General features: G+C 36.7%; 98 protein-coding genes and 2 pseudogenes (1 of these 100 running past the window's edge). 51 read left to right on the top strand and 49 right to left on the bottom strand.

Annotation, left to right across the window (positions count from 1 at the left end; translation table 11 throughout):
- Positions 1-290: 290 nt before the first annotated feature.
- A complete protein-coding gene (locus BT999_RS07265; protein WP_072697125.1) occupies positions 291-1,421 on the bottom strand; it encodes an isocitrate/isopropylmalate dehydrogenase family protein in 1,131 nt (376 codons plus the stop codon).
- Between the two features lie 585 nt (positions 1,422-2,006).
- Here BT999_RS07265 and BT999_RS07270 point away from each other — a divergent pair.
- The 6 genes from BT999_RS07270 (at position 2,007) to BT999_RS07295 (ending at position 9,662) form a co-directional block, all read left to right on the top strand.
- Positions 2,007-3,743, top strand: coding sequence for a YeiH family protein (locus BT999_RS07270; protein ID WP_072697126.1), 1,737 nt, complete (start codon positions 2,007-2,009; stop codon positions 3,741-3,743).
- 238 nt (positions 3,744-3,981) lie between these two features.
- Positions 3,982-4,275 (top strand): hypothetical protein, encoded by a 294-nt coding sequence (locus tag BT999_RS07275; RefSeq protein ID WP_072697127.1) that lies wholly within the window; start codon positions 3,982-3,984, stop codon positions 4,273-4,275.
- A 9-nt stretch (positions 4,276-4,284) separates the two neighbouring features.
- Positions 4,285-5,718: a methylenetetrahydrofolate--tRNA-(uracil(54)-C(5))-methyltransferase (FADH(2)-oxidizing) TrmFO gene (gene trmFO, locus BT999_RS07280; protein WP_084650636.1), complete on the top strand. Its 1,434-nt coding sequence runs from the start codon at positions 4,285-4,287 to the stop codon at positions 5,716-5,718.
- 73 nt (positions 5,719-5,791) lie between these two features.
- A complete protein-coding gene (gene lptB / locus BT999_RS07285) occupies positions 5,792-6,514 on the top strand; it encodes an LPS export ABC transporter ATP-binding protein (protein WP_072697128.1) in 723 nt (240 codons plus the stop codon).
- 136 nt (positions 6,515-6,650) lie between these two features.
- Complete coding sequence (locus BT999_RS07290) at positions 6,651-7,031, top strand: response regulator (RefSeq protein WP_072697129.1); 381 nt, start codon at positions 6,651-6,653, stop codon at positions 7,029-7,031.
- Positions 7,032-7,082: 51 nt separating this feature from the next.
- A complete protein-coding gene (locus tag BT999_RS07295; protein ID WP_072697130.1) occupies positions 7,083-9,662 on the top strand; it encodes a PEP/pyruvate-binding domain-containing protein in 2,580 nt (859 codons plus the stop codon).
- Positions 9,663-9,680: 18 nt separating this feature from the next.
- Here the strand turns inward: BT999_RS07295 and BT999_RS07300 are convergent, their stop codons facing one another.
- Positions 9,681-10,145: an EVE domain-containing protein gene (locus BT999_RS07300; protein ID WP_072697131.1), complete on the bottom strand. Its 465-nt coding sequence runs from the start codon at positions 10,143-10,145 to the stop codon at positions 9,681-9,683.
- Positions 10,146-10,440: 295 nt separating this feature from the next.
- Between BT999_RS07300 and panB the strand changes: the two genes are divergently transcribed.
- Positions 10,441-11,304, top strand: coding sequence for a 3-methyl-2-oxobutanoate hydroxymethyltransferase (panB, locus tag BT999_RS07305; protein ID WP_072697132.1), 864 nt, complete (start codon positions 10,441-10,443; stop codon positions 11,302-11,304).
- Between the two features lie 461 nt (positions 11,305-11,765).
- Here panB and BT999_RS07315 read toward each other — a convergent pair whose 3' ends face one another.
- The 4 genes from BT999_RS07315 to BT999_RS07330 form a co-directional block, all read right to left on the bottom strand.
- On the bottom strand, positions 11,766-12,512 hold the full coding sequence (locus BT999_RS07315) for a hypothetical protein (protein WP_072697134.1): 747 nt from the start codon (positions 12,510-12,512) through the stop codon (positions 11,766-11,768).
- 2 nt (positions 12,513-12,514) lie between these two features.
- Positions 12,515-13,765, bottom strand: a complete 1,251-nt coding sequence (locus BT999_RS07320) for a sulfite exporter TauE/SafE family protein (protein WP_072697135.1) — start codon at positions 13,763-13,765, stop codon at positions 12,515-12,517.
- A 509-nt stretch (positions 13,766-14,274) separates the two neighbouring features.
- Positions 14,275-14,715, bottom strand: coding sequence for a bacteriohemerythrin (locus BT999_RS07325; RefSeq protein WP_072697136.1), 441 nt, complete (start codon positions 14,713-14,715; stop codon positions 14,275-14,277).
- 105 nt (positions 14,716-14,820) lie between these two features.
- Positions 14,821-16,371: a YifB family Mg chelatase-like AAA ATPase gene (locus tag BT999_RS07330; RefSeq protein WP_072697137.1), complete on the bottom strand. Its 1,551-nt coding sequence runs from the start codon at positions 16,369-16,371 to the stop codon at positions 14,821-14,823.
- Between the two features lie 197 nt (positions 16,372-16,568).
- On the opposite strand from BT999_RS07330, the gene BT999_RS07335 reads away from it, so the two are divergent.
- A complete protein-coding gene (locus BT999_RS07335; RefSeq protein WP_084650637.1) occupies positions 16,569-17,018 on the top strand; it encodes an acyl-CoA thioesterase in 450 nt (149 codons plus the stop codon).
- A gap of 95 nt (positions 17,019-17,113) precedes the next feature.
- On the opposite strand, the gene infB is transcribed toward BT999_RS07335, so the two are convergent.
- From infB to BT999_RS07355, 4 genes are all read right to left on the bottom strand, one after another.
- Positions 17,114-20,137, bottom strand: a complete 3,024-nt coding sequence (infB, locus tag BT999_RS07340; RefSeq protein ID WP_425429659.1) for a translation initiation factor IF-2 — start codon at positions 20,135-20,137, stop codon at positions 17,114-17,116.
- Between the two features lie 364 nt (positions 20,138-20,501).
- Positions 20,502-20,852, bottom strand: a complete 351-nt coding sequence (locus tag BT999_RS07345; protein WP_072697139.1) for a YlxR family protein — start codon at positions 20,850-20,852, stop codon at positions 20,502-20,504.
- A 23-nt stretch (positions 20,853-20,875) separates the two neighbouring features.
- Entirely contained in the window at positions 20,876-22,207 is a 1,332-nt protein-coding gene (nusA, locus tag BT999_RS07350) for a transcription termination factor NusA (RefSeq protein ID WP_084650638.1), read from the bottom strand.
- Between the two features lie 47 nt (positions 22,208-22,254).
- Positions 22,255-22,908: an LSm family protein gene (locus tag BT999_RS07355; RefSeq protein WP_072697140.1), complete on the bottom strand. Its 654-nt coding sequence runs from the start codon at positions 22,906-22,908 to the stop codon at positions 22,255-22,257.
- Between the two features lie 1,211 nt (positions 22,909-24,119).
- On the opposite strand from BT999_RS07355, the gene BT999_RS07365 reads away from it, so the two are divergent.
- The 13 genes from BT999_RS07365 to rffA all read left to right on the top strand — a co-directional run bounded on the left by BT999_RS07365 (position 24,120) and on the right by rffA (position 37,198).
- Complete coding sequence (locus BT999_RS07365) at positions 24,120-25,160, top strand: toxin-antitoxin system YwqK family antitoxin (RefSeq protein WP_072697142.1); 1,041 nt, start codon at positions 24,120-24,122, stop codon at positions 25,158-25,160.
- A gap of 197 nt (positions 25,161-25,357) precedes the next feature.
- The gene (locus BT999_RS07370; RefSeq protein ID WP_072697143.1) at positions 25,358-26,281 is read left to right on the top strand and encodes a glycosyltransferase family 2 protein; all 924 of its coding nucleotides are present in this window, start codon (positions 25,358-25,360) and stop codon (positions 26,279-26,281) included.
- A 351-nt stretch (positions 26,282-26,632) separates the two neighbouring features.
- Complete coding sequence (locus BT999_RS07375; protein ID WP_072697144.1) at positions 26,633-28,411, top strand: TDP-N-acetylfucosamine:lipid II N-acetylfucosaminyltransferase family protein; 1,779 nt, start codon at positions 26,633-26,635, stop codon at positions 28,409-28,411.
- 63 nt (positions 28,412-28,474) lie between these two features.
- Positions 28,475-29,185 (top strand): WbqC family protein, encoded by a 711-nt coding sequence (locus BT999_RS07380; protein ID WP_218587509.1) that lies wholly within the window; start codon positions 28,475-28,477, stop codon positions 29,183-29,185.
- 37 nt (positions 29,186-29,222) lie between these two features.
- The gene (locus tag BT999_RS07385) at positions 29,223-29,921 is read left to right on the top strand and encodes a class I SAM-dependent methyltransferase (protein WP_072697145.1); all 699 of its coding nucleotides are present in this window, start codon (positions 29,223-29,225) and stop codon (positions 29,919-29,921) included.
- Positions 29,921-30,889 (top strand): class I SAM-dependent methyltransferase, encoded by a 969-nt coding sequence (locus BT999_RS07390; protein ID WP_072697146.1) that lies wholly within the window; start codon positions 29,921-29,923, stop codon positions 30,887-30,889. Before BT999_RS07385 ends, BT999_RS07390 begins: the two co-directional genes overlap by 1 nt.
- 3 nt (positions 30,890-30,892) lie before the next feature.
- On the top strand, positions 30,893-31,843 hold the full coding sequence (locus BT999_RS07395; protein ID WP_072697147.1) for a glycoside hydrolase family protein: 951 nt from the start codon (positions 30,893-30,895) through the stop codon (positions 31,841-31,843).
- Positions 31,840-32,511 carry an acetyltransferase gene (locus tag BT999_RS07400; RefSeq protein ID WP_072697148.1) on the top strand — a complete coding sequence of 224 codons (672 nt, stop codon included), beginning with the start codon at positions 31,840-31,842 and terminating at the stop codon, positions 32,509-32,511. Before BT999_RS07395 ends, BT999_RS07400 begins: the two co-directional genes overlap by 4 nt.
- Before the next feature lie 2 nt (positions 32,512-32,513).
- The gene (locus tag BT999_RS07405; protein WP_072697149.1) at positions 32,514-32,753 is read left to right on the top strand and encodes an acyl carrier protein; all 240 of its coding nucleotides are present in this window, start codon (positions 32,514-32,516) and stop codon (positions 32,751-32,753) included.
- On the top strand, positions 32,743-33,483 hold the full coding sequence (locus BT999_RS07410) for an SDR family NAD(P)-dependent oxidoreductase (protein WP_072697150.1): 741 nt from the start codon (positions 32,743-32,745) through the stop codon (positions 33,481-33,483). The genes BT999_RS07405 and BT999_RS07410 overlap by 11 nt, the downstream gene beginning before the upstream one ends.
- Positions 33,484-33,507: 24 nt before the next feature.
- Positions 33,508-34,368: a formyltransferase family protein gene (locus BT999_RS07415; RefSeq protein WP_178139331.1), complete on the top strand. Its 861-nt coding sequence runs from the start codon at positions 33,508-33,510 to the stop codon at positions 34,366-34,368.
- Entirely contained in the window at positions 34,365-35,915 is a 1,551-nt protein-coding gene (locus BT999_RS07420; protein WP_072697152.1) for an AMP-binding protein, read from the top strand. The genes BT999_RS07415 and BT999_RS07420 overlap by 4 nt, the downstream gene beginning before the upstream one ends.
- A 128-nt stretch (positions 35,916-36,043) precedes the next feature.
- Positions 36,044-37,198, top strand: a complete 1,155-nt coding sequence (gene rffA / locus BT999_RS07425) for a dTDP-4-amino-4,6-dideoxygalactose transaminase (RefSeq protein WP_072697153.1) — start codon at positions 36,044-36,046, stop codon at positions 37,196-37,198.
- A 267-nt stretch (positions 37,199-37,465) separates the two neighbouring features.
- Here rffA and BT999_RS07430 read toward each other — a convergent pair whose 3' ends face one another.
- From BT999_RS07430 to smpB, 3 genes are all read right to left on the bottom strand, one after another.
- Positions 37,466-39,181, bottom strand: coding sequence for a hypothetical protein (locus tag BT999_RS07430; protein ID WP_072697154.1), 1,716 nt, complete (start codon positions 39,179-39,181; stop codon positions 37,466-37,468).
- A 38-nt stretch (positions 39,182-39,219) separates the two neighbouring features.
- Positions 39,220-39,762, bottom strand: a complete 543-nt coding sequence (locus BT999_RS07435; RefSeq protein WP_072697155.1) for an HPP family protein — start codon at positions 39,760-39,762, stop codon at positions 39,220-39,222.
- 66 nt (positions 39,763-39,828) lie between these two features.
- Entirely contained in the window at positions 39,829-40,281 is a 453-nt protein-coding gene (gene smpB / locus BT999_RS07440) for an SsrA-binding protein SmpB (RefSeq protein ID WP_072697156.1), read from the bottom strand.
- Between the two features lie 247 nt (positions 40,282-40,528).
- On the opposite strand from smpB, the gene BT999_RS07445 reads away from it, so the two are divergent.
- Entirely contained in the window at positions 40,529-41,815 is a 1,287-nt protein-coding gene (locus BT999_RS07445; protein WP_072697157.1) for a VgrG-related protein, read from the top strand.
- Positions 41,816-41,881: 66 nt separating this feature from the next.
- On the opposite strand, the gene BT999_RS07450 is transcribed toward BT999_RS07445, so the two are convergent.
- The 3 genes from BT999_RS07450 to mqnC form a co-directional block, all read right to left on the bottom strand.
- A complete protein-coding gene (locus BT999_RS07450) occupies positions 41,882-42,457 on the bottom strand; it encodes a hypothetical protein (protein ID WP_072697158.1) in 576 nt (191 codons plus the stop codon).
- Between the two features lie 26 nt (positions 42,458-42,483).
- Positions 42,484-43,449: a glutaminyl-peptide cyclotransferase gene (locus BT999_RS07455; RefSeq protein WP_072697159.1), complete on the bottom strand. Its 966-nt coding sequence runs from the start codon at positions 43,447-43,449 to the stop codon at positions 42,484-42,486.
- Between the two features lie 1,319 nt (positions 43,450-44,768).
- Positions 44,769-45,848: a cyclic dehypoxanthinyl futalosine synthase gene (gene mqnC / locus BT999_RS07460; RefSeq protein WP_072697160.1), complete on the bottom strand. Its 1,080-nt coding sequence runs from the start codon at positions 45,846-45,848 to the stop codon at positions 44,769-44,771.
- Between the two features lie 440 nt (positions 45,849-46,288).
- Between mqnC and BT999_RS07470 the strand changes: the two genes are divergently transcribed.
- The 3 genes from BT999_RS07470 to mutM are packed head-to-tail and all read left to right on the top strand — an operon-like array spanning position 46,289 to position 49,951.
- Positions 46,289-47,554, top strand: coding sequence for a phenylacetate--CoA ligase family protein (locus BT999_RS07470; protein WP_072697162.1), 1,266 nt, complete (start codon positions 46,289-46,291; stop codon positions 47,552-47,554).
- 7 nt (positions 47,555-47,561) lie between these two features.
- On the top strand, positions 47,562-49,040 hold the full coding sequence (locus BT999_RS07475; RefSeq protein ID WP_072697163.1) for a ChaN family lipoprotein: 1,479 nt from the start codon (positions 47,562-47,564) through the stop codon (positions 49,038-49,040).
- 59 nt (positions 49,041-49,099) lie between these two features.
- Positions 49,100-49,951, top strand: coding sequence for a bifunctional DNA-formamidopyrimidine glycosylase/DNA-(apurinic or apyrimidinic site) lyase (mutM, locus tag BT999_RS07480; RefSeq protein ID WP_072697164.1), 852 nt, complete (start codon positions 49,100-49,102; stop codon positions 49,949-49,951).
- A gap of 145 nt (positions 49,952-50,096) precedes the next feature.
- Here the strand turns inward: mutM and BT999_RS07485 are convergent, their stop codons facing one another.
- The 15 genes and pseudogenes from BT999_RS07485 to BT999_RS12525 all read right to left on the bottom strand — a co-directional run bounded on the left by BT999_RS07485 (position 50,097) and on the right by BT999_RS12525 (position 62,921).
- Positions 50,097-51,083, bottom strand: a complete 987-nt coding sequence (locus tag BT999_RS07485; protein WP_072697165.1) for an ankyrin repeat domain-containing protein — start codon at positions 51,081-51,083, stop codon at positions 50,097-50,099.
- A gap of 98 nt (positions 51,084-51,181) precedes the next feature.
- On the bottom strand, positions 51,182-52,327 hold the full coding sequence (locus tag BT999_RS07490; RefSeq protein ID WP_072697166.1) for an ankyrin repeat domain-containing protein: 1,146 nt from the start codon (positions 52,325-52,327) through the stop codon (positions 51,182-51,184).
- 80 nt (positions 52,328-52,407) lie between these two features.
- Entirely contained in the window at positions 52,408-54,057 is a 1,650-nt protein-coding gene (locus BT999_RS07495) for an ankyrin repeat domain-containing protein (RefSeq protein ID WP_072697167.1), read from the bottom strand.
- A 273-nt stretch (positions 54,058-54,330) separates the two neighbouring features.
- On the bottom strand, positions 54,331-54,807 hold the full coding sequence (locus BT999_RS07500) for a DUF4234 domain-containing protein (protein WP_072697168.1): 477 nt from the start codon (positions 54,805-54,807) through the stop codon (positions 54,331-54,333).
- A 172-nt stretch (positions 54,808-54,979) separates the two neighbouring features.
- Positions 54,980-55,402 carry a hypothetical protein gene (locus BT999_RS07505; protein WP_072697169.1) on the bottom strand — a complete coding sequence of 141 codons (423 nt, stop codon included), beginning with the start codon at positions 55,400-55,402 and terminating at the stop codon, positions 54,980-54,982.
- Between the two features lie 113 nt (positions 55,403-55,515).
- Complete coding sequence (locus tag BT999_RS07510; protein ID WP_072697170.1) at positions 55,516-55,746, bottom strand: hypothetical protein; 231 nt, start codon at positions 55,744-55,746, stop codon at positions 55,516-55,518.
- A gap of 220 nt (positions 55,747-55,966) precedes the next feature.
- Positions 55,967-56,203: a hypothetical protein gene (locus tag BT999_RS07515; protein ID WP_072697171.1), complete on the bottom strand. Its 237-nt coding sequence runs from the start codon at positions 56,201-56,203 to the stop codon at positions 55,967-55,969.
- 26 nt (positions 56,204-56,229) lie between these two features.
- The gene (locus BT999_RS07520; protein WP_072697172.1) at positions 56,230-56,715 is read right to left on the bottom strand and encodes a hypothetical protein; all 486 of its coding nucleotides are present in this window, start codon (positions 56,713-56,715) and stop codon (positions 56,230-56,232) included.
- Between the two features lie 16 nt (positions 56,716-56,731).
- Positions 56,732-57,163 (bottom strand): annotated as a pseudogene (locus BT999_RS07525) (RHS repeat-associated core domain-containing protein); the annotation flags it as partial.
- Between the two features lie 457 nt (positions 57,164-57,620).
- A complete protein-coding gene (locus tag BT999_RS07535) occupies positions 57,621-59,339 on the bottom strand; it encodes an RHS repeat domain-containing protein (RefSeq protein WP_072697175.1) in 1,719 nt (572 codons plus the stop codon).
- 173 nt (positions 59,340-59,512) lie between these two features.
- Positions 59,513-60,253 (bottom strand): NAD-dependent protein deacylase, encoded by a 741-nt coding sequence (locus BT999_RS07540; RefSeq protein ID WP_072697176.1) that lies wholly within the window; start codon positions 60,251-60,253, stop codon positions 59,513-59,515.
- A 360-nt stretch (positions 60,254-60,613) separates the two neighbouring features.
- Positions 60,614-61,363, bottom strand: a complete 750-nt coding sequence (locus tag BT999_RS07545; protein WP_072697177.1) for a DUF2459 domain-containing protein — start codon at positions 61,361-61,363, stop codon at positions 60,614-60,616.
- A gap of 12 nt (positions 61,364-61,375) precedes the next feature.
- Positions 61,376-61,759 carry a hypothetical protein gene (locus BT999_RS07550; protein WP_072697178.1) on the bottom strand — a complete coding sequence of 128 codons (384 nt, stop codon included), beginning with the start codon at positions 61,757-61,759 and terminating at the stop codon, positions 61,376-61,378.
- A 116-nt stretch (positions 61,760-61,875) separates the two neighbouring features.
- Entirely contained in the window at positions 61,876-62,598 is a 723-nt protein-coding gene (locus tag BT999_RS07555; protein ID WP_084650640.1) for a 4Fe-4S binding protein, read from the bottom strand.
- Positions 62,599-62,750: 152 nt separating this feature from the next.
- Positions 62,751-62,921, bottom strand: a complete 171-nt coding sequence (locus BT999_RS12525) for a hypothetical protein (RefSeq protein ID WP_178139332.1) — start codon at positions 62,919-62,921, stop codon at positions 62,751-62,753.
- A 185-nt stretch (positions 62,922-63,106) separates the two neighbouring features.
- On the opposite strand from BT999_RS12525, the gene BT999_RS07560 reads away from it, so the two are divergent.
- The 4 genes from BT999_RS07560 to BT999_RS07575 all read left to right on the top strand — a co-directional run bounded on the left by BT999_RS07560 (position 63,107) and on the right by BT999_RS07575 (position 66,206).
- Positions 63,107-63,844, top strand: coding sequence for a tellurite resistance TerB family protein (locus BT999_RS07560; RefSeq protein WP_084650641.1), 738 nt, complete (start codon positions 63,107-63,109; stop codon positions 63,842-63,844).
- A 118-nt stretch (positions 63,845-63,962) separates the two neighbouring features.
- The gene (locus tag BT999_RS07565) at positions 63,963-64,589 is read left to right on the top strand and encodes a peroxiredoxin (protein WP_072697179.1); all 627 of its coding nucleotides are present in this window, start codon (positions 63,963-63,965) and stop codon (positions 64,587-64,589) included.
- Between the two features lie 48 nt (positions 64,590-64,637).
- Positions 64,638-65,159: a V4R domain-containing protein gene (locus BT999_RS07570; protein WP_072697180.1), complete on the top strand. Its 522-nt coding sequence runs from the start codon at positions 64,638-64,640 to the stop codon at positions 65,157-65,159.
- Between the two features lie 6 nt (positions 65,160-65,165).
- Positions 65,166-66,206 (top strand): sensor domain-containing diguanylate cyclase, encoded by a 1,041-nt coding sequence (locus BT999_RS07575; RefSeq protein ID WP_072697181.1) that lies wholly within the window; start codon positions 65,166-65,168, stop codon positions 66,204-66,206.
- A gap of 103 nt (positions 66,207-66,309) precedes the next feature.
- On the opposite strand, the gene ung is transcribed toward BT999_RS07575, so the two are convergent.
- A complete protein-coding gene (ung, locus tag BT999_RS07580; RefSeq protein ID WP_072697182.1) occupies positions 66,310-66,963 on the bottom strand; it encodes a uracil-DNA glycosylase in 654 nt (217 codons plus the stop codon).
- Between the two features lie 417 nt (positions 66,964-67,380).
- Between ung and BT999_RS07585 the strand changes: the two genes are divergently transcribed.
- Both BT999_RS07585 and BT999_RS07590 read left to right on the top strand, forming a co-directional pair.
- Positions 67,381-69,132 (top strand): methyl-accepting chemotaxis protein, encoded by a 1,752-nt coding sequence (locus BT999_RS07585; protein WP_072697183.1) that lies wholly within the window; start codon positions 67,381-67,383, stop codon positions 69,130-69,132.
- A 632-nt stretch (positions 69,133-69,764) separates the two neighbouring features.
- Positions 69,765-72,353 carry a cation-translocating P-type ATPase gene (locus BT999_RS07590; RefSeq protein ID WP_072697242.1) on the top strand — a complete coding sequence of 863 codons (2,589 nt, stop codon included), beginning with the start codon at positions 69,765-69,767 and terminating at the stop codon, positions 72,351-72,353.
- A gap of 103 nt (positions 72,354-72,456) precedes the next feature.
- Here the strand turns inward: BT999_RS07590 and BT999_RS07595 are convergent, their stop codons facing one another.
- A complete protein-coding gene (locus BT999_RS07595) occupies positions 72,457-73,617 on the bottom strand; it encodes a DUF6630 family protein (RefSeq protein WP_072697184.1) in 1,161 nt (386 codons plus the stop codon).
- Positions 73,618-73,941: 324 nt separating this feature from the next.
- Between BT999_RS07595 and arsB the strand changes: the two genes are divergently transcribed.
- The 6 genes and pseudogenes from arsB to BT999_RS07625 all read left to right on the top strand — a co-directional run bounded on the left by arsB (position 73,942) and on the right by BT999_RS07625 (position 78,071).
- Positions 73,942-75,000, top strand: coding sequence for an ACR3 family arsenite efflux transporter (gene arsB, locus BT999_RS07600; protein ID WP_072697185.1), 1,059 nt, complete (start codon positions 73,942-73,944; stop codon positions 74,998-75,000).
- Positions 75,001-75,128: 128 nt separating this feature from the next.
- The gene (locus BT999_RS07605; RefSeq protein ID WP_342741871.1) at positions 75,129-75,500 is read left to right on the top strand and encodes a thioredoxin family protein; all 372 of its coding nucleotides are present in this window, start codon (positions 75,129-75,131) and stop codon (positions 75,498-75,500) included.
- A 50-nt stretch (positions 75,501-75,550) separates the two neighbouring features.
- Positions 75,551-75,694, top strand: a pseudogene (locus tag BT999_RS12655) (chloramphenicol acetyltransferase); the annotation flags it as partial.
- Between the two features lie 277 nt (positions 75,695-75,971).
- A complete protein-coding gene (locus BT999_RS07610; protein ID WP_072697186.1) occupies positions 75,972-76,844 on the top strand; it encodes a class I SAM-dependent methyltransferase in 873 nt (290 codons plus the stop codon).
- A gap of 286 nt (positions 76,845-77,130) precedes the next feature.
- Complete coding sequence (locus BT999_RS07620) at positions 77,131-77,361, top strand: ATP-binding protein (RefSeq protein WP_072697188.1); 231 nt, start codon at positions 77,131-77,133, stop codon at positions 77,359-77,361.
- Between the two features lie 5 nt (positions 77,362-77,366).
- Complete coding sequence (locus tag BT999_RS07625; protein ID WP_072697189.1) at positions 77,367-78,071, top strand: cytochrome c biogenesis CcdA family protein; 705 nt, start codon at positions 77,367-77,369, stop codon at positions 78,069-78,071.
- A 142-nt stretch (positions 78,072-78,213) separates the two neighbouring features.
- On the opposite strand, the gene BT999_RS07630 is transcribed toward BT999_RS07625, so the two are convergent.
- From BT999_RS07630 to BT999_RS07655, 6 genes are all read right to left on the bottom strand, one after another.
- Entirely contained in the window at positions 78,214-78,861 is a 648-nt protein-coding gene (locus BT999_RS07630; protein ID WP_178139333.1) for a TrkA C-terminal domain-containing protein, read from the bottom strand.
- Between the two features lie 228 nt (positions 78,862-79,089).
- The gene (locus BT999_RS07635; protein ID WP_084650643.1) at positions 79,090-79,329 is read right to left on the bottom strand and encodes a phenylalanine--tRNA ligase subunit beta-related protein; all 240 of its coding nucleotides are present in this window, start codon (positions 79,327-79,329) and stop codon (positions 79,090-79,092) included.
- A 145-nt stretch (positions 79,330-79,474) separates the two neighbouring features.
- On the bottom strand, positions 79,475-81,892 hold the full coding sequence (pheT, locus tag BT999_RS07640) for a phenylalanine--tRNA ligase subunit beta (protein WP_072697192.1): 2,418 nt from the start codon (positions 81,890-81,892) through the stop codon (positions 79,475-79,477).
- A 74-nt stretch (positions 81,893-81,966) separates the two neighbouring features.
- Positions 81,967-83,010 carry a phenylalanine--tRNA ligase subunit alpha gene (pheS, locus tag BT999_RS07645; RefSeq protein ID WP_072697193.1) on the bottom strand — a complete coding sequence of 348 codons (1,044 nt, stop codon included), beginning with the start codon at positions 83,008-83,010 and terminating at the stop codon, positions 81,967-81,969.
- Positions 83,011-84,114: 1,104 nt separating this feature from the next.
- Positions 84,115-85,851: an aldehyde ferredoxin oxidoreductase family protein gene (locus tag BT999_RS07650; RefSeq protein WP_072697194.1), complete on the bottom strand. Its 1,737-nt coding sequence runs from the start codon at positions 85,849-85,851 to the stop codon at positions 84,115-84,117.
- A gap of 261 nt (positions 85,852-86,112) precedes the next feature.
- On the bottom strand, positions 86,113-86,655 hold the full coding sequence (locus BT999_RS07655) for a hypothetical protein (RefSeq protein ID WP_072697195.1): 543 nt from the start codon (positions 86,653-86,655) through the stop codon (positions 86,113-86,115).
- A gap of 841 nt (positions 86,656-87,496) precedes the next feature.
- Here BT999_RS07655 and BT999_RS07665 point away from each other — a divergent pair.
- Both BT999_RS07665 and BT999_RS07670 read left to right on the top strand, forming a co-directional pair.
- A complete protein-coding gene (locus BT999_RS07665; RefSeq protein WP_072697197.1) occupies positions 87,497-87,985 on the top strand; it encodes a hypothetical protein in 489 nt (162 codons plus the stop codon).
- A gap of 7 nt (positions 87,986-87,992) precedes the next feature.
- Positions 87,993-88,223: a MoaD/ThiS family protein gene (locus BT999_RS07670; RefSeq protein WP_342741872.1), complete on the top strand. Its 231-nt coding sequence runs from the start codon at positions 87,993-87,995 to the stop codon at positions 88,221-88,223.
- Positions 88,224-88,714: 491 nt separating this feature from the next.
- Here BT999_RS07670 and BT999_RS07675 read toward each other — a convergent pair whose 3' ends face one another.
- Positions 88,715-90,367, bottom strand: coding sequence for a sigma-54 interaction domain-containing protein (locus BT999_RS07675; protein WP_084650644.1), 1,653 nt, complete (start codon positions 90,365-90,367; stop codon positions 88,715-88,717).
- Between the two features lie 323 nt (positions 90,368-90,690).
- Here BT999_RS07675 and larAH5 point away from each other — a divergent pair, with 323 nt between their 5' ends.
- From larAH5 to BT999_RS07730, 10 genes are all read left to right on the top strand, one after another.
- Positions 90,691-91,953, top strand: a complete 1,263-nt coding sequence (gene larAH5 / locus BT999_RS07685) for a nickel-dependent malate racemase, LarAH5 family (RefSeq protein WP_072697246.1) — start codon at positions 90,691-90,693, stop codon at positions 91,951-91,953.
- A gap of 120 nt (positions 91,954-92,073) precedes the next feature.
- Complete coding sequence (locus BT999_RS07690) at positions 92,074-92,361, top strand: UxaA family hydrolase (RefSeq protein ID WP_072697199.1); 288 nt, start codon at positions 92,074-92,076, stop codon at positions 92,359-92,361.
- Between the two features lie 5 nt (positions 92,362-92,366).
- Positions 92,367-93,530 carry a UxaA family hydrolase gene (locus BT999_RS07695; protein WP_072697200.1) on the top strand — a complete coding sequence of 388 codons (1,164 nt, stop codon included), beginning with the start codon at positions 92,367-92,369 and terminating at the stop codon, positions 93,528-93,530.
- 251 nt (positions 93,531-93,781) lie between these two features.
- Positions 93,782-94,744, top strand: coding sequence for a tripartite tricarboxylate transporter substrate binding protein (locus BT999_RS07700; RefSeq protein WP_072697201.1), 963 nt, complete (start codon positions 93,782-93,784; stop codon positions 94,742-94,744).
- Positions 94,745-94,813: 69 nt separating this feature from the next.
- Positions 94,814-96,835: a tripartite tricarboxylate transporter permease gene (locus BT999_RS07705; RefSeq protein WP_072697202.1), complete on the top strand. Its 2,022-nt coding sequence runs from the start codon at positions 94,814-94,816 to the stop codon at positions 96,833-96,835.
- Positions 96,836-96,908: 73 nt separating this feature from the next.
- Positions 96,909-97,769 carry an NAD(P)-dependent oxidoreductase gene (locus BT999_RS07710; protein ID WP_072697203.1) on the top strand — a complete coding sequence of 287 codons (861 nt, stop codon included), beginning with the start codon at positions 96,909-96,911 and terminating at the stop codon, positions 97,767-97,769.
- A 175-nt stretch (positions 97,770-97,944) separates the two neighbouring features.
- On the top strand, positions 97,945-98,961 hold the full coding sequence (locus BT999_RS07715) for a TRAP transporter substrate-binding protein (RefSeq protein ID WP_072697204.1): 1,017 nt from the start codon (positions 97,945-97,947) through the stop codon (positions 98,959-98,961).
- Between the two features lie 78 nt (positions 98,962-99,039).
- Positions 99,040-99,552, top strand: a complete 513-nt coding sequence (locus tag BT999_RS07720) for a TRAP transporter small permease (RefSeq protein WP_072697205.1) — start codon at positions 99,040-99,042, stop codon at positions 99,550-99,552.
- Entirely contained in the window at positions 99,552-100,844 is a 1,293-nt protein-coding gene (locus BT999_RS07725) for a TRAP transporter large permease (RefSeq protein WP_072697206.1), read from the top strand. Before BT999_RS07720 ends, BT999_RS07725 begins: the two co-directional genes overlap by 1 nt.
- A 213-nt stretch (positions 100,845-101,057) precedes the next feature.
- A complete protein-coding gene (locus BT999_RS07730; protein WP_072697207.1) occupies positions 101,058-102,914 on the top strand; it encodes an aldehyde ferredoxin oxidoreductase family protein in 1,857 nt (618 codons plus the stop codon).
- 171 nt (positions 102,915-103,085) lie between these two features.
- Here the strand turns inward: BT999_RS07730 and BT999_RS07735 are convergent, their stop codons facing one another.
- The 4 genes from BT999_RS07735 to aroE all read right to left on the bottom strand — a co-directional run bounded on the left by BT999_RS07735 (position 103,086) and on the right by aroE (position 105,462).
- On the bottom strand, positions 103,086-103,349 hold the full coding sequence (locus BT999_RS07735; protein WP_342741875.1) for an Hpt domain-containing protein: 264 nt from the start codon (positions 103,347-103,349) through the stop codon (positions 103,086-103,088).
- A 92-nt stretch (positions 103,350-103,441) separates the two neighbouring features.
- On the bottom strand, positions 103,442-103,792 hold the full coding sequence (locus tag BT999_RS07740; RefSeq protein ID WP_072697209.1) for an Hpt domain-containing protein: 351 nt from the start codon (positions 103,790-103,792) through the stop codon (positions 103,442-103,444).
- A gap of 52 nt (positions 103,793-103,844) precedes the next feature.
- Positions 103,845-104,453 (bottom strand): tetratricopeptide repeat protein, encoded by a 609-nt coding sequence (locus tag BT999_RS07745; RefSeq protein ID WP_072697210.1) that lies wholly within the window; start codon positions 104,451-104,453, stop codon positions 103,845-103,847.
- A 127-nt stretch (positions 104,454-104,580) separates the two neighbouring features.
- Positions 104,581-105,462 carry a shikimate dehydrogenase gene (gene aroE, locus BT999_RS07750; protein ID WP_072697211.1) on the bottom strand — a complete coding sequence of 294 codons (882 nt, stop codon included), beginning with the start codon at positions 105,460-105,462 and terminating at the stop codon, positions 104,581-104,583.
- Between the two features lie 115 nt (positions 105,463-105,577).
- Here aroE and BT999_RS07755 point away from each other — a divergent pair, with 115 nt between their 5' ends.
- On the top strand, positions 105,578-106,213 hold the full coding sequence (locus BT999_RS07755) for a nucleotide exchange factor GrpE (RefSeq protein WP_084650645.1): 636 nt from the start codon (positions 105,578-105,580) through the stop codon (positions 106,211-106,213).
- A gap of 172 nt (positions 106,214-106,385) precedes the next feature.
- On the opposite strand, the gene BT999_RS07760 is transcribed toward BT999_RS07755, so the two are convergent.
- The 5 genes from BT999_RS07760 to BT999_RS07780 all read right to left on the bottom strand — a co-directional run bounded on the left by BT999_RS07760 (position 106,386) and on the right by BT999_RS07780 (position 113,757).
- On the bottom strand, positions 106,386-107,288 hold the full coding sequence (locus BT999_RS07760) for a DUF6414 family protein (RefSeq protein ID WP_072697212.1): 903 nt from the start codon (positions 107,286-107,288) through the stop codon (positions 106,386-106,388).
- 136 nt (positions 107,289-107,424) lie between these two features.
- Positions 107,425-110,253 (bottom strand): DNA polymerase I, encoded by a 2,829-nt coding sequence (gene polA, locus BT999_RS07765; protein WP_072697213.1) that lies wholly within the window; start codon positions 110,251-110,253, stop codon positions 107,425-107,427.
- A gap of 340 nt (positions 110,254-110,593) precedes the next feature.
- Positions 110,594-111,067, bottom strand: coding sequence for a ferritin-like domain-containing protein (locus BT999_RS07770; protein WP_072697214.1), 474 nt, complete (start codon positions 111,065-111,067; stop codon positions 110,594-110,596).
- A 36-nt stretch (positions 111,068-111,103) separates the two neighbouring features.
- The gene (locus BT999_RS07775; protein WP_072697248.1) at positions 111,104-112,477 is read right to left on the bottom strand and encodes a glucose-6-phosphate isomerase; all 1,374 of its coding nucleotides are present in this window, start codon (positions 112,475-112,477) and stop codon (positions 111,104-111,106) included.
- 104 nt (positions 112,478-112,581) lie between these two features.
- Positions 112,582-113,757: a pyridoxal phosphate-dependent aminotransferase gene (locus BT999_RS07780; RefSeq protein WP_072697215.1), complete on the bottom strand. Its 1,176-nt coding sequence runs from the start codon at positions 113,755-113,757 to the stop codon at positions 112,582-112,584.
- Positions 113,758-114,708: 951 nt separating this feature from the next.
- Here BT999_RS07780 and BT999_RS07785 point away from each other — a divergent pair.
- A protein-coding gene (locus tag BT999_RS07785; RefSeq protein WP_084650651.1) for a type I secretion system permease/ATPase crosses the window boundary here: on the top strand, positions 114,709-115,343 show its 5' portion. It continues 1,672 nt past the right edge of the window; only the first 635 of its 2,307 coding nucleotides appear in the window; it begins with the start codon at positions 114,709-114,711; its stop codon lies off the right edge, out of view.

Raw genomic sequence — 115,343 nt, forward strand, 5'->3', positions numbered from 1 at the left:
TTTTATTATAGGTATATGAGGGGACTCAAAGAGGTTTATTTCGTGGGAGCGTTAGTTTGTTTAATAAAGTTATAATAAAAATGTAATTTTATTATTTATAAGGATATGAGGCGACTCAAAGAGGTTTATTTCATCGGATCGTTCGAGTTTTCAATGTTAGTTTTAATATTAGAAATCAAACAAACAAAAAAATCCCCATGTAGCAACAACATCACTACAGGGGGATTTTTATCTATAACCTATTTATAAATTTAACTATTACATTAATTCAATATAATAATTCAATATCATTATTTAATGCGAGCTAAAACCATATCACCAACATTACTGCAACTTGCTGAACCACCAAATTCAATAGGCATTTGCGGAAGTTTAGCATCAGCAAGATAAGCTTTAACAGCATCTTCAATCACAGCGGCGGCTTTGTCTTCGCCAACATGTTGAAGCATCATTGCGGCTGAAAGTATCGCTGCGATTGGGTTTGCTTTGCCAGTGCCTGCGATATCAGGAGCAGAACCGTGAATTGGTTCAAACATAGATAAACCGTCACCGATATTACCTGCGGCAGCAACGCCAAGACCGCCAGCCAAACCGGCAAGCAAGTCGCTAACGATATCTCCAAATAAGTTAGGACAAATCATAACGCCCCAGCCTTGTGGCTTGCGAGCCAAGTGGTAACAAAGAGCATCAACGTTAACAACGCTTAAAGTTAAATCAGGGTATTCTTTAGCGACTACTTCTTTGGTAACTTCGTCTAAAAATCCGTAAATATGAGGGACAGCGTTACTTTTGCTTACTAAAGCAACATTTTTTTCGCCACGTTTTTTAGCTAGTTCACAACCAAAACGAGTTACTCTTTCAATACCCGGGCGAGAAATAGCACCAAGCTGAATAGCCATTTCAATATCTTGATCAAGTTTTACATCAAGAGTCGCATTAAAATCATACAAAGCACGTTTTGCATGTAAAGGCACTTGGAAGTTTTTACGTCCTCGTCCGCCTATACCCATATAAAAATCTTCAGTGTTTTCACGTACAACCACACAATTAATTTGCTCACCCTTTGGCAAGGCAATTGGTAGCGGAACGTTAGGGAAAGAAACAGCCGGGCGTAAGTTAATATATTGGTCAAAATGAAAACGCAGGGCAAGTAAAATTCCTTGTTCCAAAACGCCTGGCTTTACTTTTGGGTCGCCAACAGCACCAAGCATCATAGCCGAACAATCAGCCATTTCGGTTAAAGCACTCTGACTCAACAATTCGCCTGTTTTTAAATAGTGAGTAGCACCATAAGGAAACTCAACCCATTTTAAACTAAATCCGTAATCAGAAGATACCTTTGCCAAAACTTTGTGTGCTTCAGCACTAACCTCAGGCCCGATACCATCACCCGGCAAATAAGCAATATTATACTGTTTCATCGAACTATCCCTCTGCGTTTTTATTTTATTCATGATTCTTTTATCCACGATAAAAAACAGCCGTTACAATAAAACGTAATATCTTACTAGTCAATCAGGAAAGCACAAAAAATCAAATTCGTTAATAAAAAAACAAAAATTGTTAAGTTTATGACGCTAAGTTATTACAATAACAAGTTTATAGAGACGGTAAATACTCCGCTGTTAAGTCCGCTGTTAAATTCATTGTTAAGTCCATTGCAAAACTGCGTTTTGTGTTCTTTTGTCAACATTTTACGCTTTGTACATACAGAGCATAAAATGTTTTAATTCACAAAAGCTACTAATTTTATGGGGAAATTAATTTTTACCTGTGTTTCGGGAATTACCCCGAAGCCCCACAAGTTTCTCAAGATTCACTGGCAGGCAAAGCCCGCTCAGTGGGCTTTATTTATAAATTCGTGTTTTTTGGAGTGTCTTACTAAAGGAAATTACTTTTTTATTTACAACAAAGAACAATTATGCTTTAATAAAATAATTGTGATTTTTATCACTTAATTGGTAGAAAAAATTTGGTGTAACTAATAAACTTTGGGGGATTTATCTATGAAAAAAAGCAGCGATGTCGTTATTGATAAAGCAAAATCAAGCTGGACAGACTTGTGGACAAAAGAAGATTACTGGGCTATTTGGTTAGGCTCGGTTATTTTGATAGTAGCATTCTTTGCGTTTGCTTCATCTTCGACACAAGAAGAGCTAAACGAGAAAATAGCCCCGTATCAAGCTATTTTAAAAGCAGAAGGTGAAAAGCCTTTTAAAAGCATAGCTTGGTTTGCGGCACAAGAGAAAAAAAACACCTTTACTGCCAGTAAAAATGAATTAGGTAAATTGTTTAAACATTATCTTACAACTCCCCACGGTTGGACAAGCAATATCGTTGATTCTTTTTTGATGTCTGAAGAAGCGATCGCTGCAAAAAATATTGCCAATCAGGAAAAGTATACAAAAGCACAAGCTAAAACTGCACAAACTCTTGAGGTTGCAAAACAAGCCGAAGCTGTTGCCACCGCCGCCGAATTTAAAGATGTCAATCTGAACAGGGTTGCCGGAGAGACCGCTCTTGTTTGGAACAAGGCTGTACAAGCGGAAACTAAAGCAAAAACCGCCGCTAGCACAAAACCGTTTAATTTGTTTTTCTCGCTCTCTGTTTTAGGGATAATCTTAGCCGGATTTTTCTCGGTCGGTATGTTCTTTATGGGCAAGCCCGTTCCTAAATTTATTGTGGGATTTTTGTTTATCTTTGTTATTGCCGTACTTGCTCAAAGTATAGGTAATCAATCTCAGATGAAATATTATGGAATCGGTGGTGAAGCTTGGGCGATTATAATAGGAATGGTGATTGCCAACACTGTCGGAACTCCAAAATTTGTTAAACCTGCTCTTGAAGTTGAATATTATATTAAAACCGGTTTGGTTTTACTTGGTGCTGAAGTATTAATGAGTAAAATTTTGGCAATCGGTATTCCGGGTATTTTTGTTGCTTGGGTCGTAACGCCTATAGTTTTAGTTTGTACTTATATTTTTGGACAAAAAGTTTTAAAAATGGAGTCTAAAACTCTTAATATCGTAATTTCGGCTGATATGTCTGTTTGCGGAACTTCGGCCGCTATTGCTACCGCCGCCGCTTGTCGTGCTAAAAAAGAAGAGTTAACTTTATCAATAGGTCTTTCTCTGCTTTTTACAGCGATTATGATGATTGTTATGCCTATGTTTATTAAAGCAATGGGTATGCCCCAAGTTCTTGGTGGTGCATGGATTGGCGGAACAGTTGACTCAACAGGAGCCGTTACCGCCGCCGGAGCTTTTTTAGGTGATACAGCAATGGCAGTAGCCGCCACGATTAAAATGATCCAAAACGTTTTAATTGGTGTAACGGCATTTTGTGTGGCAATTTATTGGGCAACAAAAGTAGACCGTGTTGAAGGACAAAAAGTTAGCCCTATGGAAATTTGGCACCGCTTTCCTAAGTTTGTTTTAGGATTTTTGGCTGCTTCTATTATCTTTTCAGCCCTCAGCGCCGAACTTGGAAAAGATCTTGCCAAGGCAGTTGTTGACGAGGGTGTTATTAAAGGTCTTTCCAGTCCGCTTCGTGGTTGGTTCTTTGTTATAGCCTTTACAACTATCGGTTTGGCGACTAACTTCCGTGAACTGGCAAAATATTTTAAAGGTGCTAAGCCTATTATTCTTTACGTTTGTGGACAAAGCTTTAACCTTTGTCTTACCCTGTTAATGGCTTGGATTATGTTTTATAAAGTGTTTCCTGAAATCACAGCCACATTATAAAAACGTTTTTAACAAAAAAAATAATAAGGTCGCAGTATTTATATGCTGTGGCCTTATTATTTTGTAACAATAATTTAAAATTTATACTTTTCTTATTTTTGTGATAAATTTTTTTAGCTGATTAGTTTAGCTTGTGAAATTTGATTATTTCAATTAAACTTAAAAACTGACAATTTTGTTTCTATCGATAAGATTTTTTTACTTTTTAACAACTTGCCTTTAATAAATTATAAATAAAATGAAAACACAAAAAACATATTTTGGAATTGTTAAATTATTGATTGTTCTCGCTTGTTTTTGGGGATTTTTTTATATTATTTCTCCAATGTTGGTTAATGCAATACCGGCGTTAAAACATTACGGCGAAGTGCAAGACTTTTATGAGGTCCATAGCGGGCGTATGTATTACACCGATTTGAATACTTCTCAATTAACTGAAATGTATATTGATAATTCAATAAAATATTCTGTGGGTTTACAAAAAGCTCAAAATAAACCCGCTAATCAAACATCAACTTTACCTATCAATTAAATAAAAATTATGCCTATAAATTCAAACGAGATACCTGTGCTTTTAGATTTGCCACCTTCTTTACAAGCTTTTATTAACCAAGCCAAAGTTTTTTACAATAAACTTGCTTCCGATTCACCTCAAAATGTTGCTGTTATCGGCGGTGGATTAGCCGGTTCGGAAGTTGCCTTTAGTTTAGCTTTATCAGGGCACAAAGTCAGTTTGTTTGAAATGAAACCAAATAAATACTCGCCGGCACATACTAGCTCTGATTTTGCCGAGCTTGTTTGTTCAAATTCTTTTCGTTCGGCTGATCATACAAATGCTATAGGCTTATTAAAGCTTGAACTTAAAGAATTAAACAGTCTGACTATGGCGGTTGCCGAAGAAACCAAAGTTCCCGCCGGAAAAGCCTTGGCGGTTGATCGAGAACTTTTTAGTAAATATATCACTGCAATTTTAGAACAAACTCCAAATTTAACAATTATTAGAGAAGAAGTTTGTCATCTAGATTTAAACCTCGCCCCCTTAAAAGGCTTTGATAAAGTTGTTTTAAGCACAGGCCCGCTTAGTTCAGAACCTATCACAGAGGCCTTGGCGAAATTAACGGGACAAGATTCACTTTATTTTTATGATGCTATTGCTCCAATTATTAGTGCGGAATCTGTTGACCGCAGTATTGTTTTTGCCGGCTCAAGGTATAACCCCGAAGAAGAAGATTATTTAAACTGCCCTTTTACCAAAGAAGAATACGAAGTTTTTTATCAGGCTTTAATTAACGGTGAAACCGTTGGTGCAAAAGATTTTGAGAAGGAAATTCACTTTGAAGGTTGTATGCCAATTGAAGCCCTCGCCGCCAGAGGTGAAAAAACTTTACTGTTTGGAACCATGAAACCGGTTGGTTTTGAAGACCCCAGAACGGGAAGAAGACCTTTTGCCCTTTTACAATTAAGACCGGAAAACAGAAATAAAGAAACTTATAACTTAGTAGGCTTTCAAACTAAACTGTTATATAAAGAACAAGAGCGTATTTTCCGCCTTGTTCCGGGTTTGGCTAATGCCGAATTTATTAGGCATGGCAGTATGCACCGCAATACTTATGTGAATGCTCCAAAGACATTAAATGCTGACCTTTCTTTAAAAGCAAATCCAAAAATCCATCTCGCTGGGCAAATAACCGGAGTCGAAGGTTATCTTGAATCTGCGGCAAACGGTCTTTGGCTCGGCTTTTATCTGGCTAACAATTTAAGCGGAAAAAATTTAAGTCCACTTCCGGAAACTAGTGTTTTAGGTTCTTTAATGAACCATTTGCAAAGAGAGACAAAAAATTTTCAACCCTCTAATGTTCAATATGGTTTAATGCCCGAACTTCACATTAAAGCCAAAAAGAAAAGCCGCAAAGAGCTTTATGCTCAAAGAACAAGAGAAGCTTTTGAAGAGTGGCTTAGTACACTGCCACAATAAGACAATCTTTATAGTATAAAGCAAATATAATTTTTTCAGCAAATTAATATCTCATGATTAAGGAACTCTAGCCATGTCGCAATTAAAAGCAGAAGCACTTTGTAAACACTTTGCGGAACGCCAAGTTGTGCGGAATGTATCTTTAAACGTTAGCGAAGGTGAAGTTGTTGGTTTATTGGGACCAAACGGAGCGGGAAAAACTACAACCTTCCATATGCTTGTCGGGTTACAAAAACCTACTAGCGGAAAGGTGTTTTTAGATGACCGCAATATCAGTCTTTATCCTCTTTATAAAAGGGCGAGAATAGGAATTTCCTACCTGCCTCAAGAAAGCTCTGTTTTCCGCCAGTTAAGTGCTAAAGATAACTTAAAGATTATCTTGGAACACACGGGAATTTCACGCAACGAACAAGAAAAGCAAGCGAATAAGTTACTCGAAGAGTTCCATATTTCGCATATTGCAAATACTTTAGCAGGACACCTTTCAGGCGGAGAAAGAAGGCGTTTGGAAGTGGCTCGTGCTTTAATTCGTTCACCTAAATTTATATTGCTTGATGAACCCTTTGCGGGAATAGACCCTTTGGCGATTGATGATTTGCAAATTTTAATTCGTAATTTGCAAACTCGGAATATCGGCGTTTTGATTTCTGATCATAACGTTAGAGAAACACTAAGAATTTGTGATCGTGCTTATCTTATGTATGAAGGCCAAGTAATCTTAAACGGTACTCCCGATTATATCGTTAACGACGAAAAGGCAAAACGCGTTTATCTTGGTGAGTCGTTTAGTCTATAAATACATAATTATTTAATTTATCAAAGTTTTTTCTTAAGATTGCATTTTTAAGAATTTCACTTTATTATAATGTGTTAAGGCTATATTTATATACTCATAGTCTTTTATATATTCATATTTTGCCGAGGAGTGAAAAATGCCACAACTTAAAGTTCTGATCGTAGATGATGAGGTTGAAGTCGCCGAAGTATTGACTTTAAGACTTCAAAGAAAAAATATGACGGTTTTTAATGTGGCTGATGGTTTATCTTGTTTAACTTTTTTAAAAGAAAATGCTGTTGATGTGATATTACTAGACGTAAAAATGCCAAATATGAACGGTTTTGAAGTTTTGGGGAAAGTAAGTGCTTTATATCCTAATATTGCCGTGATTATGCTTTCCGGTTTGGCTGATCCCGAAGTTTCAACAGAGGCTCTCGGTATGGGGGTTTTTTCTTATGAATTAAAACCCGTTGATTTAGAATCGCTTTGTAATAAAATAGAAGACGCGGTTAAACAGAAACGCTTAGAAAATTAAATAAAATTTCTGTTTAACTTTTATCGTTATTCAACAAATAAAGGCAAAATAATGGGTTTGTTTTCATTTTTAAAAAAAATATTTTCTCAAAAAAAAACACCAGCTATAGAAGCAGTTAAAGACGAACAAAAATTTGCCGCACGCTTCCACCGTTTTAAACTGTTTTTAAATGCCCACCTTGAAATTTCTTCTGTTGCAATGGAACTTGAAGAAAGGCTTTGTAATAATGCTCCGTATGGAATGCCTTTTATTCGAAGCTGTGCCTCGCGTCTTTCAAGTTCGGTAATGCAATGTTTAATTCATCTTAACGCCTTATCAAAAGATCGCTATAAAAAACTTAATCAACCCTTTGATGTCTTAAAGATCGAAGTACAAAATATTCTAAAAAGTGCTGTTATCGTTGTAGAAGGCCCTTTTTTATTAAGCCTTGACGAGATAACGGAAGCTCATTCAGACAAGGCAATGCCACTTGTTAATCCTGATTTGACAAATATGGCAAAAATAGCCAAGGACGAACCTGAATTATTTACAAAAGGTTTTGTTTTAACCTCCGCGGCGTGGCAAAGTTTTATGGCGTTTAATGACCTTCAAAGCGAAATAGACCGTACAATTCAAATATCAAGAGACGATTTACAATTATATGAAGCTGCTTGTGCCTCGATTAAAGATCGAATGGCGGCGGCTCCTTTACCGCCCGAGATAGAAGAAGCCATAGAGCGTGAACTTTCGGAAGTTTATCACAGCCTGGCGGCACCGGGTCAAGCCTTGTTGGTGCAATGTCGCCCTGTTTTGCAAGAGCATAACGCACTTTTCCTTCCCGAACAGCTAATCGCTTATACCCCTGACCTTGAAACAGCGAAAAAAGCTTGTATTAACGCCTTTAAAACAGCGATGAGCTTTGCCTTTCGTCCACAATCTTCGGCTTATCGTTTAAAACGAGGAATAAGACATAGGGGTATGCCCTTTTGTGTAATTTTTCGCCGTATAGATACGGAATCAGCTAGAGGCGATATTGTAATTCGCCCCAATATTTCAGAAAAAACACAAATTACCATACATATAAAACGTAGTTTCACCGAAATAGGGAAAAATAAAGATACAAAAATAATTAAAGATACTGAAGGGTTATCTATAGATTTGCAAAAATCGCTGTTAGAAGCCGGGGAAAAAATATCTCACTATTTAACTGAAGACAGCGTAGCTTTTTGGGCATTATCACGCACGGGGCAAGTTAGTTTTCTGTCTTTTTCAAGTTGTATTAAACCGGAAGAATTAAGCCCTCACCTTAATCAGGTTATTCCCCAGCCGGCGTGGGATACTTTAAATTCAAGCCCATATCCCGGAATAGGTCGGGCATGGGGATTTGGCAACAGCAAAAGAGTAGGGAGGCAGGTCAACTTTAAAGATATTACCGCTAAAGCCGTTTTGGTTAGAAATATCACAGACGCAATAAACTTTCCGCTTGGGGCTATTTTAGTAATGGAAAGGGCGGCACAGCAATGGTCGTTTATGTTGGAGTTTGCCTCAGCGGTTATCGTAAAACAAGCCTCGCCAAACGGATATTTCTCCGCTATGGCAAGATTGTTACAAAAACCTTTATTTATTTGCGACGAAGAGCCAAGTTTGTTTGATGCAATTTTATCCCTTAATGAAATGCCCTATTTGCATATTGATTTTGAACAAGAGTTGGTTCAAGAAATCGTTTTGAGTGCCGAAGAGGCGGAAAGTGTTGTTGAATATCTAATGATTCCAAATAGCCCGATGCATGAATTGGCGATTAGTCTTGGTGCTTTGGCGTTGCCCGTTCATCTTCCGCTTGACCCTGATAACCCTGATTTTACCGTTGCTAACTGCAAAAGTTATATAGATATTTCTTTGTATGTTAGAGCAAAAATCATGCAGGAAATGTTACGCTATGGCACAGACCGCAAAAGTTCGTATAATACCGCTAAACAATTAACGACTTATGTACCTAAACAATTTTGGGTTGTTGACTTAAACGATGGATTTAAAGAACAAATTAAAGGGCAATATGTAAATATTAATCAAATAGTTTCAAAGCCCTTACATGCCCTCTGGGAAGGGATAGAAGCCGTTCCTTGGGACGGTCCTCCGCCTGTTAGTGCTAAAGGGTTAATGTCGATTGTTTTTGAAGCAACAATTAACCCCAACCTTGATCCGGCACAACAATCTTCAGTTTATACCGAAAAAAATTATTTCATGATTACCAAAGATTATTGCAATATGAGTAGTCGTTTTGGTTTTCATTACCTTTCTCTTGATGCTTTGGTTGGCAACAGAGAAAAAGAAAATTTTGTTATTTTTCAGTTTCGTGGCGGGGCAACCAACAAAGAACGCCGTATTATGCGTGTGCATTTTATCGCCGATCTTTTAACGCCTTTTGGCTTTAACTGTGATTTGAGTGCTGATTCTTTAACCGCTCGTATTGAAGGCGGAACAGTTGAACAGCTTTTACCTAAGCTTAGAGTCGTTGGCTATTTGGTTATGCACACCAGACAGCTTGATATTATTATGGGCAACAGTATAGCCTTAACCGAAAAACGCTTGAAAATGCTTAGTCATATGGAACTTATCGAAAAAGGAGAACAGGTTATTACTGAAACAGCTTAAAGCGTATAAATTTTAGCTTTAACTAGTTATTAGCTTTAAAATAAACTCAAACTCATTTTTTTGCACAGGCATTACCGATAACCGGCTACCTTTTTTTAAAAGTTCCATTCCGCTTAGTTCGGAATAACTTCTTAAGATACTTAAAGAAATTGGCGTTTTGAATTTATCGACAAATTTTAAATCAACAAGATACCAACGTGGATTATCAGGTTGTGATTTTGGATCACAGTGAGGGTCGTTCATATCCCACTGCGTCGGGTCAGGATACGCTTTTGAACAAACTTCCGCCAAACCGACAATGCCGGGGTTGGTTACGCTATGATAAAAAAAGACTTGATCGCCGATTTTCATCATATCACGCATGAAATTACGGGCTTGATAATTGCGTACTCCGCTCCAAGCTGTTGTTTGGTTTGGCTCTTTTATTAAGTCATCAATAGAGTAGCAATTTGCTTCACTTTTTACTAACCAATATTGTAACATTTTTACCTCGCTTGTTTTTTCTGTAAACTGAGTGATTTTTGTGTATTAAGATATTTTATGCGGTTGTGCAAACAAAGCATAGCAAACAAAACATAAAATGATGAACAAAAACGCAAAACTGAGTTTTCAATAGCTTTTTACTGCAATATTAATATTCTTGCTTTTTAGTGGATAATAAGTCAAGTTTATTAACAGGATTTAGTTTATAAAAATAACATAGGCAAAAAACAAGAAACTAATCGGTTACTTTCTGATAAAAAATATATTAAAACAATAAGATAGCGGAGCTACCCTTATGAGTACTCATACACCACAAAAACTTATCACCAGCTATGATATACGCCAAAGTAAAGGCAAAAAAAAGTTAAGCGTATTAACTGCTTATGATTATACAAGTGCAATGATTTTTGACTCTGCCGGTGTGGATATTCTTTTGGTCGGTGATTCTTTGGGTATGGTTGTTTTAGGCAGGAGCGATACCTTATCGGTTACCGTTGATGATATTATACGGCATTCATCTGCGGTGGCAAGGGGTACAAAACACAGCTTGATTGTGGCGGATATGCCATTTATGTCTTATGAAATCAGTGTTGAAGAGGCTCTTAAAAACTCGGCTCGAATAATGGTCGAAGGTCAAGCCAAGGCGGTTAAGGTTGAAGGAGCCGGAAGAGTTTTGCCTCAAGTAAAAGCTATGGTAGAAGCCGGTATTCCGGTTATGGGACATATAGGCTTAACCCCCCAACGGCTCGCTACTTTAGGAGGGTTTAAAGTTCAGGGGAAGTCGGCGGAAACTGCCTTGTTACTAATAAAAGAAGCTATAGCTCTTCAAGATGCCGGTTGTTTTTCTATTGTATTGGAAGCGATTCCCGAAGCCTTAGCAACAAGAATCACAAATATTCTCAAGATTCCAACAATTGGAATTGGAGCAGGGGCGGGTTGCGACGGGCAAGTTTTGGTTTCGCATGACCTTTTGGGGTTATATTCCGATTTTACGCCAAAATTTGTCAAACGTTATGCTAACTTGGCTTCATGTATGAAAAATGCGGTTGAAGAATATTGCAAAGAGGTTGAAAGCGGAACTTTTCCGACAAAAGAACATAGCTTTAATATGCCGGAAGAAGAAATAAGAGAGTTAGATAAGTTGTTAAAAAATAAATAGTTGTAAATAAGTTTCTATATCTTAAAAACTAATATATTTTAACTAATTAACTAATCTTATAAATTATATGAGACTATTGCACAATCGTCTCATAGTGGCTTTCGCTAAAAAGGCTATCCAAAAAACACGAATAAGGACACTAGGCTGGCTTTGCCTGCCAGTGGGCTTTGGGGCTTCGGGGGTGAAACCCTCGAAATATAAGGACACTAGGCTGGCTTTGCCTGCCAGTGGGCTTTGGGGCTGACACAAAGGGAAAATTTAATTTTCCTGTAAAATAAGTGGTTTTTGTGTTTTAAAACGTTTGATACTATGTGCATACAGAGCATCAAATGATAATAAAAGCGGTCTTTATACGCTAATAAACTCAAAGTTTTTATAAGTGCAATAAACAAAAAACGCCCCCTATAAAAAGAGGCGTTTTTTATTATAAATTAAACCTATTAAACAGAATAATAAATCAATTAAACTTCTTGTTTTACAGCTGCTTTTTTCATGGTTAAGCCTACACCTTCAAATAAATCAAAGATAGCAAAGCCATACCACATTGTATAAACAACATAAAACACTAATAAGAACACCAACATAGGGATATTGTCCGCCACTCGACCAGACGGAATGTCAAAGAAGTTATGTGCCGGCTCTATAGCACGACGTACAACAGCATCAATAACTTGAGCTTCCGCAACAAGTTTCTGTGCCTGCATTGGGCGAATCATTCCGCTTAGCATTTCATGCCAAGTTCTACTAATTGTTGTATGGTCTACGCCATTCCAACGCTGAGAAACGGCTTTTCCGTTATTTTGGAACAAGTCTTCAGAATCAGTAGTCGCAGCGAGTGCAATTTTATGTAAAGAACCAGTTATAGAGACTACGAAGCCTTTTTCATCTTTATCTTTTAATAAAGCGGTTGCACCAAGTTCATTTAACATTTTAACCGCAAGATTCGCTCTGTCTTCATTTTTCATATGGATAGTTAAATCAATATTGGTATTAGAAAGACCAGCATTTACTCTTTCGATAACATTAGGAATAAAATAAGATGATCCTTTAGAAAGCTTATTAAAAAAATCATCAGCAAAGTTTAAAGGATTTTCATACTTGCCACCGTCCATAGGGATAATGGGCATAAATAGCGAAACAAAGATAGCCATAAAGCTAACAAGTAAAGTAGCACCTTTAATGAATTTAGATTTATCTCTGATAATCATGACTAACCCTCCGCTCTGAGTTTGCCGATATTTACAATGAACTTGCCTATAACCCAGATACCAAAGACACTAACAATAATCCAGAAAATTATATTACCAACAAATTCAAAGCCGTTTACAAAAGCGAGTGGTAAATTGACCATTTCAAGCTCTACCATTTTTTTAGGTAGGGTAGCAAGACGGTTAATAAAACCGGCTAAAATAGAAATAGCATAAAAACCACGAATATGAATTCCTTTAACAACTTTAGTAGTTAAAGCACCAACTTGAATGCCAAGCAAGGATCCAACAAGCATACCCATAGCTAAAGTATAAAATACAAAGCCATAAATAGCATACTGTGCAATAGCGGCTAAACCGGCGGTAAAGATAATTTGAAGAATATCAGTACCAACAGTAGTCATAGAAGAAACACCAAAAACATATACAAACATAGGGAAGGTAATAAAACCACCACCAACACCCATGATTGATGCTAAAATACCAACAAAACAACCACCGGCTGCAACAATCCAGCCAGAGATGTTTCTACCACCAGGGACTAAATCTTCATCAAAGTTAATCATTGGAGGAATTTTAACATTTTGAACCTTAACACTCATAGAAGTGCTTTCAGTAGGTCCACCGTGAGCATCTCCGCCACCGGCATTGCCTTTAGAGCTTTTTAAGAAGTCAGCTAGAGCATAAAAACCTAAAAAACCAAGCAATAAAGCATAAAGAGCACTAATAAATAATTCGGACAACAAAGGGTCTTTATTATAAAGAGCTATGTTAATACCACCACCGATAAAAGTTCCAACTCCGGAACCACATAAAAAAGCGATAGCTAAAGGAACGCTAACGTTACCTAGTTTTTTGTGAACAGTAGTACCCATAATGGCTTTGGCAAAAATATGGAACAAGTCTGTTCCAACCGCTAAAATACCTTTAACTCCAAGAGCCATAAGAGCCGGAGTAATAATAAATCCACCACCTGCTCCGATACAACCTGTGATTAATCCCGCAATTAAGCCAACAAAAATCGAACCAAAAAATATGGTATCAGAATAAAATGCCGGTCCAAAAGCTGTCTTACCACCAATCATATCATTCGCATTCGCAAATGAAAATAAGATAATAGGTAAAAGCATTAAGCCAAGAATCATTAATTTCTTACGGCTTTTAATAATAGACATTGAAACTTCATAATCCCACTTTGCGTGAGCGATCGAAGCCTCTTTTAAAAACTGAAACACCTTGCGTCCAAAACTCATAAACCCTCCTTAGAAAGGTAGCATGTTTTTAAAATAGTTCTATCCAGTTATATAGCATACTTACTAAAATGCACACTTTTAACACAAAACACAGATTTTTGGGGTTTATTACTCTCAACACATAAGAGCATCTACTACACTGCTTGTGTTTTTTTGTACAAGCAGAAAAGCGTAGTATATTTACTTCATTCTTGATTTATCTAACAGAATACACAAACAAATTCAAGAAATATTAATTATCAATAAATACAGATTGTTATCTTGAAAATTAGAAGTCAAGGGAGCATTTATGTAACAAAAATGATAGTTTTATTGATAATTGTGTTAGGCTTTGTAAAAAAACTCTCTTACAAAATAATCTAAAAAAACACCATGTAGCTCTGATTTAAGCAAGATTAAATTTTCTTAAGTTTTTAACAAAAAGGTAATAATGAAATAGCTAGTTATTTTTTATCCAATCAAAACAACGGATCAGGAAAAAGCATTAAATTCGTCAAGAAAGAATGATGTTAAAGACATTGTTTAGGTTCATGTCCAAAATATTCTTTAAGATGAGCAACATAACATGGGTCTGCTTTACAAATATGTTGAGTCCAATAATCTCTTAAAAAGACCATGAAATTTTCGGCGGCTACAGTATATACGCCAGAGTCAATAAGTTCTTGCATTCTGGCTCTTAGTTCTTTTGCAAATTTTGCATGCGAATTAGCGTGTTCTTCTGCGTAGCGATACTTTGTTTGAATAAGTAAGTCTTCTTCGGTTTTTGAATGTAGTGCGATATAACGACTCACGGCATTCATGATTAAAACAATCATGGCCTCAGCTTTTTTAGTGCTGATAAAATAAAATAAGGTGTTAATTAAACTGGCGATTCCCCTATGCTGTTCGTCAATGATCCCTATTCCTAGCTCCCATTGTTCTGACCAGATTATCATTAGTTTTTGCGGCATACCCCCCCCTCGCTATCTGTTAATTGTTTAATTATATATAAATGTATAGCAAAAAAGAAATCACACTGCAATTAATATATTAAAACTAATAACACTATAAAATAACTATATCATTCTCTCTCGATCAAGAGTTCGGCAACTCACGGCTTCGGCGAGGTGTTCTATTTTTATCTGATCAACTTCGGCTAAATCGGCGATAGTGCGAGAAATTCTTAAAATCCGAGTATAAGCTCTGGCGGACAAGCCTAAGGTTTGAACCGCCTGTTTTAAAAATTTATGCCCGTCGGCTTCAAGTTTACAATATTTTTCTAAGGCATGGCCCGATAAATCAGCATTCGTCGGGTTAAAATTCTTTGCACTGGCCTGTTTCGTATAGCGTTCTTTTTGCAACTTTCTCGTTTTAATAATACGTTCTCGCATTTCAGCCGAGCTTAAACCCGGTTTTTTTGAAGCCAATTCATCATAAGGCACAGCAGGCACTTCAATATGCATATCAATACGATCAAGCAAGGGGCCAGACAGGCGACTGCGATAACGCTGAATGGCAATAGGCGTACAAGTGCAATTATGGCGGGGGTCGGTCATATAACCACAAGGACAAGGGTTCATCGCCGCTACTAACATAATGCGTGCGGGATAGCTTAAACTTTGGCTAGAGCGAGTAATAGTTACATGCCCATCTTCAAGCGGTTGGCGTAAAACCTCCAAGGCTTGTTTTTTAAATTCCGCAAGTTCATCTAAAAATAATACGCCTCTATGAGCGAGCGAAACTTCACCGGGACGAGGATAAGCACCGCCCCCAACTAAACCAATATCTGAAATAGTGTGGTGAGGGGAGCGAAAGGGGCGTTCTATCACCAAGCCAAAACCCGGCTGAATAAGCCCTGATACGCTATGTATTGTGGTTACTTCTAAGGCTTCATCAAAAGTCAAAGGAGGTAAAATTGAGGGAATACGCTGAGCGAGCATGGTTTTTCCACTGCCCGGAGGTCCTAAAAACAATAAATTATGACTGCCGGCAGCGGCAATTTCAATAGCTCTTTTGGCGTGTTCTTGACCTTTAACTTCGCTAAAATCAGGGGCAAAAGGCATGGCATTTTCTAAACCAACAGGCATTTGCGTCGCCCAAGCTTTAAGTTCTTTTTCTCCATTTAAAAAATCAACGGCTTCTTTAAGATTATGTATTCCATAAACTGCTAAACCTTCAACAATAGCTGCTTCTGGAGCATTTTGAAAAGGCACGAGCAAGCCCCTCGCCCCTTCTTTTCGTGCTAAAACAGCCATTGGCAAAATACCGTTAACTGGGGTTAAATCTCCCGAAAGCGAAAGTTCCCCGGCGATAAAATAACCTCTTAAATTTTCAGGTGAAATAATTCCATTAGCACTGAGCAAGGCTAAAGCGAGTGCAAAATCATAAGCACTTCCGTCTTTACGCCTATCAGCAGGTGAAAGATTAACGGTTATTTTAGCGGAAGCGAGCTTAAAACCCGCATTTCGCAAGGCGGAAAAAACCCGTTCTCGTCCTTCTCTAACCGCATTATCAGCTAAACCAACTAAAGAAAAAGACGGCATACCTTGGCGACTAAGGTCAAGCTCAAGGTCAACTCTAAAAGCTTCAACTCCGGCTAAAGCAGCACAAGCAAGGCTAACAATCATAGTTATTTCTTATGGGTTAGAGGGTTGAGTTTGTTGGGTTTAAAAGCTCGATTACTTAATTTAACTTTCACTTAATCCCTATTTATTCCCGCTACAAACTTGCTATATATTTTTTTGAACTTTTCTGCTAAAATATTTATCTTAAAAGCCAGTCTTGTAAACTATAATTTTAACGGCTTAACTTTATCGGAGCTTTTATGACAAATTCAAACAATAATCACGGCGAACTGCTCGAAAAAACAGACTTTCCCAAGACACAATGTTGGATAACCCACCGTGTTTCTTATGGCGAAACCGATATGATGAATGTGGTATATTATGCAGAATACTTACATTATTTTGAAAGAGCCCGCAACGAATTAATTCGTAACAGCGGCTTAAGCTATAAAGAATGCGAGCTTAGAGGGCTTTTTTTACCTGTTCGAGAAGCGAATTGTCGTTATCGCTCTTCGGCGAGATATGACGATTTATTACAAATCAGGGTCGGTATTTCCGAATGGAACAAGGCGTCGCTAAAATTTATCTATGAAATTTATGACGAAACAAAAACAAAACTGCTCGCTACGGGCTTCACTCTCCACGCTTGTGTTAACGCCGAGTCTAAGCCTATTGCCGTTCCCACTTGGCTTAAAGAATTATTTAGTTAAAAAAACTTACTCGTTAATGAACATAAATAAAAAACCCGCTTGAAGCTTTTAAGGCTTAAGCGGGTTTTTTGGTTTTATATTAGTAGAATAAAGAGTTAGAGCTTTGCGGCTTCTTCAACAGTTTCAAATGCTTCAATAACATCAGAAGCTTTAATATCATTAAAGTTTTCTATGCTAATTCCACACTCGTAACCTTTTAAGACTTCACGCACGTCATCTTTAAAGCGTTTTAGAGAGCTGATTTTGCCTGTATGAACGACAATACCGTCTCTTAAGAGGCGAATACCTGCGTTGCGTGTGATTTTTCCGTCAATAACGAAACAACCTGCAACCACTCCCGCCTTAGGCAGGCTAAAGGTTTGACGCACTTCTGCTTGTCCGAGATAAACTTCTTTACTAACGGGTGCGAGCATTCCTTCCATCGCACTGCGTACTTCTTCAACCAATTTATAGATAATGTCATAGAAACGGATTTCAACATTTTCATTTTCGGCAACTTCTTTAATTTTCGCCGTCGGGCGTACGTTAAAGCCGATAATAATTGCTGATGAAGCGGCCGCAAGCATAATATCTGATTCGGTAATTGCTCCGGTTCCGCTATGAATAACCTGTACTTTAACTTTTGCCGTAGCAAGTTTAAGTAAGGCATCGGTGATCGCTTCCAAAGAACCATGCACATCAGCTTTAACAACCAAGTTGAGCGAAAGGGCTTCAACTTCGTCAGGGCGACGAGCAAGGAAAGTCTCAAGGGTAACCTTACTTTCTTTGGCGAGGTCTTTCTCTCTTTGTTTATTTCCACGAGTTTCAGCAATACGACGAGCTAATTTTTCATCAGTCAAACAAACAAATTCTTCTCCGGCCTCGGGTACTCCGTCAAAACCTTGTACCACAACAGGTGTAGAAGGACCGGCCTCTTTGATTGCCTTACCTTTATCATCAAACATAGCACGCACTTTACCGCTCAACACGCCACAAACGAAAGTATCACCGACTTTTAAAGTTCCCTGTTGAATTAAAACAGTACCTAAAGCTCCGCGTCCTTTATCTAGGCGAGCCTCGACAATATGTCCTCTTGCCAATTTATTTGGATTGGCTTTAAGTTCCATTATCTCTGCTTGTAGAGCGAGTAATTCCATAAAGTCATCAAGACCTTGGCGAGTCTTTGCCGAAACATAAGAATAAGTCGTTGTTCCGCCCCAATCTTCAGGCACAAGTTCAAGCTCGGAAAGTTCTCGTTTAATGCGATCAGGATCAGCGGTTTCTTTATCCATTTTGTTGACGGCAACCATAATAGGAACATTAGCAGCCTTGGCATGGTTAACGGCTTCTCTGGTTTGTTCCATAACGCCGTCATCAGCCGCAACAACCAAGACAACGATATCGGTAATTTGAGCACCTCTGGCACGCATTGAGGTAAACGCTTCGTGGCCCGGGGTATCAAGGAAAACGATTTCGCCTTTTTTGGTTTTTACATGATAAGCACCGATGTGTTGGGTAATTCCGCCTGCTTCACCTGCGGCAACCGTCTCTTTGCGGATTGCGTCAAGTAAGGACGTTTTACCGTGGTCAACGTGTCCCATAATCGTAATAACCGGAGGACGCTGTTGAAAATCTTCAGGATTTTCGGCACTTTCGTCAACCAATAAAATATCTTCGGAGTAACCGACCTTTTCAACTTCATAGCCAAATTCGGCGGCAACAACGGTAGCTGTTTCTATATCAAGCGTTTGGTTAATTGTCGCCATAACGCCAAGACCGAATAATATTTTAATTATTTCTCCGGCTTTTAAGCCCATTTGGTGAGCTAAATCAGAAACTCTAATAAATTCATCAACCTTAATTTTACGCTTAACGGCTTTAAGTGGTTGAGTGGAAACAGGTTTAATCTCACGACGCTTATTTTTTTGTCTGCGTCCCAAGTGATTTAACGCACTGTCATCTCCGTCCATATGTTTTTTCTTACGACCAAATTCCTCAGAAAAATCAACGGTACGTTTATCTTTATTGCGTCTTTTTTTATTTTCAATATCCGCACCAACCGCAGGTGCAAAAGGTGCAGAATTTGGACGAGAGCCACCGGGGCGAGAAACGCCAGGGCGAGTTCCACCGGGACGTTGGCGATTGTCTCTTGAATCTGCATCTTTGTCTTTATCTACAAAGCCACCCGGGCGAGGAGCATATCCTCCGGCAGGGCGGGGGGTATAACCACCGGCACCTGCAGGACGAGGAGTATAAGCACCCGCAGGGCGATCTCCCGCAGGGCGAAAAGGTCTGTCTCCGGCTGGGCGAAAAGGACGATCTCCGCTCGGGCGATCTCCGGCAGGGCGATCTCCGGCAGGGCGATCTCCGGCAGGGCGAAAAGGTCTATCTCCCGCTGGGCGGTCTCCTGCTGGGCGATAAGGCCTGTCTCCCGCAGGGCGATCTCCGGCTGGGCGATAAGGTCTGTCTCCCGCTGGGCGATCTCCGGCTGGGCGATAAGGTCTGTCGCCACTCGGGCGATCTGAGCTATTTCGTTGAGGACGTTCACCCTGATTATTATTTTGTCGTCCGCGTCCTGCGTTATCATATCCCGGTCTGTTCCCGGAATGATGTTGCGACCTGTTGTTTTCTCCGCCTTGCCTGTTCCCAGATGCTGACGCTGGGGCTGAGGCTTGAGTATCTTGTGCTTGAGGGCGCGAAATAACTTTTACGGTAGGAGTGGAAATTTCAGGTTTATTGGCTTTTTTAGGTCTGTTGTGCGTTTCGTCTTTTTGTTCCGCATGAGACGCTTGGTTGGCTACAGAGGCCTTGTGTGTGTCGTCATGGGCGTTTGCACTGATATTTTCAAAATTTTTATCGGTTGCTTTTTCACCTGTGTGATTTGCAGTAGGTTCAGTTGCTTTATTTTGAGTTTGAGGAGACTCAACTTTTGAGGCAACGACTTCAGGCTGTGAGCTTTCGGTGTTTTGCAACGGTTTTATTTCACCGGGTTTGCTAATTACCTTAGCTTCGGCATGTTGTATTTTATTTTTTGCCTGAGCTTTTTTACTGTTGTTTTTTGAAGCCTCGGCAGTAGCTTTATCTTTTTTAGCAGGTTCATTGTTTTTAACCTTGCCTTTATTCGCATCAGCCTCAGGCACGGGGTTTTCTGTTCCGCGTCGTCTAACTTTTATATTGCGACTTGCTTCTATTTTTTTAGCTTCTATGTGAGCATTAATATTGCTGATATCTTCGGGCTTGAGCAAAGAATTAACACTTTTTGCCGGGATTTTTAGTTCCTTACATATTCCAAGTAATCTCTGTTCATCTTCTTTTATTGATGAAGCGAAATCTTTAACCTTAACCTTATCTTCACTCATGTATAACCCCTTTTGCTCCCGGCATTATTCAACAACAGTGTTTTTAAACTCACTCTGATGATAAATATTAGCTTTATTAAACTTTTGCTTTTATTGCCAAATATAACAGTATTATTTGTATTTTAATCTGATATGTTATTTCATTTTAAGTTTTATTTTGTGTTTTTGTTTTATGTTTGTAATGAAAGAGTTTTTTGAAACAGTTTTCATTATTGCAAAGATAATAACCGCGTCCTGTAAGAGTTTTTGTTTGATCAAAAACAAATTCTCCGACTATTTCGGTATTATCCGTTATTGTAAAGCCTTTTTCAAGGGCAGATCTCAATAAAACAAAACGCTTTAAATTGTTTTTTTCCAAACAAAGCCGACAGATAATACAAGTACGCATGGCAACATGATGTTTTTTATCATCTTTATTCTCAATATCAACAGAAGTACAAAACGCTTGTGGTTTTATATTTTGTAGATTGTGTGAATTGTTTTCTGAATATTGCATAGCTGTGGGCAGTTTAAGATTAATTAAGACGCTTCTTTTCTGGGTCTGTCTTTTTTCTTATTGTTAGGTTTTTTATTGTTTTTCTTATTACCTTTGGGTTCGGTTGGGCCGCTGTTAAGTTCAACAAACTCAGAACGCACAAAGTTTAAGGCATTACGCAACTCAGTTAAAGTTTCGTCATTGATGTTCAAGCTTTCTTTGATGCTTGCATCATCAGTATTGTGTAAAAGTTCAAGGTTGTTATAACCTGCTCCGAGTATTGCTTCTAGGTTAAGCCCTGCCATATTTGCGATTTGTTCAAGTCCTTTGATATGACCGGCTTCGTTATAGCGAGATTCGGTGAAAATATCTATTTTCCAACCGAGTAATTTAGAGGCAAGTTTAACGTTTTGTCCCTTACGCCCAATAGCATTGGTTAATTGGTCATCAGGCACAATGACTTCTAACAAGTTATTGTCTTCGTCAACAATAATTCTAGAAATTACCGCAGGAGCTAAAGCATTTTTTGAATATGTGGCAATATCCGGGCTCCAAACAACAATATCAATTCGTTCGCCACGTAATTCTTGGACAATATTTTGAATTCTTGCACCACGAATACCAACGCAAGCACCCACAGGATCAACATCACGGTCTTTACTCATAACCGCTACTTTGGCACGAGAACCGGGATCACGAGAAACCGCCATGATTTGAACGGTTCCGTCATCAACCTCAGGCACTTCACGGCGGAATAAAGCCGCCATATAGTCTCTGTGAGATCTGGAAATTAAAATTTGAGGGCCGCGAGCTTCTTTGTAAACATCAAGAACAACAGCCTGAATACGGTCATTGCGTTTAAAGTGTTCACGAGGAATTTGTTCTTCTCTTGGTAAGATAGCTTCGGTGCGTCCAAGGTTAATAACCCAGCCACCCTTATCACGACGTTGAACCATACCGCTTACGATTTCGTTTTTACGGTCTTTATATTCTTCATAAATCAAGCTTTGTTCAGCATCACGCATTTTTTGGATAATAACTTGTTTAGCCGATTGAGCGGCAATACGTCCAAGGTCTTCTATTTTGAGTCTAAAGCCCATTTCGTCATCAAGCTGAACGCTCGGGTCGTGTAAACGTGCGGCTTCAAGGTCTATTTCTCTATTAGGGTCATCGATTTCTTTAACAACGATTTTAAATTGATAAACTTCCATCTCGCCTGAGTCTTCGTTTAAACTCACTTCAATATCTATATCATCACCATATTTACGCACAACGGAAGTGCGTACGGCTTCTTCAAGCGTAGTTACCAAAACATGGCGTTCGATGCCTTTATCTTTACTGATTTGTTCAATGGCTTTTTTTAATTCGAGGCTCATTTCCCCCTCCTTTTTCAGACTTTCACTAAAACCCAAACGAGCTTAACTTATTTATTGTGTTTTTTACCTTTTTGTGCCTCAAAATCATAAACCAAATTGATTTTTTTTATATTTGACCAGGCAAGTTTTAAAACCGATGGTTCCGCCTGAGAAGACGGAGCGTCAGCTGGTAAAAAACTTACACTTTCGTCAGCACTGTTTAAATCGACACTTAATACTTTTCCGATAAAATTTTTACGCAGTTTATATTCAGTCATTGCTGTTTTAAGTGTTAAATCAAAAACTTGTCCTATATAAGGAAGAATTTGTTCCGCTTTAAAAAAGCTACGCTCAAGCCCCGGAGAAGAAACTTCTAAAGTATAGGCATCATCAATTAAATCAGCCTCTTCAATTTCAAAGCCGAGTTGTTTTGAAATTAAGGTGCATTGATTAACCGTAACCGCATTGCCTAATTGTGTTTCTGCTTGGGTCTCTGATTGTATTTCGGTTAAGCAAGGGGTATTTTCTTCATCTTTTGGAAGAGAGGCGGCCTGTTGAATATTTTGTTGAATATTTTGTTGAATATTTTGAGGTGTTTCAACATAAAGCCTAACAAGCAGGCGGCCGGCACCGGTTAACTCAAGCCCCCAAACTTCTAAGCCTTGAGCTTTTACGAAGGGTTCAGCCATCGTTAAAATTTGAGCATGTAAAGGATTTTGCATAGATAACAATAAAAAACCTTATAGGGAACTTTTAAATATTTGTCTCGCTATTTCGCTAAAAGACACTATTTTTCATAAAGCCCTAAAAATAAAATTACTAGATTAATAAAACAAAAAAAGGGAGGTCTTGTTCGACCACCCCGTTTATGCCGTCATGTGGCTACACAGGATGCGTTAATAATTTTAAATAAGCTTAATAAAATCATTAACTCGCATAACAAAAAAACAAGACAAAACAATCAACTGAAAAGCGTTTCGCTCTTGTCTTGTATTAAACTTATTTTGCTAAACTTACCCTTTTTAGAACGAAGTTACAAGCTTGTCAAGTTTTATATAAAAAAATATGCAAAAGTTTTTTTATAAAAGTATTGTAAAGCGAAATTTTAGAAAGCTTGATACTTATTCATAAAGAGAGTGAAAATAAGAGAATTTGACTTTAAATAATACGCTTGGTACTGCTTTTAAGTGATATAAATCAGTTGTTTTATAGTTAATAAATAATTGTTTAAGGAATATTTTTATTTAAACCCTATACTTTTTTTACGAAATAAACCCGTCTGCGTCGCCTCATATATTTATAATAAAACTTGTTTTTATTATAATCTATTTATTCTCACCCCATACTTTTATGAAATAAACATCTTTGCGTCGCCAGTAACAACAGCATTATGCAATGAAAAGGAAACATACTCCCATGAAATAAACTTTATTTGGGTCGCCTCCGACTATTCATATAATAAAATTACATTTTTATTATAACTTTATTATTTAAACTTCATACTCCCACGAAATAAACTTTATTTGGGTCGTCTCATATCTCTATAATAAAACTTGTTTTTATTATAATCTATTAAAAAACTAACGCTCCCACGAAATTAAGTTTGTTGGTCGTCTCCGACGGGCACGGGGAAAATGTTTTCCCCTTTGCATTCCCGCCATAAGGGGCTAGTCGCCCCTTAACCCCACGACGCATCACGCATTAGTTGATGCCTATCGGCATCAAAAGTTTAAACGCACGTTAGCCCCTTTTGATGGCGATTTTATCCTCATGATTTTGTTCACTGTCCCTAAAATAGATCCATTGTAAAAGAAACACTTTTAGCCAACAACACCACTAACAAAAGAACAGTTGGAAAATTGGCAAGATTTAGATAAACTTAAGTGTAATTAGATTGAACTACTGTAAATTATTAAAAAATTAAGGAGCTTTTATGAAATTATCTTCTTTTGCCCTAACTGTTTGTTTAGTGTTTTGTTTCTGCTTTAATACGCCAAAGGCTTTTGCTCAAGATGCCTGCCCTTTAACCGAGGCAGAAATTAAGAAAGATAAAAAATTTGAGATGATTGGTACCGAAACAATTGGGGAAAATAGAGAATATAAAGTAGATGACAATACTGTAATTCCGCTTGAAAAAGAGCAACACTTCAATGTCTATGAATCTGAAAAAAAAGATTGTTTTTATGGACAAAATGAAAAGTTGGCATTTGAAATACCTATTTTACAAGAAAAAGAAAAAGGCATTGCCAGAGTATACTATCCAAGCGGAGAGCTTTTTGTGGAGTCTCCCATGCAAGGGGAAGAACAACATGGCGTTGAAAAACGTTATTATCCCAAAGGAAAGCTCAAGCAAGAAACTCCATATAGTAACAACAAGAAAGAAGGAATTCAAAAATATTATTACGAAGACGGAAGCATCTCAACAGAAATTCCCTATGTAAACAATAAACAAGACGGTGTTGAAAAGTCATATTATGGATATGGAAAAGTTAAAGATGAAATTCCATATGTTGCCGGAAAAATCGAGGGAATTAGACGACATTATCAACATGACGGCACTCTTGAATCAGAAAAAACTTATGTCAACGATAACGAAGAAGGAATCCAAAAACATTATCACGAAAATGGAAAGCTTTTTTATCAAACGTCCTATGTCGCAGGTAAACAAGAGGGAATTGCGAAAATCTACCATGAGAGCGGAAAGCTATCAGGAGAAATACCTTGGGTAGCAGACAATAAAGAAGGGATTATGAAATTATACTGTGAAAACGGTAGATTAATAGTAACCATAACATTCTCTGATAATGAAGCTGTTAGCGGACTTATTTATAACACCGATAAGTCAACAACAACACTAACAACAGAACAATTGGAACATTGGTGGGTTTTAGAGAACCTTGAATGTAACATTGAATTGAACCATTATAAGCTGTTCACGTCTACAATAAGACTCTTGAAAAAGAAAAACTTCTAGTCCACAACACCGCTAACAAAAGAACAATTGGAAAATTGGCAAGATTTATATAAACTTGAGTGTAATTAATGAGGTTGCTTTTGAGCAAAATAGTATTTACATATAATGCTTATTTACGCTCCGGTGAAATATATTCGCAATGAGCTGAACTTTGTTTTTAGAAAGCAAACTAACTTTGATTTTAAATAGGAATAGCCATGTCAAAAACTCTTCTGACTATAATAATGCCGACTTACAACAAGGTAAAATATATTCGTAAGGCTTTGAATTCTGTCTTTAAACAACAAACCAACTTTGATTTTAAGGTTATTGTTGCAGATGATGCCTCTTCAGACGGCAGTGTAGAAATCGTGCAAGAGTTTATGGAGAAATATCCAGATAGAATCACGTTACTTTGTTCTGAAAAAAATCAAAAATTGTTTGCTAATGTGTTGCGTGCTTATAAAATAACTAAAACCGACTACTTTTGTGTTTTAGATCCTGATGACTTTTGGGTAAATAAGAATTTTTTACAAGATGCAATAGATTTTTTAGAAGCTAACAAAAACTTTACTATTTATGGAAACAACTCATTGGTACAACACCAAAACGGTGAGAATATACCTTTTATAAACACAAGACTACAACAAACAACCATAAGTTTAGAGTCGTTAACCGAAGGCTCTCCATTCTTTTTTACAGCGACTTCCGCAACCGTTTTCCGAAATGTTATTTTTAAAGAAGGCGTGCCACAGAAAATGATAGATGCTATTGAGACTCCGGCGGCAATTTCCTTTAGAGGAGATAGTTTTAGGAACTTTATTCATCTAGAGCGGGGGCAAATGTTCTTTCATAATACCATAAGTTCCGTCTATTGCATGACCGGTGATGGGATTTGGACAGGTTTAGATGTGATTGAACAAAATAATCTGAATGTGCAATTTTTTGTAGATCTATACTTGTATTTCGACAAAAAATATGTTTTCTTTGGTTCGATAGCTAAAAACCTATGCTTAAGCACATATAAAGAATTAAAAGAAAGCAAACAACCGGATACTAGCAAACAAGCACAATTTGAAGAAGTTTTGCGATTATATGACATGATATGCGAATATGTTGGTCCTTGTGATCAACCCCGGTAGTAACAAGCAATATAATGATAATTTTTTTAGCCCGTTATAAGGTTAAATAGCAATTTTTAAGATGTGTAAGCTCACGTTTAGGTGAAATTCAGATAGCTTTAAATTCAGACAATGATCCATTACCCTACACCGCTTTATAAGCAAGGGGCATATCAAAAATTATCTAGTCAAAGATATTTAATGTCCGAACAAATTTAACGAGAGGGGTTGTCATTACCTAAATTCTGTTTTGACCGATAATGCAGTTAGAAGTTGTTAGGATACTAAATGATTATAAATAAAATATTATTATTTGTTCCGGTTATGAATTTTAAAAATTAATCAAGTTATATCAATAGGAATATTTCGCAAATGAATGTATCAAATAATCTAATATCTGTAATAATTCCAGCATATAACCATGAACTATATATTGCAACAACGATAAAATCAATTATTGCCCAGAGTTATAAAAATATTGAGCTTTTAATTATAAATGATGGATCAACAGATCGTACATGGAATGTCATTCAGAGTTTTGCAAAAAAATGTGAAAACAGGTTTGTCAGGGTTGTTTTTGAAACGCAAAACAATTTAGGTAGATATGAAACATTAAATAAATTACTTAATCTTGCTCAAGGGAAATATGTCTATTTAATTGCGTCTGATAATATTGCAAAGCCACAAGCACTAGAAACTTTACATAATTTTTTAGAAAATAATGAAGGTTATGCTCTTGTTGCTGGTGATAATGAATATATTGATGGTAAAGGTCAGACTTTGGTTATTGGTGATCCTTATAACCGTGATATATCAACTGGATTTATTTATAATACCTTGGGGCAATATTTACCCCAGAACCGTCCAGATGTGGATTTTCTCTCTTCTGATTTTGAGATTTTTAAGAACCTGCTTAAAGGTAATTCTATTCCGAATGGTTATCTAATTCGTAAAAGTATTTTTGAGCAGATTGTTTTTTTTACAAAAGAAGCTCTCCTTAAAGACAACGACTTGATGCTTAAAATTTCACAACAGAGTAAGTTGAAATATTTAGACGAAATACTTTTTTCGTATCGTATTCATGGTGAAAATATCTCAACAAAAAGTGTGATGCTATATCCCAATAAATATTGTGTGCATTTAATGTTTGATAGTAAGCAAGCTGCGGATATTATTGAGTTCATCAACGCTACGTTTGATTCGCAAGAACATGTTTTTTTTGTTTTACCTTATAATGATACAAAAGGTATAACAGAACAGCACTCTAATGTTTTCTTTATCAACGATGATCTGGTTGCAAATGATCCGATGTTTTTGGGTGTTATGGAAAAAGCAAAAAAAATTATCCTGCAGGGTATGTTTTTTTATGAATATATGCAGTTTTTGTGGGTAAATAGGGAATTGTTACCCAAGACTACGTGGGTGGTTTGGGGTGGAGATTTAGCAGAAGCACCAGTTGATGAACTAAGGATAAACTTAGTACAAAATATGGGTAGAATAATTGTTGGATCTAGTGCAGAAAAAGATTTAGCTAAAACAAAGTTTAACGTTGTTGCAGATAAATTGTCAGGTGGACCAGATCAACAAGGATTTGCCTTGGAACTTGATTCTTTATTTATAAACAAAAGGAAACACGCAGGACATAATATTTTAGTTGGACATAGTGCATCTAAACAGCTTAACCATATAGAAATATTGTGTTTGCTACAAAAATGTTTTGGAAATGAAGATATTTCAATATACTGCCCGTTAAATTATGGAGATATGCAATATGCTGAGAGTGTCAAACTAGTTGGCAAAAATTTGTTTGGTGAAAAATTTACGAGCATTGATAAAAAACTTGATATTCAACAGTACATGACATTACTTAATGATATGGACGTAGCGATTTTTCCACAAAAACGCCAACAAGCCTTTGGCACAATGCGTATCCTTTTATATCTTGGTACAAAGATTTACTGTGAACCCTTAGCAGGTAGTAGTGAAATCATTCAAGATGCTGGTGGTATAATTTATGATATAAATACTATAAAAGATATAAGTTTTAGCGAATTTATTATAAACCCCACAATAGAAAAAAACCGACAAGCGATTAAGCCATATTTAGACAATACAATTGCACGCAAAAACTACAGTGATATATGTTACTAAAGATTAAAGAATTACCTAAAAAATATTTTCAGCTGGGTTTAACCCTCTATATCGGTGTATTTAATGTCAGATTTTAATATGAAAAAAGTAGCGATCCTTCAATCAAATTATATTCCATGGAAGGGATACTTTGACATGGTTGCTGCCGTTGATGAGTTTATAATTTATGACGATATGCAGTATACTCGTAGGGACTGGCGCAACAGAAACCTTATAAAGACTGCCCAAGGTTTACAGTGGCTGACGGTTCCTGTTGTCGTAAAAGGGCAATATGAACAGACCATAAAAGATACAAAAATTGAAAACTCTAGTTGGCAAGGTAAACACTGGAAAACATTTTTGCATCAATATAAAAAATCTTTATGTTTTAAGGAAATATCTGATTGGCTTGAACCTTTGTATATTCAAGAAGAATATACCCATTTGTCTCAACTTAACCAAAAGTTTATTCAGGCTATATGTAGCTATTTAGGCATTAAAACAAAGATAACCTGTTCCTGGGATTATACACTGGTTGAGGGTAAAACTGAGCGACTAGCTGATTTGTGTAAAAAAGCTGGTGGAACGGAATATATCTCTGGCCCAGCCGCAAAAGGATATATAATCCCAGATATTTTTGAGGAATATAACATTAAGTTGACATGGTTTGATTACATTGGCTATAAAGAATATCCACAGTTGTATGGTAATTTTGAACACGGCGTGAGTATACTTGACTTGCTGTTCAATTGTGGCAAAAACTCTGCTAATTATATGAGATTTGTGAATATATGAAGCCTTTGTTGAAAAAATAAACAAAGCCGGAGACATAATGTTACAAGATAAACAAGTTGGGGAAAACTATGAAAAGTTTTACGCTCAAAGAAGCAGAGGAAAACTCTACCCCACAGAGTTTGTAGTAAGAACTTTTTTAGCTAACTATCCTAACCTTAACTTCTCCAAACTTCCAATTGGTGCAAGTGTGCTTGACATTGGTTTTGGTGATGGAAGAAACACTTTTTTCTTGTGCGAACAGGGCTTTGCTGTCAGTGGGGTTGAATTAACTGAAGGCATTAACACTCAATTAAAAAAACGTTTAAATAAAGTCGGGCTAGATGCAGATTTGCAGGTAGGGCACAACAGTGCAATTCCTTTTCCCAATGCTTACTTTGATTGTATACTTGCTTGTCATAGTTGCTATTATTGTAATGAAGAGCAAACATTTCATGACAATATGCAAGAATACAGTCGTGTGTTGAAGCCTAATGGTTACTTAGTTGCTTCTATTGCTAAATCTGATTCATATATTTTTAAAAATGCTATCCGCAATGCAGACGGAACATTTACTATCAACAATGATCCATATGGTAATCGCAATGGCTATAGGCTACATGCTTTTGTAAATAGTGAAGAAGCAGAGCGTATGCTTTCGTCGTATTTTAAAAATTTTTCGTTTGGGGTTGCTCAAAATGATTATTATGGAATAGATGAACGGTTGATATGGGTTGTTTGTCAAAAAAGGATGATTTAATGAAAAAGAATACTTACTGTTGTCCTCAAAAAGAGTGTAATCACACTGTTCTTAATGAGGTAGATAACGAATTGCGTTGTGGAAATGGTCATTCTTATATGTATGCTTCTGGTACGACTATTCCTATTTTTGCAAAAGCAGATGATAATATTAATGAGTACACAGTAAATGATGCTGTTGAAATGCACGATAATGCTTTAAATTGGCTGTTTGCTACTTTTAATGAAAAAGAGCACCATTTGCGTACACGTATGGTTAATCGTTTGCAATTAAAGAAAGGTGATACTGTCCTTGTTACAGGAGCTGGGGCGTGTAATGACTTGCCATTTATAGTTAATTCTTTAAATGGGAGTGGGGAAATATATGCACAAGATATTTCAGAACAAATGCTTCTAGTTGGAGCAAAACGTTACCAAGAAAACAGCGTGAGTTCAGAGATAAAAGTATTTTTTTCTGTTAGTGACGCAACGTCTTTACCGTTTAGTGATGAATTCTTTGATGCTGCGTATCATTTTGGTGGTATCAATTTGTTTGATGACATAGAGTTAGGCATTTCAGAAATGAGCCGGGTAGTGAAGTGTGGCGGTAAAATCGTAATCGGGGATGAGGGTTTAGCTCCGTGGTTGCAAAAAACAGATATCGGTAAAATGCTCATACAGAATAATGCACTTTATGCGTTTACGCCTCCATTGCAATTTTTGCCTAGAAATGCACAAGAAGTTAAATTAACGTGGGAGTTATCAAACTCTTTTTACTGTATTGAATTTATAGTTGGAGCAGAACCTGTTGTTAATTTAGATATTAAACATGTTGGATTGCGTGGTGGTAGTATTCGTACTAGGTATTTGGGACAGCTAGAAGGCATTAATCCTGAATTGAAAGATAAAATATATGCCGAGGCTGCGGCACGGGGTATTAGTCGAGTCGATTTTTTAGAATCACTTTTATATAATTCTCTTGGAGAATAAGAAATGCCTTTGAATTATGTTTTTAATTACACAAAGCCTTTTCCATGGAAAAAAAAAGGACTTCTTTTTCAATCCAATATTGACGGGCTTTCGCATGGATCACACCCATGTGCTATCCATTATAAAGATGACATTTTTATTTTAGCCTTTACAATGAGGGATTACAAACAGCGTTCACAAATATTTTTATCATATGCGAGAGTATCAAATGGTACAATTGAGCTACTTGGAGAGCCAAAATTAACATTAAGTTATGGAGAACCTGGCTATTTTGATTGTGACGGAGTTATCAGCGGTGCCTTTGTTAAAAACAATGATAGTATTTATTTGTACTATGTTGGCTGGCAAAATTTACCCGAAAAAATGTGGATTTGCGATACTGGGAGAGCCATCTTAAACCCACACACACTAACTTTAGAAAAAGAATTTACAGGTCCAGTGCTTGGGCGAGATAAAACTAACCCTTTATTTGCTGCGGCAACAGCTTTTTATATAAAAAATGGATTGTGGCATACTTGGTATAACTCAGGCATAAGTTGGGAAAGAACGAAAGAAGGTTGGCATCATAAATACGGCTTTCATCATGCGGAATCAACTGATGGTGTGAATTGGGTTTGTGATACAAAAATGTGCATCCCTTTTGCAGACGAGTATGAGTATGCGTTTGGGCGCCCTAGTGTATATTTTTATAACGGGACTTACAACATGTGGTTTGCTCATAGGGCGACAAAGTACATATCAACGTATAGAATTGGCTTTGCTAGTTCAAAAGATGGCATTCACTGGAACAGAAATGATTCGATTTCTGGACTTGATGTCTCTCCCTCGGGTTGGGATTCTGAAATGGTTTGCTACCCCTATGTTTTTGAGCATAAGGATATTCTTTATATGCTATATAATGGAAATGGTTACGGTAAAACCGGATTTGGGCTTGCCGTATTGGAGGAAGAATGAAAAAAGTTATTCTTGCTGGAAACGCTGTTACGGCAGAAATTATTTATGACTATCTTGCCAATGACTCAAGGTATCACGTGGTTGCTCTTACCGTTGATGATGAGTATATAGAGACTGCGACACTCAAACAGGTTTCCTCTATTGGACTTTCAAAAATCGTGCAAGAGTATTCTCCTAATGAATATACTGTGATCATGGCAATGGGCTATGATAATATTAACCGAGTTCGCGAATCCATGTTTACACGTTTAAAAGAGCTTGGATATTCAATTGAAACTTATATTCACCCAGATGCAAAAGTGTACACACATTTTCCTATCGGAGAAGGGACATTAATATTTCCTGGGGCTGTGGTTGAACCTTTTTGTCATGTTGGCGATAATTGTATGATCTGGTGTAATACTACGGTTGCACACCATTCACGTATTGACAAAAACTGTTGGTTGGCTGCGGGAACCGTTATCTCTGGCAAGGTACACCTGATGCAAAACAGTTTTTTGGGTGTGAATTCAACGATTGTTAATAATATTACAGTCGGTGCCTATAATCTTATTGGCGGTTCAGCCTTTATTAGCAAAAATACAAAGCCCAACACAGTACACCTTGCTCGCTCGGCAGAACAGTTGAGATACAGTTCTGAAGACTATGCCAAATATTTTGGAGTATAAATATGAATGATCGCTTAAAAGAACTTTTGGCAGAGGTGTTTTCTCTTCGCCTTAGAGAAATTGTGCCAGAGTTAACTAAAGAAGATGTTGGAAGTTGGGATTCTTTAAAGCAAATGGATTTGGTCGTGTCTCTTGAAAGAGAATACAATATTGAATTGGAAATTGTGGATATTATACGCATGGTAACAGTTTCCGATATAATAGCTGTTTTGACGGATAAAGGAGTAAACCTTGAAGCTTGAGCAAGCTAAAATATTAGTAACGGGAGGGGCACAAGGGCTTGGTTATGCGATTGCAACACACTTGCAATCATGTGGGGCATTTGTGATTATTGCAGATTGTAATGCAGAAGCACTAAAAAACTTGCCAAGCACATTTGAGTTGCATGCCCTTGACGTAACCTCTCCGGAACAAGCCCAAAGAATTGCTAAACACATTGTTGCAGAGCATGGACATATTGATGTTTTGGTAAATAATGCTGGCGTAATTTTTAGCGAGCCCTTTGTTAATATTATGAATCCACAAAATATGATGCATGATTATCAACGTTTTTCTGACTCTCTTAAAGTTAATCTCGACTCTGTGTTTATTATGACTTCTGCTGTAGTAGAACAAATGGTCTTAAAACGTACCAAGGGCGTGATTATTAATATCAGTTCAATTAGTGCACACGGTAATGAGGGCCAGACAGCCTATTCCGCAGCTAAAGCAGGAGTAAATGCTATGACAGCAACGTGGGCAAAAGAATTGGGACGATATGGAATTCGTTGTAATGCAGTTGCACCAGGTTTTATAGGTACCGATTCAACAAAGAAATCTCTTTCCGAACCTATTTTGAAACATATTATGAGTAACACACCACTAAGACGACTCGGTGAACCATATGAAGTGGCTAAAGCGGTAGCTTGTCTTATAGAAAACGACTTTATTAATGGTGCTATTTTGCCCGTTGATGGTGGATTGGTTATTTAGATGAGGGATAGGCAATTTGTATTTGTGGGTAACAGACGTTTTGTTTTAGAGGAAATGTGTGCTACAGGGGTTAATTTAAAAAAAGTCTTTGTTGTTGCTAATACCCATTTAGAACGAGACTTGAAAAATGGTTTTTTATCTTTGCCTTGTCATTATATTATTATAAATAATAAACAAGAATTGTTGTACCACCTTTCAGCGATGTCTTTTGATATTTTAGTATCTAATGGATGTCCTTATATTTTGCCTATATCACAAATGCCTGTTGCAAAATATGTAAATATTCATCCCTCTTGTCTTCCTGATTTACGAGGAGTAGATCCCGTTATAGGGGCAATCCTTTTTGAAAAAAATTCTGGAGCTACTTGTCATATAATGGATGATGGTGTTGATACAGGAGACATAATATCTCAAGTAAGCATACCTTATAATGAAAATCTTGATGTTACTACTTTGTATCAGTTAAGTTTCTGTGCTGAAAAACAAGCTTTTAGAGATGCACTGTTGCTTAAGTTTCAGGCTCAATATGCACAAAAGTCAAGAGATAGTGATATTTATTATAGTCGAAAACCAGAGGATAGGGTTATTACTTTTAAAGAAGAAAATAATTTTATTTTGCGTAAAATTAAAGCTTTTAATAATAGGACACAAGGGTGCTTGTTTTTAGTTAACAATAAAAATTATATTGTTTTCCGTGCTGAAATTCTAACAAATTGTTTTTTAACAGATTATATGCAAAAATTTATGGAAGGTATTGTTGCATTTAGCTATGAAAATAGCATTCTTTTTAAGAAAGATAATGAAATATTAAGATTTAGTGATATTTCATTTAACAATAACCCAGCAATTCTAGTTGGGGACAAGATTTTTGAGGTTCAGCTATGAATACACATTATTATAACCTTGGAGTATATGTTAAAGACATACTTAATAGTTTTAGTGATAATTTTGCTTTATGTTATCCTGAGCGTAAAATCACCTATAAAAATTTATCTGCTCAGGTTGAACGCCTCGCACAATTGTTAATTCAAAAAGGTTATAAACGAGGCGATGTTATTGCTATTGGTCATAATAAACAACCGTTATCTTATGCCCTCATGTTAGCAGCTCTAAAATTAGGTATGCCATATGTGTGTTTAGATGTCGCTTCACCGGTACAAAGGTTACAGTATATTTTAGAAACTAGTGGTGCAGTGTTGCTTGCATATGATGATATTTCATATGAAATGTCTATGTGCGAACTCTCAACATCGCACAAATGTCCATTAGTCTTACTTTCAGAAGATATTCTGCCAACAGTTTCAATTAAACAGCAATCTCAAATAGATGAATTGGTAAAACAGGTAGATGGGGCAACAATTGCGTATATAATGTTTACATCAGGATCTACTGGCAAACCAAAGGGTGTTGCTGTAACACATCAAAATGTTTTACATTTTATAGAATGGGGGAAGACTTGTTTTTCCATCACTCCAAAAGATAATTTTGCTAATATTAGCCCAATGTATTTTGACAACTCTGTTTTTGATTTTTTTGTGGGGTTATTTTCAGGTGCATCATTAAGCCCAATCCCAAGAGAGTTATTAACAAAGCCATATGATCTGGTAAAATATGTGCATGATATGCAGTGTTCAATATGGTTTTCTGTTCCTTCGTTATTAATTTATCTTATGACCATGAAAGCTTTTGCAAAAGGATGCTTGCAAAACTTACGTAGTATTTCATTTGGGGGAGAAGGATACCCTAAAATAGAGCTTAAAAAACTTTATGACATATTTACAAACCAAGCCCAACTGGTTAACGTTTATGGACCAACTGAGTGTACTTGTATTTGTAGTGCCCATTACATCAGTGAGTCTGATTTTGAGGATATGGAAGGGCTACCAACTCTTGGGTATCTTAATCAAAATTTTGACTATTGTGTTGTTGATGATGATGGGGGTGAAAGCGATATTGGTGAACTTTGGTTAATTGGTCCAAATGTAGCCGCTGGTTACTTTAATGATATAGAAAAAACTAATAATGCCTTTCATACCTTGACGGATTCAAGGCGTTTTATGAAGCGTATGTATAAAACAGGTGATATAGTAAGAAAACACGAAGGACGCTTGTTTTTTGTAGGACGCAAAGATAACCAAATTAAACATATGGGATACCGTATCGAACTGGAAGAAATTGAACATGCGTTGATGAAAATCCCAAATGTTAGCCAAGCAGCTGTAATTTATAATAAAACTAATACTGCATATGGCAAGTTAATTTCTTTTGTAGCTTATTCTGGTCATCTTGATGCAAAGCAACTGCTTGTGGAACTGGCAACTCTTGTTCCTGAATATATGATTCCAAGTAAAATAGAGCTTATGGATAAACTTCCCAAAAACCCAAACGGCAAAGTGGATAGACAACATTTAATTGCCATTTTAAAACAATAATTGTTGATTTCATTAAAATGATTAGCAATGAAGAGTGCATTTTTAGTATTCGCATTCGTATAATGATTTTGAGGGTGATTATGCTTCATCTTGCACAAGAGAACTTTCATTTATAAGAGGTTAAGATTATGCAACAAACTCCAATTGTTTTCAATCGTCCTTATATGACAGGTAAAGAGCTTTATTATATTGCAGAAGCTCACTTTGGAGGCATGCTTGCCGGAGATGGCCCATTTACCAAACGTTGTAATGCTTGGCTTGAACAAAAAACAGGAAGTAGTAAAGCTCTATTAACCCATTCTTGCACTGCTGCCCTTGAAATGATGCCTTTGCTCCTTGATATAAAGGCTGGTGATGAGGTTATTATGCCCTCATTTACCTTTGTTTCAACGGCCAATGCCTTTGTTTTGCGAGGTGCAACGCCTGTTTTCGTGGATATTCGTGAAGATACTTTAAATATTGATGAGAGATTAATTGAAGATGCTATTACTGAACGTACAAAAGCTATTGTGCCTGTTCATTATGCCGGCGTTTCCTGTGAGATGGATACAATTTTGCAAATAGCCAAAAAACATGGGGTTGCGGTTGTCGAGGATGCTGCCCAAGGAGTTATGTCGAGTTATAAAGGACAAGCACTGGGCAGTATAGGGCATCTTGGAGCCTACAGCTTTCACGAAACTAAAAATGTTATTTCCGGTGAAGGTGGTGCTCTTTTAGTTAATGATTCAGCTCTGGCGATGCGTGCAGAAATCATTAGAGAAAAAGGTACAGACAGAAGCCGTTTTTTTAGAGGACAAGTAGACAAATACACTTGGCAAGAAGTTGGCTCATCTTTTTTACCGGGAGAAGTTATGGCTGCTTTCCTCTGGGCCCAACTTGAGGAGGCAGAACGAATTACTCAAAGGCGTATGCAGTGTTGGAATTATTATCATGAAATATTTGCACCGCTTGAAACAGAGGGGCTTTTGCGTCGCCCTATAATCCCGGAACATTGTACTCACAATGCTCATATGTACTACATATTACTTGAATCAACAAAAAACCGAACCGATGTTTTAAGTAAATTAAAAGATGCCGGTATTAATGCTGTGTTCCACTATATTCCGCTACACTCTTCTCCGGCTGGAAGGCAATTTGGAAGAGTACAAGGGGAGCTTGCAATGACTATAAAACAATCAGAATGTTTAATTCGTCTTCCTCTTTGGGTGGAGCTTGGTATAGGTGAACAAGAGTACATATTGAAAACTTTGAAAAAAATATTAAATGATACAACCAAGATATAGGCTTGGTATGTACAGAAAATATGGTGAATGGTGGTGGAAAATACTATATTTCTCGGTATCAGTGTAGCAAGAGCTATGGGAAACAGAGGAAAAGCTTAAAGCATTACGAGAACAACTAACGTCTGTACAAGAACGTGAAGAGTTGTTGAAGAAGTAACTTGAAATTGAGCAAGAGAGTAATCGAGAGCTAGAAAAAAGAATATTTTCTGCTGTAGAATAACAAGAAACAAAAAAGTCTTTTTGCTGAAATTTTTGTTAATAAACTCATTACTTAAGCATTTTTTGAATTGCCTCTTGTGTGGGTTCGATAAAAAACAGTTCTCTAAATTGAGTGGTCAATAATTCATGTTCGCTCGCTTTGGTTTGTTTGGCGAGTTTTTCTATTGCTTCAAGAAAAGTGTTTTTATTGTTAACGCGAACCCAAAGAATATTTTTTCCAAATTCGCCGAGATAATTAAGGCTGATATCTTCGTTATCTGTTTCATTATCAATGTGTACGGCAGGAACGCCGAGAGCTACGGCTTCGGTTAAGGCTCCAGAACCTGATCCGAGAACAAAGCTAAAGTCTGCAAAATTGTCGTATAAACTACCTTTGGCGAGAGTATATTTTTCAGGCAAAAGAGTTTGAAAATCTTGAATTTGCGTTGCGGGGTGAAAACGTAAACTAAAAGAAAATTCAGGGTGTAAAAGGCTTATTTCTTTAACAAAATTGAGAATAAGTCTTGTTTCGTCGGGGTGATAAGACAATAAAACCAAACAGCTTGTAAAAGCTTGAGTGTTGAGGCGTTTCCTTGCCAGTTTAAAATCTTCGTTTCGTAATTGTTTAAACAATTGGGCATAGCGTAACGATGCTCCAAGCTCCAGTTTTTGCACAAAGCTATTGGAATTTCCCAAAATATTCTCGTCCGGATTTTGACTAATAAAATATTTTCCTGAATACATAGTTATATCAGGGGCTAACCCCATTTTTGTTTCTAAGGCATCAGGATAACAATTTAATAAATTATGTGGAAAAATAAAAAGTTGCAGACCAATTATAGGCAAAGACTTTAGAGGGGCTTTGTTTGCCTGATTGTTTCTTGTGTTGTTGACAGGAATTAAACCTGAGGCTTGACGCAAGCCATAATAAAACGCTTTGTTGATGCTCTGATTTTCGTGCCAACTAATAAGTCGTGATTTTGACAGTAAGCTTTCATCTACATAAAGATTTAAAACTTGACCCAAACGCAAGCCAAATAAACGCCTCGCCTCCGGAATAAGATTACAATGCCCGAGGCTTTGCTTAAGGCTATCCAAAATATAAGGAATAGGCGAATCGTCGCTTTTATTGCGATATAACTCGCTTTGTTTTATTGTTTTGATTAAACGCAATAAACTAAAGGGAAATAAAGCGATATGTTTTAACAGACTCAAAAAATCAGAAAAGCTCAATAAATTTAAGTCTGTTAACGCCAAAAATGGAAGCTGTTCAAAGTCTTTTTGTTTACTTAAAATTTTAAAAGCTTGATAGATCTTCAAAGGGTTGCGAGAGCCATAAAGGCGAAAAATATAAATGCGTTGTAGGTTTTGAGCTTTTAAGTTGGGTAAATATGCCTCTTTGAAACATTTATCTTGAATGATTTTGGGAATTAACAAAAAAGTATCAATAAATAAAAAAGCTTGAGGGTTTTTATTTGTTTTTAATGAAAAAGTTTTAAAACCCGAAAGTTTTATTGCGAGCAAAGCTGTGAGTATAAAGGCTAAATGCCCAAGATTATTTAATAAATATTTTATGAACAAAAGCAATAAAGCGTAGTAAAAACGCCAACTTTTAGAGTTTGGGGAATGGGGCGGTTCTTTTAGCAAAAACTTTTTTAAAATATCATTATAGTTTGGTGCTTTTGACAAAACATGCGAAGAAATTAAACGCTCATCTTGCAATGCCGTTTCATTTATTTTTGTAAAAGCCTCAAACAAATCTTTTAAACGTCCGTTTAGTTTCATGAAGTTAAACTCTTTTTCAATTTGCTAAAACAATAATTTTAACGCCAATATTGCGGATATTGTCTGTTTTTTGAAAGATTAATAAAAATTAAGGCAATCACCATGAGCACAACAGCCCCGATTCCGGCGGGCATTAAAACATAAAGATAACCGAGCTGTTTGATATTTGCCCCGCCGATAACGGCAAAGAGAGCGGTTGCTCCGCCGGGTGGGTGTATCGCTTGAGCAAGTTGCATACATAAAAATGCAGAACTTACCGCCAAACCCGAAGCGAGCCAAATATGTTCTTTAAAAATTAAAGCGGAACTGACTCCGCAAAATGCAGAAATTATATGCCCCAAAACCAGATTGCGTGGTTGTGAAAAAGGTGAGTTTGGCGAGCTGAAAATGATGATTGCCGAGGCTCCGAGCGGTGCAATAATAATTCCGCCATGAGCCAGCGAGCCAAACAAAATAAGTTGAAGTCCGCTTAAACCGCCTATTGCTACAAATAGCCCGATTATAGACCAAAGAAGCTCGTTAAAGTCAGTCGTGGAATGGGTTCTTTTTTGACAACCACGCATTTTTTTAAAAAATTGCATTTTTTATCTCGTCTTGGCTTGAATGGAAAAAATGAAGGGCAAGTTGAATAAAAATAAAGGTGATATTTATATTTCTCTTTCCATATCTCTTTCAATGGCACGGCGTTTTAAAGTTTCTCGTTGGTCATAAAGTTTTTTACCGCGTCCAAGAGCGATTTCAAGTTTTATTTTACCGTTTTTAAAATATATTTTTGTGGGTACTACGCTTAAACCTTTTTGTTCAAGTTTAACCGTTAGGCTGTGGATTTCTTTGTTGTGTAACAAAAGCTTTTTTAACCTATCGGGGTTCTGAGGGGCATATCCGGCGTTGGCGTAAGGGGCGATATGTAAACCGCTCACAAAAGCTTCGCCTTCTTTTATTTCCACATAAGCGTCAGTAAAGCTACACTTTCCCGCTCTTAGACTTTTTACCTCAGGGCCGGTTAAAACTAAACCCGCTTCAAAAAAATCTAAAAGTTCATAAAGATGGCGAGCTTTTTTGTTTTGTGCAATCAAGCTTGAGTTTTTTGTTTTATTCATAATATTACCGTTTGAACCTTAAAAAACAATTTTTTGACAATAGTTTGATATTTTATTGTGTTATTAGTAATAACATCTATGATTTTATAGTATAAATATAGATGGGAACAGTTTTTGCTTGTCGTTGATATTGACGTTTAAGCAAGATACCTTTTATTAAAGAAAAGTTGTAGAGTTATTTTTAAGTATTTAAAATAAATATAGTTGTTACAAAGCGTTAGGCAATAAAGTTAAGGAGTTTTGAGTTATGACATATAATAAAACGATATTTAATATAGAAGGTTTACACCAAAATTTAGCGTCTAAAACGCCAAAAAGATTACCCGGCGGGGTTAGTCCGTCTTCTCGTGCAAATTCTTTTCAACCTAATTCCAATAACTTATTTGCAGATTCATTACAAGAAAACATTCAGGCTTTGAACAATAAAGAAAAGAAAAAGCTTAATACACAACAAGTAATGGCAGAAAAAAACGCCGGTCGCCACTTTATGACCGAACAAATGGTGAGCGATGCAGATGGGCAACGTAAAAACGCTCATTCTCTTTCTACCTTTGCTAAGGTAATGCAGTCAAGCCCGGATCCGTTAAAAACGCTCGATTCTTTGTTTGCCAACCCTGAACTTGCGTCTCAGATGGGTATTGACGATCTGCAATCGGCGGGTTTAAAGCAAGCTCCTTTTTTAAATGCCTTTCATGAAAAATTAAAAAAAGCGGGTTCGGAAAGAAGCGAACGTGGCGAAATGGCGGTAAGAGTCGGACAACACAGACGAACACTCAATAAAAATTCCACTATTCGCAGTGCCTTAAACGATATGTTAAAAAGCACTCAACGTTTTAACCCTGATAGCGATCAATTTCTTGAAGAATTAAGAAATTCACGCGGGGGCATTGGTTCTTTGGCTGCAAAATTTGAATCGGGCAGGGACGGAATAGCCGCTATTGGTTATGACCGTGCCGGCGGAACTTCTTACGGAAAGTATCAATTAGCTTCAAGAGTAGGTAGTATGGACGCTTTTATTGACTTTTTAGATGATGTCGCTCCTGATATTGCAAGCAAGTTGAAAGCCGCCGGTTCGGCAAACACAGGCGGACGCACCGGAAAAATGCCGGCTGTCTGGAAACAAATTGCTAGCAGTGAACCTGAGCGTTTTGAAAATTTGCAAGAGCAATTTATTCAAGCGAGCCACTACCTTCCCGCCCTTGGAGCTATTTCAAAATCAACGGGAATAGAACCTGAAAACATGCCACTTGCCATGCATGAAGTAATTTTTAGTACGGCAGTGCAACATGGTCCTTCTGGTGCAAACAGAATTTTTGCAAGAGCTTTTAATCAAGCCGCCGACAAATTTGAAAATAAAGAAGGCGTAAATATCGCTACAAGTAACGAACTTGGCGAAGCTTTAATCAAAAGCGTTTATAAAATTCGCTCAGGTCAGTTCGCATCTTCTAGTGCCGCTGTGAGGGGTTCCGTGCAAAATCGCTTAAGAAGCGAGATGAACCTTGCCTTGAATATGTTAAAAAGTAATGAGGCGTAAAAGGGTTGTTTCTTAACTTATTGCTATGAATCACAAGCAAACGGTTAAGTCTTTTTACGGTATTATTTATTTGTAATTTGAAAGCAATAAAGAAAGTATCTCTGTCGGTAAACTTAGGGGTTTGTTGTTAACAAGCTCTGCTACTAATTGCGAAGAATCAACGTCCTGTAAAATGACCATGAAAGGTTGGTTTTTTTTCGTCATATCCCACAGCGTAGTTTTTTTAAGTTGATAATTTTGTGTTTTTGAATCTTTTGGAATTAAAAAATACAACCCTATAGTTAAACTGTCGATTTGCATATTGTTGTCAGCAAGCACCTTGCTGTATGCAGAGTCTTTTGGATCTATTTCGATTAGCAAAACAAGCTCTTTTGAGAGAAAATCTTCATTTGTGTTGTTCACTGCTCTGAAACCTATTCTTTGATCTTTAGAAAAAGAATGTTTAGACAGAATCTTTCGCCATGTTTTATTTTTTGCCTCAGGGACAAAGCTTTTCACGGAAGAGCCGAGGAAATTGTTTACGAGTTTAAGTTCTTCTGTGGTTTCATTTGGGTGTAACCTATTTTGGTTGATGTAATACAAACAAACAAGCCCGGAAAACACAAGTAAAATGGTAAAGAGATATTTTGCTGTACTACTCATTAATTCCTCTAATAAAATCTCAAACTTTATTGCACAGACTCTAACACAAGGTTGGGCAAGCTAAGCTCATAACTTTTGTTCCAGAGTTTTCCCGTAACAAAAAGTTTTTGTTTTTCTTTATTCCAAGCGATTCCGTTTAATACCGACGACTCGGCGTTCCAATACATATTATGTTTGTTTTCATTACATTGTTCTTTAAACAGGTCTTGACAATCAAGCCAAGCCATAACGGGTACAAAACCGTCTTTACCGACGTTATTGGGGTCTATTATTGCGATTTTGTTGCTTTTCCAGATATTTGCAAAAATATAACCGTTAATAAATTCCAGCTCATTCAAACAATCAACAGGTTTTTTGTCTTTGGGGTCATAAACGGTAATTTGTTTAATTTGTTCCCAATCAAAGTTTTTATGAACTTTCATTAGTCTTAAAGTCGCTGAACCGTCGCTATACCATAACAATGGTTTTGTGTTGTCTAAATCTGCATTGCATATACCCCAACCTTCGCCGCTTAACGGTTTGGTTTCAATTATTTTAAGGGTTTTGGGGTCTATAATAAAACGTACTTTATCTTGCCAGGTTAAAAGGTGAATATGTCCGTTAAGTTCTGTTCCGCCTTCTGCAAAATATTCTCTTAAACAGCGGTATTCAACTGTTGTACCTGTTTTGGCGTTAATATGATATAAAGCCGACTCACCTTTAAGCCCCGTGCTTTCATATAATTTGTTGCCTATAAAAAAATAACCTTGAGTAAAATGTCTCGCATCTTTGGGAAGTTTTCCGATAACCTTGGCTTTAAAGACAGGTGTTTCAGTATCTTTTTGGGCGGTAACAATTTGATTGAGAACAGAGGTGCTTTTGGGGTCTGCAAAAACTTGTTTATAATCAAAGAATAAAAACGCCATGAGTAGTTGTAAGTAAAAGATGAAAATAAAAGAAAATGAGCTAATCTTTTTCAAGTGTTTGTAATTATGGTTGTTTTTTTTCAACATATTTTACTTCTTTGCTTTGATTTATCAATGGTTTCATTGTTTCCCTTTAAAAATAAAGCATAGCATATATATTGTTATGTTACAATCATATAATTTAAAATATTTTATCTCTCTATATATTATATTGATTTAATTGTTGTTATACCAATTGATAATTCATAAGTCGTTTGCTCCAAAATATAAAGCCAGTTGGGCGATCTGAGCACCCCACATAGTTAATAGATTGCCCAAGACGCTTGAATATTTGGAATATTATTCAAAACAAGACGCGATAAAGCCAAAACCTTTTAAAGTTAATATCACGGGAGTATTAGTTTTTACTGGATTACAAAAAAAAATAAGCTTACTCACGTCATTTGTTAAGATGCCAACATGGAATCGCCGTTAAAAGGAACCATGGTGCGTTTAAACTTTTGATGCCGTTAGGCATCAACTAATGCGTGGTGCGTTAGAGCGTTAGTTTTTGAATAGATTATAATAAATACAAATTTTTATATTTGTTTCACAAATAACTTACGTTTTTAATCGCCGTTAAAAGAAACCATGGTGCGTTCAAACTTTTGATGCCGATTAGGCATCAACTAATGCGTGGTGCGTTTGCGGGTACAGGGCGGCAGCCCTGTTGTGGGGAATGCAAAGGGCTTCACATAAAGCCCGTGCCCGCCGGAGGCGACCAATAAAGTTAATTTCACGGGAGCATTAGGGTTTTTAATAGATTATAATAAAAACAAGTTTTATTATAGGTATATGAGGCGACCAAAAGAGGTTTATTTCACAGGAGTGTAGGGTTTAAATAATAAAGTTATAATAAAAACAAGTTTTATTATAAGTATATGAGGCGACCAAAAGAGGTTTGTTTCGTGGGAGTATGAAGTTTAAATAATAAGGTTATAATAAAAACAAGTTTTATTATAGATATATGAGGCGACCAAAAGAGGTTTGTTTCACGGGAGTATGAAGTTTAAATAATAAAGTTATAATAAAAACAAGTTTTATTATAAGTATATGAGGCGACCCAAAGAGGTTTATTTCACGGGAGTATGAAGTTTAAATAATAAAGTTATAATAAAAACAAGTTTTATTATAAGTATATGAGGCGACCCAAAGAGGTTTATTTCACGGGAGTATGAAGTTTAAATAATAAAGTTATAATAAAAACAAGTTTTATTATAGATATATGAGACGCCCAATAAAGCTAATTTCGTGAGAGTATGAAGTTTAAATGATGAGATTATAATAAAAACAAGTTTTATTATAGGTATATGAGGCGACCAATAAACTTAATTTCACGGGAGTGTAGGGTTTAAATAATAAAGTTATTATACCAATTGATAATCCATATATCTTTGCCTTGGTTCAAAACCTGCGGCAATAATGGTTTTGTGAATGTCTTCTCTGGAGAGTGAAAAAGAAACCCCGGCGGCGGCAACAACATTTTCTTCTATCATTAAAGAACCAAAGTCGTTTGCACCAAAATATAAAGCCAGTTGGGCTACTTGAGCCCCCATTGTTACCCAAGACGCTTGAATGTTTGGAATATTATCCAAAACAAGACGCGATAAAGCCAAAATTCTTAAATATTCCATAGCCGGTGTGGGCGGAACATTAATATTTGTGTTTTCGGCTTGAAAAGTCCAAGGAATAAAGGCGGTAAAACCGTTACTTTTATCTTGGGTTTTTCTGACGGCAAAAAGATGTTCGAGGCGTTCTTCTTTGGTTTCTTCATGTCCAAACATCATGGTGGCTGTTGTCTTTAGACCAAGTTCATGGGCTTCAAGCATGATATTAAGCCAGTCTTGAGCCGGACATTTATTGGGTGAAACTTGTTTGCGAACACGATCAACAAGAATTTCGGCTCCGCCACCGGGAATTGAGTGCAAACCGGCCCCAATAAAGCGTTTTATTACTTCTTTTGTATCAATTCCTTCTTTTTGGGCAAAGAAATATATTTCCGGCGGTGAAAAGGCGTGGATATGAATAGAAGGAAACTCGTTTCGGATATAACTTAACATATCTTCGTAGAAACTTAAAGGCAAGTGAGGGTGATGTCCACCTTGCATTAAAATTTGAGTTCCGCCAAGGGCGATAGTTTCTTCGATTTTTTCCTTAAGCTCTTCTTTGCTTAATACATAACCTTGTTCATGATCAGGCGGACGAAAAAACGCACAAAAACGACAAGCACATACACAGACGTTAGAATAGTTAATGTTGCGGTCGGCAACATAAGTAACGATATTGTTCGGGTGTTTTTTCATTCTGATTTGATGAGCCAAAACGCCCAATAAGTGTAAAGAAGCCTCATTATATAAAGTTAAAGCGTCATTATAGTTAAGACGCTCGTTGTTTTGTATTTTATCGGCAATAGCCAGAACAGAGGGTGTTTCGTTTAAAAAAGACATATCGTTTTTTACCTGTGTTGATTTTATCGCTTGAAAGAAAGTTATTAATAAAGGCTATTGCAAAACTCTTTTTTGCGTGGTTTTGTCATCGTTTTATGTTCTGTATGTTATAGCATAAAACGTTTTAAGGCACAAAAAACACTACGAGATTATTCTGCAATAGTCTATAATAACAGTTTTATAAAAGTTCTGTCAAATCATGCTACTTGGTTTTAAAATTGTTTTATATTTTTTTGTGTTCTCGGTGGAAACAGTTTTTAAGGCTGTTTTGTTGTTATCTGTTTTGTATATAACATTTTTATTTTATTTATTATGTACTAATATAAAGTTAATCTTTAAATTTATGTTTGCAACCCGTTTAGACTCTTGCAAAAAGCGTTAAGTATTGCTACAATTCTAAAATTAAATAATAGTGTCTTATTTTATATTGGAGAAAATTAATGACCCGCAAAGATCGTACAGAAGGTATTTATAGTCGCCGTGAGGTATTAGACGAAAGTGAGCGTAAACAATACTATTTAATTCAGCTTAAGGAACTTTTGTCTTACGGCTATCGTTATTCTGAAGATGTAAAAAAGCGTTTTGATCGGGCTCAGTTTAATGTAGAAAAATTTAAACAGTTGTCAGACTTAAAACATATTCCTATTTTAAAGAAAAAAGAATTGATTTTTTTACAGTCGATGGGACCTCGCCTTGGGGGATTATTGACTAAGGATATAGGAGAGTTAAAACGTATTTTTCTTTCTCCCGGTCCTATTTTTGACCCTGAAGACAGACACGATGATTATTGGGGATATACCGAAGCTTTTTATTCTATCGGTTTTCGCCCCGGTGATGTTGTTCAAGTTACGTTTAACTACCACTTGTCTCCGGCTGGTTTAATGTTTGAAGAGCCACTACGCAACCTTAATTGTGCCGTTATGCCGGCAGGGCCGAGTAACGTGGCAACTCAGCTTGACGTAATGCAAAAACTCAGAGTCTCCGGCTATGTCGGAACTCCAAGTTATTTGATGCACTTAGCTCAAAAAGCCGAAGAAAAACGCCTTAATCTCAGAAAAGATTTATTTTTGGAAGTTGCTTTTGTTACCGGCGAAAAATTTTCTGAAAAAATGCGTTCTCAACTTGAAAAAATGTTTGATATGGTGATCCGCCAAGGTTACGGAACGGCTGATGTTGGTTGTATCGGCTATGAATGTTTCCAAAAAAACGGACTGCATATTTCTAACCGTGTTTACGTTGAAATTTGCGACCCTGATACCGGAATTCCGCTGAAAGACGGTGAAGTCGGCGAAATTATCGTTACTGCTTTCAATAAAACTTATCCTTTAATTCGTTTGGCGACGGGCGATCTTTCTTTTATAGAACGAGCTCCTTGTACTTGCGGACGCACTAGCCCAAGGCTTGGTAATATTGTCGGGCGTGTTGATACAACTGCAAGAATTAAAGGTATTTTTGTTTATCCACATCAGGTTGAACAAATCTTATCTAAATATGAAGAAATTAAACGTTGGCAAATTGAAGTTACTAACCCCGGTGGTGTTGATGAACTTACTTTATGTGTTGAAGCCAGCACCTTTAAACGTGAAGATGAATTGTTACATACTTTCCGTGAAAAAATTAAATTAAGACCTACTTTGAAAGTTTTGGCTCCGGGTTCTTTACCTGTAAATTCAAAACCTATTGAAGACAAGAGAATTTGGGATTAATAAGTTTATGTTAGGCATAAAAAAACTCATCAATAAACACGAGCCAATAAAAATTTTCTCCGATTTTTTCGTACTGTTGTTTTTATTTTTGTTTTTATTGATGAGTGGTGCCTGTGTTAAAACTTCCAATAAAAATCTTGAGGCGTTAAGCCAAGAGGTTTCGCCAGTTCCTTATACCGAAGAAACGAATAGATTTTATGATGCAAACGGCAATGAACTCAGTTTTGATAAGCTTCTCTCAGAGTTAGTCAAAGCTGATTATTTATTGATTGGTGAACGCCATACTTCATTGGAACAACACAAAGTTCAAGGTTTGATCATAAAAGCATTGTCAGAAAAAATTAAAGCTTTACCCGTTGAAAATAGTGATTTTTCAAAGCTCTATTTGGCTCGCATGGGTATCGGTCTGGAAATGTTGCCCTTTAATGAAAATCAAAGGCTCTATAAAATTTATCGTAAGGGTTTGAACGGTAAAGCTCTTTCTCTTGAGGCGTTTTCAGAAAAAATAAACTGGCTTGAAAATTGGGGTTTCCCTATAGAATATTATGCGAGTCCTTTAAACTTTGCACTTACAAATAATATTCCGCTTTTTGGTTTAAATGCAAATAAAAAATTGCTTCAGGCAGTAAGAGAAAGCGAACCAAAGGCAATTAACCAACTCTCAGACAAAGAAAGACAAAAACTTGGCTTAACTAAAGGCATGTTTGTTCCGAATATTATTCCCGTTGGTGAAGCTCAAAAAGGCAAGTTAAAAGAAATATTTAATGCTCACCCTATGACTTTGGCTATGGCGTTGACTATGGCGTCGGCTCAAAATAAAAAAGAAAATACCGAGAACAAGGCTACTTTGATTGAAAGCGAAGAAAAGTTTTTGCGTTTTTTAAAGATACAGGCGTTTTGGGATACCTTTATGGCTCATCAAGCAATTGACGCAAAACAAAAATTAGAAAAAACCTTGGTTATTTTGGTTGGTGCCGGGCATGTTGAGTATGGGCTTGGGATAGCAAAACGTATTCACGAATTGCAACCGGAGGCAAAAGTTTTAAGCATTTTACCTTTGCAAAAAGTTATTCATCAGCCTAACGGTGGTTTTAGCCCTTATTTTCCTGAAAAAATGCAAGTAAACGTTGTGCGAGAAAACGGACAAGAATTAAAAGAAAATGTTTCCGCCGCTGACTTTTTTGTTTTGACTAAGGCAGACCCCTTGCCTGTTATGCCACAAGGGCGTTTAGGTATTAAGTTTGAATTGCAAACAAACAACGCAAAAACAAATAAAATTTTCGTGAAAGAGGTTTTACCAAATTCACGAGCGGAAAAAGCCGGCGTAAAAAGCGGAGATATTTTATTAAAGATCAACAAGAAAACAGTTAACAACTTGGAAGATATTCATAAATTTGGAAGAGCCGCCTTTCAAAACAAAGAAGCTTTAAGTTTAGAATTAAAACGCAATCAAAAAACAATTAAGATTGTTATTCCAAATAGTTAAAGTTTTATAACCAAATTTTATAAAATTTACTTTGAACAATTTTACCCAATATAAAAAAAATGCCTGAATTACCCGAAGTAGAAACGATTGCCCGTGGTTTACGTTCTGAATTGTTAAATGCCCAAATTGTTAAGGTCAATATTGTTGACCCAAAAGTTTTAGACGAAGCAAGCCTTAAACTTGTTCCGCTTATAGAAAATACAAAAATCAGCGGAATTTATCGTAGGGCTAAACTACTCTTGCTTGAACTGGAAAATTTACAAAACCAAGAGCCTTTGACTGTTATGGCGGGTTTTCACTTGAAAATGACAGGGCGACTTTTACCTGTGGCGTTTGATGAAACACCGCATAAACATACACGTTTGTTTTTTGACCTAATTACTGAAAATAACGAGAGAAAACGTTTGTTTTTTGATGATATGCGTCGCTTTGGTTATTGTAAGTTTGTTTTACCGAGCGAGCTTCATACTTGGAATTTTTGGCATAAACTTGGTTTAGAACCTCTTGAAATAACAAATAAAGATTTTGCCTCTGCCTTTTTTGGGCGTAAGGGAAAAATTAAAGCCTTGCTATTAAACCAAGAAATTATTGTTGGTATAGGTAATATTTATGCCGATGAATCTTTGTTCCAAGCTTCTATCAAACCTGATACCTTGGTGCAAAACTTGACAACAGCAGAGTTGTTTACCTTGCATGATGTTTTGGTAGAAATTTTAAAAGAGGCGATCAAAGGGTGTGGCAGTTCGATTAAAGATTATAGAACCGCAGGCGGAGAACCCGGAGCTTTTCAAAATAAATTACAGGTTTACGGAAAAGCAGGGCAGCCTTGTCCAAAATGCAATACCCTTTTGAGTTCAATGAAAGTTGGCGGACGCAGCACGGTTTATTGTTGTAATTGTCAAACGAAATAAAGAAGGTCGCAAACGTTTATTTTGCGTTCTTTGGCATAGTAACTTTTTGATTTCATGAGAGTAAAATCATAAAAAAATTAAGGTGCTTGCCCTGATAAGGCTAAAATTTTAATACATTTTGAAACATAATTTGAAATAAAACTTTTTAGTTACAACCGCTAGAATTTGCACCGGCATTGAGCAAGGCTTCAATTGCTTCGGTATTATTTTTGTCTTGAGCCACTTCTAATGCCGAACAGCCCATTTGATTTTTAAGATTTACATCAGCCCCGGCTTTAATTAATTCTTTTAGCATATCAACTTTTTTCTTGTTGCTTGCTGCAAACATTAATGCCGTAACTCCGTGTTCTTCTTGGGAGTTTACGTTTGCCCCGGCTTTGATTAAGGCTCTTGAAACTTCTATATCCGCATTGTCAATTATAGTTCGCATTAACGGCGTTACACGGTTTGCTTGGTTAACGTCCAAACCCGCTTTAATTAAAGCAATAGCCACAGCAGGGTTTTTATTATTGCTAATCGCAACCAACAAAACATTATCGCCATATTCGGTTGTAACGCTTGTATCTGCTCCGCTTTTGAGTAAAGTTTGAATAACAGCAGGGTCTTTGTTTACTTCGGCGGCCGCTATAAGAGCCGTAATTCCTTTTGGTGTTTTGTAGTTTACATTTGCCCCGGCTTTAATGATTGCTTGAATAATACTTAAATCTCGCTCTTTCACTATCGCCATGAGTAACGGCGTTGCCGCTCCGTCGTCGCTTTTGGCGTTTACCTCTGCCCCGGCTTGAATTAAGCGAGTTATAAGTTCCAAACTATTCTGGTTATTTAACGCCAACATCAATGCAGTTATACCATTTGGGCCTTTAATATTGACATCAGCCCCAGCTTTTATAAGTTCTTTTATTATTGCTTCAGAGTCTTGTTTGTTATCCACTGCCAACATCAAAGGTGGCACGCCCCAAAAACTAGCTTTAGAATTTACATCAGCCCCGCTAGCAATAGCTTTTTTGACTTCTTCTAACGTACCATTTTCACACAATTTTGTAAATTCATCTGCACTCATGGAAAAAGCAGAAACGGAAAATAAAAAGTTACTCAATAATACAAAAGTTATAATCTTTAAATATTTTAACATATTATAATCCTTTTATAAAGTTCATGGATAAAAAATGTTTAGTGTAAACAATAAAATAAACCGATAATTCAATCAACTATCTGTCTCATCTAATAATTTTATTTAGCCCCAGCTTTGGTTAAGAATTCCACAGCTTGAGTATTATTTTTTAATTTCGCTATATCTAAAGCAGTATAGCCATTTTTGTTTCTAAGAGTTATATCAGCCCCAAACTCAATAAGTGTGGTTATTACTTTGGGTTTTATAAAAAGGCTGACATTGGCTTCTTTAGGTTGATCTTCCTGATACTCATCGTCTGAATAAAGAAAAGTATCGCTATAATGTCCCATTGCAAGCATTAAAGCTGTATTTCCATTTTTGTCTTTAGCGTTTATATTCGCTCCGGCTTTAAGCAATTCAGTTGTTACGGTTGGATCAGGGCGTTGCACGGATAACATTAGAGCTGTTTGTTCATAGAAATTTCTGACATTTACATCTGCACCTAGCTGTATTAAAATCTTGGCGACTAAAAAGTTTTTGTTAAAAGCCAATGCCTGTATTAATGCTGTGTTGCCTTCGTTGTTTTTAACAGTCAAATCAGCCCCAGCTTTGACAAGTGCTACAATAACGTTTTGGTCAGTATTCCCACTGGCTGCACGTATTAAAGCAGTAAAACCAGCTCGATCTTTTAAATTAACATTAGCTCCAGCTCTTATTAGTTCTTTTATTATTTGAGTTGGCTGGTAGTCTGCTGCCATCATTAAAACTGTTACACCCTTTTCCTCTTTAGCATTTACGTTCGCCCCAGCGTCTATAAGTGTTTTTATTATTTTATAGTTCGAGTCATATCTGTTCATCGCAAACATCAAAGCTGTTTGACCATCGTTGAGTTTTGCATTGACGTTTGCACCAGCTTTAATAAGTTCATTAATAATATCAGGATTTTTAACTAGATATGCAGCAGCCATCACAGGGGTAAACCCGTCATTGCCTTTAACATTAACATCAGCCCCAGCTTTTATAAGAGTTCTCATCACCTCAGGGTTAAAATATGGACTAGTTAATGTTTTTATTAAAGCCGTATAACTATTTTTATCTGTAGCATTGACATCAACGCCGTTAGCTATAACTTTTTTGACGCCTTCCAGATCGCCTCGTTCGGATAATACAAGTAACAACTCTTCGTTATTAGAGCTGTAAGCAGGGATATACAAAAATAAGCTGAACAATAAAGCAAATACACTTATATAAAAACGTTTTAACATGTTTAATGATCCAAGGTTTATAAATTAAAGGTTAGTAAAATTGTTCATGATGCTCAATAGTTATATTTAATTTAATAATTTTATTTTGCCCCGGCTTTGGTTAAGAATTCCACAGCTTGGGTATTATTTTTTAATTTCGCTATATCTAAAGCTGTTTGACCCTTGTTGTTTTTAAGGTTTAAGTTAGCCCCGTTAGCTATAAGCAATTTGATGAGTTCCAAGCGTTGTTGTTCATCTTGTTGAGGGCTGGCAATTTCTGAAGAGTTTAAGTTTTGACAGGCGTAATGTAAAAGATTATTTTTATCACCCATCGTTATATATGCAGAGGGATTACACAAAGGCATTAAAATATCCATAATGCTACTTAAAGTTTGGTCGCTGGCTTCGGGATTTCCTAATTTATCTATTCTCTTGGCGTTAACTAAGAACATCAAGGGGGTTGTTCCGTCGCTATTTTGTGCGTTAACATCTACCCCCGCCGAGATAAGTCTTTTAATAATAACTGCGTTGCCATACTGCCTCACAAAGCCAAAAAGAACAGAGCCACCCTTTGTGTTTTCACGGTTAAAACCCATTTCAACAGCGAGCTTTAGTGCTTCGGGTTTTAGTTTCATTGCTCCATTAAACAACATGGAGCTACTAATACTAGCAATATAATAATCAGAAAGATAAGCCGAAGGATTGTTTTCCGTATAAGCACGCACACGCATCAAAAAATCAGTGTTGTTCCAAGCGATTGATAACATTTGGTCAAGAAGTGAGCGTGCTTCCTCGTCGCCTTTTAAAGCAAGGGCGTGATAGTGAGAAAATATTTTCATTAACTCATCAAGGTTGCCATGATTGTTTAGGTAATATGCAAAATCACGAAAGATGTCTTGATCATCAAGTATCTTTTCCGAAAGAAACTCATCTAATCTTAAAATTGAACCATTTTGTTTAAAACTGCTAACAAAATCTTCATGTGCGGTAGTATATCTATTACAATGTGTTATTAGAGTTTGAATAAAAATTTTTGCACGTTCGGGCTGATTGTTTTTAAATAAGCCTTCTATCTCAGCCCCATATTTTTTCGAACATAAAAATGGCTTTTCTTTAAAAGCAAGCTCAAGGTCTTGTTCGCTGGCTGTTCCCGAAAAAAACTCGGCAGGCGTTGCCTCTATTTTTGCTTCGTGTGTTGTATGAACATGTTTTTCGTAAGTCTTAATCAGCAATAAACCACCAACAGAAATCAATATAATTATTAGTCCTGCAATACGAAATTGAAAAATAGAAAAAGACCGTGCAGACGTTGGTGTTTTATAATCAGGCGGGGAAGTTTTTACCTCTCGATTAGGGGACAAACTTGGTTCATTTGGGGAAGGTGTTGAACTTTGTTCATTAGAATCGCTTGCTTGTTTTGTTTTTTTACGAAAAGGTGATTTAAGCGGTGTATCAAAGAAAAAACTGACTAAAGCAACCGTGAGCGTTCCAACGAGCATAGATAAGCCCAATAAGAGTGTGGAACCCACAACCCCGATAGGCACGGTAATAAGGGGCAAAAAGGTTTCAATAAAATCACCTTGATAAGAATCGGGAGTCAGTTTGTCCCAGATCATATCGTTTCCGATTAAAAACAACACTAACGCAGGAATATAACAGGCAACAAAAATAAAATCTCTGGAATTAAAAAACCTGCCTGAAACCAGCAAGAACATGCCTATAACAGAAAGAACCAAAAGAGCGAGTATCATAAGGTTAACATCTTTTCTTTATGAGTTTGTTTGTTATTAAAGTTGGGTTTTAATTTGCAAAACAGGCAAAAATTTCAATATGTCAATTAACAAAATGTGATAAAAAATAGTTAAGTTGCAAAGTTGCTGTCTGTTTTCAAAAGATAATTATAATTTAAAGTGCATATCATTCTTTGCAAAAATTGCCAACCGACTTAATTTTAAAACTTAATTTTAAAACTTAATCGTAGAACTGAGCCGTAGAGCTTAGTTTGGCAAGAACCTTAAAGTTCTTTATGCGTTTGATAAGAGCTTTTCGTTTTTTTTCACTGTTTTTCTAATTACATAATAGTAATAATATTCTTGGAACAATACTATCCAAAGCACTTGAAGATGAGACCTTTTTTCTTTAACTAAGCTTAATAAAGTTTGTTTTATTTTTATGAGAATAAACAGATCCAAAAGGCTGTTGATAAGCCCTAGTAATTCCACAGCTGAGCTATATTGAGTGTAATGAAAAATAAATTGAGCGGTGTATAAAACACCCCACCACGCAGATAAACACACGGAAATAATCACAAGAGAAGGGGAGCAGATTGTTTTTTGCTGTAACTTATTAAGCCTTTTGACTAAGTTTAGTAGCCAATAATAATTATAAAAACCCAAAGTAATGATCGTTAAAAAGATAAAAGAAACTAAACTTTGTTCTGTCTCAAGGGTGTTATCATCGATTATTTTGTTTTGAGTAGTGTCTTGAAAACCAGCATGCATAACGTATCCTCTTTTATTTACTGTTTATAAATTATATTTGTTATTTTTACTTTTTAATAGCTTTTTAAGTATTGCATAATCCCACAATAATTTTTTAATCAGTTTAGTGAAAACAGAAAAAGCGAACAGCCCGCTAAAATCATTTGAGCTTATAGGGTCAGTTTGCTAAACCTTATTGAGAAAAATAGCCAATTATTTGCTTAACGACTTTAGCGACCGTAGGTTCAAAAAAGAGGCATAACGCAACAATGGCATGCACTCTGTAAAACAAGTTTTTAAAGGTATTTTTTAATATATATTTACCCATAATATAAGAGAATAAAGTCTGAACGCAGGCAAAATAAATAACTCCCCAATATGGAGATCTTATCATGATAGGCAAGGAAGCATGGTCATATCCTGCAAAAAATCTATTCACCATCTCTAAAAAAGCGATAAAAAAAACAACAACAAAAACAATAGAACATAACAAAGAGACTATATACTGCCACCATTTATAAGAATGCCTGTCTCGTATTATTAAGACAATGAGTATTGCCATAATCGCTATAACAAAATAGCCAATAACATAATCTAATACAACTCCGAAAAGCATAGTTTGTTACCTCTTATAATACCTATTTATTGTTAGCATATTCAGGTGATACCCAAACATAAAGTGTATCACCTGAAATAAATCTAAGAAAATGATGTTTGTTCAAGTTTTATTTATTCACGTGGAGTACCATCTTTGTTCCATTTATCACTCATATGTGTCCTTTTATAACTCGGAAGTATAATTGGGTTAAGAACTGTGTTAGGCAGTGTTGGCACAGGCAACTCGTCAACTTCTAAAAAACCGGCTGCAAATTTATGAGCCCGTTCTTTCATGCCTATTTTTATACTTTCAAGACGTGCCGTTTTTTCCGGGTGTCCATAGGGAGCAATCCACCAAGGCATATACCATGGAATAGGGGGATAACTTGTTTCAGAGGTTTCTTCATTCTTAGTTTCTCCTTCATCTGTAAACTTACCGCTTTCATCTCGAGGGTGGTCGTTTTCGTTCCAGACTCTTTGACCTTGTAGCCCGCTAAAATCATTTGCACTAACAGGGTCATCAACACAATAATCATATAAATCATGGTCAAGTAAAGTATTAACAAAGTGTTACATGAAATAACTATGCAAAAAGCAGAGATAACAAATATAACAGCACTACCCAACTAAGCACATCAATAACAACCCAGAATAATTTAGCAAAAAACGTATCATGTTCTTGGGTCTCAAGATCTGTTTTGAAAACTAAAGTGCGTAATAATCTAGCAGGTGAATAATAAAAAAGGGTATAAAAAAGTCCTGAAACAAACACAACTATAAGTGAAAAAATAAATTCTATAACAGCATCTATTACAAACATAATTTATACCCTAGTTTTAAAAACAGCTAAAAACTTTCAACAAGTGAAATAATAAACTGAAAAAGACTGTATAAAAACAATATAATAATGATACAAAAAATTAAGGTGTCATAATACAAAGTGATTTGATTTTCATCTAAAACAAAATACACAATATATGCTATACTTGCGACAATAAAGGTAATTAAAGCTTTGGTTGTTCTTTTGGATACAATCCAAATACAAGATTTTAAATCAGCTTTTTCACTCTTGATACTGCTTGATGACAATTTATTACAGAGTTCTGTGTAATCTAAAAATCCCCATTGCTGTTGCTTTTTTAAACATATCCACCCTAAATATGGAAATTTAATAAACCAACATAAAATGATAAATTCTAAAATTAAAAAAAGAATACTACTATTGCCGAAGCTATGAAAGCTCATAAACAAGCTTATGCCAATAAATAGGATGCTTGCTATATACAAGTAAAAAACAGAACGATAAAAAACCAGTTGGTTTGTGTTTTTCATATACTATCCTAATTTTTTATTTATCTTTGTTTTTAGATTTAGTTATAATATCTTTGGTTACATTGATAAGTGTTTTTTCTTTTTTAATTTCTAAGGCTTTTTTTACCCCGTCACGTACTTTATAGCTTTCTTCTCCTTTAAATCCACCTACTATTTTATCAGCAAGATATGCAGCTGAGTATAATCCACCAGTCGCAATCCAGTCAGCGAGCTTTTTTCCAGCCTTATAGTTTCTTGTAGCAACAGATAATTGCTTTCTTACATTTTCAATATTTTCTTTATTAATAAACCTACCAATATCATCTCGAGGGTGGTCGTTTTCGTTCCAGACTCTTTGACCTTGTAGCCCACTAAAATCATTTGCACTAACCGGGTCATCAACACAATAATCATATAAATCATGGTCGCCGCCCGTATCGCCCAAAGGGTCGGGAGCAATAAACCGCCCGAGTTTGGGGTCAGCTTGTTAAACCTTATTGAGAAAAATAGCCAATTATTTGTCTGACGACTTTTGTCATTACAGGAGAAAAAGCCACATATAATGTAACAATAGTATGTACCTTATAAAATAGTTTTTTAAAAGTATTTCTCAATATATATTTACCCGTGATATAAGAAAGTAATATCTGGCAACACAAAAAATAAATAGTGAACCAGAAGATCCTTCTGACCAATTCCTCCGCAGTATAGTTTGTGAGGGGATAATTAGAACGTACTGCCAATACAATGCCTATAGATATAGCAACAAAAGCAATAGAACATAACAAAGAGGCTATATACTGCCACCATTTATAAGAATGTCTGTCTCGTATAATTAAGACAATGAGAACTATCGTGCTAATAATCGCAGTATAGCCAATGATATAGTCTAATATTGGATTAAAAAACATAACTAATTATCCTTTTTATTGTTTTTTAAAGAGATTAAACTGTCTATATAAATTTTGAAATTCATGAGTATATTCTACCTCTCTGAAATCAGTTACTCGTTCCCAATCGTGTATGTCTATATCTGGATTTCCTATTAGAGTCTTCCCTGTTTTACTCCAACGGAATAAAGCCCATCTAGAAGCCTCTTTTGTTTTATCATTCCCATAAACTGTTAATCTTAGTTTACCCTCTTCATCTGCATAAGATAGCATTGTACCACCAATACCTCTTCCGGGTTTAAATGAACCATATAGTATTCTTGCCCCAGAATTTGGAGCTTCGCTTGTTGCTTCAAAGATTTTGCTTACACCGCCTTGATAAAAAGCTGTTTCTCCGTTTTCAAAAACTCCTAATTCACTTTTATATCGTTCACTGCGGTAGTTATCAAACGTTGCTTTTTCATTGATTAATGCTATATTTTTTTCTTTGGGTTTAAAAACCATTGATTTGTTATTCTGTTCCTGATTGCCTTTATTAATTTCTGTAAGCACTTTACCAATATCTATTCCACTAGCGTCTTTAAAGGTAAACCGCCCAATTTCATCTCGAGGGTGGTCGTTTTCGTTCCAGACTCTTTGACCTTGTAGCCCGCTAAAATCATTTGCACTAACAGGGTCATCAACACAATAATCATATAAATCATGGTCGCCGCCCGTATCGCCCAAAGGGTCGGGAGCAATAAAACGCCCGAGTTTTGAGTCATACGCCCTATAACCAAAATGTAACAAGCCCGTATCTTTATCGAGCAGTCCGCCTGCGAAAGCGAGCGGTATGAAAAACGCCTTATTATTATCCGCTAAAATATTGCCAAAGCTATCATAGTCTATATATTTTATCAAGTTGCCCATATAATCTAAAACAATTTTTACCGAACCCACCTGATCACAGCCCAAGGCGTAACGTTGGTTATTTGTATAAACAGCCACGGGGGAGCGTTTATCGGCATATTCAAATTGATATTCTTTATTGTGAATACAATCTTGCCACTTTAAGAGCTGATAAGGGTGTTTCCAAATGTAACGCTCTGTGAGTATAGCGTTTAGATATTTTGCAACGGGCATAATTCCGTCATACAGATATTGAATCGAGTCGCTGTTTTCTAAAACTATTTTGGTTAACAGCGTGTGATAACGTGGATTTTTATATTCAAAAGTTGTCTTTTTTCCTTTATATTGTTTGGATATTAAACGCCCCAAACTGTCATATTCATAACTAACGGCGTTGGAATAAACTAACTGTCCTAAATTATTATAACTATATTCTGAACTGAGCCTTGGCGTAACGCTTTTTATGCGTTGTCCAAGTTCATTATAATAATATTGTTCTTGTAATTTATCGTTACACCAAACGTTTAATAAATGCCCCGTGCTGTCAAAGTCATATTTGTATTCTTTAAAGCCAAACGCAGAACTTTCGAGTTTATTGACCAATTTCCCGTAGTTATTAAATTCTAATTTTAAACTTAAAGGAGAAGCACTTTGATTGACTCCCTGTTTATAACGATTGGCAACAACGTCCGCTTGCTTTAAAGCTTTAACTTTATCGCCTGATATTCCAAGCTGTTGAGGAATGGTAGTCTGTTTTTTGCCAAAAACTTCTTCACGCAAAAACGCTTCCGTGCTTTTCGCTTCGCCTGCGTCTTGATACTGTAAAGATAAAAAGTGTGGATTTAAAAGTATCCCTTTCTCTTGCATAAAAAACTCCTTAAATATTTTTTAAGGAGTAACCTACACCATGATTTTCGCTGTTTCTTTCAAAACAAGGTTTTAAGCATATACTTGCTATAGCCCAAACAGGTTTTGTCGGGGTAGTATTCTGTTTTAGGGCTTATCAAGACTTGTCAGCACTTATCAGGACTTATCGGGAATTATCTGTGAGCCTGATTTTCAAGGTAACTTGTAACGGCTTCACCCAAAATTTTTCCTATGCTGTCATTAATAACAAGGTTGGCTTGAGCGTCAATGGGGGTAGAAGATTTATTAATCAGAACGAGCTTATTCCCATGATAATAGTCGATCAGTCCGGCGGCGGGATAAACACCCAAAGAAGTTCCGCCAATAATCAGCATATCTGCGTTTTTGATATGTTTAATCGCAGAGCTAACCACGCCGTCGTCAAGGCTTTCTTCATATAACACAACATCGGGTTTAATAATTCCGCCACACTCACACCTTGGAATATCAAGGCTGTTCAAAATAAAATTCACATCATAAAATTTGTTGCATCGCATACAGTAATTTCTTTGAACCGAACCGTGCAACTCAAAAACGTTTTCAGCTCCGCCAAGTTGATGAAGACCATCTATGTTTTGAGTAATTACTGCGGTGAGTTTGTTGAGCTTTTCTAAAGTGGCAAGGGCAAGATGGGCCTGATTGGGTTTTGCAGTCAGACAGATCATTTTGTTTTTATAAAATTCATAAAATTCTTGAGTATTATCCATAAAAAAACTGTGGGAAAGTATTTTTTCCGGAGGATATTTGTATTTTTGACTGTACAAACCGTCAACGCTACGAAAATCGGGAATTCCGCTTTCAGTAGAAACGCCGGCTCCACCAAAAAATACAATCTTTTGACTTTCGGCGATTAAATTTTCTAAGCTTTTGTCCAAGGCGGTTTACCTGCTTTTTAATAGTTATGGCTTTTTAAATTAACGTAAGTAAAAATTTGATTTGTTGCCTTATTGTTTGATTATAAAATTTTACTTTGAAAATAACAAGAGAAGACCATTGCAAAACTCCGTTTTGCGTGCTTTTTTTTATCGTTTTATTCTTTATACACATAGCATAAAACGAATTAAAACACAAAAAATCACTCATTTTACAGGAAAATTAAATTTTCCTTATTCGTGTTTTTAGGAGTGTCTTTCTAGCGAAAGCCACTTTGAGACTATTGTGCAATAATCTCAATAGAAGATAATTCCGTGTAACTATTTTATTGAACTGTTTATAGTTGATTAAGCTTAATTATTTTAGTTTGTTAGCTGATGTTTTATTCCGTAAATAAAAGGACTCCAAAGAGGAACTTTGACGCCGGCATTTGCTAAAGATAAATTTATCCAGTGGTTACAGGTATATATGGAATTATAAGAGAGCGAGCTTTGGTAAAAGTTTGCACCGCTTTTTGTTTTTTCCAAAAATACGGGTTTATTGTCGTTATCATATTTGAGTGAAGCTTTTATAAAATTTATAAGCTTTATATATTCATCTTTGCTTAAATAAAGTTCTTGTAAGCCTTTTGGAGTATATTCCAATTCGTAAACTCTAATCACGGCTTCTGAGTTGGCAAAAACAACCTTGAATAAATCCCAAAGAGGAATTTCGCTTAAGCTACTTTCTTTCATGAAAATATCTTTTTGTCCCCAACCAATGATTAAATATTGACAAAAATAATCAGACAATAAATCTTGTTCTTGTAAAATTTTTAATTCTTTTTGGCTTAAATTATTGGGGTTTGTCCCTGAAAAAATATCAATTAAATTAATTAGTTCAGTCTGATCAGAGTTGTTTGTTTCAACTAAGCACGGCAAAACCAAATCTAGATGAAAGCCGTTATCGAGCAGATAGATTTTTATTGCTTCTTGATTGGAACTTTCTAGAACTGTTTGATTTTTTTTATCGGAGTTATAAGTAATAAAGGTCAAGATAAAAGCGAGTAAAAAATAAGTTATTAAAACAATCAAGACGGTTATGACGGAATATTTGCCAAAAGTTTTAAACACGTTATAGACTCTTTATTTTTTGCTGTATTTTATAACGTTTTTGGCTAGGGTGAGGCATTGAGTGTCATATTTACTGATTGCTCTTGTAACGTCTTCACACCTTCCGCCTATAAGCTTCATAATCTCTTGATTATACTGTTCAAAACGTTTTTTTGTGATTTTTTCGTTAGAAAGAGAAGTGCTGACGCTAAACAATAAATTTGCCAAATCACCATATTGTTTTGAGAGAATTGGGTTGCCTCTTTCTTTTAAACAAGTTTCCACAATTGTGGCGTAAGATGCACATATTACGCTTTCCGTTGCAAGATCGTTTTTGTTTTTAGGGTCAACGGCATACGCATTGCCTTGGAAAATAACAAGGAAGAGCATGATCAATAAAACAATCTTATATTTCATATAAAAACCTCAACTTAAGTAAAAGATAAAATCTGATAAAATTTATCTTTTAAAAAGTAAACAATAAGATTTACATTGAGGTAAAACAAGTGTTTTTTTGAAGTGAAAAAGCACTGTTAATTTTTGGGTTTTGTCTCGATATTGGTGTTTTCTTTAATTTTTAATTTCCCTTTTTCAAAGTGTAAGGTTTGAACGGGGCAAATTGCTTCACATTCGCTACAACGCAGGCAGTCTTTTGAAAAAAGAGTATGTGGCAGAGAGTTTTTGGTTTTTCCCTGAATAATTGAGAGGTGCATGGGGCAGGCTTTTTCACATTTTTTACAGCTTATACAGACGTCTTTATCAACCTCGAGGTGATATTTGTCGCCACCGAGAAAGCTTTGAATGGTTCCTGTTGGACAAATGCAACACCATGCTCTGGCATTCCAAAAAAATGCTACAATTGCACCGAAGACTGTGGTTACAAAACAGATCAGCCAAAAAACATAACCCCAATGTTCCCAATTTAACGGGTCTCGACTTCCGTTTAGGCCAATCATAAAAAAGAGAAAAATGATAACGCCTATACGCACTTTTGTAGATTTAAACCAAAGAGGAACGGGTTTGTTCGGGCTATAAAGGCTGATTATGCGTTCAAGAAAACCGCCTCTCGGACAAAGGTTTCCGCAAAACCAACGACCGGCAATAAAACCGGAAATTATTCCGCCCGTAATAGCCACAAGAACCAAATAACCCAAAATTGGAAACTTCCAGCCAAGGGCGAGAATTATGATAGTTACCGAGGCGTAAAGCCACTGGAGCCTATGGCGAGCTTTCATTGTAGAATATAGGTGCTTCATAAACGTAGAGTCCTTTTGATCTCAAATGTAGTAAGATGATTTTGATGAGTATGTGTTATTTACAGATATCTTGGCGTGTTAAGAGGTGTTTTATGTAAATATTTTCTAGTATGCTATTTGATTGTGTTTGTGTCAAGCCATCTTGCTTTATATTAAGATAAGACCATTGCAAAACCCACTAATTTTACAGGGAAATTAATTTTTCCTTGTTCCCCCAAAGCCACTCGCAGGCAAAGCCCGCCTAGTGTCATATCGTTTCGAGGGATACCCCCGAAGCCCCCAAAGCCACTCGCAGGCAAAGCCAGACTAGTGGCTTTATTCATGATTTTTGGAGTGTCTGTCTGACGCAATCCACTTTGAGCTTATTGTGCAATAGTCTCAAGACAAGGATAAAAATAGTGATGGTTTTATTTTGTATTAGCTTGAGAGCAAAACATGGGCGTACTTGACAGAGCAGTAATCAACACATACTGTAAAATATAATATTCTTAAAATAAGGAGCAAAATAATGAGTAACATTTTTGACACTATTCTTAATAACCCGGCTTTAAAAGATATAACAACAAAAGCACAGGAAACTATAGGAAATATGAGCAATAGCGGTGCTAGCGGTGTAAAAGACATGCTTGGAGGCAATAACCTTGGTGGCTTACTCGGAGCCGGGGCTTTGGGCGGTTTACTCGGAGTTCTTGTTTCTGGAAAAACAGCAAAAAAAGTAGCGAAAGGTGCTTTGGTTGTTGGCGGAACGGCTGCCGTTGGTGCTGTTGCATGGCAATTTTATCAAAAATGGTCTCAAAAAGGTTCAGATAATGGCAATGTGCAAAATCAAACGCCTTTACCGGTTCAATCAGGCGTTAATCCTCCCGTAGCACAACCAGCCTCTCAAACCGCAGATGTATTGGTTGAAGCGATGGTGTTTGCGGCGAGAGCCGACGGACATATTGATGATGAAGAAAAAAGCAGAATTTATGACACCTTGGAAAAGTTGTATCCCGGACAAGAGCAAAGTGCCATACTCGAAAGTTTATTAAACAAGCCTCTTGACCCTGCGTCTATTGCTTCAAAAATTACAAATCAGGAAGAGGCTTATGATATATATAAAATCTCTTGTCTAATTGTTGATGTTGACCACTTTATGGAGCGTAGCTATCTAGATGGTCTTGCCTCAAGTTTAAATATTTCTGCGGAAATGAAATTTCGTTTGGAACAAGAGGCGGAATCTGCCAAAAAATCTTTATATGCATAATGTTTTTAGTGAGTTATATTTTTTAGCTAATGTTTGTTGAATTCTTTTTTCTTGTATCTCTGAGAAAAATAGATTACTCTAATTTATTATGTTATGCTTTTAGCTAATGAGGTTTGAAATGGTCAATATTAATACTTGCACTTCCAGTGGCTTACAGCTTGGAACTTTGATTAAAAATTTTAAATTTAGTTCTTATAATCCTGATGTTGATAAATTTGAAGAACATAGTTTTTCTGAGTATGTTTTAGCTCAAAAGTGGCTTGTTCTCTTTTTCTATCCTGCTGACTTCACCTTTGTTTGCCCGACTGAGCTTTATGATATTTCTTCTTGTTATGGTGAGTTGCAAAAAAATAATGTGGAAGTTGTGTCTATGTCTACAGATACTAAATTTTCACATCTTGCTTGGTATAAAGCCGAAGAGCTTTTGCATGATATAAAATTCCAAATGGGTGCAGACCCAACCGGAGAAATTGCCAGTTATTTTGGCGTTTATGATTCTGACGCCGGAACAGCACTAAGAGGAACGTTTATTATAAACCCTGAGGGTATTTTGGTGGGTTCCGAGATTAATTATTATAATGTTGGAAGAAATGCGACCGAACTTTTACGCAAGATGAAGGCTTATACCTACGTTTATAAAAACCCTCATCACGTTTGTCCGGCGGCGTGGGAAGAGGGAGAAGGCGTCTTAACTCCGTCTGAAGCTCTGGTTGGGCGTGTTTCAAACAATTTTGAGGTTAAATAATTTTTTAGTGTTTTTTTATAGTCGATTAAAGGGAGTTGAGAGGAAAAAATGATAAACAAAAAATATACTTTTTCATGGGATTTGATAGGCGAAAATATTTATTCCGCACGTCCTAGTCTTGGACCTTATACGAGAATTGAAGTTTATAGGCTGTTGCAATATACTTTGCGTGATGTGCTTGCAAGCACTTACGGCGTTGAACAAACAGACGAACTTTTTCGTAAAGCCGGCAATTTGGCGGGCAAAGAGTTTTATAACAAATTTTGTAGCAAGTGTGCCGATGTGCCTGAACTTGTTAAACAAATAGAAGAGCAATTTAAAAGCTTGGGTATAGGTATTTTCCGTGTTGAAAACGTAAATATTGATAACTTGAGTTTTACTTTAAGCGTTGATGAAGACCTTGATTGTTCGGGTTTGCCTGATTCCAATGAACAGATTTGCGTTTATGACGAAGGCTTTATCCAGGGAATTTTAGAATCACACACGGGTAAACCTTTTACTGTACGTGAAATCGACTGTTGGTGTATTGGGGGAAGAACCTGTCGTTTTTCTGCTCAAGGAGAAAAATAAGTCGGCATGGACGATAAATTGCTTTCTGATGATGTTTATAAAGTTCTCGGATATGTGGAACAGCTGTTAAACTCTCCCGTTACGCCTCAAATTCCCGATGAATATGCTCATGATGACCGTTTTCTTCGTTTTCATGAAACAGCTTTGGGCGTTAGGGACTCTGTTGAGTCGTTTGCTAAGGGTGAAATGTCTCAGCCTATTGTTGTGCGTGGTTTTTTAGCCGGATCTTTAAAGGCATTACAAGCTAATTTACGTCATTTGGTTTGGAAGGTTCAACAGGTTGAAAAAGGTGATTATTCCCAACGTGTTAGTTTTATGGGCGATTTTTCTGACGCGTTTAACAGTATGGTCGTTCAACTTGCAACCACAATTGATATTCTTAAAGAAAAAGAAGAGTCTTTGCTTAATCTTGCAATCTCTTTACAAGAAGAAGCCCGTAAGCGTAGCATTGCCATTCAGGAATTGAAAAAAAGCGAAGCGAATTATAAATATTTGGCTCAACACGACCCCTTGACCGGGGCTTTAAACAGGCGTTCGTTTTTTTCTTTGGCCATTGCGAAATTGAAACACTCGTTAAGTGGTGGGCGTAGTAGCTGTATCTGTATGCTTGATATAGATTATTTTAAAGCAATTAATGATAACTACGGACATACTGAAGGGGATAAAGCTCTTAAATCTATTGTTGACAACAGCTTGCCCTGCCTTCGCCAATCAGACATTATGGGACGTTTTGGCGGAGAGGAATTTATTTTTTTGTTTGCCGATGTGGATAAAGAACAAGGCGTAAAAGCGGCAGAACGTATTAGAACAACAATAGAAAATAATCCCTTTACTCTGTCTGATGGAACAATAATTCCGCTTAGGGTGAGTCTTGGTGTGGTGGATCTTTGTGAAGAATCTACCTCTGCAAATTGTAGTATAGAACAGCTTTTGCGAAATGGCGTTAAAGCAGCCGATAAGGCACTTTATCAGGCTAAGGCAAAGGGGCGCAACTGTGTTTGTTTTACTTCACTTGATGAGCTTGATGGGCTTAATGAACTTGGTTAACTTGGTTAACTTGATTAACTTGGGTGAATAAATTTTTAGTGGTTTCAAAAAGCTTTTTGTTCGTGATTAATCTTTGCTGTTTACTCAAACCGTTAGCGTAATTTTACCAATTTATCGGTTGAGATAAATAGCTGTTTGCCTCGCTAAAATGTTTACAGCCCAAAAAGCCTCTAAAAGCAGAAAGCGGAGAAGGGTGAGCCGCTTTTAAAATAAGGTTTTTTGAGGCGTTTACAAGGCTTGCTTTTTTTTGTGCGTAAGCCCCCCAAAGCATATAGACCAAACCTGTTTTATTTTCGTTTAGCTTGGCAATGACTGCATCTGTAAAAAGCTCCCAGCCTTTTCCGGCGTGAGAGGCGGCGCTATGGGCTCTTACCGTTAAAACGGAATTTAACATAAGTACCCCTTGCTTTGCCCAAGGTTCGAGGTCTCCGCTTTTAGGTTGCGAATATCCACAGGCGACGACTTCTTTAAAAATATTGATTAAAGATGGGGGAAGCGGTGTTTTGTCTGAAACGGAAAAGCATAACCCGTTTGCTTGACCTTCGCCGTGATAAGGGTCTTGTCCGATGATTACCACTTTGAGAGTATCAACAGGGCATAAGTCAAAGGCTCTGAAAATATTTTTACCACTCGGAAAAATTTTATTTGTGGAATATTCATTACGCACAAATTCTTTAAGTTTTAAAAAATAGGGTTTTTCAAATTCATCTTTTAAAAGCTTATACCAGTCGTCGGCTATTTTTACACTTTTAGTCATATTTTAATCTCGTGGCTTAGTTTTGTAACAATATAAGACCATTGCAAAACTCTGTTTTGCGTTCTTTATTCGTAGTTTTGGGAGTGTCTTTCTGACGAAAGCCACTTTGAGCCTCCTCAATATTATATTTATACTTGCACCTTGTAAAATCTTTTAATTTAAAATCAAAACAATTAAAAGACTAGGGCTTATATTTTCTTCAGCATCTTCTATATTTTTGTTTCTATATTATTTAAGGCATTTAAGATATTTTGAGTATTTTTTTTTGTTTACTGTCTAAAATATATACTCTTTTTTTTCTTGGTTTTAATTGACGACTAATATGAAAGCGTATAGAATTATTATGATAATTAGGAAATAGAGTGATTTCTTGGTGCTTGTAGCGTGTAATTATTTTTACTTAAGTACGGAGGTTCTATGTATCGCTTTGGTTTAACCGGAAAATTTCTTTTTACTCTTTCTGTTGGTGCTTTTGCACTTGGTGTTACCGCGTTGCTGTTTATTTTTGCAGTAAATGATATTAGTGATGATAATGAAAAATTATTTCAAGTTGATACGGCGGGAAAAATTGCGACTTTAGAAATATCTCGTGATATTAACTATATAAGCCGTTTAACCAGAGATAGCATGTTAGGCGGTGATTTGCAAAAAAATCTGACCAAATTACAAGAGCTGGCAAGAGAAAACAGAGCACGTTTTGACAGGCTTGAACAAACGCCCTTTGATAACAATACATTAGGGGTTATTCGTAAAGCAAGAGACTCGGCTACGAAGTTTATCGGTAGTGGTGAAGACATTATACGAAAACTTGAACAAACTCCGATTAATGAGCGTCATAATATTTATAAAATTTATGAAAAAGAGGCGACTCCTTTTGCTAACGCCTTTAGGGCGGATTTTAGCACTTTAGATAAATTGATGAGCGAGCGTTATCTGGCAATTCAAAAACATACGTCTCAAAAATTAAAAATGCATAAACGCATTGCAATCATTACATTTTTATTTTCAACATTTTTGATTTACGCTGTTGGTTATTTTATCACCCGAAGCGACCTTAAAGCGATGAGAGCGTGTATTGCGTTTTCTGCCAAGCTTGGGAGTGATGGTTTAGTTGAGCGTTTAGACCCTGATTCAAGTGCTTCTATGTATCCTTTGGTTCTTTCGTTAAACGAAGCGGCGGATAATATTGAAAAAAATAAAAAAATGGCAAGTGAAGCCACCGCCTTGGCAGTTAAAGAAAGTGAAGAAGCAAAGCGTTTCCTTGCTCAAGCAGAAGAGGCGAAAAAAGCCGCTGAACGTGCTAAAGCAGAAGGAATGCAGACGGCTGCCGTTCATCTTGATCAAATAGTTTCAGATATTGGTGAACTTTCTGAAGCTTTAGTTTCTCAAATTTTCAGGTCAGAAGCAGGCACAAAAAGGCAAACCGAATTGGTGGCAGAAACCGCAACGGCAATGGAAGAAATGAACTCTTCTGTTTTGGAGATCGCTCATAATTCCGAAGATGCTTCGACTGTTGCTGCCAATGCCAGAGAAAAGGCCTTAAGCGGTGCAAATACCGTGGCGAATGTTTCGGCGTTAATGGTGCGTTTACAAGAACAGTCTCTTAATCTTAAAAAAGATATGGACATTTTAAACTCACATACTACGGCAATCAATCAAATTATGGGCGTTATTTCAGATATTGCTGATCAGACCAACCTTTTGGCTCTTAATGCGGCGATAGAAGCCGCCAGAGCCGGCGAAGCCGGAAGGGGCTTTGCGGTTGTTGCCGATGAAGTGCGTAAGTTAGCTGAAAAAACTATGCACTCCACAGCTGATGTTGCCAAAGCCATTAAATCAATCCAAGAAAGTACAAGCCACAGTATCAGTCGTGTGGAACAAACAACAGTAACGATTAATGATGTCTCAAAATCTGTTGAAGACTCAGGGGTCGCTTTATCTGAGATTGTAAAATTGATTGACAATACTGCCGATCAATCAAGGGCAATCGCAACCGCCAGCGAACAACAGTCAACGACAAGTGAAGCGATTAACCGTTCTGTTTCTGATATTAATATGACTGCGATGGATACAGCCGACGCTATGTACGAAGTGCGTCATGCCGTTGAAGGTTTGTCAAAACAAATTAATAAATTAGAAGACCTGATTGGAGAGTTTAAAAAAGGCTAAAAAATAACCCTGTGCATTATAAATAATAATCACTGTTTTATAAGCTTTAGTTATTTTAACGAACTGAGACTATTGCACAATAGGCTCAAAGTATCTTCCTTACATGAAGGCACTCCAAAAGACACGCAAAACGGAGTTTTGCAATGGTCTTGAACTGTTATTTAAAAAGCTAACCAAGATAAATAGCCCCTGTGGTTTAAACTTGGTTAGCTTTTGTTTTATCTATCGTATGTAATTGTATTAATGGGGTTCCAAGAAGACGCTCTAACCACACGCATAAGCTAAGTTTTCCTGCGACACAATGAAAAATATATAACTCATGCAATGATTTTGATTTAGTCTTTTTTGTATATATTTTATTGAATAATGTAAAAAATAAAACATCTTTAGGTATTTCTTGTCTACCTGTAGGCTCTCTGATAATCTTTTATTATGTTTTTTAAATAGATATTTATATAGCTAATAAAATAATAACTTTTTAGACTATGCAAACATCTTTTTGCAATATATTTTTCGAGGGTTATACCCCCGAAGCCACGCAAGCTTCTCAAAATCCACCGGCAGGCAAAGCCAGCCTAATGTCCTTTAAATTTTTTAGTTCATGTTTAATAAATACTGTGCAGGGTGATTTTATGACAAATAACCGCGTTGATTTTAAAGGTTTGACTGCGATAGAAGCCCAAAAGCTCCAAGAACAATATGGTAAGAATGAATTAAGTATAGAAAAACGCACCAGTTTTTTTAAAAAAATACTCCATATTCTTAGCGAACCCATGTTTTTATTGTTAATTGTTGCTGCCAGTATTTATTTCATCTTAGGTGAGCCTACAGACGGTATTATCATGCTTCTTTCTGTTGTCGGGATAATTAGTATAGCAATTATTCAAGAATGGAAAACGGATAAAACTTTAAATGCCCTTAAAGAGTTATCAGCACCACATATTATTGTAATCAGGGACGCAACGGAAATAACAATCGCCAGTACCGATCTTGTACCCGGTGATATTATGATTATTCACGAAGGTGTTAAAATTCCGGCTGATGGCTTTATAATTAAATGCAACGATTTATGCGTTGACGAATCATCTCTCACTGGCGAATCAGAAGGTGTTTGGAAGACTACAATTAGCCCTGAGCCTGAACAGTCAAAGATATTGCTCGATAAAAAAACTCAAGCAACTTTTAGCAATAACTCTATTGCAAATAATGCTCATGCTAATGATTATTGGCGTAAAGATTATTGTTATGCCGGAACTTTGGTTTCTCAAGGAACAGCTTTTGTGCAAGTTGATAAAATTGGAGTGAGTACAGAATATGGAAAAATTGGAACAGAAGTTGGCAACGCCCCTGATGAACCAACCCCGCTTCAAAAACAAATCGGTGGGCTAGTTAAGTTTTCTGCTATTATTGCTTTTGTTTTATTCTTTTTAGTCAGTATTGTTACTTGGTTTAACTTAGAAGAAAGTATTTTGAAATATAGGCTGATAGACAGCATTCTTTCTGGGATTACCATAGCAATAGCGATGATACCAGAAGAATTTCCTGTTGTCCTAACAGTTTTTCTTTCAATGGGGGCTTGGAGGTTAGCAAAAAAACAATCTTTAATACGTCAGCTCCCGGCGGTTGAAACTTTAGGGGCTATTTCGGTTTTATGCGTCGATAAAACAGGCACAATCACACTCAATCAAATGACAGTGCAAACGACTTGGGCAATGAATAATAATGATCAAGAGTTGGCGGAAATAATGGGGCTTGGTTGCGAAGTAGACACTTATGACCCTATGGAAAAGGCCATGCTTGCTTATTGTGAAAAACTTGGAATTTCTACCAGCCAGCTTTTTACAGGTGAACTTATTTTTGAATATGCTTTTACTAATTCACTTAAGATGATGGGGCATGTTTGGCGACGAGACAATGAAATATTGATTGCCGCAAAAGGTTCTCCTGAGCGTATCCTCACTATTTGTCAATTAACAGAAAAAGAACGCCAAAATGTAGAAAGTCAGCTTCTTAAAATGAGTGAACAAGGTTTAAGAGTGATTGCCGTAGCGACCACTAAATTAAAAAACGAAACAGAAATACCACCCTCAATAACAGATTGCACACTAACTTTTTGTGGTTTAATAGGGCTTGTTGACCCACCAAGAGAAACGATTAAAAATGATATTGCCCTTTGTAACAAAGCCGGCATTCGTATTATCATGATAACCGGAGATAATGGAATAACCGCATCTACTATTGCGAAAAAAATTGGCATGTTAAATAGTCAAAATATTATCACCGGTGATATGCTGGAACAAATGACTGATGTTGAACTGCGTGAAAAAGTTAAAACTATCAATATCTTTTCTCGTGTGATTCCGGAACATAAAATGCGTATAGTACGTGCCTTAAAAGATAACAACGAAATTGTTGCTATGACCGGTGATGGCGTAAATGATGCCCCAGCGTTAAAATATGCAGATATAGGCATAGCTATGGGCAAGCGTGGTTCAGAAGTCGCCAGAGAAGCGGCGGATATTATTTTAATGGACGATAACTTTTCTACTATTGTAGATACGATTAAAGACGGGCGACGTATTTATGATAATATTCAAAAAGCGGTGGGATATATTTTTACTATTCATATTCCAATAGCCGCCGCCGCTTTATTTGCACCTCTTTTAGGCATAATGCCTAGCTATGTTTTGTTCCTTCCTTTGCATATTGTTATTATGGAGTTTATTATTGACCCTACTTGCTCTATTGTTTTAGAACGTCAACCCGCCGAAGCTAATATAATGGATCGTAAACCACGCAATTTTAATGACAAATTATTAAATTTAAAAACATTACTCAAAAGCGTTATACAAGGAGCAGTTATTTTTATAGCCTCTTTTGGAACTTATTTATATGTTTTATCACAAGAACCAAAAGATGCTCCCTTAGCACGCACAATGGGCATTAGCATTATTATCCTTGCGAATTTGTTTTTAGTACAAGTTAATAGTTCTAACTATGATTCTATTTTTGTTTCGATAAAACGCCTGATTAAAGATAAAGTTATGTGGGCGGTGAATGTACTTACCTTGTGTGCGTTATTGGTTTTTTTATACACTCCGCTACATAAAGCCTTAGGGTTTTCAGCTCTGTCAATCACACAAGTGCTTTTTGCTTTCGGAATTGCGGCTGTCTCTGTATTATGGTATGAAATCGTTAAGTGGGCAAAACGCTTGGCTTAAGTTTTTTGATCGCCCTTATAATTTAATTTTCATAAATGTTTATAGAAGAATGACGAATCTAATTTCAAGCACAATATTTATTTAGCTAACCAGCTACTTTTGATTAACTTTGACTAGGTAGCAGAACTGTAAAACCACAATGTTTTGCTACAGTTGTTACAGCTTCAACATCTTCTATTGGCACAATAAAAACAGCGTAATAATCACCTTCTGTGTCAATATTTAACAGTGCTAACCCGTGTTCTTTTAATTCGTTTTCGAAATTTAACAAGACATCACTCGTCAACTCCTCTTCATCAAAACCTTCTTCTCCTTCGTTTATCTTGTCGTATTTTTCGCTTAAGCCTAAGTTTTTATCTCTTATCATTTCAGATAAATGAGCCGCAATTTCTTCTTTAGGTTCATTATGTTCGAGATAATGCAAAATATCTTTTTTAATCAAAGTATTAAGAAAAATATGCCAATACATGTTGGATTCTGGCTTGTCAAAGCCATATTCTTCTAGGTATTCGTAATTGTTATCAAAAAATTCGTCTGGCGTGTTCGCTGCTTCAAGAATATCAGCAATATTTTTTTCAGGTAGTTGAGCTTGTAAAAGAGATAAAAAATGCCTTATGTCTTCTTCTTTTAATGGGGTTTTAGGAGTTGGGTTTTCTCTGCCTGCAAATTTAATATATACTGGTAGTTTTGGGCGTTTTGTTCCGCCGTTTTCTTCTAATATACTCCAAGTTCCTTCTAATTCAAAATAACGATTTTCTCCTTCGGGAGCGGGCAAAATACCATTTCTGATTAAAAGAGCTTCAAAACTTTTTTCTGCTTTGATTTGTGCAGATTTCATAGTAACAGGATAAGTTGTTTTTTTGTCAGGTGCGTCTACGCGCATATTTATCCCAGGCCAAGAGCGTAGTTCAAATTCGTTATCAATCTGAACAATATAACAAAGTTCTGTTGCCTCATGTATGTGTTGGGCATTACTGAGCATAATATTGCGGGGGATAAATACTTTTCCCAGATCAGCATGTTCATACCACATTTCTTGAGAGCGTATGGCAAAAGTATTAAAAGGTGCTAAGCATGGATTTACAGAAAGAAATACAGCGGGTAAGCTTAAAAGTTTATTAATATTTTCTGTAGTAATAGTTTTTGATTTCCAAGTACATGGGCGTAAAAAGCCAAGGATACGATAAAAAACAATCCAAAAATTTAAATAAAATTTTTCACTACGGCTCGCAAGTTTGCGTTCAGAGTAATAAATATTGCTCATATTTAATATACCTCTCAAAAGTTCAACAAATAAAAAGCTATATATTTTAATATAGAACTAACCACAAATTATTTTTTTGTAAATGACAATAAACATATTAATCACATACACATAAACAACCTGCTAATATATTAATGCATCGCTAGTATGCTTTTATAGTTATACAAGAGCATGATTATTTTCATTATACATCGCTTTTAAGTGAAAAAGCTTGACTTATTTCAAATAGTGTTGAAATATTGGAGCATATTTTAAACACATAGTTTAATATTAATTATTAAACCAAGACAATTAAAACACCAATGAATACAGGGTGATAAGACCATGGTAACGACACCTTTACAGCGACTTTCTTTTTTAGACAGATATTTAACTTTATGGATCTTTTTGGCGATGGGGATTGGGGTTTTACTCGGTTGGAGTATGCCTAACGTAAAAGATATTATTAATTCTTTTCAAGTAGGAACTACCAATATTCCCATAGCCATTGGGCTTATTGTCATGATGTATCCGCCTCTCGCTAAGGTAAAATATGAAGAACTGGGAAAGGTATTCGCTAATAAAAGAATTTTAGCACTATCCCTTATCCAAAACTGGATTATTGGTCCTGTTTTAATGTTTTTGCTTGCGATTATTTTTTTACCCGGACACAACAGCTATATGGTTGGGCTTATTTTAATTGGTCTTGCCAGATGTATCGCTATGGTCATTGTTTGGAATGATTTAGCGGGCGGCGATAGAGAATATTGTGCCGGTTTAGTAGCTTTTAACTCATTATTTCAGGTGATTACATTTACTTTATACGCTTATGTTTTTATTACGGTATTACCCGGTGTTTTTGGGCTTGGTGGTGCTGTTGTTGATATTAAAATGCTTGAAATCGCAAAAAGTGTATTAATTTATCTGGGTATCCCATTTTTTGGCGGTATGCTCTCACGCTTTATTGGTATTAAACTAAAAGGCGTAGAATGGTATGAACGTGAGTTTATTCCTAGAGTTAGCCCTTGGACTCTGCGAGCTCTTTTATTTACTATTTTAGTAATGTTTTCATTTAAAGGTGAATATATTGTTCAGTTGCCTTTTGATGTTTTAAGAGTCGCCTTACCATTATTCATTTATTTTATGATCATGTTTGTAGTTTCATTTTTCTTTTCTAAGCGAGTTGGTGCTAATTACGAACAATCAGTTACTCTCGCTTTTACTGCCGCTTCTAATAACTTTGAATTAGCGATTGCCGTAGCGATTGCCGTATTTGGAATCAACTCTGGCGAGGCGTTTGTAGCGGTTATTGGCCCTTTAGTCGAAGTACCTGTGCTGATTATGTTAGTGCATGTTGCTTTATGGCTTAAGAAAAACTGGGGGCAACACTCAGCCTCTCTTTAAAGATAGCTTTGAGTTTTAATACAAGATGAATGACAGCATTTTATTTTATTAGATTTAACCATTACTTAACAGAATAATTAACAGGGTAATTGCCAAGTAATTAACAGGTAATTCACAGAGGGGTTTTTATGTTTATGCGTTTGCAATGTATGATAATGTCAGTATTTTTTTCTCTTTTTGTTTTTTCCGGTTTAGCTTATGCCGAATCAGAGCTTTTACCTGTTCCAAATACTGTAACCATGATTGATCTTGGGGCTGATGCCTGCATTCCATGTAAAATGATGGCACCTATTTTAGTAAAACTTCGCTCTGAATATGAAGGCAAGGCCGCCATAGTTTTTATTGATGTATGGAAAAATCCAACAGAAGCAAATAAGTTTGGCATTAAGCTCATTCCTACTCAAATTTTTTATGATAAAACGGGTAAAGAAATCACTAGGCATGAAGGTTTTATGTCTGAAGAAGATATTAAAAAACAGCTAGATACGCTACTCAATTAAAATATACTTGGAATGCAGAAGCTATATTAGGACTCCCAACATCTAGAGTAGATGTTGTTATTGGAAATAATGTTTAGATTAAGCAAAATGTTACTATTTTGTCTGGGATTAATATTGGCAATCGTGCAGTGATAGAAGTAAATTTATTAGTAACAAAAGACGTTAAACCGTATGCTATTGGCGGTAATCCTGCTTTATTTTATCGCAGAATGACAAAACTTAAATTATTTGTTTAAAGGATATTGTTTTTTGACAATATATCCAAAATATCTACTAATTTTTTTGTCTTAATTGGGGAAGAGCCTATCTTTTTAATAAAGAAACAATAGAAAAGCTACTAAATAGCATGGCGGAATTGGGACGAAGACAACGTAAAAACGACTGTTCCGGCTTTACTTAACGACAATATTGAGTTATTTTTCGATTATGTAAAAAGCATTAATAATAAAAACATATTAAAAGGATCATATAATGCAAGCTGAACATATACCAAACAAAAACAAAAGCCACTCGACAGTACGTATTCACACGCTATCTGAACGCTATGACGCTATAAAATACTTAGAAATTGGGGTATGTACTGGCGATACTTTTTTAAACGTTGATATGCCATATAAAGTAGCTGTTGACCCCAACTTTCAGTTTGAACATCAACAATATGCAACAGATAATATAAAATTTTTTCCTGTTACTTCTGATGATTTTTTTAATTCTTTAGCGGAAAATTCTTTAGAACTGCCAAGTATTTTTAAAAATAATAATGATGAAAAAATTACCTTTGATATAATTTTTATTGATGGTTTACATACCTTTGAACAATCTTTTCGAGATTTTGAAAATAGTTTGAAATATAGTCATGAGAACACTATTTGGATAATAGATGATACAGTTCCTTGTGATCCTTATAGTGCTATACCAGACATGAGCTTTTCTCTTGAATCCAGAGCTCAAGCTTGCATATCTGGTAAACCGTGGCATGGAGACGTATTTAAAACAGTTTTTGCAATCCATGATAAACACCCGGAATTTTCTTATTGCACTTTAATGGGTGCTAATCCTCAAACTGTTGTCTGGGGTGCAAAAAAAGAAGAAAGGAAACCTGTTTTTTCTTCTTTAGAAGAAATAAATAAGCTTAATTATTTTGATATGCTTAAACATGCAGCGTTATTAATGCCTGTAACTGATGATATGTTACTAGACATGGCAGGATTAACTATAAATCCAATTCAACATGGCACAAGTGATACTTGGAAAAAGCTAATCTATAGCCAAGTAACATATTTAGAAAGAAAGCTAATAAATGCTCTTTTATCAGAAAATAAAAAGTTACGAATGACTTCTTAACCAGATTGATTTTTCTAATATTTTACAACAATATTATTGAGTTACTCTCCATTTATAAAAAACATTGCTCAAGAAAAATATTATAATAAGTTGAAAAATAACCCTAGACAATATTTTCTTGATACAAAAAATATATTTATTTTTCATTGTCATGACTGGCTTTATAGCACTTTTGTTAAGGCTGTTCTCGTCTTGACTCTTAATTTTTTAGATAAATTAAAGATCTTAACTAAAACATCAATTCATCAAAACCAATTGAAATAAATATTAAATATAGGAACACAAGATGTCTAAAGTATGGTATCCTGAAATAAATAATCAACTCTGTACTGAGTGTGGTGCATGTTTAGAAAAGTGTAAACATGGAGTGTATGATCAAACTAAAACACGTCCTGTTGTAATTTATCCAGAAGGTTGCATTACAAATTGTCGAGGTTGTCAAGAACTTTGCCCTTCAAAGGCTATCAGTTATTTTGGAGATATATTTAAAGATCATATTCCCTGCTGTTGTGGATAAATTATATGTTTGACCAATTTTTTATTACTATAAATAGCTGGATGATGGGACATTTAGGTTTCGCTATTATCGGAAGCTTTTTATGGGGTCTTATTAGCGTTTTACTGAGTCCGTGCCATCTCGCCTCAATTCCCTTAATGATAGGATATGTCGCAGGTCAGCATAAACTTGTTGAAGGTAAAGAAGCTGTTGGATATGCCGGGCTTTTCAGTCTTGGGCTTTTTATTTCTATTGGAATAGTGGGTAGCCTTTGTTGGGTTTTGGGACGCATTTTAGGCGATGTATCCCCATATTTTTTTATTCCCGTTGGCGTCTTATTCGTCATTTTAGGGCTAGATTTAATGGGTGTTTCTGCTTGTCGTTTACCCTCGTTTAGTAAAGGTAAATTATTTTTGCGTGGATATATCGGGGCGTTAGTGCTTGGGCTTAGTTATGGCATAATTTCAGGTGCCTGCACTTTTGGCTTTATTGCTCCTATTTTGGCGATTATCAGCGTGCAACAACAAGTCATGCACGGTATTATCTTACTTTTCGTGTTTGCCCTTGGGCATTGTTTACCTATTGCAATCGCCGGTAGCTCCGTCGCCCTTGCCCAGCGTCTTTTGTCATCAAAAAGTATGCAGGTAGCCACAACTTGGGGGCGTAAATTGGCAGGCGTTTTGGTTGTTGGAGTTGGAATATATGTTATACTCACGCCATTTTTTGCTTAATATTTGTTTGTGGCTTACTTATTAAGCAATATTTTTATATTGAGTTAGACTTACTTTATTGAATTAACGCCTCTTTCATTTTAACGAAAAAACATATTTTTTATTAGCTTAAGCTATTGATTTTTTTAGTAAGTATAAAATGTTAAGATTCTTTTTGTCCAAAAAACTGTAAAATAGATTTTTCCTTACCTAAAACAATTACGTTATCGTTGGGAAGCAAATAGGTTTCTCCGTCTATGTTTTCTAATATTTCTCCGTCTCTATCAATAAGTAAAATTTGTATGCCAAAGTCTTTTCTTATCCCAGAATTTTTAAGTGGTATATTAACAATTGAGTCGCTTGGGTTTGATAAATAAACGTTTGCAATAATATTTGAACCTAACATATCCATTACTGTGATTGGGTTTATATGGTGTTTGCGTAGCCGCATGTAAAGTTTATCAATAAACTTGTCAAACATTCTATTGGCATTTTTTAGTTTTATTAAAATAAAGATAACAATGAATACAACAGTAAAAATAGCACTCAGCCCAACAAAGGTGTTCATGTCGGATGCAGACATATCTAAAAATATATTTATGAGCGTTGATACAATAATTAGTGAAAAAGTATAGCCAAAAAGTATTGCAATAAAGGCGAGTTGCCTTCTTTTTTGCGACATAGTTATAGGTTCGCTTTGTGAAGTTGTAAAGCCGCATTGTGTTAATAGCGAGATTACCTGAAAGCGTGCTTTATCCTCGGGGAGTCCGGTTAGCCTGAACAATATCGTAAAAATTTCTATAATGATCATGTAGATGATACTAAAAGTGAGAAGCAAAATAATAGAATTTATCATATGGTATAAATATTTTTTGTTGTTTGTATTATCTGAAAATAGAAGACACGAGAGCTTCAAAGGTTGTATATACTAAAACCTGTTTTTATTTTTGCCAAGTGTTATTTTTATTTACTTCTTAATATGTGATTAAAAAAAGCGTTACTTATTTAAGGTAACGCTTTTAAATTATGTTTTTTGTTTTTAAACGCTTAAACCCAGTGTTTTTTGAATAGCGTTTACAATTGTTTCACGTTCTTTATCTACATCGGTATCTTTTAAAGTTTTTTCAGCGTGTCTAAAAGTTAAACGTATGGTCAAGTTGCGTTCATTTTTACCTTCAGGAGAGAAGACATCTATAAATTCAATATGTTCCAATAGAGGGCGTTTTAAAGCCACAACCGCAGTGTAAAGCTCACTATATTTTAAACCAAGAGGACAAATATATGTATGAAGTGCGTCATGCCGTTAAAGGTTGGCTCAACTTAATTTATCTTTACTATAACGACTAAAACAAAACCAACCACAATAAGCAGGTTTTTCTGCTTAAGCGGTCGGTTCTAATTTAATATATTTGGCGTTAAGAGTCTTAAACGCTTAAACCCAGTGTTTTTTGAATAGCGTTTACAATTGTTTCACGTTCTTTATCTACGTCTGTATCTTTTAAAGTTTTTTCAGCGTGTCTAAAAGTTAAACGTACGGTCAAGTTGCGTTCATTTTTCCCATCAGGAGAGAAGACATCTATAAATTCAATATGTTCCAATAGAGGGCGTTTTAAAGCCACAACCGCACTGTAAAGCTCGCTATATTTTAAACCAAGAGGACAAATAAAGGTAATATCTCTTTTAACTGCCGGATAAGTAGGTAAAGCTTTAAAGAGTATTGTTGTTTTAGCACTTAATTTAGCTAAAACTTCAAGATTTAACTCGGCTACCCAAACGGCTTTACGCGCGTGATATTGGTCGGCTATTTCGGTTTTGATTTGTCCGATGATTCCAACTTGTTGTCCAGATAGGCTCACTTCAACGGCAGGTAATAAAAAGCTGTGTGTAGAGTTAAGTTTATATTCTGCTTGTCCAAGGTTTAAAAAACAGAGCAGGTTTTCAACATAGCCTTTTATGTCGAAATAATCACAGTCCGCTTCGCTGTGTCCAAAGCTTTGACTTGAGCGTGTTCCATAAAGCAGAATTGCCATTTTGCTTTGTTCTTTAACCGTGGTTTCAGAGTCGGAACTGGCTTCAAAACAATGGGCGAGTTCAAATAATCTTACGCTTGTACCCGCTTGAGCGAGGTTTTCTCTTAAAGAATTCATCATGCCCGGCATTAAGTCAGTGCGTAAAACATCGAGTTCGGCATTCAAAGGATTTTTAATTGAAACTCGACCCGCTTGAGCGAGGTTGAACGTATCTAAATCTTTATGCCCAACAAAACTATAATTTATAGCTTCGTTTAAACCAGAGCCGGAAGCCCAAGTTCTAAGACGCATTAAAAAGGCAAAGTCTTTTGCACCCGCATCAATTGAGCTGGTATCTTTATTTAAAAACTGTGGAATACTCGGTAGAGTTGGCGGAATTAAATCTACGCCATAGACTCGGCCGACTTCTTCGATAAGGTCAACTTCACGCTCTAAATCGTGTCTCCAGCTCGGCATAGTTACGTTAAATTCTGCTTCGTTAACTTTATTAAGCTGACAACCTAGTTGTTTTAAAGTGTTTTCACAAAATTCAGTTTTTAATTCAACGCCTAAAAGGTCGACAGCTTTTTGTACTCTAAAGCGTGAAACCGCAGGCACAAAAGCTTTGCTTTCATAACCTTGTTCTTGTTTAAGGACTTTTCCGCCAGCGTATTGACACATTAAGGCAGCGGCACGGTTTAGGGCAAAACGTGAATTTACTTGGTCAATGCCACGTTCAAAACGATAAGATGACTCACTATGTAAGGCGAGTCTGCGGGCTGTTTTACGAATGATTGAAGGATTAAATACAGCACATTCCAATAAAATATTTGTGCTTGAATCGCCCACTTCAGAGTTTTGACCGCCCATTACTCCGGCGAGAGCCACAGCTCTTTCGCTGTCTCGAATGGTGAGATCCGTTGATTTGAGCGTATATGTTTGTCCATCAAGGGCGGTGAATTTTTCGCCTTCTTGAGCGAGGGCAACGTTAATAGTGTTTCCGCTTATTTTACTTAAATCAAAAGCGTGTAGCGGTTGACCTAATTCCATTAAAATATAGTTAGTTATATCAACAATATTAGAAATAGGGCGAACGCCGACAGCCTGCAAACGTTGAGCAATCAAATCTACGCTGGGTGCAACTTTTACTCCGCTTAAAATACGGGCGAGATAACTAGGGCAAAGTTTTGGGTCTTGAATGTTGATGGCAACTTTTTCATCGCTCAGATACTCTTCAAAATTCGGCATCTTTGGCATAGTTAACGGTAAGTTATAGGCGAGTGCAACTTCTCTGGCGAGTCCTAAAATAGATAAACAATCAGCACGGTTAGGCGTAATCGAAATATCTAAAATTTCATCATTCAAATTTAAAAAATCAACAAGTTTAGAACCGATTTTTGAGTCTGCCGGTAAAACATAAATACCGCTATGATCATTTGATAAACCTAGTTCTCTTTTGGAACAAATCATACCACAAGATTCTTGACCACGCAGTTTAGTTTTTTTGATTACAAAACCGCCGGCTCCGTTAATTTCCGGCATTTTTACGCCAATAGTCGCCACAGGAACTTTTTGTCCTTTAGCGACGTTTGGAGCACCGCAAACTATATTTAGTAGCTCAGATCCTACATTGACTTTACAAACAGAAAGTTTATCCGCATCAGGGTGGCGTTCGCACTCAACAACTTCACCAATAATAATATCGGAAATCTCTCCATACGGGCGTTGTATATCTTCAAGTTCAAGACCGAGCATAGTGAGCTTAGCCCCTAAAGCTTCTGCACTGCCTTCGTAAGGTACAAATTCACGTAACCAATTAAGACTTAATAACATTTTTATAGACTCCTGACGAGTTTAGTATTGATTTTTATACTGTAATTTATTTAATTATAATAAGGCGGTTTTATTTAAACACTCGCAAACTGGCTTAAAAAACGCATGTCATTTTGGAAGAACATACGCAAATCAGTTATGCCGTATTTTAACATGGCGATACGTTCCACGCCCATGCCAAAGGCAAAGCCAGTATAGGTATCATCAGGGTAGCCGGCGTTAGTAAATAAAGTTGGGTCTATCATGCCCGCACCGAGTATTTCTACCCAACCGGTGGTTTTACAAACTCTACAAGGCTCGTTGTTTTTAAAGCCTTTTCCGCCACATAAAGCACAAGAAATATCTACTTCAATACTTGGCTCAGTAAATGGGAAGAAGCTAGGACGAAAGCGTACTTTGCGTTCTTTTCCAAACAGAGAGTGAATAAGATAAGTGAGCGTTCCTCTAAGGTCGGCTAAACTTACTTTGGTATCAATATACATGCCTTCGATTTGGTGAAACATAGGAGTATGAGTTAAATCAGAATCACGACGATAAACTTTTCCGGGTGAAATAATCGCTAAAGGTGGTTTATTTGCGAGCATAGTACGCATCTGAACAGGGGTTGTGTGAGTGCGTAACAAAACATTATCAGTAATATAAAGAGTATCTTGCATATCCCTTGAAGGGTGGTCATGCGGAAAGTTAACGTATTCAAAATTATATTTGTCTAACTCAACTTGTGGCCCTTGAGCTACTTTATAGCCAAGAGTCGCAAAAATATCAGAAACTTGTTTCATAACTAAGCTGATAGGGTGGAGCGAGCCTTGTTCTAAACGTCTACCCGGAAGGGTCGGGTCAAAACTTGCTAAAGCGTTGCTTTGAGCTAGGGCTAAAATAGCTTGTTTTTTTTCATCAAAAGCAGCGTTTAAGGCTTCTTTAACCTGATTTGCCGTTTTACCTACTAAAGGTCTTTCGCTTGGGTCTAGGCTAGCTAAAGATTCCATTATTTTTGCCAAGCGTCCTTTACGACCTAAAAAATCAATTCTTAATTCTTCTAGGTCGGCTTCGGAGTTAGCGTTTTCCAATCCTGTTTTAAGTTCGGGAATGAGTCCTTCGAGGGCAGCAATTAAGTTCATGTTTCACCTTTATAAACGTCAAAGAGTTTTATGTTTTTTATTATCTTTAAATTATATGTGTAATTTTTTAAATCATGCAAACTTCTTGAATATTATACAGCATTGTTAAAGACTGCAAGTGTCTTGTTGCTTAATTATTATACTTTTTTATTTTATTTTATTTAATATTGATGCTCTTATGAAATTTAATAATTATTTTGGTAGTTTTCAATTATTTATATTGATTGAATTTAATTCATTATATTGTAGTTAAATATGAAGCTATTATAAAATTTATTTTTATTATTTTATTTAGACCTTATGCTCTTACGGAATAGGGATTATTTCGGTCGTCTCCAATACTTATAATAAAATTCATTTTTATTATAAAATTATATCGAAATTACACACTTTCGCTAAGTTAACCTTGCTTAGGTAGGCTCCAATACCTATAATAAAATTAATTTTTATTATTCAATTTTATTTAAAACCTAATGCTCTCACGGAATAGAGATTATTTCGGTCGTCTCCTATACATATAATAATTATGTATTGTAATCTATTTACAACTTTATACTTTCAGTAATTTCACCTTCTTTCGGTCGGCTCCAATACTTATAATAAAATACATTTTTATTATAACATTTTTATTTAAAAACTATACTCTCGCTAAATTTATTTTGCTGGTCGTCTCCGACGGGCACGGGGAAAATGTTTTCCCCTTTGCATTCCCGCCATAAGGGGCTAGTCGCCCCTTAACCCCACGCACGCACCATGCCTGAGTTTTCCGCCTTTGGCGCAAAAAAGTCTATACGCCCCGTAGTTCCTTGGGTCGCCTTAATAACGCTCACGAAATTTTACAAGCTTGAATATTTAGAATTTTTATGTGCTTAGTAAAATTATCATGTTCAATCGTCTTTGGGGTATTTTAACAATGCTCACGAAATTTTATAAGCTTGAAGCTTGCGAACCTTAATAAAAATGCGTTTTATTTATAGGTATTGGAGTTGCTCCAAAAAAATTTAAACTATAAACTATAAACATAAAATATATAAAAACCCCCAAGATTAATAAGATTTATCTCTTAACCTTGGGGCGAATAATTAATTAAAAATTAAACACTAATTAGAATTTATAAACAGCGTCTAAATCAGCATCGCTTACATCGAACTTAACTCCGTGAGGTGCTAACGCTTCACGGCTAAAGTACATAGGCAAGCGGTCTTGTTGAGGCCCAAACCCTGCTTTTTCGTTAAAGTCTTTTTCAGCTCTCAATATCTTTTTACCTAGTTCATTAACATCATCAGCGGTTAAAGACAAGCCTGTCATGGCGTTAAGAGAGTCTACCATAGCTTGGAAGGTTTCCGGTTGGTCTAAGATTGCAAAAGCAATAAAGAGACACCAGCCTGTTGAATCAAGGGCTGCCGTAGCTATTTGTAGGTTACGAGAAAGTTCAACTTGTCCTGCTGGTTTTAAAGGATCAACTGTTCCACCAACGCCTAAGATGTTAGCAGTAACAGCATAACCGGCAGTATGGTCAGCACCCATTGTAGTTGTTGCATAAGTTACGCCTTGTCCTTTAACAGCACGAGGGTCATAAGCCGGCATAGCCTGGCCTTTAACAACAGGAGCACGTTCAAGCCCGAAACATTTAGCAGTAACAGCAGTGCCTGCACCAAGAATACGACCTAGGTGCGTTCCCTTACCTGTTTCATGGATAAGATTTAAAGCACCTTTGGCATCACCGAACTGAATAACGCCTGCGTCCATAGCCACGGCAATAGTCGCACCCATTTCAATGGTGTCTAAGCCGTAGTTATCGTCCCAGTAATCCATTTCAGCAATAGCATCAAGGTCAGAAATGCCACAGTTAGCACCATGTGCCCAAACTGTTTCATATTCTGGTTGTTTGCTGATATATTTTCCGTCTTTATCAACATAAATACCTGAACATTTGATAATACAACCACGATGGCAACCGTGAGTAGGGTTTCCGCCACGTTTGGTTATTGTGGCGGCCATTGTTTCGCCGGATATTTTATCAGCATCAGCAAAACGTCCGGTGCTAAAGTTCTTTGTTGGTAACCCGCCGGCTTCATTTAAAATATTTACTAAAACGTTTGTTCCGTAAGCGGGAAGTCCTTGTCCGGTTACGCCGTGTTTCAGTAGGCCTTCGGCAAAACGTTTGTTGGCATCTTTGAATTTAGTAGCGTCTTTAGGTTCACGCATTTTAGTATCTTCATATTCAATAATGATACATTTAATACCTTTAGAGCCCATAACCGCACCAACACCACCACGACCGGCATGGCGAGAAGGGCGACATTCAGGGTCGGTAACAGCAATAGTAGAGTTACACATAAGCATTTCGCCGGCAGTACCAATACTGAACACGGAAACTTTAGTGCCAAATTCATCACGAATGCGATAGTTTAAGTCATAGTTTGTAAGACCACGCCAGTCATTACATTTTTCTATGCGTACTTCTTTAGAATTGATAACGATACGGTATAAATCGCTATTTTTGCGAGCACCTTCTAAAATAACTGCCGCATAACCTAAGCGAGAAAGTGCTTGAGCTCCGCTACCGCCGGAGTTTGCTTCTTTTATTGTTCCTGTTAAAGGGCTTTTACAGCCGATAGAAACACGCCCTGAGGTAGGGGCCGCAGAACCGCTCATAATTCCGGGGGCGATAACCAATTTGTTTTCCGGCCCGAGGGGGTGGCATAAAGGTGGAACTTCTTTACAGACTACTAAAGAAGTCATGGCTCTTCCGCCTAAACCGGCATATTCGCCAAGTCCTTCGGTTTTTGCTTTAGGGCCGCCATCAGCACCAACGTTAATGCGTAGTACTTTGTCCATAACTTTTCACTCCTCATGGTTAATGATAAAAGAACATATGGCTTACTACTCTTCTTTTTACTTAGAATTAAAATGATTAATTATTTAAAAAGCTCACTTTAGACTAATAAACCATAAAGACCAAAAAAAAGCTTTGTTGTCTTCTTTTTCTTATAACAGAAAGACGAAAGAGTTTCAAACTTTTATTTATTAAATCTTATTAGGTTAATAATAACATAAAGGAGAATGGTAAAAACGAGCTTGTTTTTGTGGGAGAGTTATTTAGATTTTAGCCTTGAGGCGTTTTATCCCTTCACGAAACAAAACATCTATTTTATCGGGTTTGTGTAATAAAACAACTTCGCCAAGCCCGAAGCTTGGGTGAGAGAGTAAATCGCCCTTTCCAAAACTTTCATTCATATTGTAAGTTTTTGGAGTCAAAACGGCTAAACGTTTCATTGCGACTTCCCAAGCCGGGTCGTCTAAAAGAGGGGTGTTTTTTGTAGAGCTTGTCGTACGTTTTAGACTTGTTTTTTCTTTTGTTGGTTTTTCTCCGCCTGTTTGAGAAAGAGTCGAAGGTTTATATTTTACCCCAACAGTAGTTGCGTTTTCTCTGGCTTGCCCTGCTCTTACTTTTTTGATTGCCGGAGTATTGCTTTTTTGGTTTTCTTTGCGTGCCGGGCGATATTTATGTATACTGCCACAGGCTTTACACTCTACTTTAACTATTTCGTTACCGGCGACGGCAATGATAACATGACTTGTTTCGTCGTTACAGCGAGTACACATTGAGAGTGTTAAGGCTCCTGCTTCAATTTTATCCATAGTTAATACCTTGTATTTTTTGATTTTATAAAAAAATCTGCGTAATAAATATTGTTTAATGGGTAGATATATTATATCTTTCAAAGAATATAAAGCATTAATTTGATGTTTGCCTAATTATTATAATCTATTTTAAACCCCATACTTCCGTGAAATAGTCTTTTGTTTCGCTCGCCTCATATCTTTATATAATAAAATTACATTTTTATTCTATCATTATCTTTAAATTTGACGCTTTTACGAATATTTTGTTGGTCGCTTCAGACTATTCATATAATAAAATACATTTTTATTATATGCATATGGGACGACCTAAAAATGCTTATTGCATGGAAGCGTTAGTTTTTTTAAAGATTATAACAAAATAAGGCAAAAGGGTTGATACGGTGATTAAAAAATATCAACATATAATATACGGCTTACTCTTTGCGTTTATTTGGTTATTTGTGGGCATATATCTCTTAATAAGTGGATCTGAGTATGGTCTCTTTGTTATTTATGGTGCACCTCTGGCAGGTTTTTTAATCGGAACATTGTTTGGGTATTTAATTATAATACATAGAAATATAAATAATTATGCTCTGGCTATCATTATGGTAGCGTTGACGGTTATAGTTTCACTTAGTTTGTTGGTGTATGCGTTTGTTTTTTGGGTTTATCCAAGATATTCTTTTTAGGGGTGAACCGGTAGCGAGTCTGTTGTATGTACCTCTTGGGGCTTGCCTTACTCATTATTTAGCCTTTTATTTTATGGATTGTATACGGTTATTGGTGGAATTATTTTAGCATTATTGTTAAAGTATGTAATCATAAAACAAAATAAGGCAAAAGGGTTGATACGGTGATTAAAAAATATCAACATATAATATACGGCTTACTCTTTGCGTTTATTGGCTTGCTTGTCGGTATACAGCTTACAATAACTGCAATAGGTGATGGTTATTATCGATTTATTTTTTTTGCACCTATTGCTGGTTTTTTAAGCGGTACACTGTTTTGGTATCTAATTATCATGCGTAAAAATAGCAATAATTATGCTCTGGCGATTATTGTTGGGGTTTTAACGGGTACGGTCTCGCATTGGCTTTGTTGGTCTATTTTTCTGGTGGTTGGGTATATAGAAGCATTGCTGTCTGGTAGTGAGAGCCATGATAGTCTAATATCACCATTATTTGCACCTTTGGCAGCTTTTTCTTACTCATTATTTAGTCTTTTATTTTATGGATTGTATACTGTGATTGGTGGAATTATTTTAGCATTATTGTTGATGCACAAAATCTTAAAATTAAATACAACAACTCAATGGGACATAAATATTTATAGGAGCTGACTTTAACATGAGTATGAAATTAGAAATAAAATGTTTCGCAACTTTAGCCTCGCAAGCACCTACTAATGGGGTTTTAGAAATGCCCGCAAAAAGTACGGTGATGCATGTCATGAAGCAATTACAGATTAACCCGGACGAGGTAAAAATTATTTTTGTTAATGGGTTACATGCAGATGCGGATACTGTGTTAAAAGACGGCGACCGTGTTGGCTTATTCCCACCGGTGGGCGGTGGTTAAGGGTTTTGAGCCACGTTTAAAAATAACCTTTTTTTATAACTCCGATTTGGTGTATTTTATCAACGCTAATTGAAGACGCTTATAAAAATAGTTTTTTGCGGCTTAAAACGTTTTATGCGGTGGCATACAGAACATAAAACGATGGAAAAGCAAGCAAAGCATAGTTGTACAATGGTCTTTATTAAGAATAATCTTCTTTGGCGATACCGAGTTTACGCATTTTGTTTTGCAGAGAGAATTAGTAGTTTTTATACTATAAACTGTAAGATGTTTGATTATTTTTGCAAATATGAAATAAAATGCTAAACACAATACGGCAAAGCATGGTTTTGTAATGGTCTTTAGTGAGAGGTGTTGCAATGCGATACCTTAAAAGCACGCATAAGAGAATACTTTTTTTTAAATAAGCCTGCTCAACGTAAATATTTTAGGCTTTACAAAAACAAAGCAAAGTTAAAAAGCAAAAAATCACAGACAGTTTTGACTTAAGATTAAGAATAATCTTCTTTGGCGATACCGAGTTTGCGCATTTTGTTTTGCAGGGTGGTGCGTGGAAGCCCAAGCTTTTTGGCGGCTCCGTCTGTTCCCGAAAGAATACCTTCGCAAGATTTCAAGGTTTTTATTATGTGGTTGCGTTCTATTTGTTCTAAGCTTTGAAAATCATTTGAGTCATTTTTTTCTTGTCTATATTCAATTTGTTCTGTGTTGTTTTTGGTGTTTTCGGCTTGGGGTGTTGTTGGTTGAGCTTTTTGAGTATTTGAAACATTATCATTTAAAATTTCTTGCAGGTTTTCAATAGTAATTTTGCTACGTGTATTTTGAATCAATAGCCTGTTGGTTACGTTTCTGAGTTCTCTTATATTTCCTACCCATTTGTGTGCTTTTAAAATATCCATTAACTTTGACGACAAACTGATTTGGGGTAACCCGAGCTGATTTGCCTGAATATTGGCAAGGTGTTCAAATAAAAGAGGAATATCCTCAATTCTTTCTCTGAGCGGTGGAAGGTGAATTGTAATTGTTGATAGGCGATAATAAAAGTCTTGACGCAGTTTGTTGTTGCTTATGGCTTGGTTTATATTTTGGTTTGTTGCGGAAATAAGACGAAAGTCTGATCTGGTTTGTATATTTTCGCCTACTCTTTCAAAAGCTTTTTCTTCAAGCACTTGTAAAAACTTGCTTTGCATTTCAATAGGTAATTCGGCAACTTCGTCAAGGAAGAGTGTTCCGTTTTGAGAAAATTCAATACGTCCGATACGGTTCATGTTTGCACCGGTAAAAGCTCCTTTGACGTGTCCGAAAAGTTCACTTTCTATCAAATTAGGAGCGATAGACGGACAGTTTACTTTAACAAAATTATGTTCTGACCTTGGGCTGTTATTATGAAGATAACGAGCGAGCAGGGTTTTTCCCGTTCCCGTTTCTCCCGTAATCAAAACCGGAATATTCAAGGCGGCAACAGCCTTGGCGTGGGTCATTAGTTCTTGCATGTTCTCACTGCCGAACAACATAAGGTCTTGTTTTGCCAAAGCACCGGGAAGGTGGACAGGCGCGGGGAAGGTTTTAGTTTGGTTTAAAAGCTCTTTTGTTAAAACGTGGCTTAAAAATACTGTAATAAATGGAACAAGTTCAGCAAAAAAATCAATAAGTTCCATGAAAAAATTTGGCTCTTCGACAAAGGAACAATGTAAGGTCCCGATAATTTCTTGATTTTCAATTAATGGAAAAGCCACCGTACAATTAAGCCCGGCTTCCGTCATCGGTTGGGCAAGTTCTCCGTGAAATTGTGCCAATAGGTTTGAGATAACAACGGGTTTGCGTGTGCTGATTACGCGTCCGGCAACAGTGTTAGCGTTTGCCTCTCTGAGTGTTGATAGTGCGCTGACAACAGTGCCTTCGGCAGATGTAAAGATACACAATACTTCATTTTCTGAATCATAAAGGTTGATACTTAAACGATCAAAGGGATAGATTTTGGCTATTTCTTTGCTGAGTGCCGAAAAAAAACTGCTGCGAGTGTTTTTTGCTGATAAAGTGATTGCCATTCTTTTAACTGTGGATAAAACGGCATCTTTAATACGAGGGTTTTTTTTTAGTATGTTTTTACCGTCTGTAAGATTAGAAATTGTGTCATCAATCATCATATAGTCTTATTATTGAGTTTATTGTTTGGTTAACTTATTGATTTAATATGCGTTGTATTTTTTTATTTTTTATTGCAACACCTGAGAGAATCATAACAGGAATAAAAAATATGGCAAGCCTCTGCCCATATTTTATAAAAATTGCCCATATTTTTTTAATAATGCCCTTTTGAGGGCAATAAAACGTGATATAGAAAAAGTCTAAAAATGGAAAGTGTGGATTACTCAGCGTTGTCAGTTTTGGCATGTTTATTGATAAAGGAAATTTATCACAAGAAGAGACGTGTTATATCGTTAAAGGTATAGATACAGGGAGCATTATAGTGGATATTAAGCTTAAATATGGTTCTGATAGTCTTGTTTTAAACATTCCCGATTCAATATCAGTGGATATTTTTGAGCCCAATGAGGCAAGCCCTTTGGCTGATCCTTTGGCGGCTTTTCTAAATGCCCTTGACGCTATGGACGGTTCTGCATTTACTTCCGGTTCTACGCCGAAAAGTGTTGCTATTGCTGTTCCTGATGAAACAAGACCTTTGCCTATTAAGTTGTTCCTACCTGTTTTGATTGAAAGAATTTTAAAAACTTTCCCTTCTCTGAAAGTAGAAGATATTAGTATCGTTGTTGGTGGCGGTTTACATCCGCCTGCTGATTCTGCACAATTACAAAGGATATTGCCGTCTTCTTTGCTTGATGGTTCTTGTCCTTGTAAGATAGTTTGTCATGATGCGAAAAATTCGCCTATGACTTATTTTGGCGAAACCAGTCGTGGAACGCCTGTTGAAGTTAATGCCGCTATCGGAACGGCTGATTTGAAGATAGTAATGGGCATGATTGATGTGCATCAATTTGTCGGGTTTACCGGTGGGTCTAAGGGTGTTGCTATTGGGTGTGCTTCTGCTCGTATGATTACGGCTAATCATAAGATGCTCGCTAAAGAGGGTGCTTCGGCAGCTAATATTGAAAGTAATCCAGTGCGTCAAGATTTGAATGAAGCCGGTGAGCTTATTGGGGTAAATTTAGCAATTAACGTGGTTTTAGATGCCTCAAAAAAACCGGTTATTGTTTTGGCGGGAAAACCCGTTGACGTAATGAAAGCGGGGGCTGTTGAAACAGCTAGAATTTATGGGCTTAAAATGAAAGAGCCTTACGATATTGTTATTGCTTCTTGTGGCGGTAACCCTAAAGATATTTGTTTGTATCAGGCTCAAAAGGGTTTGACTCCGGCGGCGCAAGCCTGTAAAGAGGGCGGAAAAATTTTAATCTTGGCAGAATGTAGTCAAGGTATCGGTGATGATGTTTATCATGATTATGTTAAACAATTCCCTTGTCCACACGCTTTAATGAAAGCGTTTCAAAGTTCAGAGTTTCGTATGGGTGCTCATAAAGCCTTTTTATTCGCAAGAGTTACAACCAAAAAAGAGGTTGTTTTCCACACCGCTCTTGATGAAAAGGCCTTGTCCGAGTGTTTATTGAAAAAAGGTGAGGCACAAGCAACTTTAAACCAATGGATTAAAGAGCTTAAATCGCCACGTATTGCTGTTTTAAAAAATGCTAATTCTTCGTTTTTTAGTTCCAATGAATAACTGTTTTTTATAAGTTCGCTTTTTTAAAGTGGATTGATAAGAAATATTTATATAGTTTATGTATGTTTTAGGCACTTTGTTTTTATATAACATTACTTAACAATAATAAGGAGATCAGGCATGAGTATACCTCATTTTCTGGTGCATGAAGATGGCGACGTTGTAGGCGTTGTTACCGTTGAAGGCGTTAAAGCCGGTCAAGATTTGAACGGCTGGGTTATGGCAGAAGATAAAACCATTACCATTAAAGTTAACAATGACATTCCAATTGGTCATAAGATCGCTCTTAAAGACCTTAATGTTGGTGATACCGTTATGAAATACGGTACAGACATTGGTAAAGTAGTTGCTCCTATTAAAAAGGGCGATCACTTGCATGTTCATAACGTTAAGACTAAAAGGTGGTAGTAAATATGAAAACTAGTAAATTCCTCGGATACCGCCGCGAAAATAAACGTGTTGGCGTACGTAACCATGTTGTTATCTTACCTTTAGATGACCTTTCTAACTCTGCTGCTTTAGCTGTTGAAAACAACATTAAAGGCACTTTGGCTCTTCCTCACCACTATGGCCGTTTACAATTCGGTGCTGACCTTGAACTTCACTTCCGTACCCTTATCGGTACCGGTTCTAACCCTAACGTAGCAGCAGTAGTTGTTATCGGTATTGAACCTGAGTGGACAAAAGTTATCACCGACGGTATTGCAAAAACTGGTAAGCCTGTTTTTGGTTTCTCTATCGAACAACACGGTGATCATGAAACTATTTGTTCCGCTTCTCGTAAAGCAAAAGAATTAGTACAGTGGGCAACCTCTCTTCAACGTACAGAATGTGATATTAAAGATCTTTGGGTTTCTACAAAGTGTGGAGAATCAGACACTACTTCCGGTATCGCTTCTAACCCAACCGTTGGTAATGCTTTTGATAAACTTTATGCAAAAGGTAACACCCTTTTATTCGGTGAAACTTCTGAAATCACAGGTGGCGAACACTTAGTTGCCGCTCGTTGTCGCGATGAAAAAGTTAAAACTTATTTCATGAAATTATGGAATGATTATAACGATTTCATTATGGCTAATAAAACCAACGACCTTTCTGATTCTCAGCCAACTAAAGGTAACATTCTCGGTGGTTTAACAACTATTGAAGAAAAAGCCCTTGGTAACATTCAAAAGATTGGTAAAAAATGTATCGTTGACGGTTGTTTAGAGCCTGCTGAAACTCCGACCGGTCCTGGTCTTTGGTTCATGGATTCTTCTTCTGCTGCTGCTGAAATGGTAACCTTGGCTGCTGCCGGTGGTTATGTTGTTCACTTCTTCCCAACCGGACAAGGTAACATTATTGGTAACCCAATTCTTCCTGTTATCAAGCTTTGTGCTAACCCACGTACTGTTCGTACTATGTCTGAACATATCGACGTTGACGTTAGTGGTATGCTCCGTCGTGAAATGAACCTTGATCAAGCTGGAGATAAGCTCCTCGAGATGATGGTTGCTACTGCCAACGGTCGTTTAACTTCTGCTGAAGCATTAGGACACCGTGAGTTTGTAATGACTAAACTTTATCGTAGTGCTTAATCTACACTCTTTCTTGTTTTAATAAAAAATGGTCTGAGTGTATTTAATACATTTAGACCATTTTTTTCTGTGCTTTTCTTAGTGCTTTAAGTATTTATCTGTATACTTGTTGGAATTAAAGCAAAAAAATATTTATTTGAAATTTGTGCGAATTTGAGCTTGTGATTTTTGTAACATTTAGCTAATATTTTGATATAAATAGTTTTGACAACTTTGTTAATAGCTATAATTTATTATCTTTCGGAGGCATTATGTCCGCATTTATTCGTGCTTTTACCTTGATTTTTATGTTGAGTTTTATTTTTGTTGCTGTTCCTGTAAGAGCAGAGTATCCTGATAAACCTATGAATATGATTATGGCATTTACTGCCGGTGGTTCCAGTGATGTGCAAGCCAGATTAATGCAGAAATATTGGGACAAGGCAAAATTGCCACAGTGGGTTTTTATCTATAAAACCGGTGCGGGCGGTGCTATTGGTTTTGGTGAAATTGCTAAAGCCAAAAAAGACGGCTATACCCTTGGTGGTATAAACGTTCCGCATATTGTGTTACAACCGCTTGGGCAAAAAGCACAATTTTCTATAGATTCTTTTGATTATATTTGTCAGGTTGTTAACGACCCTCAGTGTATTGCTGTTCATAAAGACAGCCCATTTAAAAACGTTAAAGAAGTTTTCGAATTTGCCAAGGCTAACCCCGGTAAATTAAAATTAGGTTTGGTTGGAAGACTCTCCGGACACCATCTTATGCTTTTAGATGTTCAAAGCAAATATGACTTCCCTGTTACTGATGTTGTTTATAAAGGTGCCGCCGACCAAAACGCCGCGTTATTAGGAAAAGAAATTGATGTTATTTTTGGAAATCTAAATGATGTTATGCGTAGTTTAGAACATATGCGCGTGCTTGGTCTTGCCGCTGAAAAGCGTGATAAAGATTTTTTACCTGATGTTCCGATTTTAAAAGAAGAAGGCTATGATGTTGTTTCTGATATTCGTCGTGCCTTTGTTGTTCCTAAAGGTGTTGATCCGGAACAACTTAAATTTTTAAGAGCAGCTTTTGAAAAAATTGCTAAAGATCCGGAATATATTGCAGAAATGAAGAAAATAGGACAACCTCAAGAATATATGGACGGCGAATCTTTTGCAAAATATGTAAAAGAGCAAAATGAAAAAGCAAAAATTACTCTGGAAAAAGCCGGTTTATTAAAGAATTAAGTTATGCCTAACTATTGGGCGTAAGTTTTGTTATGCCCAATAGTTAGATTCGTTTTTTTTGAGGAACTTATGAATGAATTTATTTTGCCTGCCTTGGGACACTTGTGTGAACCTTTAAATATTTTTTTGATCATTGTAGGTCTTATAGGCGGTATTATTGTTGGTGCTTTACCAGGTTTAACGGCTACTATGGGTGTTGCACTCATGGTGCCTATGACTTTTTCGATGAACTCAACAAGTGGTTTGATCATGCTTGGTGCTATTTATATTGGTGCTATTTATGGTGGATCAAACTCAGCGTGTTTAATTTGTACCCCGGGAACACCATCTTCTGTTGCAACAACTTGGGACGGTTGGCCTCTTTCTAAAAGTGGAAAAGCTGATACGGCTTTATATGCTTCTTTACAATCGTCTGCCTTTGGTGGTTTGATTGGGGCATTATTCTTACTTTTTGCCGCTAAACCTTTGGCTATGTTTTCTTTAAACTTTCAAGGGCCTGAAAGCTTTTGGCTTTGTATTTTCGGTCTTTCTACAATTGCGGTAATGAGTAGTGGAAATATGCTTAAAGGCTTACTTTCCGGTGCTTTGGGCTTATTGCTTTCAACAATAGGTATTGACCCGCTTGAGGGTGTAGACCGTTTTACTTTTGGTTATTATCCGCTTGTTCAGGGAATTGCGGTTATCCCTGCCATGATTGGACTTTTTTCTTTTTCTCAGGTTTTGGTTTTAGTTGCTAGCAAGAGAGAGTATGTTGCTGAATTTAAACCCAAACCAGGTGTCTTTAGCAGTGTTTCCAAATATCTTTTTACGAAATGTAAGCGAGTGCTTTTGGTTTCTTCGGGAATTGGATCTATAGTCGGAATGCTCCCCGGTGCCGGTGGTGAAATTGCCTCTATTATCGCTTATAATGAGGCAAAACGTTGGGATAAAGAACCTGAACGTTATGGAAAGGGCGTAATTGAAGGTGTTGCGGCGAGTGAGAGTGCTAATAATGCGGTTATCGGTGGTTCGCTTATTCCCATGCTGACCTTGGGTATTCCGGGAAGTGCGGTCGCAGCGGTAATATTAGGGGCTTTACTCGCTAAGGGAATTCAGCCTGGCTTTAAAGTTTTTACTGATACCGGTGATTTGGCTTATACTTTTATGCTTTCTCAAGTCTTTGGGAATATTTTGTTAATTCCCGTAGGTTATTTTATTGCCAAAATAATGGCACGTCTTCTAAATATCAAACTTAACTTTGTGGCTGTTACTATTGTTGTTTTGTCCGTGATTGGTTCTTATGCGATTAACAACAGTATTTTAGATATTTGGGTTGTAATTCTTTTTGGTATAATTGGATTTTTTGGCGGGCGTATCGGTTTTGATACGGGGGCTATGGCGTTAGGGATTATTCTTGGCCCAATGATTGAAGAAAATTTGGGTAAGTGTTTCGACTTATCTCGTTCAACGGGTAGTCTTGCCTCTGTATTTTTTGGAAGCACTACTGCTGTTGTTTTGATTATTCTCACTATTGTTTCTTGTTTAACCCCTCTTTTATTGGCGGCACGCAAAAAAGCCAGAACAGCCTGTGAAAATAAAGCTATTAAAGATAGTATTGAAAATAAAGAAATAACCATTGTTGAATCTGAGATTACTCCTGAAACTAGTGGGCGTTCAGATTTAATCGCAGGTTTGTCTTTCCTCGGAGTTGCCCTTGCGTTTTACTTTGAAGGACGTGGAATTGAAGGCGTTGGAGCAATATTTCCGCTAGGTTTGCAAATATTTTTAGGAATAGGTGGCGTTTTATTGATACTACTTGGAGTAAAAAAATCTTTTAGTACGGTGAAAGACGGGTTTGTTGCAACCTTGCCCAGAGTTTTGGTAATTTTGGGTGCATCAATTGTTTACGCCTTTTTAGTTGAAACACTTGGATTTTTTACAGCCTCATTTGTGTTTATGGTCTTTGCTTCTTGGTACTTGGGCGATCAAAGCAAAAGTTTCATATATCGTTTAGTTGTTAGTCTAATTGCGGCAAGCTTGGTTTGTGCTTTAATTTGGCTGAGCTTTGTTTACCTGCTTGGAGTTCCGACTCCCGAAGGTTTGTTCTTCTAGTTAGGCGATTGGTGTTTTTTAAATTTTTAATAATAAATATTGCTTTTGCAATAAATTATATGAGGAGATAAATATGAAAATTGGTTTTATTGGTGCTGGTTTAATGGGTGGTCCTTTAGCTCGTAACCTTATTCGCGCCGGAAAAGACGTTTTGGTTTTTGACTTAAGTAAAGAAGCGATCGATCGCACTTTAGCAGCCGGAAAAACCGGTAAAGCAGCCGCTTCAGTTAATGATATGGCTGGTTGTGATGTTGTGTTTACAAGTTTGCCTTTGCCACAACACATTAACGGTACTATGCTTGGCGATAAAGGTGTATATTCCTTTTTAAAGAAAGGTGCAGTACATATCGAACTTAGCACTATTGACCCGACTACTGCTAATGGATTGGCAAAAGCCGCCGCTGAAAAAGGTATTAAATATCTTCAGTGTACTCTCGGAAAAACTCCGGCACACGCAGAAAAAGCAGAAGAGCCAATGTTTGTTGGTGGAGACAAAGCTGCCTATGATGCACTCGGCGAAGCTTTCTTTAAAATCTTCGGTATTCCTTTCTTTGTAGGAAGCATTGACGCTTCTTGTGCTGTTAAATTAATCAGCAACATGGTGGGAATGACGAACCTTGCTGTTTTAGCCGAAGGCATTAAAGCCGGACAAAAAGCCGGTCTTGACACCAAACTTCTTTTGGAATTGTTGACCGATACCGGTGCAAGAAGCTTCCAAATGGACGTTCGTGGTCCTTGGATTGCCAACAATGACTTTGATGCACGTTTTGGTTTAGACCTTGCTTTAAAAGACGTACGTCTCGGTTGCGAAATGACTCGTTCTTTTGGTTTAAATCTTACAATTATTGAAAGTGCTTTAGCTTTATATAAAGAAGCCAGTGCTGCCGGTTTTGGAAAAGAAGATTGTAACGCTGTTTACAAATCAGTGAAATAATTTTTATTAAATCTTGTTTAACCAACAAGGCGTTAATAAAGTCATTATATCTTCTTTATTAAACTTTGTTGGTTTATCCCTCTACAAAGTGCATCAGTGTATTTAGATTTTGGTTTGTGAAACCAAGATTTATAGTCCAACCCTTTAATCTTTATTTTGTTTAAGGAGAGACCGTATGAAACGTACCACATTAACCTTTGTTCTGGGTGCAGTCATGGCTTTGGTCATGGCAATACCTGTTTTTAGCGCCAACGCCGCCGAGTATAAAAAAATGACGATTATGGCAGCCACGGCAAACCCTGAAGGTAGCTTTCACGTTACCGCTTTGAATAAGTTTAAAGAAATTATAGAAAAAGAATCAAACGGTGCAATAACTGTTAAGTTGTTCGTCGGTGGTTCTATGGGTGATGAGCAGGCAAACGTAAAACAATTGCGTAACGAAGAGCTACACGTTGCTGTTTTGGCAAACGGAAACCTTACTCCTTTTGCTCCTAAAGCAACCACACTTATTTTACCTTATATGTTCCCTAAGATAGAAAATGCTTATACTCTTTTAGGTAACGAAAAATTTGTAAACGATTTTGGTGATGAAATAGCCAAACAAGGAAAGGTTCGCCCTGTTGCTTGGTTGATTGGTGGTTACCGCGTTCTTACCAACTCTAAAAAACCCGTAAAATCTGTTGCTGATTTACAAGGTTTAAAAATACGCGTCCCCCCGGTAAAAATCCAACTTGATGCTTTTAAATCTTGGGGAGTAGAACCTCACCCTCTGGCCTGGTCAGAGACTTTTAACGCTCTTCAACAAGGCGTTGTAGACGGACAAGAAAACCCTCATGCCGTTAACCGCGACCAAAAGTTCTGGGAAGTTCAAAAATATATCACAGATTTACACTATATGCTTTGGGTTGGACCAATCTTAGTTAGTGAAAACTGGTATAAAAAGCTTCCTGCTGATACTAAGGCTCTTGTTTTAAAGGCTGCTAAAGACGCTGCTCAGTATGAATGGAAGTGGAGTGCGGAACAAGATCAAATTGCTCTTAAAGAGTGTCTTGCTCATGGCATGATTTTAGACCAGCCTGCTGATAATGAAGCAGAGTGGAAAGAAAGAGCTCGTGCTATTTGGCCACAATTTTATGATGTTGTAGGCGGCAAAAAAGCTCTTGATGATATTTTAGCTATATCTGGTCAATAAGATTTAACTCATTTGGTGCTTGGCAGGGAAATTTTTCTTGCCAAGCCAACAGTTAACCAGATTTGCGAGGAAATCATTATGGGATTATTGCGTAATTTATATGACAATATTGAAGAATATTTGTGCGTTTCTGCACTCTTTATCATGATTGTTTGTCTTAGCTTGCAAGTTTTTATGAGAATTTTGTCAGGCTCTGCTTTGGATTGGACAGAGGAATTAAGCCGTTACAGCTTTATCTGGGCGGTTTATATAGGTAGTGTTCTGGCTGCTAAAAAATTTCAACACGTCAGAGTTACTGCACAGTTTATGTTTTTTTCACCCCCGGTGAAACTTTTCTTAAGAATATTGATTGATGCTGTTTGGGTAGCCTTTAATTTAGTTTTTGCTTACTACAGTTATTTTATTGTTGCCGATGGTCTTTTATTTCCCGAAGATTCTCCGACCATGCCTTTCTTAATTAAAGCATATGTAGAGATGATTATCCCTATTGCCTTTGTTTTCATGAGCTGGCGAATTATTGAAGGATATTACAAACTATGGCGAGCAGGCGAGCTTTATAACTTGGTAAAATATGAAGAGGAGGCACAATAATGAGTGTATTAGCTGTTGTTGCTCTCGCTTTAGTTGTATTATTTTTATTGGGAATGCCTATTTTTGCCTCTTTGGCTATTGCCAGTTTTATCGCTTTAATGACCAGTGATATTTTGCCTCTTTCCGTTGTTCATAACTCTTTGTTTGACGGATTAAACCTGTTTCCTCTTTTGGCGATTCCTTGCTTTATTGTTGCCGGAAGTATTATGGAACAAGGTAATATAACCAACCAGATTATTGACGTTATGAAACAGCTTGTCGGGCGTGTTTATGGTGGTCTTGGAATGGTTACTATTTTAGCCTGTATGTTCTTTGCGGCTATTTCAGGCTCAGGCCCCGGAACTGTTGCGGCGGTTGGTTCTATTTTGATTCCCGCTATGTTAAAAAACGGCTACAGTAAAGACTATGCTGCCGCTGTTGCCTCATCGGGCGGTACTTTGGGAATTTTAATTCCACCAAGTAACCCAATGATTATTTATGCGATTTTAGGAAACTTATCTATAACTGCTATGTTTACTGCCGGATTTGTTCCCGGTGCTATTGTTGCTTTTGCCCAGATCGTAACAGCTTGGGCTTTGGCAAGAAAACATGGTTTTAGAGATATGGAGTCTCCTCCGTTTAATTTTAAACACTTTCTTAAAACTTGTTTCCGCGGCAGTTTCGCCTTGCTGACTCCGGTTATTATCTTGGGTAGTATCTATTCAGGTTATGCAACACCGGTTGAAGCTTCTATTGTGGCGATTGCATGGGCTTTATTTGTCGGTGGTGTAATTAACCGTTCTTTATCCGGACACGGCTTATACACAGCCTTGCTTGACGGTGCTATGGTTTGCGGTGCTGTTTTAATTATTGTTGGAACTTCCACTTTATTCGGTAAGATTTTAACTTACGAAGAAGCTCCGTTAAGACTTGCCAAGGCAATTATGAGTATTTCAACCAACAAAGTGGTTGTTCTTCTAATGATTGCGGCTTTATTGTATTTCTTGGGTATGTTTATGGAGACCTTATCTACAATTATTATTGTAGCTCCGGTTCTTTTACCTGTTGCCACTCAACTTGATATAAACCACATTCACCTTGGTATTATCATGGTTGTAACAAACGAAGTAGCATTGTTGTCGCCGCCTTTGGGGGTAAACCTCTTTGTTTCTTCTCGAATAGCGAACGTATCGCTTGAACGCTTATCGGTAAGTGTTTTGCCTTATATTCTTGCTTTAACGGTTTGTATAGTATTGTTTATCCTCTTTCCGGAAATCATACTCTTCTTACCAAGAATGTTTAACTTGTTATAAAAAAAAACTTCTGAAGCCAAATTTTGCGAGTTTGGCTTCAGAATTATAAATTGGTAAATAACATACTTTCATAACTGTTTTTAGTTTTTTTGTGTGTTTTTATATATGGTTTGTGGCGGAGCAAATTTATTTTAATCTTTAATATATAATAATTATTAAGTTTTTTAACATCATATATTGATGTGAATTTTAAACTTAGAAAGTGAGGACAATATGGCTTTTGGTTATAATGGAAAGATACTCCATGTTGATTTAAGTAAAGGTGAATGTACTGTAGAAACTCCCGATGAAGTATTTTATCGTACTTATTGGGGTGGTGGTGCGTTAGCAAGTTATTACTTGTTGAAATTTATCCCTAAAGGTGCTGATGCTTTAGGACCGGATAACGTTTTGGTATTTGCAACTTCAGTTCTTTGCGGTGCACCTCTTTCAGGGTTCTCTCGTTTTACTGTTGCAGCTAAAAATCCATTAACCAATGGTTTTGGAGAATCTGAAGCCGGTGGTTATTTTGGACCGGAATTAAAACATGCCGGTTATGATGCTGTTGTATTTCGTGGAAAATCAGCAAAACCTGTTTATCTTTGGATCAAAGACGGAAAAGCTGAACTGCGTGATGCATCAAAAGTTTGGGGTAAAGAAAATGCCCAGTGTCAAGATATGATTCGTGAAGAACTCAGCGAACCAAAAGCCAGAGTTGCATCTATCGGACCAGCCGGTGAAAAACAAGTTTTATTCGCTTGTATTATGAACGAATTGGCTCACGCCAACGGTCGTTGCGGAATGGGTGCGGTTATGGGTTCTAAAAACCTTAAAGCCGTTGTTTGTCTTGGAAACGAAGAAAGCATAGAATATGCCGATGCCGAAGCTTTGAAAGAAGTTGGAAGCTGGCATCGTAAAGCCATTGCTGCTCATATGCCAAACGTAAACCTTGGTAAATTTGGTACACCTATGCACGTTATGGCACAACAAAACGCAGGTATCTTGCCTACTCGTAACTGGAAAGAAGGCGTTTTTGAACATGCCGAGGCTATTGGTTTACCGGGCTATGAAAAAATATTGAAAAAACGTCATACCTGTTACAAGTGTTCTGTTGCTTGTAAACGTGTTGTTACTTGTGTTTCTGATGAGCGTTACGGCGGTCCTGAATATGAAACATTGGCAGCTCTTGGTTCTTTGTGTGGCGTTGGTGATTTAGAAGCGGTTTGTAAAGGACATGAGCGTTGTAACGCCCTTGGTCTTGATACCGTTGGAACAGGAGCTGTTGTAGCTTTTGCCATGGAAATGATGGAAAAAGGCATTACCAAACTGAGCGACGGACGCACCATTAAATTTGGCGACAAAAACGGTATGGTTGAGCTAGTTGAAATGATCGCCAATCGCAAAGATTTGGGCGATATTTTGGCTCTCGGCATTCAAAGAGCTGGTAAAAAGATTGGTAACGGTGCGGAAGAACTTAACTTTACTGTTAAAGGACAAGAACCAGCTTTCCACGATCCTCGTGGTAAAACCGGCGTTGGAATGGGCTTTGCTCTTTCTCCTACCGGTGCTGATCATATTGAAGCCCCTCACGAAGTTGCCTTCCAAGGTGATGCTGTAAAAATGATTAAACCTTTAGGTATTTTAGAACCACCTAAACCTTTATCTAATGATGCCGAAAAAGTACGTTATTTTATATACGGTCAACAAACTTGGGCAATGAACAACACTTTAAGCATTTGTAACTTTGTTGTTGCTCCTATTTTTGCTATGAGCTACGCTAAGCTTTGTGAGGCTGTTCAAGCTATTACAGGTTGGGAAACTTCCTTGTTTGAACTTATGAAGGCGGCGGAACGTTCTATTGTTTTAGCTCGTATGTTTAACGCTCGCGAAGGGTTAGATCGTAAAGACGACAAGCTCTTTAAGCGTTTATACGAAGCTCTTCCTGCCGGTCCTTCAGCCGGTAAAAAGATTGACGAAGCCGAATTCCGTAAGGCTTTAGACCTTTATTATGATATGGTCGGTTGGGACGAAAACGGTATTCCACGTAAGGGTACCTTGCACCAGCTTAACCTTGGTTTTTTAGCTGAGTAGAGATTAAATATTAAAAAGACCGTTACATTTTTTGGTGTAACGGTCTTTTTTTGTATATAAGACTATTATAACCCATAATTTTGAGTTACTTTTTTTGTTGAGTTGCTTTTTTTTGTAATTTTTGAAAGTTTTTTTCGGCGAAAGCCTTTTTGAGTCTATTGCAAATATTATCTATATTTTATTTAAGGCTTCAATTAATTGTTCTTTTGTTTGTTCGAGAATGGCTAAGTTTTTTTCTGCTTCTTCCGCTTTTTCATCTCGGCAACTATATTCCAAAAGTGTGGCAATTTCTCTTAAGTCTTCGGCTCCGACTATTGCCAAAGTGCCTTTAAGAGAGTGTGCCATACGCATGGCATCGTGCCATTGTTGAGCCTTCATTGCATTTTTAATGCTGTTTAAATTTCCGACTAATGATTGGGCAAGGGAAAATTTAATTTTCCTGTAAAATTAGTTGTTTTGCAATTGTCTTATCAGCTTGAAAATATTAAAAATACCGTTACATTTTTTGGTGTAACGGTCTTTTTTTGTTATATTTTATTTAAGGCTTCAATTAATTGTTCTTTTGTTTGTTTGAGAATGGCTAAGTTTTTTTCGGCTTCTTCCGCTTTTTCATCTCGGCAACTATATTCCAAAAGTGTGGCAATTTCTCTTAAGTCTTCGGCTCCGACTATTGCCAAAGTGCCTTTAAGAGAGTGTGCCATACGCATGGCGTCGTGCCATTGTTGAGCCTTCATTGCATTTTTAATACTGGTTAAATTTCCGACTAATGATTGGGCAAAGGTGTGTGATATTTCTTGAAACAAAGGCAGGTCGCCGATGCGTTCAAAGGCTTCTTTGGTATTTAAGGGAGCTATTTTTAGTGGTTGTGCTGTTGTCATTTTAATTTACCTTTTAATTTACCTTTTAAATTACCTTAGTTAAGTTTACCTATTATAAACAATGTCCGGCCTCTTTCGCTAAATTTAAACCGCCACAATCTCCGTTAAGACACGCTTTATTGAAATCTTCACAAGCAGCCTCAACTTTTTCCAATAAGACGTTGAGAGTTCCTCTAAAGTTATACGCACGGTGTTGATGTGGGTTTATTCTAATTGACTCGTCTAAATCTCGTTGTGCTCCTATTGTATTGCCGCTGTGCATTGAAACAAGACCACGATAGGCGTAGTTCATAGCACTTGGGTCAAGCCTGATTGCCTTGGTTATATCATCAAAGGCTTCTTCCCACTTGGTAAGTTCGCTTAAAGCCAAACCTCGCCAAAGATAGGCTTCGGCATAGTTTGGTTCAAGTTGAATTACTTTATTTAAGAGAGCTATGGCTTGTTCCGGGTCAGAACAATTGTCTTCGGTTTCCCACAACGCATAGGCGAGTGCAAAGGAGTCTTTTGCCTCTTGGCTGTATTCTTGTTTTTGTGGTGCTTGTGTTGTCTGTGTTTCTTGTTTTGTGCTGTTAACATTAAAGATTGAACAAGCACAAAGCGTTAAAGTTAATAAGGTTAAAAAGCTTAATTTGATTATTGTATTTAACAAAGAAGATTTCATATTTTTATCCGTTTAAGTTAAAGCGTTAATATAAGTTTATTAAAAAAACATCAAGCAAAATCGAAATAATTTTTTAAAAAGTTTATATAAATTAGCATGATAAAGATTAATCAACTCGCGGTTCGGCTTAAAGTGCTTTTTTGATTATATTCAAGACTTGATTATAATCTAAATCATGTCCTGTCCATCTTTTAAATTGAGCCAAGCCTTGTTCAATAAACATGGGCAGTCCGTTTAAAGTTAGGCGATTTTGAGCTTTTGCCGTTTTCAAAAATACTGTTTCGGCGGGGCTATAGATAAGGTCATAGGCAATAAACAAGTTGTTGAGCTTGTTTTCTTTGATTGGATTTATAGTAAAGTCAGGCAGGGGGCTTAAACTTTCCCTCTCGCCCTTTAAACCCAAGGGGGTTGAATTTACTAAAATATTTGTTGGAAGTTCCGCCCTTTTTTCCCACGCTATGGTTTTAATATTAAACTCTGTGGCGAGTTCTTCGGCTTGTTCTTTGCGTCTGGCAGTAATTTGAATATCGTTACAGCCCATTTTTTTTAGACCAATAATTGCCGCTCTGGCTGCTCCGCCGGCCCCTAAAATAAGAGAGCTGTAATCTTTTAAAAGGAGTTTCGAGTCGTAAGATTCTGATTTATCAGTGTGTTTTATTATCATTTTTTCTAAAGGTAGAGAAAATCCGATAATATCGGTATTATCTCCGCAAAGTTGTGTATCTTCCCAATAGATTGTATTAACTGCTCCGGCTTGTTTGGCTTCGGGTGTGATTTTATCTAAAAAAGGAATTACGGCTTCTTTGTGTGGAATTGTAACGCTTAAGCCGCTAATTGGAAGCTGACGCAGGCTTTGCATAAACGCATTTAACTCAGCTTTTTGTTTTTCAAAGCGAAAATATGCTCCGGGGTAATTTAAGGTTTGAAAGCCAAAGTTGTGCAATAGCGGGCTTAGACTGTGTCCTAGCGGATAACCCAAAATTCCGAATATTTTTTGTGGTATGAACATAATAAATTAAGTATTGTTAAAGATATTTGCCGATTAATCTTGACATGCTGACAAGGGTGATTACTAATATAGCTTAGTATAATATTTTTTATATCAAAATGCCAGAGAGAGTTTTATGAGCAAAAAAAATCCTTACAGCCAATATTCAAAACCTGCAACAAACGACCCTAATTTAATAGTAAATGATGATTTAAGCGGGCTTTCTAATCTTATGCCCGATCATGAACAAACCCCTGAAGAAGTTTTGTTGGAAGATTCCAAAGCGTTAACAGACGATGAATTGGCTATTTTGGCAAGAGAGCGTATTTGTGCGAGTTGTAACGTTAACAAAGAAGCGGAAGAAGCACAGTTGCGTGCCTTGGCTGATTTAGATAACGCCCGCAAGCGTTTGAACAAAGAAAAAGAAGAAGTTTTACGCTTTGCCTCGGAAGGGGTAATTGGCGATTTATTGCCGACTTTAGACACTCTTGATTTGGCGATAGAACACGCTAAAGGTCAAGAAGAGTGTAAAAATTTTGTTGTTGGCGTTGAAATGACTCGTAAAATGTTTTTAGAAGTATTGCAAAAACGAGGGTTACAAGAGATTGGAACTTTTGGCGAACCTTTTGACCCAAAAATCCATGAAGCTGTAGGCTTAGACCAACTCCCCGATTTACCAGATAACGCTGTTGTTAAAGTTTACGGTAAGGGATATATGTTGCATGATAGATTGTTGCGAGCAGCGAAAGTAGTTGTAAATAAACTGAGTTAGCGCGATGTTTCTTGTTTGTTATGAAAATAGAGTTAACTTATTAGATCTTCTTGAAATTAGATGTTAAATTATTGTATGGATACAAACTAGCTTGTTCTATCAAGCGGACAACAGAGTTTAGTTCGAGCAATGAAAAGTTTTGTATGTGATATTTTGAATTTATAAATCACGTTTAAATACAGACTGACATTGCCATTATTCTAACTGCTGGTCCAGGAATACTTAGTTGACATATCTTTTCAATATATGGCTTTGCGATTTCAATCATCGTGTGAAATTGTAGTAACGCATTATTATTACTGGATAATAGTTTTGAGAGCATTCTAATAACTGTTGATATAAAAGATCGGCGTAATAACTCTATATTTTCACCTTGATTTATGGTTCTTGTTATTTTTCCGATGACATAAAATTTACCATCTGTGAGTTTTGCTTTTACCTCAAGTGGATCTTTACCCTTAACATCAATATCCACGACTCCAAGCTGAGCGTTTGTATTGGGATCAACCATAATCATTTCAAGCAATGATGATTTGAGGTAATCTTTTTCAACACTGTCAAGTATCTTGCTAATTAAATTATCATATTGCACTAGTTCACTCTTAATTTGTTTATTAAAAAAATCAGGTTTTAGTTTATAGCCAAAATCATGGAGAACTTTTACAATTAACGGAGTAGATGTTTTAAGCGTTTCAATTATGGAATAAAAATCTAATGGCTTTAATATGGCTTCAATCTCTATATAGTTTTTAGATGTTGTCATTTTATCCATACTTTCAAATGGTACTAACTCATTCTTGCTACGAAGCTCATCAATGACAGACATATGGAGTCCACCAGTTGTGTAGCTCTTAGCGAGTTTTTCTTGTTGTAAAGATTGGGATGTTGCCTCTAATCCCCCAGAAATATTAAGTAACTCTGTTAAGAACTTCATGCCCAAAGATAATTCTCCTTTTTTTGCAGAAGAAGTTTCACTTGATACCTCAATACTTGTAGTGATGCCTCGGAAAAGATATGCCGCACAATTAAGCATCATTGTCTCATTTAGGTAAACTGGTTCCAAAAATGTACTCATATCAATCTCCTATTATTTCATACATTATTATATATTCTTTTAACTGTCTAGATATAATTGACTATTGACGATAAAAATAGCTTTGATTATAAAAGTATTTATAGCGAATCAAAGACTTAATATTCTATTGAGTTTATTAATGAGCCTTACTCCAGTCTTCGCCAGTCCCCCATTCAACCAGGAGCGGAATGCTGAGTTTTTCTCCGTTTGGGGCGATATTGCTCATTAATTCGGCGAGTCTTTGCCCTGCTTTTTCGGCATTTTCTTTTGGCACTTCCAAAATCAGTTCATCGTGAATTTGTAAGATTAAAGTGGCGTTTAATTCTTTTAAGAGGCTGTCTTGTTCGACTGCGAGCATAGCGAGTTTGATAATATCCGCTGCACTGCCTTGAATTCTGGTATTAATCGCTTGCCTTCTGGCTTGAGAAGCGACTTGACTGTTTTGTGAATTTATTTCCGGAGTAAGTCTGCGTCTACCTGTCATTGTGCAGACAAAGCCGTTTTCTTTGGCTTCGTCTTCTATACTTTGATAAAAAGTTTTTAGGCGTTTAAGTCCGACAAAGTAACGTTCAATAAAACGTTTGGCATCAGCCATGCTTATTTTTAATTCTTTGGCGAGTTTTTGAGCCCCCATACCGTAAATCAGCCCAAAGTTAATGGTTTTTGCCGCTCTGCGTTCATCAGGCGTAATTAAACTTTTATCTTTTTCAAAAATAACCCCGGCGGTGCGTTGGTGAATATCTTCATTATTACGAAACGCCTCAAGCAAGGTCGGGTCTTGCGATAGGTGTGCCAAAATACGCAATTCTACTTGAGAATAATCGGCGGAAACCAAGACGCAAGAGTCTTTTGCACCAAAACAAGCCCTCATGCGTTCTCCAAATTTTCCCCTTATGGGAATATTTTGTAAATTAGGGTCGCTAGACGACAAACGCCCTGTGGCTGTGGCTTTTTGATTAAAATGAGTGTGAATTCTAAGCTCTTTGTCGGCAAGTTTCGGAAGTGGTTCAAGATAGGTGGAACGCAGTTTTTCAAGAGTTCGATATTCTAAAATCATTTCCACGATAGGGTGGGCTTCAGATAAACGCTCTAAACTTTCTTGTGCCGTGCTGGCTTGTCCGCCTTTGGTTTTTCCGGCTTTTGGTAATTTGAGTTTTTCATATAAAATATCGCCAAGTTGTTGAGAAGAGCGAATATTAAAGTTTTGCCCGGCTGCCTGATAAATCTGATTTGTGAGTGTGTCTAAATTATTTTGAACTTCGTCCAAAAAGACTTTAAAGGCTTCGGGGCGAATTTTTACGCCTGCTTTTTCCATTTTAAATAAGACCGCAACCAAGGGTTGTTCCAGTTTTTGCATTAATTCCAAGAGGTTTAAGGCGTGTAATCTGTTTTTTAAGTCTGTATATAAATTTGCGATAAAGCTGTTTAACGTATTTAAGTCGGAAGTTAATTCAGGCTGAATCAAGGGAGCATTACGCTTTAGCAAGGTTTCCCAGCTATAATCTCGTTCTTCTGGGTTAATAAGATAGGCTGCCAAACCTAAATCAAAAAATTGGGTTGAGGGGAACTGGGTAAATAATTCAGCGTCATGATAAAGTTGTTTTAAATCTGCGGTAATAATCTTAAATTGTTCAGTATTTTCCCTATCGTTTTTCTGGTCATTTTTCGCATGTGGCACTAGTTTTAAAAGTTGTTCTACCAAAATATTTAAGGGTTTGTTATAGGTAAAAATCCAATTATTTTGAGCTATTATATATCCATTGTCTTTTGTGGATACCAAAATTAAATTTTGCGTTTGATCTATTTGTGGTAACTCTTTGAGATCGTTAATTGTTTTCAAGCTATGATAGTTTGGGGTTAGCTCTCTTGAGAGTTCAAATAATGAGGCTTGTTCTTTGGTTGTAAGGTTAAGTTCTGGTTCGGGGATAATAAAGTTTTTTTCTTTTTGTGTTTTTGGTTGTTCAAAATTTGTCAGTAAATTACTGCTGTTAGTTGCAATTTTATTTTTTAAGGTTTCGCCAACTTCTTTGGCTTTTAATCCACCGTTTTCGGAGAAAAACCCGCTTCTGTGCATTGAAGCCAGTTCTCTGACTGTGGTACGCAATTCGTATTGTTCCAAAAGGCTGATCGCATCTTCAATTTTTGGAGGATTAACCTTTATTTCATCAGGGTTTTCAAAGGGTGTACAATCTTCTTTTAATCTGGTTAATTCACGAAAAAGTTTTGCTTCGTCAATTTTGCCTTCTATTTTTCCGCGTATTTTTACGGGAACTTTATTGATATTCTCTTCGAGTTCTTCGAGCGTGGCATATTCTTTTAATAACACAGAGGCGGTTTTTGGCCCGACCCCTTGAAGCCCGGGAATATTATCGCTCGAATCGCCGATAAGGGCCTGATAGTCTGGCCAACTTGTGGGTTTAAAACCTGTTTCAGCGATAAAGCTTTCGAGGGTGGTAAGGCGTTCGTCTTTTCCCGAAGGATCCCAAAGTACAATATTTTCAGTAATACATTGTTTTAAGTCTTTATCAGCCCCAACAAGCACAACGGGATAATGTTTGGAAAACTTTTTTGCCATTGAAGCAAGGCAATCGTCAGCTTCACATTTATCAGAGACAAGGGTTGTAATGCCAAAGCTTTGAATAATATTTAAAATCGGTTCAATTTGTAAAATCAGCTGTTCGGGCGTAGCGGTTCTATTGGCTTTATATGCCTGATAAAGTTCATGTCTAAAATTTTTTCCTTTTCCGTCAACAACAAAGACCATACGTTTTGGGCGACGTTCTCGTAAAATTTTTAAGATTAAACGACTGACAATAAAAAGAATATTGGTGGGAAATCCGTCACTGCGAGTCATTTCTCGTTGAGCGTAAAAAGCACGATGAATAAAGGCAGAACCGTCGATAAGATAAATCGAGTCTGATTGTTTATCGTGTTGGGCTTCGTGGCTTAGTAGAGCGTCGTTCATGATAGATCCCTTAAATGCTGTTTTTTGTGTTTTTATAAATATATCTGATAGATATTAATTAGTTATGTAAATTGGTTCTGTAAAATAAAAAAGTGTTATACGATGAGCATAACACTTTAAGACCATTGCAAAACTCCGTTTTGCGTTCTTTTTCCATCGTTTTATGCTCTGTATACACATATCATAAAACGAATTAAAACACAAAAACACTCATTTTACAGGAAAATTAAATTTTCCTTATTCGTGATTTTTGGAGTGTCTTTCTGGCGAAAACCACTTTGAGACTATTTTTCAATAGTCTAACTTTTTTTAAATAATTAAATAATTTATGATTGTATAGTTAAATTAACCACTTGGCTAACATGCGTAAGTGTTTTCTTTCTTCTTCGATACATTCATCAATGAATTTTTGTTCACTTTCCGGAACTAATCTTTTCATTTCCACAAAGAAAACGATAGTATCTTTTTCAAAACTCATGGCTTTACGCACGGCTTTTTTCACGTCGAGTTGTTCGGCTTCGAGGCTTGCTAAGGTTTCGGAGTCAAAGATAGAGTGGGAATCAACCAACGATTTAATATATAAGGCATATTCTTCATCATTGCTGTCTGTGGGAAGTTCGACTCCGCCGAGGCGTTTTACCATATCTTGAAAGATTTTTTCGTGTCTGGTTTCTTCGACTGAAAAGAAAGCAAAAAACTTACGGCTTTCTTCATCATTAGCGGCTTCGGCGGCTTTGCGATAAAATTCTTGTCCTTTACGTTCAATTTCACAGGCTGTATTTGCGATTTCACTCGCTTTAAAAAAATTTGCCATTGGTGGTCTCCTTAACGAGTTTATTGTTTTATTAAGTTAAAAGTTATGGTTAAGAGGTTTTACGGCTAAAAAATTAGCAAGATCTTCCTTTTCTTCCGTATAGCCGGTTGCCCCTAAGCGGGCGTTTGCCAAACGTTTACCCAATTCAACAGCGGGTTGATCAATTGGGTTAATGTCTAAAAGCCAACCGGTTAAAACCGTTGTAATTTCCAACAACATCATTAAACTTCCGGCGGAATATTCCGAGTCAGACCCCATCACCATATTGACAACAGGAACCTCGGATTTGTTAAGAGCCATGCGTGTTCCCAGTGTTTCGGCTTCGAGTAAAACGCCGAACGGACGACCACGCAGATAGCTCCATTCTTCCGGTAAGTCTTGGGGAAAAATTAAACCTGAGGGTTCTTTATTATAGGATAAAAATAAACATGCCTTATCTTTTGGGCCGTCTAAAAACATTTGTTGGGTTGAATGTTGATCGGTTACGCCGACCGCCGGAACAGGCATTGAGCCTTTTCCTTCTTTGCCGAGGCTTTCTGCCCAAAGCTGGGTAAACCAGTTTCCAAAACATGCCCAAGCCGGGATATAAGAAAAGAAAATAATCTGGTTATAGCCCTTTTCCATTAAAACATTGTTCCAGATTGCAAGTTTCCAAGCGGCATGTTTTTCTAAAGCGTGAGCCATATCTTGATCTGAGTTTATCGCATTCACAAAAGCGGAAGCGGTTGCACAAGCCCCTTTAAGCAGAGCGTGGCAGTCTACTCCTAAAAATAAAGCAGGCACAAGACCCACAGCCGATAAAGCCGAGTAACGTCCGCCGAGATTATCGGGAACGGGCAAAGTTTTTATCGTATGTTTTGTGGCTTCTTCTCTTAAAAAACCTTTATTTTGATCGGTAATCATCAAAACATGGTCTTTCCATTGGGTTTTTATTTTCTTTTCGAGCCATTGTTTCACTAAAAAATATTGCCCGAGTGTTTCTATTGTCCCGCCTGACTTGCTGATTACAACAACAACAGTATCGTTTGGAGGCAGGGAGTTGAAGAGAGCTTCCAAGCTTTCGGAGTCAACATTATCGGCAATCCACAAACATTTTCCATTGTGTTCGGGGCGATCTTGGGCGGGGGCAAAAGCTTTTTGAATAGCCCTAGCTCCGAGAGCCGAGCCGCCAATTCCCAATACCAACATATGTTTAAAGTTTTTCAACCACCCTTGAATATTCGCCAAATCTTTTTCCAGAGCGTCTTTAAAAGGTAAGTTTAGAAAAGGCAACTTTCCTTCTTTTAACTCTTGATTTAAGCGAGACGCCATAGGTTTTAAACGAGCGGCGAAGCTTGTTTTTGTTAAATCAACTTCGGATAAACGCCCTGTTAACGCACGACTCCAGTCAAGGTAATTGTGGTGATGCATATTGACTCCCATTATTTTGTCCGTCTTTAATAAGTACAATGGCTGCGTTTTCTTAAAAAAAGTATTTTGCCATAGTTTTAAAGGTTAAGGTTTGGAAGCGTTTTTTATAATTTGAATAAGATATTTTCTATTTTTTCAAGGGCTTCGACCAAGGTTTTATCATCGGTTGCGTATGATAAGCGAATACAACGATCGTCGCCAAAGGCTATTCCCGGAACAGCCGCCACACCTGCTTTTTCAAGCAAAAGATTGCATAAAGATGTGGAATCGGGAACTTGAGGCGTATAATGTTTATGAACATCAGGGAAAATATAAAAAGCACCCTCAGGTTTAGGACAGGTTACATCTTTCCATTTGCTGATTATTGAATATGCCAAGTCTCTGCGTCTTGCAAAAACTTTATTCATTTCTTTAACGCAATCAAAAGAACCGTTTAGTGCGGCTTGAGTTGCTTTTTGAGCAATAGAGCAAACGTTTGCCGTGCTTTGTCCTTGTAATTTTCCCATAGCCTTAATTATTTCTTCGGAGCCTAAAACATAACCCACTCGCCAACCGGTCATGGCGAAACTTTTTGCCAATCCGTTAACGATAACGATGTTGTTTGGTGATTTTTTCCACCACGGGGAAAGGCTTATAGGTTTTATCGGGTCATAAACAAGTTGGTCATAAATTTCATCTGAGATCACGATTAAATTTTTGGAAATTGCCCATTTCACTAAAGTATCGAGTTCTTCTTGGGTATAACAAACGCCCGTTGGGTTAGACGGAGAGTTTAAAATAAGAGCTTTTGTTTTATTGGTGAAACGTTTTTCCAGACTTTTGACGTTGATTTTAAAATTTTCTTCGGCAGAGGCTGCAACAGTAACGGGAACGGCATCAGCGAGTTCTACCATATCAGGATAACTTACCCAGTAAGGAGCAGGAATTAAAACTTCGTCGCCCGGGTTAAGAATTGTTTGAAATATATTATAAAGCCCTTGTTTTCCACCGTTAGTCAACATTACTTCATCTATATTTGCGTCAACATTATAAAACTTTTTGAAATAACCGCAAACTGCTTCTAAAACTTCAGGTAATCCACGGCTTTGAGTATAGCGAGTAAAACCATCGTCAATAGCTTTTTTGGCAGCATCGCAAATATGTTGTGGCGTATTGAAATCAGGCTCGCCAAGAGATAAGCTTAATATCTTTTTCCCTTCTGCTTTAAGTTTTTTGGCTTTTGCACTAACGGCAAGTGTGGCTGAGGGTTTTAATTTTTTTAGTCTTTGAGAAATATCCATTTTTTGCTCCTGCTTTTATTTAAAGAATAGCATAAGATGATTGTTTGCAATAATATAAAGTAAAAAGTTAAAATAAGCTATGAAAAAATCATTGTAAAACTTTTAGAAAGTGGTCTTTAAGAGACTTTTTTCAAAAGTTTTTCTAAAAAACTATAATAAAAAATCAGTTTACTTTGGAAAAAAATAAAAACGTTGGTTCCTTCTGATATTTTCTGTGATTGGCTGTTGATTTTGTTTAACATCAATGATAATATCAATTCCCACTAGTATTTTTTACTTTTTGTATTATACTAATTAAAGACCATTGCAAAACTCTGTTTTGCGTACTTTTGTCATCGTTTTATGCTCTGTATACACATAGTATAAAACGTCTTAAATCACAAAAACCACTAATTTTACTTATTCGTGGTTTTTGGAGTGTCTTTCTAGCGAAAGCCACTTTGAGCCTATTGTGTAATAGTCTCAATTAAAAGTAAGTATTAAAACCGCTTTGTTGAAAATATTTCATTAAAGTATTGCTAAAAATAATGGTTCGATATAGTTTTTGAGTGTAATAAGAAGCATATTTGAGTTGAATAAATTTAACCGTTGTAATTTATTCTTTAAAATTTATAAGGAATTATTGTGTTTAAATTTTTTAAAAAAAATGAAAATCCCGAAGCCCAACCTGCCGGTAAGGCTGATGATAAGGTAAGCGAAATACAGCCCCAAGCAAATAATACTTCCCACGACGTTTTAAGTGCTAGTAGCGTGAGCGATGAAAAGAAAAGAAAAGAAAGTGAAGACGCTGAGGCAATCAACAGGCTTGATGCGTCTCAAACTTCGTTTGCGTCAACTGCTCCAAATTCTTCGGGCCCAAGCTTATATGATCGAACTTACGCTCCTCAATCTATGCCGACGTCTCCTTTGCAAGCTGGGCAAGCCGGGCAATCTGGGCAAATGGGACAACAAATGGGACAACAGGCTGCACAACAGCTTGGCAGTATTTATGGTGCTACTCCGCCAAGAGGTGTAAGCATTCCCCCAAACCCTTCTGATATTGATTATGATCCGCCCCTGATCCAGTGTATTGCAACTTTGTTTAAATTAAACGGTAAACCTGTTTCCACTAAGTTATTGGTGGCAGGGTTGGCTTCGCAAGACGGGGAAATAAGTCCGTCTGCTTGTTTGCGTTCTGCTCGCAATGCCGGTTTACAATGTAAAACCGTTTATCGTCCTGATATAAACAGTATTTCTAAAATGACTTTGCCTTGTATTTTGCTTTTAAAAGACGGACGAGCTTGTGTTTTAACCCGTATTGAGGGTGTTAGGGGAGAAATATTACTTCCGGAAACCGACTTACAGCCACGTTCAATAGCGATGAGCGACTTGCAAGAAGATTATATTGGTTATGCTATTTATGCCAAGCCAGATGTTGTTTTAGACAGGCGTGCCAGTAATATTAAGCTTTTAAATTCAAAGCGTTGGTTCTGGGATACTTTTTTTAATTTCATGCCGATGTATTCGCATGTCTTTTTAGGCAGTATTGTTATCAACCTTTTGACTATTGCCGGCCCTTTGTTTTTTATGAATGTTTATGATAGGGT

The sequence above is a fragment of the Desulfovibrio litoralis DSM 11393 genome, assembly GCF_900143255.1.
Lineage (GTDB): Bacteria > Desulfobacterota > Desulfovibrionia > Desulfovibrionales > Desulfovibrionaceae > Frigididesulfovibrio_A > Frigididesulfovibrio_A litoralis.

Coding starts and splice junctions, on each gene's coding strand:
- BT999_RS07710 (WP_072697203.1), top strand. CDS start 96,909: ATGAAAATTGGTTTTATTGGTGCTGGTTTAATGGGTGGTCCTTTAGCT.
- BT999_RS07470 (WP_072697162.1), top strand. CDS start 46,289: ATGACCCGCAAAGATCGTACAGAAGGTATTTATAGTCGCCGTGAGGTA.
- trmFO (WP_084650636.1), top strand. CDS start 4,285: ATGCCTATAAATTCAAACGAGATACCTGTGCTTTTAGATTTGCCACCT.
- BT999_RS07395 (WP_072697147.1), top strand. CDS start 30,893: ATGCCTTTGAATTATGTTTTTAATTACACAAAGCCTTTTCCATGGAAA.
- BT999_RS07405 (WP_072697149.1), top strand. CDS start 32,514: ATGAATGATCGCTTAAAAGAACTTTTGGCAGAGGTGTTTTCTCTTCGC.
- BT999_RS07630 (WP_178139333.1), bottom strand. CDS start 78,861: ATGATCATTATAGAAATTTTTACGATATTGTTCAGGCTAACCGGACTC.
- mutM (WP_072697164.1), top strand. CDS start 49,100: ATGCCTGAATTACCCGAAGTAGAAACGATTGCCCGTGGTTTACGTTCT.
- BT999_RS07575 (WP_072697181.1), top strand. CDS start 65,166: ATGGACGATAAATTGCTTTCTGATGATGTTTATAAAGTTCTCGGATAT.
- BT999_RS07475 (WP_072697163.1), top strand. CDS start 47,562: ATGTTAGGCATAAAAAAACTCATCAATAAACACGAGCCAATAAAAATT.
- lptB (WP_072697128.1), top strand. CDS start 5,792: ATGTCGCAATTAAAAGCAGAAGCACTTTGTAAACACTTTGCGGAACGC.
- BT999_RS07420 (WP_072697152.1), top strand. CDS start 34,365: ATGAATACACATTATTATAACCTTGGAGTATATGTTAAAGACATACTT.
- BT999_RS07390 (WP_072697146.1), top strand. CDS start 29,921: ATGAAAAAGAATACTTACTGTTGTCCTCAAAAAGAGTGTAATCACACT.
- BT999_RS07485 (WP_072697165.1), bottom strand. CDS start 51,083: ATGTTAAAATATTTAAAGATTATAACTTTTGTATTATTGAGTAACTTT.
- BT999_RS07295 (WP_072697130.1), top strand. CDS start 7,083: ATGGGTTTGTTTTCATTTTTAAAAAAAATATTTTCTCAAAAAAAAACA.
- BT999_RS07770 (WP_072697214.1), bottom strand. CDS start 111,067: ATGGCAAATTTTTTTAAAGCGAGTGAAATCGCAAATACAGCCTGTGAA.
- BT999_RS07590 (WP_072697242.1), top strand. CDS start 69,765: ATGACAAATAACCGCGTTGATTTTAAAGGTTTGACTGCGATAGAAGCC.
- aroE (WP_072697211.1), bottom strand. CDS start 105,462: ATGTTCATACCACAAAAAATATTCGGAATTTTGGGTTATCCGCTAGGA.
- arsB (WP_072697185.1), top strand. CDS start 73,942: ATGGTAACGACACCTTTACAGCGACTTTCTTTTTTAGACAGATATTTA.
- BT999_RS07375 (WP_072697144.1), top strand. CDS start 26,633: ATGAATGTATCAAATAATCTAATATCTGTAATAATTCCAGCATATAAC.
- BT999_RS07725 (WP_072697206.1), top strand. CDS start 99,552: ATGAGTGTATTAGCTGTTGTTGCTCTCGCTTTAGTTGTATTATTTTTA.
- BT999_RS07560 (WP_084650641.1), top strand. CDS start 63,107: ATGAGTAACATTTTTGACACTATTCTTAATAACCCGGCTTTAAAAGAT.
- rffA (WP_072697153.1), top strand. CDS start 36,044: ATGCAACAAACTCCAATTGTTTTCAATCGTCCTTATATGACAGGTAAA.
- BT999_RS07515 (WP_072697171.1), bottom strand. CDS start 56,203: ATGTTTGTAATAGATGCTGTTATAGAATTTATTTTTTCACTTATAGTT.
- BT999_RS07265 (WP_072697125.1), bottom strand. CDS start 1,421: ATGAAACAGTATAATATTGCTTATTTGCCGGGTGATGGTATCGGGCCT.
- BT999_RS07450 (WP_072697158.1), bottom strand. CDS start 42,457: ATGAGTAGTACAGCAAAATATCTCTTTACCATTTTACTTGTGTTTTCC.
- BT999_RS07605 (WP_342741871.1), top strand. CDS start 75,129: ATGTTTATGCGTTTGCAATGTATGATAATGTCAGTATTTTTTTCTCTT.
- BT999_RS07755 (WP_084650645.1), top strand. CDS start 105,578: ATGAGCAAAAAAAATCCTTACAGCCAATATTCAAAACCTGCAACAAAC.
- BT999_RS07730 (WP_072697207.1), top strand. CDS start 101,058: ATGGCTTTTGGTTATAATGGAAAGATACTCCATGTTGATTTAAGTAAA.
- BT999_RS07275 (WP_072697127.1), top strand. CDS start 3,982: ATGAAAACACAAAAAACATATTTTGGAATTGTTAAATTATTGATTGTT.
- nusA (WP_084650638.1), bottom strand. CDS start 22,207: ATGAGCCTCGAATTAAAAAAAGCCATTGAACAAATCAGTAAAGATAAA.
- BT999_RS07555 (WP_084650640.1), bottom strand. CDS start 62,598: ATGAAGCACCTATATTCTACAATGAAAGCTCGCCATAGGCTCCAGTGG.
- BT999_RS07345 (WP_072697139.1), bottom strand. CDS start 20,852: ATGCAATATTCAGAAAACAATTCACACAATCTACAAAATATAAAACCA.
- BT999_RS07330 (WP_072697137.1), bottom strand. CDS start 16,371: ATGATTGTTAGCCTTGCTTGTGCTGCTTTAGCCGGAGTTGAAGCTTTT.
- BT999_RS07690 (WP_072697199.1), top strand. CDS start 92,074: ATGAGTATACCTCATTTTCTGGTGCATGAAGATGGCGACGTTGTAGGC.
- BT999_RS07550 (WP_072697178.1), bottom strand. CDS start 61,759: ATGAAATATAAGATTGTTTTATTGATCATGCTCTTCCTTGTTATTTTC.
- BT999_RS07720 (WP_072697205.1), top strand. CDS start 99,040: ATGGGATTATTGCGTAATTTATATGACAATATTGAAGAATATTTGTGC.
- pheT (WP_072697192.1), bottom strand. CDS start 81,892: ATGTTATTAAGTCTTAATTGGTTACGTGAATTTGTACCTTACGAAGGC.
- BT999_RS07385 (WP_072697145.1), top strand. CDS start 29,223: ATGTTACAAGATAAACAAGTTGGGGAAAACTATGAAAAGTTTTACGCT.
- panB (WP_072697132.1), top strand. CDS start 10,441: ATGAGTACTCATACACCACAAAAACTTATCACCAGCTATGATATACGC.
- BT999_RS07620 (WP_072697188.1), top strand. CDS start 77,131: ATGTCTAAAGTATGGTATCCTGAAATAAATAATCAACTCTGTACTGAG.
- BT999_RS07520 (WP_072697172.1), bottom strand. CDS start 56,715: ATGAAAAACACAAACCAACTGGTTTTTTATCGTTCTGTTTTTTACTTG.
- BT999_RS07430 (WP_072697154.1), bottom strand. CDS start 39,181: ATGAAACTAAACGGACGTTTAAAAGATTTGTTTGAGGCTTTTACAAAA.
- BT999_RS07570 (WP_072697180.1), top strand. CDS start 64,638: ATGATAAACAAAAAATATACTTTTTCATGGGATTTGATAGGCGAAAAT.
- BT999_RS07335 (WP_084650637.1), top strand. CDS start 16,569: ATGACAAATTCAAACAATAATCACGGCGAACTGCTCGAAAAAACAGAC.
- BT999_RS07500 (WP_072697168.1), bottom strand. CDS start 54,807: ATGCATGCTGGTTTTCAAGACACTACTCAAAACAAAATAATCGATGAT.
- BT999_RS07495 (WP_072697167.1), bottom strand. CDS start 54,057: ATGATACTCGCTCTTTTGGTTCTTTCTGTTATAGGCATGTTCTTGCTG.
- BT999_RS07365 (WP_072697142.1), top strand. CDS start 24,120: ATGAAATTATCTTCTTTTGCCCTAACTGTTTGTTTAGTGTTTTGTTTC.
- BT999_RS07445 (WP_072697157.1), top strand. CDS start 40,529: ATGACATATAATAAAACGATATTTAATATAGAAGGTTTACACCAAAAT.
- BT999_RS07695 (WP_072697200.1), top strand. CDS start 92,367: ATGAAAACTAGTAAATTCCTCGGATACCGCCGCGAAAATAAACGTGTT.
- BT999_RS07505 (WP_072697169.1), bottom strand. CDS start 55,402: ATGCTTTTCGGAGTTGTATTAGATTATGTTATTGGCTATTTTGTTATA.
- BT999_RS07455 (WP_072697159.1), bottom strand. CDS start 43,449: ATGTTGAAAAAAAACAACCATAATTACAAACACTTGAAAAAGATTAGC.
- BT999_RS07585 (WP_072697183.1), top strand. CDS start 67,381: ATGTATCGCTTTGGTTTAACCGGAAAATTTCTTTTTACTCTTTCTGTT.
- BT999_RS07740 (WP_072697209.1), bottom strand. CDS start 103,792: ATGACAACAGCACAACCACTAAAAATAGCTCCCTTAAATACCAAAGAA.
- ung (WP_072697182.1), bottom strand. CDS start 66,963: ATGACTAAAAGTGTAAAAATAGCCGACGACTGGTATAAGCTTTTAAAA.
- BT999_RS07650 (WP_072697194.1), bottom strand. CDS start 85,851: ATGGACAAAGTACTACGCATTAACGTTGGTGCTGATGGCGGCCCTAAA.
- pheS (WP_072697193.1), bottom strand. CDS start 83,010: ATGAACTTAATTGCTGCCCTCGAAGGACTCATTCCCGAACTTAAAACA.
- polA (WP_072697213.1), bottom strand. CDS start 110,253: ATGAACGACGCTCTACTAAGCCACGAAGCCCAACACGATAAACAATCA.
- BT999_RS07775 (WP_072697248.1), bottom strand. CDS start 112,477: ATGCATCACCACAATTACCTTGACTGGAGTCGTGCGTTAACAGGGCGT.
- BT999_RS07595 (WP_072697184.1), bottom strand. CDS start 73,617: ATGAGCAATATTTATTACTCTGAACGCAAACTTGCGAGCCGTAGTGAA.
- BT999_RS07300 (WP_072697131.1), bottom strand. CDS start 10,145: ATGTTACAATATTGGTTAGTAAAAAGTGAAGCAAATTGCTACTCTATT.
- BT999_RS07625 (WP_072697189.1), top strand. CDS start 77,367: ATGTTTGACCAATTTTTTATTACTATAAATAGCTGGATGATGGGACAT.
- BT999_RS07320 (WP_072697135.1), bottom strand. CDS start 13,765: ATGAGTTTTGGACGCAAGGTGTTTCAGTTTTTAAAAGAGGCTTCGATC.
- BT999_RS07510 (WP_072697170.1), bottom strand. CDS start 55,746: ATGCCTTGGTGGATTGCTCCCTATGGACACCCGGAAAAAACGGCACGT.
- mqnC (WP_072697160.1), bottom strand. CDS start 45,848: ATGTCTTTTTTAAACGAAACACCCTCTGTTCTGGCTATTGCCGATAAA.
- BT999_RS07670 (WP_342741872.1), top strand. CDS start 87,993: ATGAGTATGAAATTAGAAATAAAATGTTTCGCAACTTTAGCCTCGCAA.
- BT999_RS12525 (WP_178139332.1), bottom strand. CDS start 62,921: ATGAATAAAGCCACTAGTCTGGCTTTGCCTGCGAGTGGCTTTGGGGGC.
- BT999_RS07490 (WP_072697166.1), bottom strand. CDS start 52,327: ATGTTAAAACGTTTTTATATAAGTGTATTTGCTTTATTGTTCAGCTTA.
- BT999_RS07325 (WP_072697136.1), bottom strand. CDS start 14,715: ATGCCGCAAAAACTAATGATAATCTGGTCAGAACAATGGGAGCTAGGA.
- BT999_RS07610 (WP_072697186.1), top strand. CDS start 75,972: ATGCAAGCTGAACATATACCAAACAAAAACAAAAGCCACTCGACAGTA.
- BT999_RS07705 (WP_072697202.1), top strand. CDS start 94,814: ATGAATGAATTTATTTTGCCTGCCTTGGGACACTTGTGTGAACCTTTA.
- BT999_RS07715 (WP_072697204.1), top strand. CDS start 97,945: ATGAAACGTACCACATTAACCTTTGTTCTGGGTGCAGTCATGGCTTTG.
- smpB (WP_072697156.1), bottom strand. CDS start 40,281: ATGAATAAAACAAAAAACTCAAGCTTGATTGCACAAAACAAAAAAGCT.
- BT999_RS07565 (WP_072697179.1), top strand. CDS start 63,963: ATGGTCAATATTAATACTTGCACTTCCAGTGGCTTACAGCTTGGAACT.
- BT999_RS07400 (WP_072697148.1), top strand. CDS start 31,840: ATGAAAAAAGTTATTCTTGCTGGAAACGCTGTTACGGCAGAAATTATT.
- BT999_RS07370 (WP_072697143.1), top strand. CDS start 25,358: ATGTCAAAAACTCTTCTGACTATAATAATGCCGACTTACAACAAGGTA.
- BT999_RS07700 (WP_072697201.1), top strand. CDS start 93,782: ATGTCCGCATTTATTCGTGCTTTTACCTTGATTTTTATGTTGAGTTTT.
- BT999_RS07760 (WP_072697212.1), bottom strand. CDS start 107,288: ATGAGTACATTTTTGGAACCAGTTTACCTAAATGAGACAATGATGCTT.
- BT999_RS07315 (WP_072697134.1), bottom strand. CDS start 12,512: ATGATTATCAGAGATAAATCTAAATTCATTAAAGGTGCTACTTTACTT.
- BT999_RS07435 (WP_072697155.1), bottom strand. CDS start 39,762: ATGCAATTTTTTAAAAAAATGCGTGGTTGTCAAAAAAGAACCCATTCC.
- BT999_RS07675 (WP_084650644.1), bottom strand. CDS start 90,367: ATGATGATTGATGACACAATTTCTAATCTTACAGACGGTAAAAACATA.
- BT999_RS07380 (WP_218587509.1), top strand. CDS start 28,475: ATGTCAGATTTTAATATGAAAAAAGTAGCGATCCTTCAATCAAATTAT.
- BT999_RS07780 (WP_072697215.1), bottom strand. CDS start 113,757: ATGGATATTTCTCAAAGACTAAAAAAATTAAAACCCTCAGCCACACTT.
- BT999_RS07290 (WP_072697129.1), top strand. CDS start 6,651: ATGCCACAACTTAAAGTTCTGATCGTAGATGATGAGGTTGAAGTCGCC.
- BT999_RS07355 (WP_072697140.1), bottom strand. CDS start 22,908: ATGCAAAATCCTTTACATGCTCAAATTTTAACGATGGCTGAACCCTTC.
- BT999_RS07270 (WP_072697126.1), top strand. CDS start 2,007: ATGAAAAAAAGCAGCGATGTCGTTATTGATAAAGCAAAATCAAGCTGG.
- BT999_RS07535 (WP_072697175.1), bottom strand. CDS start 59,339: ATGCAAGAGAAAGGGATACTTTTAAATCCACACTTTTTATCTTTACAG.
- BT999_RS07745 (WP_072697210.1), bottom strand. CDS start 104,453: ATGAAATCTTCTTTGTTAAATACAATAATCAAATTAAGCTTTTTAACC.
- BT999_RS07655 (WP_072697195.1), bottom strand. CDS start 86,655: ATGGATAAAATTGAAGCAGGAGCCTTAACACTCTCAATGTGTACTCGC.